Origin of the sequence: Pseudomonas sp. stari2 (assembly GCF_040760005.1) — a bacterium.
In the GTDB taxonomy this organism is placed as follows: domain Bacteria; phylum Pseudomonadota; class Gammaproteobacteria; order Pseudomonadales; family Pseudomonadaceae; genus Aquipseudomonas.
On record NZ_CP099760.1, the window covers coordinates 987,501 to 1,102,843 of the forward strand.

General features: G+C 59.3%; 97 protein-coding genes, 3 tRNA genes, 2 rRNA genes, 1 other RNA gene and 1 pseudogene (2 of these 104 cut by a window edge). 75 read left to right on the forward strand and 29 right to left on the reverse strand.

The genetic code is table 11. The features are described 5' to 3' along the window. From NH234_RS04370 to NH234_RS04405, 8 genes are all read left to right on the forward strand, one after another. Window positions 1-519: ribosomal RNA gene (locus tag NH234_RS04370) — 23S ribosomal RNA — on the forward strand; it begins 2,372 nt to the left of the window's first position. 157 nt (window positions 520-676) lie between these two features. Then, window positions 677-792, forward strand: a 5S ribosomal RNA gene (rrf, locus tag NH234_RS04375). 154 nt (window positions 793-946) lie between these two features. Beyond that, on the forward strand, window positions 947-4,399 hold the full coding sequence (recC, locus tag NH234_RS04380) for an exodeoxyribonuclease V subunit gamma (protein WP_367255703.1): 3,453 nt from the start codon (window positions 947-949) through the stop codon (window positions 4,397-4,399). After that, window positions 4,396-8,085, forward strand: a complete 3,690-nt coding sequence (gene recB / locus NH234_RS04385) for an exodeoxyribonuclease V subunit beta (RefSeq protein ID WP_367255704.1) — start codon at window positions 4,396-4,398, stop codon at window positions 8,083-8,085. Before recC ends, recB begins: the two co-directional genes overlap by 4 nt. Continuing rightward, the gene (gene recD / locus NH234_RS04390) at window positions 8,082-10,190 is read left to right on the forward strand and encodes an exodeoxyribonuclease V subunit alpha (RefSeq protein ID WP_367255705.1); all 2,109 of its coding nucleotides are present in this window, start codon (window positions 8,082-8,084) and stop codon (window positions 10,188-10,190) included. Before recB ends, recD begins: the two co-directional genes overlap by 4 nt. A 119-nt stretch (window positions 10,191-10,309) precedes the next feature. After that, window positions 10,310-10,885: a YfiR family protein gene (locus NH234_RS04395; protein ID WP_085734084.1), complete on the forward strand. Its 576-nt coding sequence runs from the start codon at window positions 10,310-10,312 to the stop codon at window positions 10,883-10,885. After that, window positions 10,882-12,150, forward strand: coding sequence for a diguanylate cyclase (locus NH234_RS04400; RefSeq protein ID WP_085734083.1), 1,269 nt, complete (start codon window positions 10,882-10,884; stop codon window positions 12,148-12,150). Before NH234_RS04395 ends, NH234_RS04400 begins: the two co-directional genes overlap by 4 nt. 5 nt (window positions 12,151-12,155) lie before the next feature. After that, window positions 12,156-12,650 carry an OmpA family protein gene (locus tag NH234_RS04405; protein ID WP_085734082.1) on the forward strand — a complete coding sequence of 165 codons (495 nt, stop codon included), beginning with the start codon at window positions 12,156-12,158 and terminating at the stop codon, window positions 12,648-12,650. Here the strand turns inward: NH234_RS04405 and NH234_RS04410 are convergent. Continuing rightward, window positions 12,647-13,594 carry a LysR family transcriptional regulator gene (locus NH234_RS04410; protein WP_085734081.1) on the reverse strand — a complete coding sequence of 316 codons (948 nt, stop codon included), beginning with the start codon at window positions 13,592-13,594 and terminating at the stop codon, window positions 12,647-12,649. The two genes, NH234_RS04405 and NH234_RS04410, sit on opposite strands and share 4 nt — an antisense overlap. A gap of 149 nt (window positions 13,595-13,743) precedes the next feature. Between NH234_RS04410 and NH234_RS04415 the strand changes: the two genes are divergently transcribed. Continuing rightward, window positions 13,744-15,270, forward strand: a complete 1,527-nt coding sequence (locus tag NH234_RS04415; RefSeq protein ID WP_085734080.1) for a CoA-acylating methylmalonate-semialdehyde dehydrogenase — start codon at window positions 13,744-13,746, stop codon at window positions 15,268-15,270. Between the two features lie 9 nt (window positions 15,271-15,279). Beyond that, window positions 15,280-16,167: a 3-hydroxyisobutyrate dehydrogenase gene (gene mmsB, locus NH234_RS04420; RefSeq protein ID WP_367255706.1), complete on the forward strand. Its 888-nt coding sequence runs from the start codon at window positions 15,280-15,282 to the stop codon at window positions 16,165-16,167. Window positions 16,168-16,243: 76 nt separating this feature from the next. Here mmsB and NH234_RS04425 read toward each other — a convergent pair whose 3' ends face one another. Next, complete coding sequence (locus NH234_RS04425; protein ID WP_007953863.1) at window positions 16,244-16,588, reverse strand: cupin domain-containing protein; 345 nt, start codon at window positions 16,586-16,588, stop codon at window positions 16,244-16,246. 739 nt (window positions 16,589-17,327) lie between these two features. Between NH234_RS04425 and NH234_RS04430 the strand changes: the two genes are divergently transcribed. From NH234_RS04430 to rfbA, 5 genes are all read left to right on the forward strand, one after another. Next, complete coding sequence (locus tag NH234_RS04430; protein WP_367255707.1) at window positions 17,328-18,128, forward strand: DapH/DapD/GlmU-related protein; 801 nt, start codon at window positions 17,328-17,330, stop codon at window positions 18,126-18,128. Further along, a complete protein-coding gene (locus tag NH234_RS04435) occupies window positions 18,125-19,375 on the forward strand; it encodes a hypothetical protein (protein WP_367255708.1) in 1,251 nt (416 codons plus the stop codon). The genes NH234_RS04430 and NH234_RS04435 overlap by 4 nt, the downstream gene beginning before the upstream one ends. Before the next feature lie 22 nt (window positions 19,376-19,397). Further along, the gene (locus NH234_RS04440; RefSeq protein WP_367255709.1) at window positions 19,398-21,575 is read left to right on the forward strand and encodes a prenyltransferase/squalene oxidase repeat-containing protein; all 2,178 of its coding nucleotides are present in this window, start codon (window positions 19,398-19,400) and stop codon (window positions 21,573-21,575) included. 62 nt (window positions 21,576-21,637) lie between these two features. Further along, the gene (gene rfbB, locus NH234_RS04445) at window positions 21,638-22,720 is read left to right on the forward strand and encodes a dTDP-glucose 4,6-dehydratase (RefSeq protein ID WP_367255710.1); all 1,083 of its coding nucleotides are present in this window, start codon (window positions 21,638-21,640) and stop codon (window positions 22,718-22,720) included. Window positions 22,721-22,762: 42 nt separating this feature from the next. Further along, a complete protein-coding gene (rfbA, locus tag NH234_RS04450) occupies window positions 22,763-23,686 on the forward strand; it encodes a glucose-1-phosphate thymidylyltransferase RfbA (RefSeq protein WP_085734075.1) in 924 nt (307 codons plus the stop codon). A 42-nt stretch (window positions 23,687-23,728) separates the two neighbouring features. On the opposite strand, the gene NH234_RS04455 is transcribed toward rfbA, so the two are convergent. After that, window positions 23,729-24,874: an LLM class flavin-dependent oxidoreductase gene (locus NH234_RS04455; RefSeq protein WP_367255711.1), complete on the reverse strand. Its 1,146-nt coding sequence runs from the start codon at window positions 24,872-24,874 to the stop codon at window positions 23,729-23,731. 68 nt (window positions 24,875-24,942) lie between these two features. Between NH234_RS04455 and NH234_RS04460 the strand changes: the two genes are divergently transcribed. The 7 genes from NH234_RS04460 (at window position 24,943) to NH234_RS04490 (ending at window position 34,191) form a co-directional block, all read left to right on the forward strand. Next, window positions 24,943-25,905 carry an NAD(P)-dependent oxidoreductase gene (locus tag NH234_RS04460; RefSeq protein ID WP_367255712.1) on the forward strand — a complete coding sequence of 321 codons (963 nt, stop codon included), beginning with the start codon at window positions 24,943-24,945 and terminating at the stop codon, window positions 25,903-25,905. Between the two features lie 228 nt (window positions 25,906-26,133). Beyond that, a complete protein-coding gene (locus NH234_RS04465; RefSeq protein ID WP_367255713.1) occupies window positions 26,134-27,291 on the forward strand; it encodes an oxidoreductase in 1,158 nt (385 codons plus the stop codon). Between the two features lie 136 nt (window positions 27,292-27,427). Further along, the gene (locus tag NH234_RS04470) at window positions 27,428-28,528 is read left to right on the forward strand and encodes an efflux RND transporter periplasmic adaptor subunit (protein WP_085734071.1); all 1,101 of its coding nucleotides are present in this window, start codon (window positions 27,428-27,430) and stop codon (window positions 28,526-28,528) included. Continuing rightward, window positions 28,525-31,602, forward strand: coding sequence for a MexW/MexI family multidrug efflux RND transporter permease subunit (locus NH234_RS04475; protein WP_367255714.1), 3,078 nt, complete (start codon window positions 28,525-28,527; stop codon window positions 31,600-31,602). Before NH234_RS04470 ends, NH234_RS04475 begins: the two co-directional genes overlap by 4 nt. A gap of 9 nt (window positions 31,603-31,611) precedes the next feature. Continuing rightward, complete coding sequence (locus NH234_RS04480) at window positions 31,612-33,063, forward strand: efflux transporter outer membrane subunit (RefSeq protein WP_367255715.1); 1,452 nt, start codon at window positions 31,612-31,614, stop codon at window positions 33,061-33,063. A 129-nt stretch (window positions 33,064-33,192) separates the two neighbouring features. Continuing rightward, complete coding sequence (locus NH234_RS04485; RefSeq protein WP_085734068.1) at window positions 33,193-33,558, forward strand: helix-turn-helix transcriptional regulator; 366 nt, start codon at window positions 33,193-33,195, stop codon at window positions 33,556-33,558. Window positions 33,559-33,633: 75 nt separating this feature from the next. Continuing rightward, window positions 33,634-34,191, forward strand: a complete 558-nt coding sequence (locus tag NH234_RS04490) for a chorismate lyase (protein WP_367255716.1) — start codon at window positions 33,634-33,636, stop codon at window positions 34,189-34,191. Between the two features lie 51 nt (window positions 34,192-34,242). On the opposite strand, the gene NH234_RS04495 is transcribed toward NH234_RS04490, so the two are convergent. From NH234_RS04495 to NH234_RS04515, 5 genes are all read right to left on the reverse strand, one after another. Then, entirely contained in the window at window positions 34,243-34,518 is a 276-nt protein-coding gene (locus tag NH234_RS04495; RefSeq protein WP_085713206.1) for a LysR family transcriptional regulator, read from the reverse strand. A 59-nt stretch (window positions 34,519-34,577) separates the two neighbouring features. After that, window positions 34,578-35,087 (reverse strand): flavin reductase, encoded by a 510-nt coding sequence (locus NH234_RS04500; RefSeq protein ID WP_007953834.1) that lies wholly within the window; start codon window positions 35,085-35,087, stop codon window positions 34,578-34,580. A 146-nt stretch (window positions 35,088-35,233) separates the two neighbouring features. Next, a complete protein-coding gene (locus tag NH234_RS04505) occupies window positions 35,234-35,611 on the reverse strand; it encodes a MerR family transcriptional regulator (protein WP_367255717.1) in 378 nt (125 codons plus the stop codon). A gap of 51 nt (window positions 35,612-35,662) precedes the next feature. Then, the gene (locus NH234_RS04510) at window positions 35,663-36,241 is read right to left on the reverse strand and encodes an NAD(P)H-dependent oxidoreductase (RefSeq protein ID WP_367255718.1); all 579 of its coding nucleotides are present in this window, start codon (window positions 36,239-36,241) and stop codon (window positions 35,663-35,665) included. Window positions 36,242-36,283: 42 nt separating this feature from the next. After that, the gene (locus NH234_RS04515; protein ID WP_367255719.1) at window positions 36,284-37,165 is read right to left on the reverse strand and encodes a LysR substrate-binding domain-containing protein; all 882 of its coding nucleotides are present in this window, start codon (window positions 37,163-37,165) and stop codon (window positions 36,284-36,286) included. Window positions 37,166-37,247: 82 nt separating this feature from the next. On the opposite strand from NH234_RS04515, the gene NH234_RS04520 reads away from it, so the two are divergent. After that, window positions 37,248-38,012, forward strand: coding sequence for a sulfite exporter TauE/SafE family protein (locus tag NH234_RS04520; protein WP_367255720.1), 765 nt, complete (start codon window positions 37,248-37,250; stop codon window positions 38,010-38,012). Here the strand turns inward: NH234_RS04520 and NH234_RS04525 are convergent. Further along, complete coding sequence (locus NH234_RS04525; RefSeq protein ID WP_065261059.1) at window positions 38,002-38,316, reverse strand: putative quinol monooxygenase; 315 nt, start codon at window positions 38,314-38,316, stop codon at window positions 38,002-38,004. The two genes, NH234_RS04520 and NH234_RS04525, sit on opposite strands and share 11 nt — an antisense overlap. A 202-nt stretch (window positions 38,317-38,518) precedes the next feature. On the opposite strand from NH234_RS04525, the gene NH234_RS04530 reads away from it, so the two are divergent. From NH234_RS04530 to NH234_RS04570, 9 genes are all read left to right on the forward strand, one after another. Next, window positions 38,519-39,109: an NAD(P)H-dependent oxidoreductase gene (locus NH234_RS04530; protein ID WP_367255722.1), complete on the forward strand. Its 591-nt coding sequence runs from the start codon at window positions 38,519-38,521 to the stop codon at window positions 39,107-39,109. A gap of 60 nt (window positions 39,110-39,169) precedes the next feature. Further along, window positions 39,170-40,081: a LysR family transcriptional regulator gene (locus NH234_RS04535; RefSeq protein WP_007953823.1), complete on the forward strand. Its 912-nt coding sequence runs from the start codon at window positions 39,170-39,172 to the stop codon at window positions 40,079-40,081. A gap of 103 nt (window positions 40,082-40,184) precedes the next feature. Then, entirely contained in the window at window positions 40,185-41,078 is an 894-nt protein-coding gene (locus NH234_RS04540) for an NAD-dependent epimerase/dehydratase family protein (RefSeq protein ID WP_367255724.1), read from the forward strand. A 416-nt stretch (window positions 41,079-41,494) separates the two neighbouring features. Further along, a complete protein-coding gene (locus NH234_RS04545) occupies window positions 41,495-43,216 on the forward strand; it encodes a carbamoyltransferase (protein ID WP_367255725.1) in 1,722 nt (573 codons plus the stop codon). A 64-nt stretch (window positions 43,217-43,280) separates the two neighbouring features. Then, window positions 43,281-44,456, forward strand: a complete 1,176-nt coding sequence (locus tag NH234_RS04550; protein ID WP_367255726.1) for an MFS transporter — start codon at window positions 43,281-43,283, stop codon at window positions 44,454-44,456. Beyond that, complete coding sequence (locus NH234_RS04555; protein ID WP_367255727.1) at window positions 44,422-45,129, forward strand: HAD family hydrolase; 708 nt, start codon at window positions 44,422-44,424, stop codon at window positions 45,127-45,129. Before NH234_RS04550 ends, NH234_RS04555 begins: the two co-directional genes overlap by 35 nt. Then, entirely contained in the window at window positions 45,126-45,764 is a 639-nt protein-coding gene (locus NH234_RS04560; protein ID WP_085734059.1) for a YdcF family protein, read from the forward strand. The genes NH234_RS04555 and NH234_RS04560 overlap by 4 nt, the downstream gene beginning before the upstream one ends. A 25-nt stretch (window positions 45,765-45,789) precedes the next feature. Next, complete coding sequence (locus tag NH234_RS04565) at window positions 45,790-47,247, forward strand: amidohydrolase family protein (protein ID WP_367255728.1); 1,458 nt, start codon at window positions 45,790-45,792, stop codon at window positions 47,245-47,247. Between the two features lie 117 nt (window positions 47,248-47,364). After that, window positions 47,365-47,733 (forward strand): glyoxalase superfamily protein, encoded by a 369-nt coding sequence (locus NH234_RS04570; RefSeq protein ID WP_085734057.1) that lies wholly within the window; start codon window positions 47,365-47,367, stop codon window positions 47,731-47,733. Here the strand turns inward: NH234_RS04570 and NH234_RS04575 are convergent. Next, window positions 47,730-48,758 carry an AraC family transcriptional regulator ligand-binding domain-containing protein gene (locus NH234_RS04575; protein WP_367255729.1) on the reverse strand — a complete coding sequence of 343 codons (1,029 nt, stop codon included), beginning with the start codon at window positions 48,756-48,758 and terminating at the stop codon, window positions 47,730-47,732. The two genes, NH234_RS04570 and NH234_RS04575, sit on opposite strands and share 4 nt — an antisense overlap. 211 nt (window positions 48,759-48,969) lie before the next feature. Between NH234_RS04575 and NH234_RS04580 the strand changes: the two genes are divergently transcribed. From NH234_RS04580 to NH234_RS04610, 7 genes are all read left to right on the forward strand, one after another. Further along, window positions 48,970-50,565 (forward strand): FAD-binding oxidoreductase, encoded by a 1,596-nt coding sequence (locus NH234_RS04580; RefSeq protein WP_085734055.1) that lies wholly within the window; start codon window positions 48,970-48,972, stop codon window positions 50,563-50,565. 5 nt (window positions 50,566-50,570) lie between these two features. Further along, a complete protein-coding gene (locus NH234_RS04585) occupies window positions 50,571-52,166 on the forward strand; it encodes a glycerol-3-phosphate dehydrogenase/oxidase (protein WP_367255730.1) in 1,596 nt (531 codons plus the stop codon). Window positions 52,167-52,186: 20 nt separating this feature from the next. Beyond that, window positions 52,187-53,755: an FGGY-family carbohydrate kinase gene (locus NH234_RS04590; protein ID WP_085734053.1), complete on the forward strand. Its 1,569-nt coding sequence runs from the start codon at window positions 52,187-52,189 to the stop codon at window positions 53,753-53,755. Between the two features lie 116 nt (window positions 53,756-53,871). Next, window positions 53,872-55,158, forward strand: a complete 1,287-nt coding sequence (locus tag NH234_RS04595) for a phospholipase (RefSeq protein WP_367255731.1) — start codon at window positions 53,872-53,874, stop codon at window positions 55,156-55,158. Window positions 55,159-55,203: 45 nt separating this feature from the next. Continuing rightward, window positions 55,204-57,162, forward strand: a complete 1,959-nt coding sequence (locus NH234_RS04600) for a DUF1302 domain-containing protein (RefSeq protein ID WP_367255732.1) — start codon at window positions 55,204-55,206, stop codon at window positions 57,160-57,162. Window positions 57,163-57,194: 32 nt separating this feature from the next. Further along, window positions 57,195-58,568, forward strand: a complete 1,374-nt coding sequence (locus tag NH234_RS04605; RefSeq protein ID WP_367255733.1) for a DUF1329 domain-containing protein — start codon at window positions 57,195-57,197, stop codon at window positions 58,566-58,568. 92 nt (window positions 58,569-58,660) lie between these two features. Then, window positions 58,661-58,888 carry an Arc family DNA-binding protein gene (locus tag NH234_RS04610; protein ID WP_367255735.1) on the forward strand — a complete coding sequence of 76 codons (228 nt, stop codon included), beginning with the start codon at window positions 58,661-58,663 and terminating at the stop codon, window positions 58,886-58,888. 108 nt (window positions 58,889-58,996) lie between these two features. Here NH234_RS04610 and NH234_RS04615 read toward each other — a convergent pair whose 3' ends face one another. Together NH234_RS04615 and NH234_RS04620 are read right to left on the reverse strand one after the other, a co-directional pair. Further along, entirely contained in the window at window positions 58,997-59,380 is a 384-nt protein-coding gene (locus tag NH234_RS04615) for a hypothetical protein (RefSeq protein ID WP_085685558.1), read from the reverse strand. Window positions 59,381-59,845: 465 nt separating this feature from the next. After that, window positions 59,846-61,765, reverse strand: coding sequence for a methyl-accepting chemotaxis protein (locus NH234_RS04620; protein WP_085734048.1), 1,920 nt, complete (start codon window positions 61,763-61,765; stop codon window positions 59,846-59,848). 254 nt (window positions 61,766-62,019) lie between these two features. Between NH234_RS04620 and NH234_RS04625 the strand changes: the two genes are divergently transcribed. Continuing rightward, on the forward strand, window positions 62,020-62,691 hold the full coding sequence (locus NH234_RS04625; protein ID WP_367255737.1) for a histidine phosphatase family protein: 672 nt from the start codon (window positions 62,020-62,022) through the stop codon (window positions 62,689-62,691). Continuing rightward, the gene (locus tag NH234_RS04630; protein WP_367255739.1) at window positions 62,688-63,509 is read left to right on the forward strand and encodes a phosphatase PAP2 family protein; all 822 of its coding nucleotides are present in this window, start codon (window positions 62,688-62,690) and stop codon (window positions 63,507-63,509) included. The genes NH234_RS04625 and NH234_RS04630 overlap by 4 nt, the downstream gene beginning before the upstream one ends. A 64-nt stretch (window positions 63,510-63,573) precedes the next feature. Here NH234_RS04630 and NH234_RS04635 read toward each other — a convergent pair whose 3' ends face one another. From NH234_RS04635 to NH234_RS04655, 5 genes are all read right to left on the reverse strand, one after another. Beyond that, a complete protein-coding gene (locus NH234_RS04635; protein WP_367255741.1) occupies window positions 63,574-65,010 on the reverse strand; it encodes an ArnT family glycosyltransferase in 1,437 nt (478 codons plus the stop codon). Window positions 65,011-65,079: 69 nt separating this feature from the next. Further along, the gene (locus NH234_RS04640; RefSeq protein WP_367255742.1) at window positions 65,080-65,667 is read right to left on the reverse strand and encodes a GNAT family N-acetyltransferase; all 588 of its coding nucleotides are present in this window, start codon (window positions 65,665-65,667) and stop codon (window positions 65,080-65,082) included. A gap of 245 nt (window positions 65,668-65,912) precedes the next feature. Next, window positions 65,913-66,278 carry a hypothetical protein gene (locus tag NH234_RS04645; protein ID WP_367255744.1) on the reverse strand — a complete coding sequence of 122 codons (366 nt, stop codon included), beginning with the start codon at window positions 66,276-66,278 and terminating at the stop codon, window positions 65,913-65,915. 361 nt (window positions 66,279-66,639) lie between these two features. Next, a complete protein-coding gene (locus NH234_RS04650) occupies window positions 66,640-67,482 on the reverse strand; it encodes a DUF4062 domain-containing protein (RefSeq protein ID WP_367255745.1) in 843 nt (280 codons plus the stop codon). 57 nt (window positions 67,483-67,539) lie between these two features. Beyond that, entirely contained in the window at window positions 67,540-67,740 is a 201-nt protein-coding gene (locus NH234_RS04655; protein ID WP_367255747.1) for a KTSC domain-containing protein, read from the reverse strand. Window positions 67,741-68,918: 1,178 nt separating this feature from the next. On the opposite strand from NH234_RS04655, the gene NH234_RS04660 reads away from it, so the two are divergent. Beyond that, entirely contained in the window at window positions 68,919-69,896 is a 978-nt protein-coding gene (locus tag NH234_RS04660) for a DUF4917 family protein (protein ID WP_367255748.1), read from the forward strand. Window positions 69,897-70,215: 319 nt separating this feature from the next. On the opposite strand, the pseudogene NH234_RS04665 reads toward NH234_RS04660, so the two are convergent. The 8 genes and pseudogenes from NH234_RS04665 to NH234_RS04700 all read right to left on the reverse strand — a co-directional run bounded on the left by NH234_RS04665 (window position 70,216) and on the right by NH234_RS04700 (window position 79,274). Further along, window positions 70,216-70,691 (reverse strand): annotated as a pseudogene (locus tag NH234_RS04665) (cysteine hydrolase family protein). A 67-nt stretch (window positions 70,692-70,758) separates the two neighbouring features. Further along, window positions 70,759-71,148: a transfer-messenger RNA gene (gene ssrA / locus NH234_RS04670) on the reverse strand. A gap of 95 nt (window positions 71,149-71,243) precedes the next feature. Then, a complete protein-coding gene (locus NH234_RS04675; RefSeq protein ID WP_085711868.1) occupies window positions 71,244-71,522 on the reverse strand; it encodes a hypothetical protein in 279 nt (92 codons plus the stop codon). Window positions 71,523-71,652: 130 nt separating this feature from the next. Then, the gene (locus tag NH234_RS04680; protein ID WP_367255750.1) at window positions 71,653-74,475 is read right to left on the reverse strand and encodes an FAD-binding and (Fe-S)-binding domain-containing protein; all 2,823 of its coding nucleotides are present in this window, start codon (window positions 74,473-74,475) and stop codon (window positions 71,653-71,655) included. Further along, window positions 74,472-75,143: a lactate utilization protein C gene (locus NH234_RS04685; RefSeq protein ID WP_367255752.1), complete on the reverse strand. Its 672-nt coding sequence runs from the start codon at window positions 75,141-75,143 to the stop codon at window positions 74,472-74,474. The genes NH234_RS04680 and NH234_RS04685 overlap by 4 nt, the downstream gene beginning before the upstream one ends. Next, window positions 75,143-76,597, reverse strand: a complete 1,455-nt coding sequence (locus NH234_RS04690; protein WP_134825452.1) for a LutB/LldF family L-lactate oxidation iron-sulfur protein — start codon at window positions 76,595-76,597, stop codon at window positions 75,143-75,145. Before NH234_RS04690 ends, NH234_RS04685 begins: the two co-directional genes overlap by 1 nt. Continuing rightward, a complete protein-coding gene (locus NH234_RS04695) occupies window positions 76,594-77,418 on the reverse strand; it encodes a (Fe-S)-binding protein (protein WP_367255753.1) in 825 nt (274 codons plus the stop codon). Before NH234_RS04695 ends, NH234_RS04690 begins: the two co-directional genes overlap by 4 nt. Before the next feature lie 161 nt (window positions 77,419-77,579). Continuing rightward, window positions 77,580-79,274, reverse strand: coding sequence for a lactate permease LctP family transporter (locus NH234_RS04700; protein ID WP_085729534.1), 1,695 nt, complete (start codon window positions 79,272-79,274; stop codon window positions 77,580-77,582). Between the two features lie 261 nt (window positions 79,275-79,535). Between NH234_RS04700 and NH234_RS04705 the strand changes: the two genes are divergently transcribed. After that, window positions 79,536-80,303 carry an FCD domain-containing protein gene (locus NH234_RS04705; protein ID WP_085729535.1) on the forward strand — a complete coding sequence of 256 codons (768 nt, stop codon included), beginning with the start codon at window positions 79,536-79,538 and terminating at the stop codon, window positions 80,301-80,303. Window positions 80,304-80,353: 50 nt separating this feature from the next. On the opposite strand, the gene smpB is transcribed toward NH234_RS04705, so the two are convergent. Next, window positions 80,354-80,836, reverse strand: a complete 483-nt coding sequence (gene smpB / locus NH234_RS04710) for an SsrA-binding protein SmpB (RefSeq protein WP_007953781.1) — start codon at window positions 80,834-80,836, stop codon at window positions 80,354-80,356. 119 nt (window positions 80,837-80,955) lie between these two features. Between smpB and NH234_RS04715 the strand changes: the two genes are divergently transcribed. The 3 genes from NH234_RS04715 to NH234_RS04725 are packed head-to-tail and all read left to right on the forward strand — an operon-like array spanning window position 80,956 to window position 83,108. Further along, complete coding sequence (locus NH234_RS04715; protein ID WP_085729536.1) at window positions 80,956-82,359, forward strand: sodium-dependent transporter; 1,404 nt, start codon at window positions 80,956-80,958, stop codon at window positions 82,357-82,359. A 7-nt stretch (window positions 82,360-82,366) separates the two neighbouring features. Continuing rightward, window positions 82,367-82,801, forward strand: coding sequence for a type II toxin-antitoxin system RatA family toxin (locus NH234_RS04720; RefSeq protein WP_003221509.1), 435 nt, complete (start codon window positions 82,367-82,369; stop codon window positions 82,799-82,801). Then, a complete protein-coding gene (locus NH234_RS04725) occupies window positions 82,794-83,108 on the forward strand; it encodes an RnfH family protein (RefSeq protein WP_367255755.1) in 315 nt (104 codons plus the stop codon). The genes NH234_RS04720 and NH234_RS04725 overlap by 8 nt, the downstream gene beginning before the upstream one ends. Before the next feature lie 61 nt (window positions 83,109-83,169). Here NH234_RS04725 and NH234_RS04730 read toward each other — a convergent pair whose 3' ends face one another. After that, window positions 83,170-83,697: an outer membrane protein assembly factor BamE gene (locus NH234_RS04730; RefSeq protein ID WP_085729538.1), complete on the reverse strand. Its 528-nt coding sequence runs from the start codon at window positions 83,695-83,697 to the stop codon at window positions 83,170-83,172. Between the two features lie 97 nt (window positions 83,698-83,794). Here NH234_RS04730 and fur point away from each other — a divergent pair, with 97 nt between their 5' ends. Beyond that, the gene (gene fur, locus NH234_RS04735) at window positions 83,795-84,199 is read left to right on the forward strand and encodes a ferric iron uptake transcriptional regulator (RefSeq protein WP_064119476.1); all 405 of its coding nucleotides are present in this window, start codon (window positions 83,795-83,797) and stop codon (window positions 84,197-84,199) included. 75 nt (window positions 84,200-84,274) lie between these two features. Here the strand turns inward: fur and recN are convergent, their stop codons facing one another. Next, complete coding sequence (recN, locus tag NH234_RS04740) at window positions 84,275-85,948, reverse strand: DNA repair protein RecN (RefSeq protein ID WP_085729539.1); 1,674 nt, start codon at window positions 85,946-85,948, stop codon at window positions 84,275-84,277. 240 nt (window positions 85,949-86,188) lie between these two features. Between recN and grpE the strand changes: the two genes are divergently transcribed. The 8 genes from grpE to NH234_RS04780 all read left to right on the forward strand — a co-directional run bounded on the left by grpE (window position 86,189) and on the right by NH234_RS04780 (window position 96,662). Further along, the gene (gene grpE, locus NH234_RS04745) at window positions 86,189-86,758 is read left to right on the forward strand and encodes a nucleotide exchange factor GrpE (protein WP_085729540.1); all 570 of its coding nucleotides are present in this window, start codon (window positions 86,189-86,191) and stop codon (window positions 86,756-86,758) included. A gap of 102 nt (window positions 86,759-86,860) precedes the next feature. After that, complete coding sequence (dnaK, locus tag NH234_RS04750) at window positions 86,861-88,777, forward strand: molecular chaperone DnaK (RefSeq protein WP_085729541.1); 1,917 nt, start codon at window positions 86,861-86,863, stop codon at window positions 88,775-88,777. Between the two features lie 297 nt (window positions 88,778-89,074). After that, window positions 89,075-90,199: a molecular chaperone DnaJ gene (dnaJ, locus tag NH234_RS04755; protein ID WP_085729542.1), complete on the forward strand. Its 1,125-nt coding sequence runs from the start codon at window positions 89,075-89,077 to the stop codon at window positions 90,197-90,199. Window positions 90,200-90,208: 9 nt separating this feature from the next. Next, on the forward strand, window positions 90,209-91,015 hold the full coding sequence (dapB, locus tag NH234_RS04760; protein WP_085729543.1) for a 4-hydroxy-tetrahydrodipicolinate reductase: 807 nt from the start codon (window positions 90,209-90,211) through the stop codon (window positions 91,013-91,015). A gap of 257 nt (window positions 91,016-91,272) precedes the next feature. Next, window positions 91,273-92,409, forward strand: a complete 1,137-nt coding sequence (gene carA / locus NH234_RS04765) for a glutamine-hydrolyzing carbamoyl-phosphate synthase small subunit (RefSeq protein WP_367255758.1) — start codon at window positions 91,273-91,275, stop codon at window positions 92,407-92,409. A gap of 125 nt (window positions 92,410-92,534) precedes the next feature. Beyond that, a complete protein-coding gene (gene carB / locus NH234_RS04770) occupies window positions 92,535-95,756 on the forward strand; it encodes a carbamoyl-phosphate synthase large subunit (RefSeq protein WP_085729544.1) in 3,222 nt (1,073 codons plus the stop codon). Next, a complete protein-coding gene (gene greA, locus NH234_RS04775) occupies window positions 95,753-96,229 on the forward strand; it encodes a transcription elongation factor GreA (RefSeq protein ID WP_085729545.1) in 477 nt (158 codons plus the stop codon). The genes carB and greA overlap by 4 nt, the downstream gene beginning before the upstream one ends. Before the next feature lie 28 nt (window positions 96,230-96,257). Continuing rightward, window positions 96,258-96,662 (forward strand): MFS transporter, encoded by a 405-nt coding sequence (locus tag NH234_RS04780; RefSeq protein WP_085729546.1) that lies wholly within the window; start codon window positions 96,258-96,260, stop codon window positions 96,660-96,662. 9 nt (window positions 96,663-96,671) lie between these two features. Here the strand turns inward: NH234_RS04780 and NH234_RS04785 are convergent, their stop codons facing one another. Beyond that, window positions 96,672-96,980, reverse strand: coding sequence for a YhbY family RNA-binding protein (locus NH234_RS04785; protein ID WP_011332401.1), 309 nt, complete (start codon window positions 96,978-96,980; stop codon window positions 96,672-96,674). A gap of 101 nt (window positions 96,981-97,081) precedes the next feature. On the opposite strand from NH234_RS04785, the gene rlmE reads away from it, so the two are divergent. From rlmE to trfA, 20 genes are all read left to right on the forward strand, one after another. Continuing rightward, the gene (gene rlmE, locus NH234_RS04790; RefSeq protein ID WP_085711850.1) at window positions 97,082-97,711 is read left to right on the forward strand and encodes a 23S rRNA (uridine(2552)-2'-O)-methyltransferase RlmE; all 630 of its coding nucleotides are present in this window, start codon (window positions 97,082-97,084) and stop codon (window positions 97,709-97,711) included. A gap of 202 nt (window positions 97,712-97,913) precedes the next feature. Beyond that, complete coding sequence (ftsH, locus tag NH234_RS04795) at window positions 97,914-99,824, forward strand: ATP-dependent zinc metalloprotease FtsH (protein ID WP_085711849.1); 1,911 nt, start codon at window positions 97,914-97,916, stop codon at window positions 99,822-99,824. 8 nt (window positions 99,825-99,832) lie between these two features. Then, window positions 99,833-100,684 (forward strand): dihydropteroate synthase, encoded by an 852-nt coding sequence (folP, locus tag NH234_RS04800; protein ID WP_367255761.1) that lies wholly within the window; start codon window positions 99,833-99,835, stop codon window positions 100,682-100,684. A 16-nt stretch (window positions 100,685-100,700) separates the two neighbouring features. Continuing rightward, a complete protein-coding gene (gene glmM, locus NH234_RS04805) occupies window positions 100,701-102,038 on the forward strand; it encodes a phosphoglucosamine mutase (protein WP_085729548.1) in 1,338 nt (445 codons plus the stop codon). Between the two features lie 65 nt (window positions 102,039-102,103). Further along, window positions 102,104-102,859: a triose-phosphate isomerase gene (gene tpiA, locus NH234_RS04810; protein WP_085729549.1), complete on the forward strand. Its 756-nt coding sequence runs from the start codon at window positions 102,104-102,106 to the stop codon at window positions 102,857-102,859. A gap of 4 nt (window positions 102,860-102,863) precedes the next feature. Beyond that, complete coding sequence (secG, locus tag NH234_RS04815) at window positions 102,864-103,247, forward strand: preprotein translocase subunit SecG (protein WP_011332406.1); 384 nt, start codon at window positions 102,864-102,866, stop codon at window positions 103,245-103,247. 22 nt (window positions 103,248-103,269) lie between these two features. Then, window positions 103,270-103,355 (forward strand) — tRNA-Leu (locus tag NH234_RS04820). Between the two features lie 97 nt (window positions 103,356-103,452). Then, window positions 103,453-103,529: transfer RNA gene (locus tag NH234_RS04825), tRNA-Met, on the forward strand. A 138-nt stretch (window positions 103,530-103,667) separates the two neighbouring features. Then, a complete protein-coding gene (gene rimP, locus NH234_RS04830; RefSeq protein ID WP_065260004.1) occupies window positions 103,668-104,126 on the forward strand; it encodes a ribosome maturation factor RimP in 459 nt (152 codons plus the stop codon). A 47-nt stretch (window positions 104,127-104,173) separates the two neighbouring features. Next, complete coding sequence (gene nusA, locus NH234_RS04835; protein ID WP_003221546.1) at window positions 104,174-105,655, forward strand: transcription termination factor NusA; 1,482 nt, start codon at window positions 104,174-104,176, stop codon at window positions 105,653-105,655. A gap of 27 nt (window positions 105,656-105,682) precedes the next feature. Continuing rightward, window positions 105,683-108,202, forward strand: a complete 2,520-nt coding sequence (gene infB, locus NH234_RS04840; protein WP_085711845.1) for a translation initiation factor IF-2 — start codon at window positions 105,683-105,685, stop codon at window positions 108,200-108,202. Window positions 108,203-108,362: 160 nt separating this feature from the next. Beyond that, window positions 108,363-108,761: a 30S ribosome-binding factor RbfA gene (gene rbfA, locus NH234_RS04845; protein WP_085729550.1), complete on the forward strand. Its 399-nt coding sequence runs from the start codon at window positions 108,363-108,365 to the stop codon at window positions 108,759-108,761. Window positions 108,762-108,765: 4 nt separating this feature from the next. After that, window positions 108,766-109,683 (forward strand): tRNA pseudouridine(55) synthase TruB, encoded by a 918-nt coding sequence (truB, locus tag NH234_RS04850; protein WP_007953739.1) that lies wholly within the window; start codon window positions 108,766-108,768, stop codon window positions 109,681-109,683. Between the two features lie 115 nt (window positions 109,684-109,798). Beyond that, window positions 109,799-110,068, forward strand: coding sequence for a 30S ribosomal protein S15 (gene rpsO / locus NH234_RS04855; RefSeq protein ID WP_085698397.1), 270 nt, complete (start codon window positions 109,799-109,801; stop codon window positions 110,066-110,068). Between the two features lie 193 nt (window positions 110,069-110,261). Continuing rightward, complete coding sequence (pnp, locus tag NH234_RS04860; protein ID WP_007953735.1) at window positions 110,262-112,367, forward strand: polyribonucleotide nucleotidyltransferase; 2,106 nt, start codon at window positions 110,262-110,264, stop codon at window positions 112,365-112,367. Window positions 112,368-112,497: 130 nt separating this feature from the next. Further along, a tRNA-Thr gene (locus NH234_RS04865) sits at window positions 112,498-112,573 on the forward strand. A 166-nt stretch (window positions 112,574-112,739) separates the two neighbouring features. Beyond that, window positions 112,740-113,957, forward strand: a complete 1,218-nt coding sequence (locus NH234_RS04870) for a tyrosine-type recombinase/integrase (protein ID WP_367255764.1) — start codon at window positions 112,740-112,742, stop codon at window positions 113,955-113,957. Then, a complete protein-coding gene (locus NH234_RS04875) occupies window positions 113,954-114,682 on the forward strand; it encodes a hypothetical protein (RefSeq protein WP_367255766.1) in 729 nt (242 codons plus the stop codon). The genes NH234_RS04870 and NH234_RS04875 overlap by 4 nt, the downstream gene beginning before the upstream one ends. Before the next feature lie 121 nt (window positions 114,683-114,803). Continuing rightward, window positions 114,804-115,010: a helix-turn-helix transcriptional regulator gene (locus NH234_RS04880; RefSeq protein ID WP_367255768.1), complete on the forward strand. Its 207-nt coding sequence runs from the start codon at window positions 114,804-114,806 to the stop codon at window positions 115,008-115,010. A 5-nt stretch (window positions 115,011-115,015) separates the two neighbouring features. Next, window positions 115,016-115,343: the beginning of a plasmid replication initiator TrfA gene (trfA, locus tag NH234_RS04885; RefSeq protein WP_367255770.1), read on the forward strand. 551 nt of this gene lie beyond the right edge of the window; 328 of the gene's 879 nt are visible here — the first part of the coding sequence; it begins with the start codon at window positions 115,016-115,018; its stop codon lies beyond the right edge, outside the window.

Genomic DNA, 115,343 nt, shown 5'->3' on the forward strand with positions numbered 1-115,343 from the left:
TTAGTGATCCGGTGGTTCTGTATGGAAGGGCCATCGCTCAACGGATAAAAGGTACTCCGGGGATAACAGGCTGATACCGCCCAAGAGTTCATATCGACGGCGGTGTTTGGCACCTCGATGTCGGCTCATCACATCCTGGGGCTGAAGCCGGTCCCAAGGGTATGGCTGTTCGCCATTTAAAGTGGTACGCGAGCTGGGTTTAGAACGTCGTGAGACAGTTCGGTCCCTATCTGCCGTGGACGTTTGAGATTTGAGAGGGGCTGCTCCTAGTACGAGAGGACCGGAGTGGACGAACCTCTGGTGTTCCGGTTGTCACGCCAGTGGCATTGCCGGGTAGCTATGTTCGGAAAAGATAACCGCTGAAAGCATCTAAGCGGGAAACTTGCCTCAAGATGAGATCTCACTGGAACCTTGAGTTCCCTGAAGGGCCGTCGAAGACTACGACGTTGATAGGTTGGGTGTGTAAGCGCTGTGAGGCGTTGAGCTAACCAATACTAATTGCCCGTGAGGCTTGACCATATAACACCCAAGCAATTTGACTACTCGAAAGAGCATCAGATTGCGGTGTGTGAAGACGCAATGAACCGAAAGTTCGATGCTCACAAAACACCGAAAACTATCCCATACCCAATTTGCTGAAGCGAGGCCAGCCGGCCACGAGTCAGTACCCGAATTTCTTGACGACCATAGAGCGTTGGAACCACCTGATCCCATCCCGAACTCAGAAGTGAAACGATGCATCGCCGATGGTAGTGTGGGGTTTCCCCATGTGAGAGTAGGTCATCGTCAAGATTAAATTCCGAAACCCCAATTGCGAAAGCAGTTGGGGTTTTGTTTTGCCCGCAGGAAAGTTCGTACAGCATTCTCGGACGCCTTGCGGCTGCCCTCACCAGCCGACAATGCTAAGGTTCAGCCCTAGCTTTTGTACTTTTCCAAGGAAGCCTTCATGCCGGACACTCAGTCCCTCAACGCTGCATTCATGGTGGTTCAGAGCAACAGCCTGGACGAACTGCGCAGCCTTGTGATCAGCATAATGCGGCGCTATCCGCTGGCTCCCCTGGAAAACGAAATTGCGCTTGTGCAAAGCAACGGCATTGCCCAATGGCTCAAGTTGGCGTTAGCCGAGGATCCTGAAGAGGATGATCTTGGCGGCTGCGGTATTGCCGCCGCAATTGATGTGCAGTTGCCGGGCAGTTTCATGTGGCAGCTTTACCGCACGGTCCTGGGACGAGATGAGATCCCGGCAAAGTCCTTGCTCGACAAGGCACCTCTGACCTGGCGACTGATGCGCTTGTTACCGCAGGTCATCGACCTGCCGCATTTCGAACCCCTGCAACGATTCCTTACCCATGACTCCGACTTGCGCAAGCGTTACCAGCTGTCCGAACGTCTGGCAGATCTGTTCGACCAGTATCAGGTGTACCGTGCCGACTGGCTTGAGGATTGGGCCGAGGGGCGACATCAACTACGAAATGTCAGAGGCGAAATTAAACCGCTGCCCACCACCAATTGCTGGCAGGCAGAACTGTGGCGGGCATTGCTTGAGGATGTCGGTGAACAAGGCATGGCTCAAAGCCGTGCGGGTGTGCACCAGCGATTCATCGAGTGCATCTACAGCCTTGAAAAAGCACCGGCAGGCTTGCCGTCACGAGTCATTGTTTTCGGGATTTCCTCATTGCCCGCACAAGTACTCGAAGCTTTAGCAGGGCTGGCCCGGTTCAGCCAGGTCCTGCTCTGTGTCCACAATCCTTGCCGTTATCATTGGGCCGATATCGTTGCTGACAAGGATCTGTTGCGTCATCAATACAAACGCCAAGCTCGAAAGAATGGCATGCCTGTGGTTCTGGACTCGGAGTCGCTGCACCAACATGCCCACCCGCTGCTCGCGGCCTGGGGCAAGCAAGGTCGTGACTACATCAATCTGCTCGATAGCTATGACGATCCCAACAGCTATCGCGCAGCATTTCGCAATGGTCGTATCGACATGTTCAGCGAAACAGCCCCGCAAAACATGCTCAATCAACTGCAGGATGACATTCTGGAGCTGCGTCCGCTCAGCGAAACACGTGAGCTCTGGTCTGAGGTCGATCTGAAACAGGATCAATCGATTCGATTCCACATCGCGCATAGTGCACAGCGCGAGGTCGAGATTCTCCACGATCAGCTTCTGGCTCGATTCAGCGCCAATCCCGCACTGCGCCCCCGCGACGTGATCGTCATGGTGCCCGACATCGACAGTTATGCGCCGCATGTCCGTGCGGTGTTCGGGCAGCTGGATCGTCATGATCCACGGTTCATTCCTTTCACACTGGCAGACCAAGGGCAACGCGGTCGCGATCCATTACTGATCGCTGTCGAACATCTGCTCAAACTGCCAGACAGTCGCTTCCCCGTCAGCGAAATCCTCGACTTGCTCGACGTTCCGGCATTACGCGCACGGTTCGGTATGGAGGAGCGGGACTTGCCGACTCTGCATCGCTGGATCGAAGGTGCCGGTGTGCGTTGGGGGATGGATGCAGACCAGCGCGCCGGACTGGGTTTGCCAAATGAACTGGAGCAGAACAGTTGGCGTTTCGGCCTGAGGCGGATGCTCCTCGGATATGCGGTTGGCGACTCAAGTGCCTGCGCGGGGATTGAACCCTACGATGAAATTGGCGGTCTCGATGCCGCGTTGATCGGCCCTCTGGTTGCCTTGCTGGACGCCTTGGAGTACTCGCACCAGCAATTTCTGAAGCCTGCGAAACCTCAAGAGTGGGGGAGCCGGTTGCAGGTACTGATGCAGGTGTTTTTCAAAGCGAGCAATGAGCATGACGACTACTTGCTGAGTCAGCTAGAGGAGCTGCGCGGAACATGGCTGGAGACCTGTGAGTCTGTCGGACTGGAAGACGAGTTACCGCTGACCGTTGTTCGCGAAGCCTGGTTGGCCGGGTTGGACCAGGGGCGTCTGTCCCAACGTTTCCTGGCCGGTGCAGTGAACTTCTGTACCCTGATGCCGATGCGGGCAATTCCATTCAAGTTGGTTTGCCTTCTGGGCATGAACGATGGCGATTATCCCCGGGCACAACCACCACTGGACTTCGACCTTATGGGCAGCGATTACCGGCCGGGAGATCGCTCCCGCCGTGAGGATGATCGCTATCTGTTGCTCGAAGCACTGTTGTCCGCGCGTCAGCAGCTCTACATCAGTTGGGTTGGACGCAGTATTCGTGACAACAGTGAGCGGCCACCCTCGGTGCTGATCGGGCAGTTGCGGGATCATCTCGCCAACGGTTGGCGAACCATAGATGAAGGCGCGGATATTCTGCATGCCATGACTCAGGAGCACCCGCTGCAGCCATTCAGTTCACGTTACTTCCATGAGGGAAATGAACTGTTCAGTTACGCCAGCGAATGGCAGGTGCTGCATCAACGTCATGAGCCTGTTGATGGGAAAGGAATGCTTGAACCCCATGTCCAGGAGGAGCCGTTGAGTCTCGCACTGCTGCAGGATTTCCTGCGCAATCCGGTGCGACACTTTTTCACTCAGCGATTGAAAGTTTACTTTGAAGCGGCACAAGTACCTCAAGCCGATGAAGAGCCGTTTGTGCTGGATGCGTTGCAGCGATATACCCTAAGTGACAGTTTGCTCGAAGCGGCCTTGAGACATCCGGAGGGTGCTGATCAGGCGCTTGAGGCTCAGGCTCGGCGCCTGCAAAACAGCGGGCTGCTGCCCATGGCGGGATTCGGTGAGTGCCTGCAGCGAGAGTTGATCGAACCGCTTCCTGATTTGCTGCAACGCTATCAGCAGCTACTGATGCTTTGGCCGACTCCGTTGACCAGCGCGGTCCCGATCAATCTTGAATGGCAGGGATTACGCCTGGAAGGATGGCTTGGAGGTCTTCATCAACGCGCCGACGGAGGTGTGCTGTCGGTGACGACGATCCCCAACAGCATCGGTTCGATCAAGAACCGCAAATGGCACCGTCTGACCAAACCATGGGTCAATCATCTGGTCGCTTGTGCGAGTGGGCTTTCTCTGACTACGGCGCTGGTCGCCAGTGACGACACCCTTTTGCTTGAACCGATGGAACAAGATCGAGCCTGGAGAATACTCGAAGACCTGCTGCTCGCCTGGCAGTCAGGAATGTGTCAACCGCTCCCGGTTGCGGTGAAAACCGCTTTTGCATGGCTGGGTCAGAATGACCCGCTGAAGGCTGAAGCCTCTGCACGCAAAGCCTATGAAGGTGATGGCCAGACCAGCGAAGGAGAGAGACGCGAAAGCCCCGCATTGGCGCGGCAGTTCCCGGATTACGATGCGTTGCTGGCGGAGGAGACATTCACCGATTGGTGCAACGCTCTGTACCGCCCGGTGCTCGAAGCTCCCTGGCAATCATTGGCCAACGAGGGGGGGCGTTCATGAGTAAAAAGCAGCCACTTGCCTTGGCGTTTCCATTGAAGGGCAGTCAACTGATCGAGGCCAGCGCGGGTACTGGCAAGACGTTCACCATCTCCGCGTTGTACCTGCGCCTGATCCTTGGCCACGGAGGCGAGGCGAATGGCTTCGGTCGCGAGCTGCTGCCACCGCAGATTCTGGTGGTGACCTTCACCGACGCAGCGACCAAGGAGTTGCGCGAACGTATTCGCACACGTCTGGCTGAGGCCGCACGCTTCTTCCGTGACGAGACGTGGCCTCCTGATACGTTGATCGATGAGTTGCGCGCGCAGTTCGACCCTCAGCAATGGCCCGGTTGCGCTAACCGTCTGGATATCGCCGCGCAATGGATGGACGAGGCTGCCGTCTCGACGATCCACAGCTGGTGCCAGCGAATGTTGCGCGAACATGCATTCGATAGCGGCAGCCTGTTTACCCAGACCCTCGAAACCGATCACAGCGATCTGCTCGGCGAAGTGCTCCGCGATTACTGGCGCCTGTTCTGCTATCCGATGCAGGGTGACGCCCTGAACTGGGTACGCACTAACTGGGGAGGTCCTGCCGCTCTCTTGCCTCGCGTACGTGCTCTCTTTGGTACTGAACGTGACGGAGCCGAAGGCAAATCTCCGACCGAGCTGATCGAAGAGTACCTGCTGGAACGCCGCGCGGCATTGGTTGAATTGAAGAAGCCCTGGCAGCAGTGGGCGGATGAGTTGCTCACCATTTGTCATCAGGGCGTTGCCAGCAAGACAGTCGACGGACGCAAGATGCAGGCCCGCTACTTCGAGCCCTGGTTCGAAAAACTCAAGGCCTGGGCTGAAGACGAATCACTGGAACAACTGGATATTGGTACCGGATTTACCCGGCTCACGCCTGACGGCATGGCCGATGCCTGGAAAGGCGAGCCACCGAGCCATCCGGGACTGGACGCAATGCAGGCACTCAAGTCGAGCCTCGACGGGCTGCCAACCCCCGATGCTGCGGTGCTGCAGCACGCCGCCAAATGGGTGGGCGAGCGTTTTGAAGAAGAGAAGCGTCGACGCGCCGAAATGGGTTTCGACGACATGCTGCTGCGACTCGACGCAGCCCTGAAATCCGAAGGTGGCGAGCGACTCTCCACACTTATCCGCGAGCAATTTCCGGTCGCCCTGATCGACGAATTCCAGGACACGGATCCGGTGCAGTACCGGATCTTCGAGAACATCTATCGCATCGAGGAAAACAATCCCGAGACCGGACTGTTTCTGATCGGTGATCCGAAACAGGCGATCTATGCCTTCCGTGGTGCGGACATCTACACCTACCTGCGCGCGCGAATAGCCACCTCAGGGCGACTGCATACACTGGGTACGAATTTCCGCTCCAGTCATGGGATGGTCCGTGCAGTAAACCAAGTGTTCGAGCGCGCCGAGTCCCGCGAACAGGGACGCGGCGCGTTTCTGTTTCGAGAGAAAAACGGTGACAACCCGGTGCCGTTTCAGCCCGTGGACTCTCAGGGGCGCAAGGAGCATTTGCAGATTTCCGGGCAAGACGTCCCTGCGCTGAATATCTGGCATTTATCCACCGAGCAACCAGTCTCTGGTGCGGTCTATCGCCAGCAGCTGGCGGCGGCCTGCGCCAGTGAAATCACTGCCCTGCTCAATGGCGGACAAGTCGGCAGCGCTGGTTTCGCGCAGGACGGCAAGGATTTTCGCGGGCTGCAACCGTCGGATATCGCAATTCTTGTGCGTGACGGCAAAGAGGCTCAAGCGATACGCGGTGAGCTTGCTGCCCGAGGGGTGCGCAGTGTTTACCTGTCGGACAAGGACTCTGTCTTCGCGGCCCAAGAGGCCCATGATCTTCTGGCCTGGCTCAAGGCCTGTGCCGAACCGGATGTCGAGCGCTCGTTGAAAGCAGCCCTGGCCTGCACCACGTTGAATCTGCCGTTGACTGAGCTGGAACGCCTGAATCAGGACGAACTGGTCTGGGAAGCACGCGTCATGCAGTTCCGAGCCTACCGTGAGATCTGGCGCAAACAAGGCGTGCTGCCGATGCTGCGGCGCTTTCTGCATGACTTCCATCTGCCGCAAACCTTGATCGCGCGCAGTGATGGTGAGCGGGTGCTGACTAACCTGTTGCACCTGTCGGAGCTGATGCAGCAGGCGGCCTCCGAACTCGATGGCGAGCAGGCGCTGATCCGGCATTTGGCCGAGCACCTTGCGCTGTCCGGTAACGCGGGTGAGGAGCAGATCCTGCGCCTTGAAAGCGACGAGCAACTGGTTAAGGTCGTGACCATTCACAAGTCCAAGGGGCTTGAGTATCCGTTGGTGTTTCTGCCTTTCATCTGCTCAGCCAAACCCGTGGACGGTAGCCGTCTGCCGTTGCATTACCACGATGCATCCGGCAAAGCTCAAGTCAGTCTCAAGCCTGATGCCGAGCTGATTGCCCTGGCCGACAATGAGCGTCTGGCGGAGGACCTGCGATTACTCTATGTTGCACTGACCCGCGCACAACATGCCTGCTGGCTTGGCGTGACGGACCTCAAACGCGGCAATAACAGCAGCTCGGTCCTGCATCTTTCAGCACTTGGCTATCTGGTGGGTGGTGGCGCGTCATTGAGTGAGTCCAGCGGTCTGACCCGTTGGCTCGACGATCTGCAGCAACATTGTTCTGCGCTGAGCATCGTTGAAATGCCACTGGCAACCAGTGAGCGCTACCAGCCACCACGCAACGAAGCGATCCCAAGTGCCACGTTGATCCCCAAACGCAAGGCCAGCGAAAACTGGTGGATCGCCTCCTACAGTGCCTTGCGCATCAGTGACGAGTTGAGCATGGGCAGTGAAGAGGCGCCGGACAGTCCGCAAGCGCAGAAACTGTTCGACGACGAGCGCCTTGAGCCCGATGCTCCTCGCGAGATCATTCCGGGAGGTGCCGAGATTCACCGCTTCCCCCGAGGACCGAATCCGGGGACGTTTCTCCACGGACTGCTCGAGTGGGCAGGCGATGAAGGGTTCGCGGTTTCGCGCGAGGTACTGGAAGACGCGATCGCCCGACGCTGCAATCGTCGCGGCTGGGAAGGCTGGATCACGACCCTCAGCGACTGGCTGCAGCACCTGCTCAAATCGCCGATGCCCGCAGGCACCGGTCGACCACCGGTGGTGTTGGAGCAATTGAAACAGTATCGGGTCGAGATGGAGTTCTGGTTCGCCAGCCACAAGGTCGATGTCGTCAGACTCGACGAACAGGTCCGCAAGTTCACCCACAACGGCGTTGCCCGGGTCGCCGCCGAAGCGGTGCAGCTCAACGGCATGTTCAAAGGCTTCATCGATCTGACCTTTGAACATGACGGTCGTTACTACGTGGCGGACTACAAATCCAACTGGCTGGGCGTCGATGACGCCGCCTACACCGAGCAGGCCATGGAGCAGTCGATTCTGGAAAACCGTTACGACCTGCAGTACGTACTGTATCTGCTGGCACTGCATCGTCAGCTCAAGGCCCGCCTCGCCGATTACGATTACGACAGGCATGTTGGCGGTGCGCTGTATCTGTTCCTGCGGGGCACTCGTGCTGACAGTGGTGGCGTGTATTTCGTGCGGCCGCCGCGGGAGCTGATCGAGCGTCTGGACCGGATGTTCCAGGGCAAACCGGAATCGAAGGCCGAGCCCGTGTGGGAGCAGGGAGAATTGCTATGAGCCGCACCTTCGCGGATTTTCCGCCGGTTTCGCTGGATGCCGACGGCTTGGCGCAGCTCACCCCTCTTACGCGAGCCCATGACCTGTTGCAGTTACTGAACCTCTGGGTCGAGCGTGGATGGCTGCGGGCGCTGGACAAGGCATTCGTGGCATTTCTTTACGAGTTGGCGCCTGACGTTGATCCGTTGGTATTGCTTGCCGCTGCGTTGACCAGTCATCAACTCGGCCACGGTCATGTGTGCCTGGATTTGTTTGAAACCCTCAAGGCCCCGGACTTCGCCCTGTCCCTGCCGCCGGAAGGTGACGTGCAATCGGGTGTGTTGTTGCTGCCATCGCAATTGCTGGAGTCCCTTGAAGGGACGCACTGGTGCAAGGTGCTGGCCGGCAGTTCGCTGGTGGCGCTGGCTGCCGACGACAGTGAGTCTGCACGGCAATGCCCGCTGGTGCTGTCCGGCAAACGCCTGTACTTGCGGCGGTACTGGGCCTACGAGCGACGCATCGACACTGCACTGCGTCAGCGCTTGGCAGAGCATGAACCGACGCCGGGCGACCTGTCGCAGCGACTGGACGAGTTATTCGGATCGGCCAAGAAAACCAATGCGATCGACTGGCAGAAACTCGCATGCGCACTGGCGACCCGAGGCGCCTTCAGCATCGTCACGGGCGGGCCTGGCACCGGCAAGACCACCACGGTGGTACGCTTGCTGGCGTTGCTTCAGGCTCCTGCGGTCGAAGCCGGTCAGCCACTGCGAATTCGCCTGGCTGCCCCTACGGGTAAGGCGGCTGCGCGGTTGACCGAGTCCATCAGCCAGCAAGTGCAATCGCTGAAAGTCGCCGACGCCGTTCGGGAAAAGATTCCTTCCGAGGTCACCACCGTTCACCGTTTGCTCGGCAGCCGTCCTGGCACCCGACACTTCCGTCACCATGCCGGTAACCGTCTGCCACTGGATGTATTGGTGGTCGACGAAGCATCCATGATTGACCTGGAGATGATGGCCAACCTGCTTGATGCGTTGCCGTCACACGCTCGTCTGGTATTGCTGGGCGACAAGGATCAACTGGCTTCCGTCGAGGCCGGTGCAGTACTGGGGGATCTGTGCCGCGATGCGGAGGCGGGTTGGTACAGTCCGCAGACCCGCCAGTGGCTGGAGTCCGTGAGCGGCGAGTCTTTGCAGAACAGCGGTTTGCACGAGGACAGCGGCGGTACGCACCCGTTGGCGCAGCAAGTGGTGATGTTGCGTCACTCGCGGCGTTTTGGCGAGGGCAGTGGGATCGGCCAGCTTGCTCGCAGGGTGAATCAGCAATTGCCGGATGAGGCTCGCCAGTTGTTGGCAGCGCGAAGCCACGAAGATGTGTATTCGTTGGCGCTCAAGGGTGAACACGACCACGCACTGGAGCGTCTTGTTCTGGAAGGGCATGGTGAAGGTCCGCACGGTTATCGGCATTATCTAAGCGTTCTGCGCAATAAGCGCCCGCTTGCCGGAGCAACTCTTGAACACCCCGGTTGGCTCGATTGGGCTCGGGAAGTCTTACAGGCCTTCGATACGTTCCAGCTGCTGTGCGCCGTGCGCAAAGGGCCGTGGGGTGTCGAGGGGCTGAACCAACGCATCACCGAAGCGCTGCTCAAGGCCCGGCTGATCGACAGCGACCAGCAATGGTATGAAGGTCGTCCGGTCCTGATGACCCGCAATGACTACGGTCTGGGGCTGATGAACGGTGATATCGGCATCGCTCTCAAATTGCCCGAACGGGATGGGCCGAACGCCGGTGAAGCAGTCCTTCGGGTGGCGTTCCCTCGTAACGACGGGCGCGGCGGGGTACGGTTCGTGTTGCCGAGCCGGCTCAATGATGTGGAAACCGTGTACGCGATGACGGTGCACAAGTCGCAAGGCTCGGAGTTTGCCCATACCGCGCTGATCCTTCCGGACGCCTTGAATCCGGTGCTGACCAAAGAGCTGATCTACACCGGCATTACCCGAGCCAAGCATTGGTTCACCTTGATCGAACCGCGAGCCGGAGTGTTTGAGGAAGCGGTGCAGCGCAAGGTCAAGCGCTTGAGCGGCTTGATGCTGGAACTGGAAGAGGGCGCGGGGGCTCGAGAATGAAAATGCTGACGCTTGTCGGCGTTATCTGACCAGCCGGTCAGAGGGTGCTGTATCGCTGGCGTTCCAACGCTGTGCTATCGTTGCGGCATCATCTCGTTACGATCCAAGAGAATCCCTGCATGAAGCTGGCTGTCTGGGCGACAGAACGCGTAGTTGGCTGCAAGCGAGCGTTGCTTGTCAGTCTGCTCTGTCTGCTCACGGGTGTGGCTGCTGCCCAGCCGCAAACACCGATGGGCATGGCCGAACAAAGGGCCAAGTCCGTTACTCAAGTGGTCCTCGGTATTCTCAGCTATGCCCGCTGGCCGGTTGAGCCTGCACAATTGCGCCTGTGCATCGTCGGCCCAACCGAATATACCGATGATCTGGTGAAAGGCACGACGCAGGCCACGGGGCGACCTGTCACTGTGCGTCGCCTGCTGGCCGACAACCCGTCTATCGTCAGCGAGTGCGATGCGGTATACATCGGCAAACTCACTTCCGATGAACGCAGTCGACTGTTCGCTTCACTGATCGGCCATCCGGTATTGAGCATCAGCGAGGGCGGTGATCAGTGCACGGTCGGCAGTCTGTTCTGTCTGCGAGTCGGTGATGAGCAGGTATCTTTCGAGGTCAATCTCGACTCCGTCGCCCGCAGCGGCGTACGCATTCATCCAAGCGTGCTGCAGTTGTCACGCCGCAAGCCGGCGGCCCCATGAGGCGCGACAAATCCACAGGGCGTCCGACCCTGGGTTCGGTCATAGGTCGCGGGCACTTGATCGTGGCGCTGGTTGCCGTGGCGATGGCCAGTGTGTCCCTGACCCTGCTTGGCGTTTTGGCGCTGCGGGTCTATGCCGATCACAACCTTCACCTGATCGCTCGTTCGATCAGTTACACCGTGGAAGCGGCGGTGGTGTTCAACGACAAGCCTGCCGCAACGGAGGCGCTGGCATTGATCGCCTCGACCGAAGAAGTGGCGGACGCGCAGGTGCTGGACAGTCAGGGTCAGTTGCTGGCGCGATGGCAGCGTCCGGAAAACGGTTTTTTTTCCGGGCTGGAAATGCAGATCACACGGATAGTGCTGGAAAAACCGATCAGCCTGCCGATCCTGCACCAGGATCGCGAGATCGGCCGGATCCTGTTGATCGGTCACGGTGGCAGCCTGATGCAGTTTCTGTTGAGCGGTCTGGCGGGCATCATTCTCTGCACCGCGATCAGCGCCTGGGTGGCGCTCTTTTTGGCGCGCCGTCAGTTGCGCGGGATCATCGGTCCGCTGCACAGCCTGGCGGGAGTGGCCCACGCCGCCCGCAGTGAACGGGCACTGGACCGGCGGGTGCCACCGGCGAAAATCGCCGAGCTCGACAACCTCGGCAACGACTTCAACGCTCTGCTCGATGAGCTGGAATCGTGGCAGACCCACCTGCAAAACGAGAACGAAACCCTTGCCCACCAGGCCACTCACGACAGCCTCACGGGACTGCCCAACCGGGCGTTTTTCGAGGGGCGTCTGATTCGTGCATTGCGCAGCGCCAACAAACTCAACGAGCGTGCAGCGGTGCTGTTTCTCGACAGTGATCGTTTCAAGGAGATCAATGACAACTTTGGCCATGCGGCCGGCGATGCGGTGCTGGTGGCGGTAGCGAACCGGGTGCGGGCGCAGTTGCGCGAAGAGGATCTGGTGGCGCGTCTGGGCGGCGATGAATTTGCCGTGCTGTTGACGCCGTTGCACAAGACCGAAGACGCCGAGCGCATTGCCGACAAGATACTCGCCAGCATGGACACCCCGATTGCATTGCCGGGCGACACCAGTGTGGTGACCTCGCTCAGTATCGGCATTGCGGTTTACCCCGACCATGGCGCCACGCCCGGCACCTTGCTCGATGCGGCGGATGCCGCGATGTATCAAGCAAAGCGCCTGTCCCGCGGCGCCCAATTCACCGCCGGGTCGGAGCACCCGGTCGATCCCGTTCAAACCAGGAGCTGATACCCGTGTTCTCAATTTCCTTTCGACTGTTTTCCACCCTGTTACTGACCGCCATGCTGGCCCTGACCGGTTGCCAGACCGCTCCGCAAAAAGGCCTGACGCCGGCGCAGATTGCCGTGCTCAAGCAGCAAGGCTTTGAACTGACCGATGACGGCTGGGAGTTCGGCCTGTCGGGCAAAGTGCTGTTTGGCAGCGACATCGAAAGCCTGAACAAGCAAAGTACCGAGATCGTCGAGCGTATCGGCAAGGCCTTGTTGGGTGTAGGCATCGAGCGGGTTCGCGTGGATGGCCACACCGATGCCTCGGGCAAGGAAAGTTACAACCAGCAACTGTCGCTGCGCCGAGCGAAGAGTGTGGGTAAAGTGCTGACCACGGTCGGCATGAAGGAAGAGAATATCCAGCTGCAAGGCCTCGGCAGCCGCGAACCGGTCGCTTCCAACGACACCGCAGCCGGCCGCACCGAAAACCGCCGGGTGTCGATCGTGGTCAGCGCCGATTAATCGGCAAACTGCATTTCCCGCGTCTGCCCCATCAAAAGGGCCTGATTGCGCTCGGTCACCTCGCGGATGTAATCCCACAACAGGGTGATCCGCTTCAACTTGCGCAGATCCTCCCGGCAGTACATCCAGAACTGCCGGGTGATGTCGATTTCTTCCGGCAACACTGGCAATAGACGCGGATCCTGGGCCGCGAGGAAGCACGGCAGAATCGCCAGCGAGCGCCCCTGCTGCGCCGCCACGAATTGTGCGATTACGCTGGTGCTGCGCAAATTGGCGCTGGCGCCGGGCACCACGTTCGCCAGATACAGCAGCTCCGAGCTGAACGCCAGATCATCCACATAACTGATGAACTGATGCCTGCCCAGGTCGGCGGGGCGGCGGATTGGTGGGTGCTTGTCGAGGTATTCCTGGGTCGCGTAGAGCTGCAGGCGGTAGTCGCAGAGTTTGCAGCACACGTACGGCCCGTGTTCCGGGCGTTCGAGGGCGATGACGATGTCGGCCTCGCGTTTGGACAAGCTGATGAAGTGCGGCAACGGCAGGATGTCCACCGAAATCGCCGGGTAGGCGTCGACGAAGTGGCTCAGTTGCGGGGTGATGAAGAAGCTGCCGAAACCTTCGGTGCAGCCCATGCGCACATGCCCGGACAGTGCGACGCCGGAGCCGGACACTTGTTCGCAGGCCATGTGCAGCGTGCTTTCGATCGACTCGGCGTAACTCAGCAGACGCTGGCCTTCGGCGGTCAGCACGAAACCGCTGGTGCGGGATTTCTCGAACAGCAATGTGCCCAATGCCCCTTCCAGCGAACTGATTCTGCGTGACACCGTGGTGTAGTCCACCGCCAGGCGTTTGGCCGCGGTGCTGGCCTTGCGGGTACGGGCGACTTCGAGGAAAAACTTGAGGTCGTCCCAGTTCAGCGAGCCTAAAGACGTGATGTTTTTTTGCATGATGGACGGGCTTATATGTGCGTTCTTATTAGAAGTTTGCACATCTATACTCCAAAAACAGTCCGACAACCAATTCGCGACACACGCCTCATCTCAAGGCGAACTTTTCGCCTTGGCTCCCAAGATAAAAACAATTTCTGGAGACCAGCATGAACGCATCGCTTACGCCCAACGAAACCACGATCCAGAAGGTCAAGCTGCTGATCGACGGCGAGTGGGTCGAGTCGCAGACCACCGAGTGGCACGACATCGTCAACCCGGCGACCCAGCAGGTGCTGGCCAAGGTCCCGTTTGCCACCGCCGCTGAAGTCGACGCTGCCGTCAGCGCCGCCCAGCGCGCCTTCCAGACCTGGAAGCTGACTCCGATCGGCGCGCGCATGCGCATCATGCTCAAGCTGCAAGCGTTGATCCGCGAGCACTCCAAACGCATTGCCGTGGTGCTGAGCGCCGAGCAGGGCAAGACCATCGCTGACGCTGAAGGCGATATTTTCCGTGGCCTGGAAGTGGTCGAGCACGCCTGTTCCATTGGCAGCCTGCAAATGGGCGAGTTCGCCGAAAACGTTGCCGGCGGCGTCGACACCTACACCCTGCGCCAGCCGATCGGCGTCTGCGCCGGCATTACGCCGTTCAACTTCCCGGCGATGATTCCGCTGTGGATGTTCCCGATGGCCATCGCCTGCGGCAACACCTTCGTGCTCAAGCCATCCGAACAGGATCCGCTGTCGACCATGCTGCTGGTGGAACTCGCGATCGAAGCCGGCATTCCGGCCGGTGTATTGAACGTCGTGCACGGTGGCAAGGACGTGGTCGATGGCCTGTGCACCCACAAAGACATCAAGGCCGTTTCGTTCGTCGGTTCGACCGCCGTCGGCACCCACGTTTATGACCTGGCTGGTAAACATGGCAAGCGCGTGCAATCGATGATGGGCGCGAAGAACCACGCGGTGGTGCTGCCGGACGCCAATCGCGAGCAAGCGCTCAATGCCCTGGTCGGCGCCGGTTTCGGTGCGGCCGGTCAGCGTTGCATGGCCACCTCGGTAGTGGTGCTGGTGGGTGCGGCCAGACAGTGGCTGCCGGATCTGAAAGCGCTGGCGCAGAAACTCAAGGTCAACGCCGGCAACGAGCCGGGCACTGATGTCGGCCCGGTCATTTCGAAAAAGGCCAAGGCGCGGATTCTCGATCTGATCGAAAGCGGCATCAAGGAAGGCGCGAAACTCGAGCTGGACGGTCGCGATATCAGCGTGCCGGGCTACGAGAAAGGCAACTTCGTCGGCCCGACCCTGTTCTCGGGCGTGACCACCGACATGCAGATCTACACCCAGGAAATCTTCGGCCCGGTACTGGTGGTGCTGGAAGTCGACACCCTGGATCAGGCCATCGCGCTGGTCAACGCCAACCCGTTCGGCAACGGCACCGGCCTGTTCACCCAGAGCGGCGCGGCGGCGCGTAAATTCCAGACTGAAATCGACGTCGGTCAGGTCGGCATCAACATCCCGATTCCGGTGCCGGTGCCGTTCTTCAGCTTCACCGGTTCGCGCGGTTCGAAACTCGGCGACCTTGGCCCATACGGCAAGCAAGTGGTGCAGTTCTACACCCAGACCAAAACGGTCACGGCGCGCTGGTTCGATGACGACAGTGTCAACGACGGCGTGAACACCACCATTAACCTGCGCTGAGGAATGGCCATGAAAATCGCATTTATCGGTCTGGGCAACATGGGCGCGCCGATGGCGCGCAACCTGATCAAGGCCGGGCATTCGCTGAATCTGGTGGACTTGAACAAAACCGTGCTGGCGGAACTGGAGCAACTGGGCGGCACCATCCGCGCCTCGGCTCGTGAAGCCGCTGAAGACGCAGATCTGGTGATCACCATGTTGCCGGCCGCCGTGCATGTCCGCAGTGTCTGGCTCGGTGAGGATGGCGTGCTGGCCGGGATCGGCAAAGGTGTGCCGGCAGTGGATTGCAGCACCATCGATCCGCAGACTGCTCGCGACGTGGCAGCGGCTGCTGCCAAACAAGGCGTGGCCATGGCTGATGCACCTGTTTCCGGCGGCACCGGCGGCGCCACCGCAGGTACGTTGACCTTCATGGTCGGCGCCACTCCCGAACTGTTCGCCACCCTGCAACCGGTGCTGGCGCAGATGGGCCGCAACATCGTGCATTGCGGTGAAGTCGGCACCGGGCAGATCGCCAAGATCTGCAACAACCTGTTGCTCGCCATTTCGATGGTCGGCGTCAGCGAGGCGATGGCTCTGGGCGATGCATTGGGGATCGATACCGGCGTGCTTGCCGGGATCATCAACAGCTCGACCGGTCGTTGCTGGAGTTCGGAAATGTACAACCCTTGGCCGGGCATCGTCGAAACGGCGCCGGCCTCGCGCGGTTACACCGGTGGCTTTGGCGCCGAGCTGATGCTCAAGGATCTGGGGCTGGCCACCGAAGCGGCGCGTCAGGCCCATCAGCCGGTGGTGTTGGGCGCGGTGGCGCAGCAGTTGTATCAGGCGATGAGTCAGCGCGGAGAGGGTGGCAAGGACTTCTCGGCGATCATCAACAGCTATCGCAAACCGCAGTAATCGTCGTCAGGCCTGTGCTCGGCACAGGTCTGTATTGCCGGGAAATCACGTCGGGTGGTTTCCCGGCTTTTTTGTATCAGGCGAACACGAAATATTTGCGCACGGTCTCGACCACTTCCCAGGTGCCCTTCATGCCTGGCTCAACGACGAAGATGTCGCCGGCACGCAGGTGGATCGGCTCCATGCCGTCCGGGGTAATCACGCAGTAGCCTTCCTGGAAATGGCAGTACTCCCACTTCACGTAATCGACCCGCCACTTGCCCGGCGTGCAGATCCAGGTGCCCATGATCTTGCTGCCGTCTTCGCTGGTGTAGGCGTTGAGGTTGACGGTGTGCGGGTCGCCCTCGAGCTTTTCCCATTTGCAGGCGTCGAGTACGGGCAGCGGGTGGGTGTCGCGCAGAACGGTGATGGGTGCGGGCATGACGGCTCCAGGTCAATGGCAGTTTGAGTCGCCACCGTAACGTGGGTGAGCACCGTCGGAATGTCTGGGTTCGACCTCCAGATGCCCGTTAGCGCTGAGCGGGAAAACCCGATAAAGCCGCCATTTGCACCAATGCTGTGCATATATGACGGTTTTAATACAAGCGCGCACCATAAAAGTTCAATAAATTTTTAGACCAAAACGAGATAACCATCTAAGCACCTATTGCAAAACAAAATCGTCTGTACTATAACATTCGTACTAAAGGACAATCCCACCCTAATGGAGCTACACCAGAGTCACGGACAGACTTGAATCGGCTTTTCTTCACATAAAACTGACTTGGCCATCGGCGCAAGCGTGAATTTCTACCTGTTGTTAATGAATAACGACAATTGAATGAACCGGTCAGTTAACAAGTTGCGCAGGCGCAATGTTGTGCGTGCTTTGAATAGAAGCCCTAAATAAACAGTTAATTATTACTTGTGCTGCGGCGGAATTATCTCTGCGGGATACGCACGCCTTTCGAATTTATATGTGCCCGGCATCAATGGAATGAGGCTTTATTGTGGACGACATAAACGTAATTGAAGTTTCGACGACCGTGAATGACGCGAGTGAGTTGGGCCGGCATGTCTGGATTCGTGCGGGCTGCCGCCTGCAAAACGTTCAGGTCGCCGATGATTGTTTCATCGGATTCAAGTGTGATTTGCAGTTCACTTCAGTTGGCGCGTCCAGCATGTTTGCCACTGGCGCACGATGCCTGGGGACTGCGCAAGCACCGGTACACATTGCCGAAAACGTCTGGCTGGGCGCCAAGGCCACCGTGACCGCCGGCGTTTCCATCGGTGCGGGAGCGGTCATTGCTGCCGGAGCGCTGGTGACGTCGGATGTACCGGCCGATGCCATCGTGGTCGGTCGCCCGGCGCGGGTCATTGCCCAGCGCACGGTGGTCGAAGACGGCCTGCCAAGCCCTGCGCCGGTACTGGCCAAAGTCCGGGATCGGGCGCGTCAAGGCTTACCGTCGATGCTTGATCGTTCTACGCAATCGGTGCCACGCCTCAAGGCGTTGAACCCCGACACCGCGACCTGGGACATCAGCGACGATGCCTTGATCGATGCCGAATTGCGCGGCGGGGCTTCGGTGGAAATCGCCCGGGACTGCATTCTGATCGGGCGCAGCAGCCGCCAGGGCGGCATGTCGCAACTGGGCGGCATCGAACTGGGCACTGGCGCTCGACTGGCGTCGGGCGTGGTCATCGAAGCAGCCGGCGGAGTGACCATCGGCGCCTTCAGCGAGCTGGCCGAAGGCGTCACGATTGTTGCGTCTACTCATGATCATTCGTTCCGCTCACTGCCTTGGGAGGAGGCTCCGGTGCGCATTGGTAGTCGTTGTGTAATTGGCGAGGGCGCCATCTTGGTAGGTCCACTGAATGTCGGTGACGGTGCAGTTATAAAACCGTATTCGGTGGTGATAAGGGATGTATTGGAAAACACTGTGGTTCATGGCGTTGTTCAACTAATGGAGATTCAAGAATGATTTTATTTGCCCCCAATCCGACCGGTTCTGGCCACAACATGCGCGCGCTTTCGATCGCTCAAGCGATTAAAAAGCAACGTCCGGACATGCCGTTGACCGTGGCACTGGCCTCTTTGCAGCCGACCTTCACACCGATGTTCGAAAAGTCCGGCGTTGAAGTAGTGGATATCGCCGGTCGTCTGGTCGACTACTCTAAAAAGAGCAACTTGTCGAAAGAACTCGACTGGAATAATTACATCGGCGGTTATATTGCCAATACCTTTCTGTCTGGCGAGCGGATTCTGTCTTACCTGGCCCTGATCGACGAGTACAAACCGACCGCCCTGGTGTCGGACTACAACATGGCCGCCTGCCTGGCCGCGATTTTCAGCGGTACGCCGCTGGTGTTCGTGACCGAGCGTTATGACTTCACGCTCTGCCAGCTCCAGGATCACGACCTGGCCGACGGCGGTTTCGAGGTCAACTCGCTGGAAATGGCCCGGGCCCGCACCGCGCTGCACAGCCAGTTCAACTGGATGATCAATCAGAGCCAGTTGGTGCTGACTGACAAACCTTATGTGGCTTCCCTCGATCAGGGCACGCCGGTGGCTGAAGCACTGAACAGTGGTAAGGCGCATTTTGTCGGGCCGATGATCCGCGACATCAATGTGCAGAGCGGCTTGAACGTGCGCGAGCAATTGAACCTCGGCGATGCGCCGTTCGTGGTTGCCTCGATCAGCGGCACCACCATGTTTGCGCAGAACAAGGATGCGCTGCTCGCCGCCTACCTCGACAGCTTCAAGGTCCTGCGCGAACGCAATCCGGAACTGAAACTGGTGTTGCTCGGCCGTCAGGATATCCAGGCTCAGGACGGCGTGGTTTGCGTGCCGTACTACCCGGACTGGATGGGCCTGCTGCGCGAAGCCAGTCTGCTGATTTCGGCGCCGGGCTGGATCACCGTGACGGAAATCGCCGCGCTGCAGATTCCGACCCTGTTCGTGCTGCCGTCCAAATCCGAGTACCACGAACTCGAAGCGCTACGCCGCCTGGAGCTGCTCGGTTTCCCGACGCATCTGGGGCACGATCGCGATGCAATCGTCGAACTGATTCAGGGCGAACTGGAGAAAGACACTCGCGCTTCGGCCTACTACGCGCCTCATCGTCAGGTGGCCGCACCGGACGGCGAAGGTGCCGCCCGCGCCGCGACGCGCATCATCGAGTTGTGCCAGGGCAGCGTTGTGTCTCTGACCGAAAGCAAAGCCGCTTAACCTCAAGGAAGAGGGATTTACCATGCCACTGCATCCGCAGTTTGTATTTGATCAAGGCCTCAAGGACATTGAGTACGGCGGTTTTTTTGCTGTCACCGATGCCAGTGGCGAGGTCGCGATTTCCACTGACAAGCAGTTGCAGGACCAGGTCGCAGCCACGCTCTACCAGGCCGACCACGGTGACGATGTTCAACTGCGTTTTGCCCACGACGGGCTGATGCATTTGTACGATGCGCCGAACGCCGGTTTTCACGAGCTCGCTGACCGCTACTGGACGCCCCACGGTTCGGGGCGTTGCCGGACGCTGGCGCTGCAACTGGACGCATTGGCTGCGCTGATTGCCTATCAGCGTCGAATGCCGCAGGACGCGGCTAACGATGCCGTGATCCACGGTATGCTGGAAAAGGTCGAAGCGCTTTACGCCCGTTCCACGGTTGCCGGGCTGTACAGCAGTGATTGGTCGACGCCGCTGGAGCTGGCGAGCTCGATCGATCTCGACATCAGCGCCACGGCGTTGCTGGCGCGCATCGGCAACGAGCCGTTGGGCCTGGGACTGGTCGGGCACCTGCAGATTCATGCAGAAAACCTGATCGGCCGGGTGGCCGGCAGCGACAGCCAATCCTGTGTCGATGTGGCGCTGACCCGTTGCGCCGTGCGTGCTCAGGTCAGCCTGGTGCTGGCGCAACTGGCCGATGTGCGGGACGACAATGCGTTGTCGAATCTGGCCCGTTCGTTCCTGCTGCAAACCCTGGCGTTGTTCCGCGATCCGGCCTACGGCGGGTATTGGGACCGGGTCGGGATCAACGGCAAAGTGCGTTGCGACTGGCACACCACGTACAAGAATCACGAGTCGCCGTTCCCGATCAAGACCGCCTACGACGTGGCGTTGCTGTTGCAGGCCATTCAGGCCTTGCCGTCCGGCTCGAGCGACGCTGACCGGGCTTCGCTGACGGCTGCTTTGCTGGAGTTTCATGACACCCGCAATGGCGGACTGTTCATGGGCAAGGGCTACTTCTGGTCGACGCCCGACGACCCGACCGTGCCGTTCATCCGGCAGTTCTGGGCGCCGCCGCGTCAGCCGGGGATCTTCAGCATCGGCAACCTGACGTACCTGCCGCTGCACCTGAAGAGCCTGAAAACCCAGCTCGCCGCCGCCCACGCCTTGCAGGCCATCGAGCCGGCCGTTGCCGTTGCTCATCATGACGATGCGGCGTTGGTAAATCGTGAGCTGCAAGTGATCGATGGCGGTGGCGACGTGCAACGCATTCACCCGAATGGCGTGCCGACCATCAATGTCGATCTGCAACGTTATCTGGCGTGGCTGGCCAAAGCCCGGGCGTCGAACGAAACGCCTTACGGGCTGACCGCCGAAACCGCGCCGCTGGGCTTTCGTGCCGACAAAACCTGGCAGGTGTTTTCCGGGCTGCATGTGATCTCGGACTTGCACGCGTTGGGCCTGCAAATCGAAAACAAGGCCAGCCTGATCGACTGCATCAGGGCTTCGCAGAACACCGACGGCGGATTTGCCGAGCAGCCGGGGCATCTGAGCGATGTGTTCGCGACCTACTGCGCGGTGTTGTCGCTGCGGGTGCTGGGTGCATTGCCGAACGATATCGGTGGTTGCGTGCGTTACCTGCAAGCGTGCCAGAACCCCGATGGCGGGTTCGGTGATGTGCCGGGGTTCGGCTCGGACATCTGGCACACCAACCTGGCGGTGCTGTCGCTGCATGCGCTGGAAGCCAAGGCGCCGGACGAACAGGGCGTGATGGCGTTTGCCCTGCGCTGTCGCTCGGTCGACGGCGGTTTCGCCAACAAGCCCGGATATCCGCCGGACGCGTTTTCGGTGTACCGCGTGGTGTCGACGCTGTTCATTCTCAACCGACGCATCGTCGATGCCGAACAGACCGTTGCCTGGCTGCAAAAGCTGCAACTGGCCAACGGCTCGTTCCATTACCGGCCGGGCAAAGCGGTCAGTCTGGTGGGCACTTACATGGCCATCGCGGCGATGTTTCTGCTCGACGCGCAGCCGACGTATTTGCAGGAATCGAAAGACTGGATCGCTTCTCATCAGAAGCAGGACGGTGGTTTCGGCCCGCTCAACGCGACCTCGGCAACCACCGACGAAAGCTTCGTCTGCATCCAGACGCTGCTGATTCTCGAACAAGGGCTGTCGCAATATTGGGTGGCACTGTTGAACTGACCCGCACATGACGGCGGGCAGCATCGAAGGACGTTAACATCATTTTGCCAGGGGAGGCGCTGATGAAAATTTTAGTGACAGGGGGCGCGGGCTTCATTGGCTCGGCCGTGGTGCGGTTTCTGATTGAAGAGACCGAATGTGAAGTGATCAACGTCGACAAACTGACCTACGCCGGCAATCTCGAGTCGCTGGCCGATGTGTCCGACTCGCCGCGTTATCGGTTCTGTCAGGTGGACATCTGCGACAAGCCGGCGCTGGACGAACTGTTCGCGCGCCTGCAACCGGATGCGGTGATGCACCTGGCTGCCGAGTCCCACGTGGACCGTTCGATCGATGGCCCGCAAGCTTTCATCGAAACCAACATCGTCGGCACTTACACGATGCTCGAAGCCGCGCGCGGTTACTGGAACCGACTGGATGCGGCGCGTCAGTCGGCGTTTCGTTTCCATCACATTTCCACCGACGAAGTGTATGGCGACCTGGAACCCGAAGATCCGGCGTTCACCGAACGCACGCCGTATGCGCCAAGCTCGCCGTATTCGGCGACCAAGGCCGGTTCCGACCATCTGGTCCGCGCCTGGCATCGCACCTATGGTTTGCCGGTGGTGATGAGCAACTGCTCGAACAATTACGGGCCGTATCACTTCCCGGAAAAGCTGATTCCTCACGTCATCCTCAACGCGCTGCAAGGCAAACCGTTGCCGGTGTACGGCGATGGCGCGCAGATCCGCGACTGGCTGTTCGTCGAGGATCACGCCCGCGCCCTGCATGCGGTGGTCACGCGCGGTGAGGTCGGGCAGACCTACAACATCGGCGGCCACAACGAGAAGACCAATCTGGAAGTCGTGCAAACCCTGTGCGATTTGCTGGAGGCGCGCGGTGCGGAAAAGCCGGCGGGCATTGCGCACTTCCGCGACCTGATCACCTTCGTCAAGGATCGTCCAGGGCACGACAAACGCTATGCCGTCGATGCCGGGAAAATCCACGCGACGCTGGGCTGGACGCCGCAGGAAACCTTCGAAAGCGGCATGAAGAAAACCGTCGACTGGTACCTCGACAACCGCGCCTGGTGGGTGCGGGTGATGTCCGGTGCCTACGCGCTGGAGCGTCTCGGCGAGCAACGTAACGAAGCCCTCGTGGCCTGAACACTCAGTCATTCAAATCTCACTGCTTGAAAGGAAAAAAGCATGGCCAAGTACAAAGGAATTCTGCTGGCAGGCGGCGCCGGTTCGCGTCTGCACCCGATCACCCTGGGCGTCTCGAAACAGTCGCTGCCGGTGTATGACAAACCGATGATCTATTACCCGCTGTCGGTGCTGATGCTGGCGGAAATCCGCGAGATCCTGATCATCTCCACCCCGGAAGATCTGCCGGGCTTCCAGCGCATGCTCGGTGACGGCAGCCAGTTGGGCCTGAGCCTGAGTTATGCGGTGCAGCCGAGCCCGGACGGCCTCGCCCAGGCGTTCATCATCGGTCGTGAATTTGTCGGTGAAGACAACGTCTGCCTGGTGCTCGGCGACAACATTTTCTACGGCGCCGGTTTCGGTGAAACCCTGCTGCAAGCCGCGTCTCGCGACGAGGGCGCCACGGTGTTCGGCTACTACGTGGCCGATCCCGAGCGCTTTGGCGTGGTGGAATTCGATGCCGCCGGCAAGGCCCTGAGCATCTGCGAAAAACCGAGCGATCCGAAATCCAACTACGCGGTCACCGGCCTGTATTTCTACGACAACGAAGTGTTGCAGATTGCCGCCGACATCAAGCCGTCGCCGCGCGGTGAACTGGAGATTACCGACGTCAACAATGTCTACCTGCAACGCGGCAAGTTGAACGTTTCGGTGATGGGCCGTGGCATGGCCTGGCTCGACACCGGCACCCACGATGCGTTGATGGAAGCCGGTAATTTCGTGCAGGCCATCGAGAAGCGTCAGGGCCTGAAAATCGCCTGCCTCGAAGAGATCGCTTACAACAAGGGCTGGATCGACGATGCGCAGTTGCTGGTCCACGCGGGCAGCATGAGCAAGACCGGTTACGGTCAGTATCTGGCGCGGCTGATCAACGATGATGTGGTGGTTTCGATGGACGCGCAGCGCCCGCTGAAAGGCGCTGCCTGACCGTTGCGAGATCAATGTGGGAGCACGGATGCTCCCACGGTTTCAGTGGCCGGTCACACTGTCATGTTGCGGTTTTTTGACGCCCGGGCGTGGTTCGGCTGGCAAAGGTTGCAGGGATTGCAAACTAGCCAGGCGATTGGCGTGAGTCGGTGCTTCGGCTGCCAGTGGCGAGCGGCGTTTGCGGGTTTCTTCACGCAGCACCGGCAAGACTTCCTTGCCGAACATGTCGAGTTGTTCCAGCACTGTCTTCAGTGGAATACCGCCGTGGTCGAACAGGAACAACTGGCGCTGATAGTCGCCGAAGTGCTCGCGGAAGGTCAGGGTCTTGTCGATGATTTCCTGAGGGCTGCCAACGGCCAGCGGAGTCATCTCCATGAACTCTTCCAGGGATGGACCGTGGCCATACACCGGCGCGTTATCGAAGTAAGGACGGAATTCCCGACGTGCATCCTGGGAGTTGCGACGCATGAAGATGTGCCCGCCGAGGCCGACGATCGCCTGCTCCGGTGTGCCATGGCCGTAATGGGCAAAGCGCGTGCGGTAGAACTCCACCAGCGCCATGAAATGTTCCCGGGGCCAGAGGATGTGGCTGGCGAAAAAACCGTCGCCGTAATAGGCCGCCTGTTCGGCGATTTCCGGGGTGCGGATCGAGCCGTGCCAGACGAAGGGCGGCAGGTCGTCCAGTGGTCGCGGGATCGACGTGAAGTGGTTCAGCGGCGTACGAAAGCGTCCGCTCCAGTTGATGTCTTCCTCGCGCCAGAGCCGGTGCAGCAGGCGATAATTTTCCATCGCCAATGGCAGGGCGTCGGCGATGCTCTTGCCGAACCAGGGATAGACCGGCGCGGTGTTGCCACGGCCGAGCATCAGGTCCATGCGTCCGCCGCAGAGGTTTTGCAGCAGCGAATATTCTTCCGCCAGACGCACCGGATCGTTGGTGCTGATCAGGGTGGTGGACGTCGAGAGAATGATGCGTTGGGTCTTCGCTGCGATGTACGCCAGCAGCGTGGTGGGAGAGGAGGTGATGAACGGAGGATTGTGGTGCTCGCCGGTCGCGAACACATCCAGTCCGATGTCTTCGGCCTTCTGCGCAATTTGCAGGGTGGCCTGGATGCGCTCGGATTCGCTGGGGGTACGGGCGTTGGTAGGGTCTTGTGTGACGTCGCCAACGGTGTAGATCCCGAATTGCATAAAGCCTCCTTGCCTTGGGTAAAGGTACGTTTGAAACCCTTGCCACGAAGAATGAATCAACGCGGCACTTGAAATGTACGCCTGTACACGTACAATCGCAATCGTGGGTCATTTTACAAACGGATTTGAAGACCTCATCGAGAGAGGAGCGCGACATGGAACTGGGATTTATCGGTCTGGGCACGATGGGGGCGCCGATGGTGCTGAACCTGCTGAAGGCCGGGCATCGGGTCCGCGTGTGGAATCGCTCGTCGGCACCGCTGGAGGAACTGGCCAGGGCTGGCGCCGAACCTGTCGATTCACCCGCGCTGGCAGCGCAGGCCGAGGTGCTGATTTCGATGCTCGGCGATGACTCGGCGATCCGCTCGGTGTTTCTCGACGCCAAGGCGCTGGACGGTCTGTCGGCCGGCAGCGTTCACGTCAACATGTCTACGGTGTCCGTGGCACTGGCCAAGGAACTGGCTGCGCTGCACGAGGCGCGCGGCGTCGGTTACGTTTCGGCACCGGTGCTGGGGCGAGTCGATGTGGCGGCCGCCGGCAATCTGAATATCCTCGCCTCCGGGCCTGCCGAAGCAATGGCCAGGGTGCAGCCGCTGTTCGATGTGCTGGGACGCAAGACCTGGCACTTCGGTGAGGCCGCAGACGTGGCGTGCGCCGCCAAACTGTCGGCCAACCTGATGGTCGCTTCGGCGATCGAGTCGCTGGCCGAAGCCTCGACCCTGGCCGGTGGTTACGGCATCAGCCGTGCGGCATTCATCGACATGATCACCTCGACGCTGTTTCCCGTTCCGGTCTATCAGGGGTACGGCAAGCAGATGGCCGATGACACATTCGAGCCGGCCGGCTTCAAATTATCGTTGGGATTGAAGGACGTCCGTCTGGTGCTGGAGGCCGGGGAGGCTGCCCAGGTACCGCTGCCGTTTGCCAGTGTGTTGAAGGACAACTTGCTGGACGGCATGGCCCATGGTCAGGCGGATCAGGACTGGGCATCGCTGTCGCGGGTCAGTGACCGGCGTGCCGGTGTGAAGTAATTAAAAGATTCGAACAACGTAACTTGTTTGCAAGTTACGTTGGTCTCTTGCGCCTTGCGTTATTGTCGGACAGCGATTGCACTTTCATAGGAAATTGAAAGAAGTCTGATAATAGTGCTTGTCAAATGTACGACTGTAGACGTACATTTTTATCGGGGTTTAACAACAATAAAAGTTCGTCTGTTTTTTCGTCTGCTGATCGTAAATAAATAATAGCTAGGAGCCGTTATGAAAAATCTAATGCAATGGAACAGCCTTCCCTCCGAATCCAATGAATGGCTCGAGAAGGTGCGTGCACTGAACCCGCTGATTGTTCAGCACCGCGATTACAGCGAGCAGACCAATGCGACGCACAAGGATGTGATGTCCAAGTTCTTCAAGGACGGTTTTGGCCGTACGTCGGTGTCCCGGGCATTCGGCGGCTCCCAGGTCGATATCCAGACCACTTCCGCGCTGGTGCTGGAATTTGCCCGGTACGACGCTTCGCTGTCTTGGCAACTGGCGGTTCAGGTGGCGATGGGGCGCCTGTCGGACTACCTGCCGGAAGCCACTTCCGAAGCGATCTACAACCACTGCGACGGTTTCGTGATCGGCGCCATCCACTCCGGCGGCGAAGCGCTGCCAATGGGTGACGATTACCTGCTGAGCGGCAAGTGGGCCTTCGCCAGCGGCTCGGCCCACGCCGACTGGCTGGTTTGCACCGCCACCGTCAAAGGCACCGAAAACAACACCACCCCGCAAGTGCGGATGTTCTTCGTCCCCGCCAGCCAGTGCACCATCCTGCCGACCTGGGACACCCTGGGCATGCGCGGCACCGGCAGCCATCACTTCCAGTGCTCCAACGTCATCGTCCACAAGTCGTATTCGCTGGACGTCGAAACCCTGAAGAAATCCCCCGAAGCGCGCAGCTCTCGGGCCTACGCCACCGGCTACTACGAGTTCGGCACCCTGGCGGCGATGTCCACCGTGCTGGGCGTGGCCCGGGCTGCGGTGGATCACTTCCGCAACGACCGCGCGGTCAACACCGACCCGGGCCTGGAAGGGGTGATCTTCGAGAAGACCGGTCGCGCCATTTCTTCGGTCCACACCGCGCAACTGCTGCTGGAAGATGCGATTCACCAAGTAATCAGCCGTGGTGAAACCATCGGCGAACCGGTCAGCGCCCGTGTCGGTCTGGCAGCCTCGGTACTGACTGAAAACTCGGTCAATGCGGTCAACCAGCTCTACTCCATGGCCGGCTCCAAAGCGGTCTACAAGTCGCACTTCCTGGAACGTTGCTTCCGCGATATTCATACCGGTTCGAAGCACTTCACCCTGTCGCCTTTGAACTTGCACGGTATCGGCAAGTATTACCTGGATAAAACCAACGTACTGGCGGCGGCGTAATAGCCGATAAATAAAAAACGGGTGCGTTATCAGTGAATATTCACAGGGATCAATAACGCGCCCGTTTCAAGTCGCACCTTTATTTTCTTAAATCTCAAACTTTTGTGCTCGCAGTAAAGAGTCAAGGGAGTGCCACATGCTTGCTCGAAATATTATCAAGTCGCTGATCTTTATTGTTCTGGTGGTGGTTCTTTCTGCCGCGCTGGGCTGGCGTTTCTGGTCGCCGCCACCGGCCGCTGCCGAACAACGAATTCCCAGCACCCGCGTCGGCCTGGCCGTGGTCAAGAAACAACCGTACACCTACTACCTCGAAGCCATCGGCAAACTCGAGGCGCAGCGTCAGGTGCTGGTCTCGGCCGAAGTCAGCGGCAAAGTGGTGGACATCGATTTCGAGTCCGGTGATGAAGTGAAGGCGGGGCAGGTGCTGCTCAAGCTCAACGACGCACCCGAGCAAGGTGAACTGGTGCGCCTGAAAGGCGAGTACGAATCGGCCAAGGCGCAGTTTGCCCGGGTCCAGGAACTGGCCAAGACCGGCGCCGAAAGCCGTCGCGCCTTCGACAGTGCCCGCGCTCAATACGACGCGGCCAAGGGCGACATGGAACGTATGCAGGCGCAGATCGCCCAGCGGCACATTCGTGCGCCGTTCGCCGGCACCCTCGGCATTCGCCAGGCGCACCTTGGCCAGTACCTGCAAGCCGGCAGCGCGGTGGCGACCCTGACGGATCCGGGCCTGCTGCGCGTCAACTTCACCCTCGCCGAGCGCGATGGCTCGCAAGTGCAACTGGGCCAGACCGTGCAGGCCAAGGTCGATGCCTGGGGGGACGCGACCTTTGCCGGCAAGATCGTCGCGGTCGATCCGCAGATCAACCAGTCGCACACCATCAACGTTCAAGCGGTCATCACCGACACGCAAAAACGCCTGCGTCCCGGCATGTATGCACGGGTCTCGGTGACCCTGCCACAGACCGCCGAACTGCTGATTCCTGAAACCGCGATCACCTACAACGCCTACGGCGAGAGCGTGTTCTCGGTCTACACCGACGAGACCGGCGTGCAGAAGGTCAAGCGTGAGTCGATCAAGGTCGGCGAGCGTCGCAACGGCTGGGCGGTGGTCGACAAGGGCTTGATCGAAGGTGTGCAGGTGGTGACTTCCGGTCAGTTGAAACTCCACGACGGTGTGGCGGTGGAAGGCGTGCCGGACACGATTGCTCTTAAACTCAGTGGGCTGGAAAAATGAATTTCACCGACCTCTTTCTTCGCCGCCCGGTGCTGGCCGTGGTGGTCAGCACGCTGATCCTGCTGTTCGGGGTGCGCGCGCTGATGAACCTGCCGATCCGCCAGTACCCGATGCTGGAAACGTCGACCATCACGGTCACCACCCAGTATCCCGGCGCCTCTTCGGAGCTGATGCAGGGCTTCGTCACCCAACCGATCAGCCAGGCCGTTGCCTCGGTCGAGGGCATCGACTATCTGTCGTCGGCCTCGACCCAGGGCCGCAGCCAGGTGACGATCCGCATGGCACTGAACAGTGATTCCATCGCGGCGCTGACCGAGGTCATGGCCAAGGTCAACCAGATCAAATACCGCTTGCCCAAGGATGCTTACGACCCGGTGGTCGAGCGTACTTCCGGCGGTTTCACCAGCGTGGCTTACGTCGCGTTTGCCAGCTCCAACCTGACCATTCCGGAGATGTCGGATTACATCTCCCGCGTCGTCGAACCGATGTTCGCCGGCATCGAAGGCGTGGCCAAGATCAACATCATGGGCGAGCAGAAACTGTCCATGCGCCTTTGGCTCGATCCGCAGCGTCTGGCCGGTTACGGCATGACCGGGCAGGACGTTTCGGCGGCTATCGAAGGCAACAACTTCCAGGCAGCGCCGGGTCAGGTCAAAGGCCTGTACGTGGTCAGCAACCTGCGGGTCAACACCGACCTGAACAGCGTCGAAGACTTCCGCGACATGGTGCTGCGCAACGACAACGGCCACATCATCCGTGTGCGTGACGTCGGTACTGTAGAACTGAACGCAGCCTCCACCGACACCAGCGGCGCGATGAGCGATGTGCCGGCGCTGTTCCTCGGTCTGGACGCGGCGCCGACCGGCAACCCGTTGGTGATCGTGAAGCGTGTGCGCGAATTGCTGCCGCAGATCCAGGAAACCCTGCCACCGGGCGTGACCGTGCAGATCCCGTTCGAAGTGGCGCACTTCATTCAGTCGTCGATCGACGAGGTGAGCTACACCCTGCTCGAAGCGCTGGTGATCGTGGTGCTGGTGATTTACCTGTGCCTGGGCACGTTCCGCACCGTGCTGATTCCGCTGGTGACCATTCCGCTGTCGATGCTCGGCGCGGCGATGCTGATGCAGATGTTCGGCTTCAGCCTCAACTTGCTGACCCTGCTCGCCATGGTGCTGGCCATCGGGCTGGTGGTGGACGACGCCATCGTCGTGGTGGAAAACGTCCACCGTCACATCGAAGAGGGCAAGACGCCGTTCGAAGCGGCGCTGATCGGCGCCCGTGAAGTGGCCGGGCCGGTAGTGGCGATGACCTTCACCCTGGCGGCGGTGTATGCGCCGATCGGTTTGATGGGCGGCCTCACCGGCACGCTGTTCAAGGAGTTCGCACTGACCCTGGCGGGCGCCGTGGTGATTTCCGGCATCGTCGCCCTGACCCTTTCGCCGATCATGAGTACCCGTCTGCTGGACGCGAAAACCAGCGAAGGTTTCATGGCGGTCAAGGCGGATCGTTTCTTCCAGTACCTGTCCCGTCGTTATGGCGCGCTGCTCGGCGGTTCGCTATCGCGTCGCTGGATCAGCCTCAGCGTGGCGCTGGTGATCTTCTTCAGCCTGCCGTTCCTCTATCGTTCGGCGCAGACCGAACTGGCGCCGCTGGAAGACCAGAACATCCTGCTGACCGCAATCAAGGCACCGCAGCACGCCAACCTGAATTACCTCGAGGCCTATGCCCACGAGCTGTACAAGACCTTCAACGAAATCCCCGAGGGCTACAGCAACTGGGTGGCGAACGGTTCCGATGGTCTGTCCAACAGCGTCGGCGGGATCAACCTGGTGGACTGGGAAAAGCGCGGCCGGGATGCCAACACCATCCAGCCTGACTTGCAGGCACGGGTGAACCAGATTGAAGGCACGAGCATTTTCGTGTTCCAGATGCCGCCGTTGCCGGGCTCTACCGGTGGTCTGCCAGTGCAGATGGTGATCCGCAGCGATCAGGATTATCTGGCGCTGTACAACGTGATGGATCAGCTCAAGCAGGCGGCGCAAGCCAGTGGTCTGTTCGCGGTGGTCGACAGCGATCTGGACTTCAACAACCCGGTGGTGGAAATCCAGGTTGACCGCGCCAAGGCCAACGCCCTGGGCATCCGCATGCAGGACATCGGCGAGACGCTCAACAGCCTGATCGGCGAGAAGTACGTCAACCGGTTCTCGTTCCACGGTCGTTCCTATGACGTGATCCCGCAGTCGGTGTCGGCGGATCGCCTGACCCCGGAAACCCTGAAGCTGTATTACGTGAAGGATCAGAAGGGCAACCCGGTGCCGTTGTCGACACTGGCCACCCTCAGCGTCAAGGTTGAGCCGAATCGCCTGACCCAGTTCAACCAGCAGAACTCCGCCACGTTACAGGCCATTCCGGCACCGGGCGTGACGTTGGGCGATGCGGTGGGCTTCCTGCAGAAACAATCGGAAAACTTCCCGGCCGGCTTCAGTTTCGACTGGCAGTCCGACGCCCGCCAATACGTGCAGGAAGGCAACAGCCTGGCGTTCACCTTCGGCCTGGCCCTGGTGATCATCTATCTGGTGCTGAGCGTGCAGTACGAGAGCTTCCGCGACCCGTTCATCATTCTGATCAGCGTGCCGCTGTCGATCTGCGGGGCCCTGGTGCCGCTGGCGCTGGGCATGACTTCGATGAACATCTACACCCAGATCGGCCTGATCACGCTGATCGGTCTGATCAGTAAACACGGGATCCTGATGGTCGCGTTCGCCAACGAGTTGCAGCGCCAGCAAGGCATGGACCGCGTGCAAGCGATCCAGCACGCCGCGCAGGTGCGTCTGCGGCCGATCCTGATGACCACCGCAGCCATGGTGGTCGGTCTCGCGCCGCTGTTGTTCGCCAGCGGTGCCGGCGCCAACAGCCGCTTCGGCCTGGGCCTGGTAATTGTGGTGGGGATGCTGATCGGTACCTTGTTCACCCTGTTCATTCTGCCGTCGGTGTACACGCTGCTCAGTTCGATCAAGCAACCGAGCCACGCACCCGAAGCCGAACCGGCCGGTGTGCCGCAACCCATCCTGTGAGGACGTGACATGTATTCAATTACACGCTTGATGCTGGCGCCCCTGGCGGCGTCCATCCTGTTGGCGGCGGGTTGTGTGAACTACGCCGGGATCGATCATCAGGGCAAATTGCTGGCGGTCGGCGATGCGCCGTCCGACAGCCTGAAAGACAAGTTGCCAGCGGCCCAGTGGCCGCGTGCGGACTGGTGGACATCGCTGGGCGATCCACGCTTGGGCGCGTTGATCGAAGAGGCGTATGCCAGCAACCCGGACTTGCAGGAAGTCGCTGCCCGGGTCGCCAAGGCCAACGCGTTCCTCGACCTGCGCGATGCTGAGCGTTACCCGGAAATGGATGCGTCGGCGGGTGTCACTCGCGGTCGGCTGTCGCGCTTCGAGGATTACAGCGGCGAGGGTGAGAAATACTTCACCGCACGCAATCTGGCGGTGAACTTCAGCTACACCTTCGACCTCTGGGGCGGCCAGCGTGCTGCCTGGGAATCGGCGCTCAACAGCGCGAAAGCGGCGGAAGTCGATCTGCAATCGTCGCGGCTGATTCTGGCGGTCAACGTGGCCAAGGCCTATAACCAGCTGGCGTACGCATGGCAGGTGTCGGAGCTCAACCGGCGCGATCTCGAACGTTTGAGCAAACTGGTGGATCTGACGGATTCGCGCTACGGCTCGGGGCTCGACAACCTCTCGCAACTCAAACAGGTGCAGAGCCTCAAGGCGCGTTCGGAGTCGACCCTGATCGGCGCCAACGAAGACATCGAAATCGCCCGGCTGCAATTGTCGGCTCTGATCGGCAAGGGTGTCGATCGTGCGCGCACACTCGAGCGGCCATCGAATCTGCAAGCCAGCGTCGTGGCATTGCCGGCGCAGTTGCCGGCGCAGTTGCTCGGTCGTCGTCCGGATATCGTCGCGGCGCGCTGGCGGGTAGAGGCCGAGACCAAGAACGTTGAAGCGGTGAAGACCACGTTCTACCCGAACATCAACCTGGTGGCGGCGGCAGGCTCGCATGCCTTGATCGGTGATGCGATGTTCGCCGGGGTCAGCAAGTTCTGGAATGTGGCGCCGACGGTGTCGCTGCCGATCTTCGATGCCGGGCGTCTGCGCTCGGATCTGAAGGCTGGCAATGCCGAGCTCGACAGCTCCATCGCCCAGTACAACCGGGTGTTGAATTCGGCCCTGCACGAAGTGGCAATTTCGGTGACGCAGTTGCGTTCGTTCGAGCAGCAAATCGTCGTGCAGCGCGATGCCTGTTCGATTGCCCAGTCGTCTTACGATCTGTCGCAGTCGCGTTACAAGGCAGGGGAGGACACGTTCCTCGATGCGCTGAACATCGAGCAACAATTGATTCAGGACGAAATGCGCCTGGCCTTCCTCAACAGCAAGCACATCGACAGCTCGGTTTCGTTGATGGCAGCGCTGGGCGGCGGGTTCCAGGCGCCTGCGCTGGAGACGGCACAGAGCAGTGCTCTGTAGTGTTTTCCGGGACGCCGCCTTCGGGGTGGCTGTCGCGGGAAAAAAGCATCTTGTGTATAGTCTTACTGTTCTCGTATAGACGAATACAAGACGGATTTTTCCCGCCTATATCATCAAGGGTACCTACCTATGAACGTCCCGAATCATCCCAATCAGGATCAGATCCTTCTGGAAAATGTGCTGAACGCATTGGGAAGCCCGCTTCGCCTGACCGTGTTGAAAGTGTTGTCCGATGGCCAGGAACATCCATGCGGCCGGATCCTCAAGGGCGCATCGAAGTCGACCATGACCCACCACTGGCGGGTACTGCGCGACAGCGGTCTGATTTGGCAACGCCCCTACGGTCGGGAAAACCTGCTGTCCTTGCGTCGTGAAGACATGGACATGCGTTTCCCGGGGCTTCTTGACTCGCTGCTGTCGGCGGTCAAGACCGATGAACAGACCATCAGCGTGATCAGCAAACACGAAGTGACCGAAGAAAACGGAACCGAGTGACAGACACCGCCGGTGAAGGGTTGGCCTTCCACGGCAACCAAACAATTCACCATCACCAGGAAGGTGTGTGCGGGTATGGATACAAGTCATTACTGGTCGTCGCGACCCCTGTCGGATTTGACCGGCTCCGAGCATCACTGGCTGTTTTTGCCCGGGGCCTTGACCCCGCGCCTGAAAGCCATGGGCGACTATTCAATCGAAGTGGTCGAGCAGTCCCATGGCCCGCTCAATCCAGAAGAAGCGCACGCACTGAACGTGCCGTCGATGACCATCGGCTGGGTGCGTGAAGTGGTGATGAAGCTCGATGGCGAGGCCTGCGTCACCGCGCGCAGCCTGACCAGCATGCCGGCGCTGAAGGGCGACTGGGCGGATCTGAACGGCTATGGTCGTCGACCGCTGGCCGAGATTCTCTACACCTCGGAGCAGACCCTGCGCGAGCCCTTCCAGTGCGCCGTGCTGCCCCCTGGCGCACCGTTGGCGGCGCTGTCCCAGCGCTACGCGCCGCAGGCCAAACGTCTGCTGGCCCGGCGTTCGCGCTTCACCCGCAATGACTCGGCGCTGCTGGTCAGCGAGTGCTTCCTGCCGGCGTTCTGGGCTCGGGTCGAGTACGCTCAGGCGCTCAAGTCGGCCTGACAAAATGAAACCTGCGGGAGCGAACGCCCGCAGGTTTTTTTTCGCCGGTTTTCAGAGCCGGATCACCGCTTCGATCTGCTTGATGGCCGGCGTCAGGGCCTGCGCCAGCTCCTCGGCTTTCGAGGTCGGGCGCATGGTTCTGGATGAGCGCAGAAACAGAGGATCATCGAACCGCTTGCGCAGCCGGGCCAGCGATCCGCTGATGGCGGGTTGTTTGACGTGCAGGCGTTCGGCCGTGCGTGACACGCTGCGTTCGCGGAACAGCACCAGGAAAATGATGATCAGGTTCAGGTCGATATCCGCGAAGTTGTCTTCATTGAATAGCATGGTTACATCCCTGTCATGACCCGCCGGCCGGCGTCAGCCGAGGCCGGCGGGTGTCTGGATCACTGCTCGGGTGCCAGGCGCAGTTCGTCGTTCAGACGGTAGTAACTGCGGTTGAAGTAGACCAGGCCTTCCGTGGCCTCGCTGTGTTGCTGCAGCTCGAGAATTTCACAGTAGAAGATGCTGTGAGTGCCCACTTCATCGACCTTGCTGACCCGGCAATCGAGGCTCACCAGCGCCTCTTCGATCACCGGCGAACCGGTCTTGAGGGTTTGGCAGTTCACGCTGGAAAAACGCTCCTGCATGCTCAACTGCCGATTGGCGAACGCCCCGGAGGTCGACTGGTGATCGCCGGTCAGGACGTTCACGCACAACACGCCATTGGTCTTGAAATGCTCGTGATTGGACGACGAGCGATTGACGCACACCAGCAGCGTGGGCGGTGAATCCGTCACGCTGCACACCGCCGACGCGGTAAAGCCGAAACGCCCCGCAGGGCCATCGGTCGTGACGATGGTGACGGCACTCCCCAACATCGCCATTGCATTACGAAACTCCGTTGAATCAACCATCGCGTCACCTCATTCCATGTAGGTTTAATGGAGCCGATCCGTTCTTCCTTGTCCGTTGTCGTTGTGCGAAAACGGGTATCGGGCAACACGTTCGCTCTGGCGATATAGTACGTATGTATACGTACCTTGCAAGCTATTCCTTGTGCTTATTTTGCAGTCGATACGCTCGACAGGCATTGCTGTTGCGCGTGTTCAAGACTGGCCTCCAGCGCGCTCAGTTCCTCTTGCTGGCGGGTGAGTTTCGAGAGCTGCGCCGCGATTTCCTGTTGTTTGCCGGCAATCGCGCGGCGGGCCTTTTCATAGGGCGTCAGTTCAGGCTGGCCGGCAAAGATCGCCTGCAATTCCCTGAGGCGAAAACCCAGTGCCTGTGCGCATTTGATAAAACTCAGCAGTTCGACCGTCTGCGGGTCGTAAACCCGGTATTTGCCCTGGCGCGGGGCCTCGGGCAGCAGGCCGATCGACTCGTAGTGGCGGATGGTCTTGATCGTGGTTCCCGAACGCTGTGCGGCCTGGCCGATGTACATGTGCAAATCCCTTTTCTCCGTCAGCGGGCCAGAGCACCAATAGCGGAAAACTCAATGCCGGGCAATCGATCCGGCCTGCTTCAGCCAGGTTTCACGCTGATGGTCGCTGGCGCCGAGCACTGGTCCGAAGGTCAGCGTCCGGCGAGGTTCGATACCGCAGAACGCCAGTGTGTTCTTGCGCACCTCGTGAAGGCCGGGCATGCGATAGATCCAGCGGTAATACCAGGGCGGCGTGTCCATGGTGACCAACAAATGGGCGCTGCGACCGTGCAGGAGTTTGTCGGGAAATGCTTTGCCCTCGCGGTATTTGAAAGCGAAGCCGGGGAGCAGGACCCGATCGAAAAAACCTTTGAGCAGCGCCGGAATCCCGCCCCACCAGATCGGGTACACCAGCGTCAGGTGTTCGGCCCAGAGCAGGTCGGCCTGAGCCTGGAGCAGATCCGGTTCAAGGGCCTGAACCTGGCGGTAGCCTTCGCGCAGGATCGGGTCGAAATCGATCTGGCCGAGGGACAGTTGCCGCACCTCGTGCCCGGCCTCGCGGGCTGATTCCAAGTAACGTCCGGCCAGTGCCGCACAAAAACTTTCGCTGGATGGATGGCCGAGAATCAACAAAATCCGCTTGCCCATCATGACTGCCCCTGAGGAAGAAACCCCAAGGGTAAAGTCTGCCCCTCAGGGCAGAGTCAAGGCGTCGAGCAACGCGCGGGCATAGGCGGGGAGGGCGGCGAAATCCCGCGCGCACAGCAACAGTTTACGCATGGCCCAGCCCTCATTCATCGGCACGGTCTTGAAGGCTTGCGGCGCGGCACGCTGGACCGCCGCCAGCGGCACGATTCCGATTCCGGCGCCCCGGGCCACCATGCGCATCACGCCGTCGAAACCATCGGCGCAGATACGGATCTGCATCCGTGAGCCGTTGTGCAGGGCCTGTTCTTCCAGGTAAATCGCCAGCGCGCTGTCGGCATGCAGACCGATGAAGTCGTGGCGCAGGGCGTCGCTGAAACTGATTTCGGTCGCGTCAGACAGCGGATGTTCCAGCGGCAGAATCAGCACCAGCGGATCATCGCGAAAGGCTCGGGTCTGCAAGTCGGTGGTGTCGATCGCATCGGACACAATGCCCAGATCCGCCGCGCCCTGGCGCAAGGCATGGGTGATGCGGGCGCTGGGCAACTCCTGCAAATCGATGTCGAGGTTGGGATGCTCACGCAGGAAATCCGCGAGCACCTCCGGCAGGTATTCGCTGAGGGCCGTGGTGTTGCACAACAGACGCACCTGGCCTTTGACGCCGCGCGCGTATTCCGCCAGATCCTGTTGCAAGCGGTCGGCCTGTTGCAGCAACACTCGCGCATGTTGCGCCAGGGCTTTGCCGGCCGGCGTCGGTGTGACGCCACGGCGCCCGCGCTCCAAGAACTCGGTGCCCAACGAAGCTTCCATCGTCCGGATCCGCGCACTGGCCGCCGCCAGCGACAGATGACTGCGGGCGGCGCCGGCGGTGATGTTGCCGCTGTCGAGGATGTGCAGGTACAGGCGCAGGTCGGTGAGGTCGAAGTGCATGACGTGTGGCTCTTGCTGAGAGAGAGGCTGCCTCAGTGTATGACAGATTTTCAGTTCATCCGCGCAGGCGCACAGTATCGCCATGAACGCACTCGCAGATTTCTATCAAAACCTCGGTCTGGCCCTGTCTTTGCTGGTGATTGCGACCTTCGTCCTCGCCGGTCTGGTGAAAGGCGTGATCGGCCTCGGCCTGCCCACCGTCGCCATGGGCTTGCTTGGTCTGGCTATGGTGCCGTCGCAGGCTGCGGCGTTGCTGATTATTCCGGCAACCCTCACCAATGTCTGGCAACTGGCGTTCGGCGGGCATCTGCGCGGGCTGGTGAACCGGCTGTGGCCGATGCTGCTGGCGATCTTTTTCGGTACGGCCATCGGCACGTTGTGGATCGGCATGGCGGGTGGGCATTGGGTGGTGCGCGGGCTGGGCACGGCGCTGTTGCTCTATGCGCTGAGCGGATTGTTTATGCCGACGCTGAGTGTCAGTCGCCGTCATGAACCGTGGCTGGGACCGCTGTGTGGCGTGATCACCGGCGTCATCACTTCGGCCACCGGCGTGTTCGTGATTCCGGCGGTGCCGTATCTACAGGCACTGGGTTTGAGCCGCGACGAACTGGTTCAGGCGCTGGGCCTGTCCTTCACGGTTTCGACCCTGGCACTGGCCGGCGGATTGCTCTGGCGCGGTACGCTCGGCGGCGCGGAATTGAGCGCTTCGCTGCTGGCGCTGATCCCCGCCATGCTCGGTATGCTGCTCGGCCAATGGCTGCGCCAGCGCATCAGTGCCGTGCTGTTCAAGCGGGTGTTCTTCATCGGTCTGGGCGCGCTCGGCGCCCATCTGCTGATCAGCGGCTAGCGGACGACGCGCTGAGCATTTCAATCGGGCGGATATCGAAATCCCGCTCCAGATACTCCATGCGATTGGCGAGAAACTGCTGCATGTGGGGCAGGTTCGAGTGCACGTCCAGATGTGCCTGGCTTTCCCAGATCTCGTAGAAGATGAACAGGCTCGGATCTTCCTTGTCGCGCAGCATGTGGTACTCGATGCAGCCAGGTTCGGCGCGGCTCGGCTCGACATAAGCGCGGAAAAACGCTTCGAAGGCCTCGGCTTTTTCCGGGCGGGTCTTGGCGTGCAGGATGAAACCCTGGCGTTCGCTCATCGCAAAAAACTCCTCAGATTCAGATGGCGGCCAATCCTACGGCAACAATCTGCAATCGATTCGTGCGTTTTACTCAAATGAATTTTGCGCAAGCGCGGCTTATTCCGCGCGAGGCGCATCGTTAATCTGCCGCCATCCAATTTTCTCCCCTTGTCCATCCAGCGCTCTGCGCTGCGCATCGGCATCCGATCGAGGCTGTCCCATGAAAAAATTGCTGTTGCTCAATGGCGGTAAAAAATTTGCCCACTCCGACGGTCGCTACAACACCACCCTGCACGAAGCGGCGCTGAGCGTGCTGGATCGTGGTGGTGTCGACGTCAAGACTACCTTCATCGACGAGGGTTACGACATCGCTGAAGAAGTCGCCAAATTCCTCTGGGCCGACGTGATCATTTATCAGATGCCCGGCTGGTGGATGGGCGCGCCGTGGACGGTGAAAAAGTACATCGACGAAGTGTTCACCGAAGGCCACGGCAGCCTCTACGCCAGCGATGGTCGCACCCGTTCCGACGCGTCGCAGAAGTACGGCAGCGGCGGTCTGATCCAGGGCAAGCAGTACATGCTGTCGCTGACCTGGAACGCACCGCAGCAGGCGTTCGATGACCCAAGCGACTTCTTCGAAGCCAAAGGCGTGGATGCCGTTTACTTCCCGTTCCACAAGGCCAACGAGTTTCTTGGCATGACCGGCTTGCCGACCTTCCTCTGCGTGGACGTGATGAAACGCCCGAACATTGAAGCGGATGTGGCGCGTTACGAGCAGCATCTGACCGAGGTGTTTGGCCTCAAGGCCTGACGCTCGGCTACTATCGAAGGCCTGAGCCTGTGCAGCAGGCCTTTCGATTCGAGGACACCCGTGAAAGCCAGATCCGATGAGTTGCAGATTTTCGTCTGCGTGATCGAATGCGGTTCGATCTCCGCCGCCGCCGAGCAGGTCGGACAGACGCCGTCGGCGGTCAGCCGCACGCTGTCGCGGCTGGAAGCCAAGCTCGATACCACGCTGATCAACCGCACCACCCGGCGCATGGACCTGACCGAGGAGGGCAAGTATTTCTTCGAACAGGCCAAGCTGATCCTCGACCAGATGGATCAACTCGAAGAGCGCCTGTCTTCACGTCAACAGACGCCATCGGGGCGACTGCGAATCAACGCCGCGTCGCCGTTCATGCTCCACGCCATCGTGCCGTACATCGACGAATTCCGTCGGCTGTACCCGGACATCCAGCTCGAACTCAACAGCAATGACCTGATCATTGACCTGCTGGAACAAAGCACCGACGTCGCCATCCGCATCGGCACCCTTGCCGATTCGACGTTGCATGCCCGGTCGCTCGGCTGCAGTCCGCTGTTGATCGTCGCCAGTCCCGCGTATCTGGAAAAGCACGGTGCGCCGCTCCAGGTCGCCGATCTGAGTGAACACACCTTGCTCGGCTTCACCCAGAACGAAGGCCTCAACCAATGGCCGTTGCGTTACGTGCACGGCGATCGCTGGCCGATCACCCCGGCGATCAGCGCCTCCAGCGGCGAGACGGTTCGGCATCTGGCGCTGGAGGGCCAGGGCATTGCCTGCCTCTCGCATTTCATGACTATCGACGACATTCGCGCCGGGCGCCTCAAGGTGTTGCTGGCGGAATTCAACAGCGGCTATCGCCAGCCGATCAACGCGGTGTACTACCGCAACTCACAACTGGCGCTGCGCATCCAGTGCTTCCTGGATTTCATCCAGAGCAAACTGGCGGCTTACGCCAGCGCTGATTTCAAAGGCTGATTCGTGACCCCTGCGCAACAGTGATTTGGTTGTGGACGGGTTTTTCCACCGGGTTCTGCGGTCGATACTCGTTGCATCACTTATTCACGCAGGGAGTTTCTCCATGAACGTATTCGTCACCGGCGCCGCCGGTTTTATCGGCGGCTCCATCGCCACCGGTCTGGTCCAGGCGGGCCACGCCGTCACCGGTCTTGTGCGCAGCGAGGAACAGGCCAATGAGCTGAAAGCACTGGGCATCACCCCGGTGATCGGCACCCTCGACGACAAGGCACTGCTGGCCGAACAGGCTCGCGCCGCTGACGCGGTGATCAACGCCGCCAGCAGCGACCATCGCGGCGCCGTCGAAGCCTTGCTCGATGCCCTGCGCGGCTCGAACAAAGTGTTCCTGCACACCAGCGGTTCGAGCATCGTCGGCGATGCCTCGGGTGGTAAATCCAGCGACGTCATCTACTTCGAAGACAACCTGCCGGAGCCCACCATCGACAAAGCCGCACGCGTGGCCATCGACAACCTGATCCTCGCCGCGGCGAAGGACGGCGTGAACTCGGCCGTCATCTGCAACACCTTGATCTACGGTCACAGCCTGGGCGTCAATCGCGACAGCGTGCAACTGCCGCGCCTGCTGAAACAGGCGCGCCAAAGCGGCGTGGTGCGTCACGTCGGCACCGGCCAGAACATCTGGTCCAACGTGCACATCGAAGACGTGGTGGCGCTGTACTTGCTGGCCCTGACCAAAAACGTCCCGGGCACCTTCTACTTCGTCGAAAGCGGCGAAGCGTCGTTCATCGACATGACCACTGCCATGGCCCAAGCCCTGAACCTCGGTGAGCCGCAAGACTGGCCGCTGAAAGACGCCGAAGCGGAGTGGGGCTACGAAATGGCCAACTACGGGCTCGGATCGAACAGCCGGGTACGCGGCAAACATGCCCGCGAATTGCTGGGTTGGGCGCCGAAGCGTACGTCGGTGGTCGAGTGGATCCGCAACGAAATGGTGTGAGCCCGCACCACACTTGAACCTGTGGGAGCCAACCGGCTCCCACAGGTTTTTTTATGCCCCGGAAAAGAAGGACAGGATGCCGAGGCTCATCGAAACGTTCAGACATTTCCTACTAGTCTGATCCCCGCACAGGCATGGCCAACGCAACTGGCCGGTTTGTAGGATAGCGGGCACCCACTGGTTGTCTGGCCATGAGGCCAGGTCGGTGGGTAACGCCCGTGGAAATTTTTTGCAAAAGGAATTTGCGATGGCAATACGCACCTCTGCTGCCTGCTTGTAAAGGCACATCCCGGGCGAACCAGACGATTTCGCCTCCTCACGGTTCATGACACGGCACCAAGCGCCCTGGCTGGAGCATTGCGCTCTTCGGTCGTGGGCAAACTCATCCGCGAAATTGGCAAGAACAAGGAGTAGTTATGGTCATTTTGGGCATTACCAATAACGATTTGTCGGGCGCTTGCCTGGTACGTGATGGTCAGATTCTCTCGGCAGTCAGCGAAGAGCGTTTCACCCGGATCAAGGACCACAAGATCTGGCCCGCCAAATCCATCGAGTTTGTCTTGAGTCAGGCCGGCGTGTCGCTGGAAGATCTCGACTACGTGGCTTACGGATGGAATGCCGGTTTCAACGCCGATAAACACCTTGAGCTGTATTTCGACCGGATCGTCGAGGAGGTCCGGAACAACCCCGAGGGCCTGGCGCAGTTCCGCCAGCGTGTCACCGATGAAGTCCGCAACGACAGAGAGAAGCGCGCCGAATTCGACCGGTACATCGCTGCCAATGGCTTGACCGGCAAGGCGTATTACATCGATCACCACGAGTGCCATGCGCTCGGCGCCTATGTCTGCTCGCCGTTCGATGAGGCCTTGACCCTGACCTGTGACGGGCGCGGCGACTTCCAGTCCCTGACCGTGACCTGGTACAGCCCGACCGAAACCACGGTGCTGCAACGAGAAACCAGCATCGACAGCCTGGGTTACTTCTACGGCCGGATCACTCACTTGCTGGGCTACAAACCGAACCGTCATGAAGGCAAGGTCACGGGCCTGGCCGCGTTCGGCGATCCGCAGAAGTTGCTGGGGCTGATGCAGCAGATGATCCGTTTCGAAGACGGGCGCATCAAGGCAAGTTGCGGCGACCTGTTCGTGCCGTCCTACAACAACTACAGCGAATCACTGGAAACCCTTTTCTCCCGGGAAACCCCCGAGGATATCGCCGCCGCCGTGCAGCGCCACTCCGAAGACTTGCTGGTGGCGGTCGTCAAACATCATCTGGAACAACGCGGCAGCACCAATCTGTGCCTGGCCGGCGGCGTGTTTGGCAACGTCAAACTCAACCAGCGCCTGCGCGAGATTCCCGGCGTTAAAAACGTCTATGTGCTGCCGTGCATGGGCGATGGTGGCCTGGCACTGGCGGCGGCCGTCGGGGCGGCGTACCTGGAGAACGGCACCCGCTTCAAGAACCCGGTAATGACCCTCGGCCCGGATTCGCGCAGCGTTTCGCAGAACATCAACCTGATCCATCGCGACTATCCCGAGCTCGGTTACCACACCCCGTCGAACATCATCGATGTGCTGACCGACGCACTGATGGAAAACCAGGTGCTGGGCATGTTCAAGGGCAAGATGGAGTTCGGCCCGCGCTCACTGTGCAACCGCAGCATCGTCTATCACGCGCAGGATGGCGAAGTGAACGACTGGCTGAACAAGCGCATGCACCGCACGGAGTTCATGCCGTTCGGCCCGGTCACCGCCATTGAACAGGCAGCGGCCTGCTACGTCGGCTGGGATGAGGATCAAGTCGCGGCAGACACCATGACCATGACCTACGATTGTCATCCGCAGTTCAGCGAAGCCAGTCCGGCAGTCGTGCACATCGACGGCACCGCGCGGCCGCAGATCATTCGCCCGGAGCGCGATGCGTTCATGCATCGCCTGTTGAATGCCTGGCATGAGCGGACGGGTCAGGCGGCGTTGATCAACACCTCGTTCAATCGCCATGAAGAGCCGATCGTGTGTTCGTCTCAGGATGCACTGGATGCGCTGAAAGAAGGGATGGTCGATCTGGTGGTGATGAGTGAGTCGCTGATTGTCTGGCGCAAAGGCAAAAACAGCTTCACCCAGCAACGCTTCGAATAACGCAAGGATGGTTACAGGGCTCCGCTGGAGCCCTGCTCAGGAGTATCGAGCGTATGGTTGATTCATGTATCTGATCTTTTTCGGGTTCTTTGCCGCGGAAGGGATCATCTATCCGTTCTGGCCGACCTGGCTGAATTCGCTGGGTTTCAGCGCCAGCCAGATTGGCCTGCTGATCGCGGCGGTCTATTGGCCCCAGGTGGTGACCGGAGTGTTGATCACCTACGTGGCCGACTGGCGCGTGGACCAACTGCGGCTCGCGGCTTTTCTCGGTTTCTCGGCAGCGTTGTGTACGTTGCTGTTCTATTTCATGCCGGTGCACCTGTGGGGATTCGTGTGCCTGAGCATTCTGTTCGGCGGGCTGTGGATGGTGGTGTTGCCGCTGTCCGAGTCCTATCTGCTCAAGCGTGACAAGCAAGCCCTGCAGAACTATGGCTGGGTCCGCGCGGTGGGCTCCTCGGCCTTTATCCTGACATCGACCCTCGGCGGCCTGTTGTTTGCGCAGTACAGCCAGTCCTGGGTGCCGGTGGTGATTGCCGCGTGCATGTTGCTCACCGCGCTGGCGTGCCTGTGGCTGAAGCGTCAGGTCACGCTGGCGCATCTGCACCCCCCCGAGCGTGCGACGAAGCGGCCCGACTGGAAGGCACTGTTCGCCCAAAAGGGCCTGCTGATCGCGATTGCCGCCGCCAGTTTCATTCAACTGAGTCACACCCTGTACTTTTCCACGGCGTCGATCGGCTGGGGCGTGAAGGGCTATTCTTCAACCGCCATCGGGGTGTTCTGGTCAGTGGCGGTGATCGCGGAAATCACCTATTTCGCGTTCTCCAACAAAGTCCTGTCGTGCTGTTCGCCGTTGTCTATCGTGATGTTTTCCAGCGTCTGTGCGGCGGCGCGCTGGGCGCTGTTTTCCGACAGCGATGCGGTGCCGGTGATCCTGTTGGGGCAATGCCTGCACGCCTTGAGTTTCGCGTCGTATCACTCGGCGATCATGCGCTGTATTCGCGACCATGCACCACCGGATATCCAGGTCTTTACCCAGGGGGTCTATTACTCGCTGGCAGTTGCCTTGCCCATGGGGTTGGCCACACCCTTTGCCGGGTATCTGTACGAGACGCAGCCACAATGGTCCTGGTATGTCATGGCGCTGTTTGCCCTGATGGGGACCGTGCTGGCATTCATTGCTCACCAGAAAATGCGAAGTGCAACCGATGACACAACGAACGTTTACAGCCGTCTGCTTTGATATGGATGGCGTGCTGATCCAGTCGCGCCAGGTCATCGAACTGGCCTGGACCACGGTAGCGCGCAAGTACGGTGTGACGGTCGATCAGGCCTTCATCGACGATCACATTCACGGCCGCCCGGGCGGTTACACCCTACGGGCCCTGTTTGGTCAGTTCGACGAAGAGCAGCGTGTGGTGATCAAGCAGGAAGTCGATGCCATCGAAGAGGTTTCGATCTGCGCGCTGGTGCCGGGGGGCGCTGCGTTCATCGCCGAATTGAATGGACGCGTGCCGCTGGCGCTGGTGACCAGCAGCTGGCGAGCGCGAGTCGACCACGTCCTGCAACAACACGACCTGACGTCGGTTTTCGACTGCATCATCTGCCGCGACGATGTGCGCAGTGGCAAACCGGCTCCCGATCCTTATCGTCTGGCCGCCGCCCACCTGGAGCGTCAGAGCGATGAATGCCTGGTCTTCGAAGACTCGGTCAGCGGTGTGCAGTCGGCGGTCAGCAGCGGCGCGCTGTGCATCGGTATCGGCGACGATCCTACGCTGACGGCCCACGGGGCACTGCGGACGTACGCGGATTTCACGGCGCTCCCGGTCTCGCAGGGCGGTGTGGATACACACCTTTATGTCGACGGCGGGCTGTTTATCAGTGGGAACGTTACCAAGAGGTTCGCACACTCATGACACCGACCTTGCGACACGCGACCGTCCTGTGGAATTTCCTGGGAGCAGGGCGCCAGCACCGTGAGTGTGAGCTGATCGTGGTGTGCGGTTCCTACGACTTGCGGGTCTGCGATTACGCCTGTCAGTTGCTGAAAAAAGGCGTCGCCCCGCATCTGTTGTTCACCGGCAACACCGGCAACTGGACGAAGCATTTGTGGGCACGCACCGAAGCCGATATTTTTGCGCAACGGGCCATGATTCAAGGTGTTTCGCCGGATCAGTTCACCCTCGAATCCCGCGCCACCAACTTCGCCGAGAACATCGCGTTTGCCAGGGCGTTGTTCCCGGACGTGCGCCGGGCGACCTTCCTGACCAAGCCGAATTCGATCCGGCGCGTGGCGCTGACCTTGCCCGTTCAATGGCCAGAGCTTGAGGCGTGGGTGGATGCGCCGTCGTTCAGTTTTCCGGGGGAGGTCAGCAACCTGATCGGGGTCCTGGGGCTGATCGACGAAATGGTCGGGGATATCCACCGGATCATGGTTTACCCTTCGATGGGCTTTCAAACCGAGCAAGTGATTCCCGAGGAAGTCGAGGTAGCCTGGCGCTACCTGATCGAACAAGGATTCGATCACCATTTGATCAAAGGCAGACACTGACGCCGCGCTGCCGCCGGAGACTGACATGCTGTACGACACACTGATTCGCAACGCCCTGGTCATCGACGGCAGCAACACCCCGGGCTACACCGCCGATGTGGCAATCCTCGACGGCCGCATCGCGCGCATCGGCGATCTGGGCGATGCCCGCGCCACCGAAGAGATCGCCGCCGCCGGTCGTGTGCTGGCGCCGGGTTTCATCGACGTGCACACCCATGACGACACCGTGGTGATCCGCCAGCCGCAGATGCTGCCCAAGCTCAGCCAGGGCGTGACCACGGTGATTGTCGGCAACTGCGGCATCAGCGCCGCCCCGGTCAGTCTCAAGGGCGATCCACCGGATCCGATGAACCTGCTCGGCACGGCCGCCGCATTCGTCTATCCGCGTTTCAGCGATTACCGCGCGGCGGTCGAAGCGGCCAACACCACGCTGAACGTCGCGGCACTGGTCGGGCACACGGCGCTGCGCAGCAATCACCTTGATGATCTGTTTCGCACCGCGACTGACGATGAAATCGCCGCGATGCGTGAGCAGTTGCGTGAAAGCCTGGAGGCGGGCGCCCTTGGTTTATCCACAGGTCTGGCCTACGCCAGTGCGTTTTCGGCGTCCACCGATGAAGTCATGCAACTGACTGAAGAATTGAACGCGTTCGGCGCCGTGTACACCACCCATCTGCGCAGTGAATTCGAGCCGGTGCTGGAGGCCATGGACGAAGCCTTTCGCATTGGCCGCCACGCCCGTTCGCCGGTGATCGTTTCCCACCTCAAATGTGCCGGTGTGGGTAACTGGGGGCGCAGCCCGCAGTTGCTCGCGTCGCTGGAAGAAGCGGCGAAAACCCACCCGGTCGGCTGTGATTGCTACCCCTACGCGGCGAGTTCTTCGACGCTGGATCTGAAGCAGGTCACCGACGCCCACCGCATCACCATCACCTGGTCGACGCCACACCCGGAAGTCAGCGGCCGCGACCTGGCCGCCATCGCGGCCGAATGGACGATGCCATTGCTCGATGCCGCCAGACGCCTGCAGCCGGCGGGCGCGGTGTATTACGGCATGGACGAGAACGACGTGCGCCGGATCCTCGCCCATCCGCTGACGATGGTCGGTTCCGACGGCTTGCCGGAAGACCCGTTCCCCCATCCGCGCCTGTGGGGCGCTTTCCCACGGGTGCTCGGCCATTTCAGTCGTGACGTCGGCCTGTTTCCGCTGCACACCGCCGTGCACAAGATGACCGGTCTGTCGGCGGCGCGTTTCGGCTTGAAAGAGCGGGGCGAGATTCGCGAAGGACACTGGGCGGATCTGGTGTTGTTCGACCCGGCAACCGTGCATGACGTGGCAGACTTCAGCGACCCGCAACGTGCCGCGCAAGGCATCGACGGCGTGTGGATCAACGGCGTGCTGAGTTATCGCGAGGGGCAGGCCAACGGGCAAAGGGCAGGGCGGTTTCTGGCGCGTGAAGGTGATCTGCGTGACAACTTTCACTGAGTTTCGCGGATTGCGTCACAGTGATGGCACATTGCGATTAAAGAAAGCCATCACCAAGCCGAATTGCTGACATCTACCCCGGCTACACTACGGGGCCAATCAGTCAGGGAGCACCCCATGAGCTTCGGCAAAACCACCCCGATCCTGCGGATTTTCGATGAAGCCAAGGCCTTGGAGTTCTATGTCGACTTCCTCGGCTTCAAGATCGATTGGCAGCATCGTTTCGAACCCGGTTTTCCGTTGTATCTGCAAGTCTCCCGGGGCGAATGCGTGCTGCACCTGTCTGAGCATCATGGCGATGCGACACCGGGTTCGGCCCTGCGGATCGAGACCGATGAACTTGAGGCATTCCAGCAGCAACTGCTGGCGAAGAACTACAAGTTCTCCCACCCGGGGATTCAGGCCATGCCGTGGGGCAGCCAGGACATGACCATCGCCGATCCGTTCGGCAATCGTCTGGTGTTCACCAACGCGATCAGCCTCTAGCTGTCGTTCGCTACCCGGTGAGTCTGCCGAAACTCACCGGGCGGCATCCCGCGCCGGCTCTTGAAGGTGCGGTGAAACGAGCGCGGTTCGGTGAAACCCAGATACTGCGCAATGTCCTGAATCGGCAAGGTGCTGTTGAGCAGGTAGTGCTCGGCCAGTTCCTGGCGCAGTTCATCGAGGATCTGCTGATACGACGTGCCGGCCTGATGCAACTGGCGTTGCAGCGTGCGCACCGAGACGGCGAGATGTTCGGCCACCTGTTCCTTGCGCGGCAGACCTTCCTTGAGCAACTGGCGCAAGATGCTTTTGACCCGCTGCTCCAGCGATGCATCCTCCAGTGTCGCCATCAAACTCTGCGCGTGTTCTTCCAGGGTGCGCAGCAAATGCGCATCGGCCTGGCGCAGCGGCAACTGCAAATACGGCAACGGCACGATCAGCGCGGAATAGGGCTGATCGAACAGCACCGGGCATTCGAAAAACTGTTCGTACTGTTCCAGGGTCGTGTCCGCCGGACGTGAGTGCTCCAGCCACACAGCGGCCGGCGACAACTGGGTGTCGGCGATCCAGCGTGCATATTGCAGCCAGGAGCCGAGCACGTTCTCCACCAGATGCCGGCGAATTCGCGGGCGCTCAAAACGACAGCTCCAGATCAGGTGCACGTGGCTGTCCTGCACCTCGGCACGGCTGACGCCCATGTCGCCCACCAGTTTTTCGAACGGCATGATGCGGCTCATGGCGTCGCCCAGTGTCGCGCAGTTCATGGTGATGTAACCCAGCACGCTCCAGGAATTGGGCAGCACGAAATTCGCCGCGTTGAGGCCGAACAGCGGATCGCCCGAATGCTCGCAAAAGTAATCGAGCAAGCGCTCATGGGTTTCACCCGGCAGGCGCAGGCTGTTGTCGCTCAACTGCTGCGCCTGCAACCCGGCCGCCACCAACGCAGGCTCGATGGCCAAGCCCAGATGCTCGGCGTGGCACAGGTACTTGAGCAGTGGCGGAACGGAGGTGAAGCCGAGCGATTGCATGACCTAATTCCCTTGATCGAGGCCGCCACGGGCGGATGAGCGCCCTGAAAGGTAATTTGAATCCACGACTAAAGTAAATGGCTGACGCTTGCGCGACGTTTGACTCAATTGGCTACTCGAACTGGCCGGATGCGACCGTGACACTTTCCGCCGGCTGACTAGTATGAGGGCCTGAAATCTCACTGATCAGACTGCACAGAAGGACACACGCATGCGACGCTGGAACGGCTGGGGAGATGCAACCACGGTGGTCGAACTGCCGGCCCAGGGCGCAAGTTTTCTCCATGAGCGGCTAGGGGAAGGTAGAGCGCTGCCCGACGCCACGCTTGAAGCAGCATTGGCCCGCGTGCCGGTCTCGCGGCTGGCGGAACACGCCTTGTACAGCATCGACGCCCATGATCGTTTGCTGCATGCCCGGGGCCAGAGCCTGCCGGACTGGCTGGCGTTGCGTGAAGGCGCGCTGGGCAACTATCCCGATGCCGTGGCGTTCCCGGAAACCGCCGAACACATTCGCCAGTTGCTGGCGCTCGCCCAGGCGCAGGACCTGTGCCTGATTCCCTATGGCGGCGGCACGTCGGTGGCCGGGCATATCAACCCGCCGGACTCTGCGCGGCCCGTGGTGACGGTGTCGCTGGCGCGGATGAATCGTCTGATCGACCTCGACGAACAAAGTCTGCTGGCGACTTTCGGCCCCGGCGCCAGTGGTCCGCAGGTGGAAAGTCAATTGCGCGCCCGTGGCTACACGCTTGGGCATTTCCCGCAGTCGTGGGAGCTGTCGACGCTGGGCGGTTGGGTGGCCAGTCGATCCAGTGGTCAGCAATCGCTGCGCTACGGAAGGATCGAGCAACTGTTCGCCGGCGGAACCCTGGAAACCTTTGCCGGACCGCTACAGATTCCAACCTTCCCGGCCTCGGCGGCCGGCCCGGATCTGCGTGAAGTGGTGCTGGGTTGCGAGGGGCGTTTCGGGATCATTTCCGAGGTCAAGGTGCGGGTCAGTGCGCTGCCGGCCGATGAGCGTTTCTACGGCGTGTTTCTGCCCAGCTGGAGCAAGGCGCTGCAAGCCATTCGGCGACTGGCGCAAGCGCGGGTGCCGCTGTCGATGCTGCGCCTGTCCAATGCGGTGGAGACCGAAACCCAATTGGCACTGGCCGGTCATCCGCAGCAGATCGCCTGGCTGGAAAAATACCTGAGCCTGCGCGGGGCCGGGCAAGGCAAATGCCTGCTGACCTTCGGCGTGACCGGCAATCGCAAGCAGAATGCGCTGTCCCTGACTCAGGCCCGTCAGCATCTGAAGGCGTTCGGCGGGGTGTTCACCGGCACGCTGCTCGGCAAGAAGTGGGCGCAGAACCGCTTTCGTTTTCCGTATCTGCGGGAGAACCTGTGGAACGCCGGTTATGTGGTCGACACCCTGGAAACCGCTACCGACTGGAGCAACGTCGACAACCTGCTCAACCTGATCGAAAACAGCCTGCGGGATGCATTGGCGGCCGAAGGTGAGCGAGTGCACGTGTTCACCCATCTGTCCCACGTCTACGGCGAAGGCTCGAGCATCTACACCACCTACGTGTTTCGCCCGGCGGCGGACTATCCCGCGACACTGGCCCGTTGGAAATCACTCAAGCACGCGGCCAGCCAGACCATCGTCGACAACCACGGCACCATCAGCCACCAGCACGGCGTGGGCAAGGATCACGCGCCGTACCTGCCGCGCGAAAAGGGCGCGCTGGCGATGGACACCTTGCAGGCGTTGAGCCGGCACTTTGACCCGGCCGGGCGCCTGAACCCCGGCACCCTGTTGCAGGAGTGACCGCCATGAGCGCGGACTGGAACGCCGAATGGCGCCAGCAAATCCTGCCGACGCTGGCGGGTGAGCACTGGGATTTGATCGTTATTGGCGGCGGCATCAGCGGCGCCGGCATCCTGCGTGAAGCCGCGCGCCGTGGCTGGCGTTGCCTGTTGCTGGAACAGCGTGATTTCGCCTGGGGCACCTCCAGCCGATCTTCGAAAATGGTCCATGGCGGTTTGCGCTACATCGCCAAGGGCCAGTGGCGCCTGACCCGGGATTCGGTGCGCGAACGCCAGCGTCTGCTCGACGAAGCGCCGGGGCTGGTGGAGCCGATGAGTTTCATGATGCCGCACTATCGCGGCGGCTTTCCCGGGCCGCGTGTGTTGGGTGGTTTGTTGTCGGTCTATGACGCATTGGCCGGGCGCCGGGATCATCGTTTTCATGATGCGCAGCAACTGCGTTTTCTGGCGCCGGGCGTGAAAGAAAATGGTCTGCTGGGCGGCACCTGTTTTGTCGATGCGCTGACCGATGACGCACGGCTGGTGATGCGCGTGTTGAGCGAAGCGCGGGGCGATGGCGCGGTAGTGCTCAACGGTATGCGCGTCGAACATGTGTTGCGTGAAAACGGGCGGGTGTGTGGGGTTCAGGTCGAGGATTGCGAGGCCGGCGCATCAATGCAATTGCGATGTGGTGTGCTGGCGGTGGCCACCGGGGCCTGGGCCGAACGCTTGCGTCCGCCCGAGGCACCGCGTCAGTTGCGCCCGTTGCGCGGCAGTCATTTGCTGCTGCCGGGCTGGCGCTTGCCGGTGGCGCAGGCCTTTACGTTTATGCACGAGCAGGATCGGCGACCGGTGTTTGTTTTCCCGTGGGAAGGCGCCACGGTGGTGGGCACCACCGACCTCGATCACCGCGAGAAACTGGACCAGAGCGCGAGCATCAGCGCAGAGGAACTCGATTATCTGCTGGCCGCCTGCCGACAGCAGTTTCCCGGCGCTGAAGTGACAGCGGCCGACGTGCTTTCAACCTGGTCCGGCGTGCGCCCGGTGGTGGGCAGTGCGGCGGGTGAGCATCAGGACAAACCGTCGAACGAAACCCGTGAACATGTGCTGTGGCAGGAGCCGGGTTGCGTAACGTTGGCCGGCGGCAAACTCACGACGTTCCGACCGCAGGCCATCGAAGTGCTCAAGGCGTGCGCCGACATGCTTGGCCGTTCTTTTGATGACGATGCCGCGCCGGTATTTGCCGCCGTGCCGCCACTGACAATCCCCGGCCTCAGCCCCGGTCAGTGGCGACGTCTGGCCGGGCGACATGGCCGGGACTTGCCGAGGCTGGCGCAACTGCTCGCCGAACTGGGTCGTGAAACGGTCGGCGCCACCGACACCTTGTGGGCCGAACTGGCCTTCGCCTGCGAAGCAGAAATGGTCCTGCATCTGGATGACCTGCTGCTGCGCCGAACCCGTCTCGGCCTGTTGCTGCCCCATGGCGGCGCCGATTGTTTCCCGGCCATTCGCCGACTCTGCCAACCACGATTGGGCTGGGACGACGAACGCTGGCAACAGGAACAGCAACGTTACCAGGCGTTATGGCAACGCCATCACGGCCTGCCGGAAATCGCGCAGTGATGCCCCTCGAAGAGAGCTCCATGGACAACCACCCGAACAAGCGTTACCTGCTGGCCATCGACAATGGCACCCAGAGCGTGCGCGCGCTGCTCTTCGATTTGCAGGGCAATCTGCTCGGCAAGGGCAAAGTTGAATTGCAGGTCTATTACTCGACGCAGCCGGGCTGGGCCGAACAGGATCCGGAATATTACTGGGCGAAACTGGGCGAGGCCTGTCAGCAGGTATGGGCGCAAACCGGCATCGATCGCTCGCAGATTGCCGGGGTTTCCCTGACCACTCAGCGCGGCACGGTGATCAACGTCGATGCCCAAGGCAAGCCGCTGCGCCCGGCAATTCTCTGGCTCGACCAGCGCCAGAGTGAAGTCGAAGGCGGGATAAAGGGGCCGTGGGGCTGGCTGTTCAAACTGGCCGGCGCGCAGGCCACCGTGGATTACTTTCGCGCCCAGGCCGAGGCCAACTGGATTGCCCGCCATCAACCCGAAGTGTGGGCGGCGACCGACAAGTTTTTGCTGCTCTCAGGCTTTCTCACGCATCGGCTGTGCGGGCGCTTCGTCGACTCGGTAGGTTGTTGCGTCGGTTACTTGCCGTTCGACTTCAAACGCCTGCGCTGGGCCGCAACCCGTGACTGGAAATGGCAGGCGCTGGCGGTGCGTCCCGAGCAACTGCCGACCTTGCACAAGCCCGGTGAAATCCTCGGCCACATCAGCGCCGAAGCCAGTCGCCACACCGGCATTCCCGAGGGGGTTCCGCTGATCGCAGCGGGGGCGGACAAGGCTTGTGAAGTCCTCGGTTCCGGCGTCGTTGACTCGGGCACGGTGTGCCTGTCTTACGGCACCACGGCGACGATCACCAGTACCCGCTCGCGCTATCTGGAAATCGTCCCGCTGATTCCGCCGTACCCGTCGGCGGTACCGGATCAGTACAACTGTGAGGTGATGATTTATCGCGGCTACTGGATGGTCAGCTGGTTCAAGAACGAGTTCGGCCTGCGGGAAATGCAGCAGGCCAGGGAGCAGGGCGTCGAGCCCGAGCAGTTGTTCGATGCGTTGGTCAATGCGGTGCCACCGGGCTCGATGGGCTTGATGCTGCAACCCTACTGGTCACCGGGCATTCGCGAACCGGGCGTGGAGGCCAAAGGCGCGATGATCGGCTTCGGCGATGTGCACACCCGTGCGCACATTTACCGGGCGATTCTTGAAGGCCTGGCCTATGCCTTGCGCCAAGGCATGGAGAAAATCGAGAAGCGCTCGAAGATCTCCGTCACCCGTCTGCGGGTCGCCGGCGGTGGCTCGCAAAGTGATGCGGCGATGCAACTCACGGCGAACATTTTCGGCCTGCCGGCGGAGCGCCCGCATGTCTATGAAGCGTCTGGCCTGGGGGCGGCGATCTGTTGTGCGGTGGGGCTTGGGTTGCACGCGGATTTCCCCACGGCGATAGCGGCGATGACCCGGGTTGGCGCGGTGTTCCAGCCGCAGCCTGAGGCGCAGCAGGTCTACGAGCGACTGTACAAGGACGTGTATCTGCGCATGTATCGACAGCTCAAACCGTTGTACCAGAGCATCCGCAAGATCACCGGTTACCCGGCCTGAAACAACAGCGCATGTGGCGCTATCGGAGAACTTTTCTGGTGAGATCGGACAGTGTCAGGGGCGGGGTCGGTTGTTAGGCTCGATCCCCACGGCACACATAACAAGAACCAGAAGCAATGAAGCTGATCTCCCTCCTGCTGCTTTGCGCAATGGCCCCGACGGCGTGGGGCTGGTCGAACCATACGGTGGGCAGCTACCTGGCGTTGCAGGATCTGCCGGTGTTGCGCGATGCATCGCTCGTCGAGGTCGAACCGCTGGAGCGGTTTCTCTCCGAGCAATACACGGCCATCGTCGCGTTGCTCGATGAACAGGAACGCTTCGCCCGCGAACACTTCAAGCAATACCCGCCGCGTCCCGACAACCTCAAAATGCCAGCGGCGCCGAGCGACAATCTGCGCCACGACTTCCTCACCGCGTTGCGGATCAATCCGCTGATTCATCTGGCGATGGTCATTCAGCCGTTGCCAGGCAAAGACCTGCCCGAACGCGAACATCTGCAGGCCGATCAGGTGATGGTCGAGCAGACGCTTTCGCCGTGGAATCGACAGCGTTTCATTCGCGTGGCTGATCACGAAAAAGTCGCGCCCCTCGCCGTACTGGCGAGCGCGGCTGATGAGCCGGATTACGGCCACGACATCAATCTGTTCAGCGACAACCCCGGCGAAGTCGCCGCGTTGTACGGCTTCGGCCCACAGCCGTTTGGCGATGCGCGCTTCCAGTACAGCTCCCAGGCGCCGTTCCACATGGGCTTCTTCCATGAGAGTCCGGTGGTGTACGCGGCTGCCGGATTTCTCGAGCGCAGTTGGCCGGACTGGCGCGCGTATCAGTACATGGGGCTGGCGCGACTGGCGTTTGCCACGGGGCATTCCTACTGGGGATATCGCTTTCTCGGCTGGGGCCTGCACCACGTTCAAGACCTGACCCAGCCGTATCACGCCAAGCCGCTGCCAGGCGTCGAATTGCCGAGCCTTCTGCTGCTGGAAGGCAAGGCCCTGGCCGGTTTTGCGCAGGACAAACAGGCGTCCATTGAACGGGTCGCGACCCGCCACACGGAAGTCGAGAAATACCAGTCGACCTGGCTGCGCCGCGTGCTGCGCGCCGGCCAGCCGCATCCGATGCTTGACGCCTACGCCGATGTCTCCGGGGACGCACATTACCCGCCGTACTCCGTGGACTACCTGCGTGAAGTGGTGAGTGCCGAGTCCGTCAATGACTCCGCCGCCTTCGATGAAGCCATCGGTCAGTGGCTGGAAACGGCACCGGTCACCAGCGATTTCAGTGCCGGCAATCAGCTGCAGCAAGAGAATTTCGACCATCCGCAACTCAACCGGCAACTGCTCAGACTGCTCGGCCATTTCGGCGCCCACAGCCGGATCTATGTCAGTGCGGGACTGGCGCCCTAAGCATCGCGGCAACACACAACAATAAGAACAGGGAAGGAGGAACAGATGATCAACACTCGATTGCGCCTGTCTGGCGCAGCGCTCCCCGGTGTCGGTTTGGCAGGGCTGCTGCAACTCTGCGCAGTCGATGCGGTGCAGGCCGCCGAGTTCAGCGTGCTGGACAATCAGGTCACCGGCTCGCTCGACACGACCTTGTCCTACGGCCGCCTGTGGCGGGTCCAGGGCCGGGACAAGAACAATGATGACGTCAACACCAACGACGGCAATCGCAACTTCGAAACCGGGCTGGTTTCCGAGGTGTACAAGATCACTTCGGAGCTGGAGGCCAACTACCAGAACTACGGGATGTTCTTGCGCGGCACCGCGTTCTACGACACTCAGTTGATGGACAAGCGCAACGACTACTACCACAACAACAGCCCGTCGCAGCCGAGCCAGAGTTATCCCCAGGACGACCGTTTCACCAGCCAGACCCGCGACATCGCCGGCAGCCGGATCGAAATGCTCGACGCCTACGTTCATGGCAGCTGGGATGTTGCCCAAATGCCGGTGACGGCGCGGGTAGGGCGTCAGGTGTTCAACTGGGGCGAGGGAATTTTCTATCGCGGCGGGATCAACACCACCAACCCGGTGGACGCCGCCAAGTACCGCTTGCCCGGCGCTGAAGTCAAGGAAGTGCTGATGCCGGTGGAGGCGGTCAGCTTCAACATCGGCCTGACCGACAACCTGACCATGGAGAGCTTCTACCAGACCAACTGGAAGGAAACCCGCATCGATCCGGTCGGCACCTTCTACTCGCAGACCGACCTGTTCGCCGACGGCGGCAACACCGCTTACAACAACTTCAGCGGCACTGCCCTCGATACGCCGGTGCCGGGGTTCGGCAATGTCATCGGCCTGTACAGCGCATTGGGCAACAACCCGTTGCTCGGCCCGGCGCTGAAATCCACCGGCCTCTACGCCAACGGCGTGACCCCGACCTATGGCAACACCCTCAAGGTGGCGTCCATCGGCAAGGATTACAACGCACGCAACGACGGTCAGTTCGGCTTCGCCTTTCGCTACATCGCCGAAGAGCTCAACAGCACCGAGTTCGGGTTGTACATGGTCAACTACCACGCCAAGGAGCCGACCATCGCCGCCGACCTTGGCGGCTACAAGGGTATCGACATGAATGCCTTGACCAACATGCTCTCCAGCGTGGCCGGCAGTCAGGCCGGGGCCCTCGCCAACGGGCTGGCGACTGCCGATGTGATGGGCAACATCCAGGCCCATCGGCGGTATGCCGAAGACATCCGCATGTACGGTTTCAGCTTCAACACCACGCTGGGCAGTGCCTCGGTGTTCGGTGAGCTGGCCTATCGACCGAATCTGCCCATCGGCATCGCCGCCACCAACGACTTGATCGGCGATCTGGCCAACGGCGCTGCGGCGGCGGTGTCCGGCAAGGCCATTAACGTCGGCGGGCAAATGGTCACCCTCGACAGCCAGATCAACAACGCCGAGCGGGTGGAGGCGTTCAACACCTCGCTGGGCAGCATCTACAACTTCGGCCCGACGCTGTCGTTCGACTCGATGTTCGGCATCTTCGAACTGGCCTCCGAGCACCTGCGCGGCAGCAGCCTGCAATACATCGCCTACGACGGCAGCACCCGTTACTACGCCGGCACCGGCAACACTTCGTACGTGTCCGGCGGTGATCGCGACGATCAGGTCAACCGAAACTCCTACAGCTACACGGTGATGTTCAACGGCACCTGGAACGACGTGTACGCCGGGATCAACGTCTCGCCCTACGTCGTCTACAAGGACGACTTCAAGGGCAACAGCTATCAGGCCGGCAACGCCATCGACGGGCGAAAGGCCTACACGCTGGGCGTCAAGGCCAACTTCCAGAACAAGCTCGAAGCCGAACTGCAGTACACCGAGTTCTGGGGCGGCGGGCAGAACAACGGCATTCGCGACCGCGACAACGTCGGGTTCAACCTCAAGTATTTCTTGTGAGTACCACAGGTTTTCTATTTCGGAGAACGAACATGTTTCACACTTCACGATTGACCAAAACCACGCTGGCGCTCGTCCTCGGCCTGGCCACCGGCAGTGCACTGGCGGCCATCTCGCCCCAGCAAGCCGAACAACTGAAAACCTCGCTCACCCCCATGGGTGCCGAGCGCGCCGGCAATGCTGCCGGCACCATCCCGGCCTGGACCGGCGGCATCACCCAGGCCCCGGCGGGCTACAAACCCGGCCAGCATCACCCCGATCCGTACGCGTCGGACAAACCGCTGTTCACCATCAGCAAGGCCAATCTCGACCAGTACAAGGCGCATCTCACACCGGGACAGATTGCCCTGTTCAACAGCTACCCCGACACCTTCCAGATGCCGGTCTATCCTTCGCGCCGATCCGGCTCGGCACCGCAGTGGCTGTATGACAACACCCTGAAGAATGCGACCTCGGCCAAACTGCTGGAGGGTGGCAGCGGGTTCGCCGATGCCTATGGCGGCGTGCCGTTTCCGGTGCCCAAGGACGGGGTCGAAGTGCTGTGGAATCACATCACTCGCTATCGCGGCATCTACGTCGTTCGCCGAGCTTCCGAAGCACCGGTGCAACGCAACGGCAGCTTCGCGCTGGTGACCTCGCAGCAGGAAGGTTTCTTCAACTACTACCGCCCGGGCGGCCAGTTCGCCGACCTGAAAAACATCCTGTTCTACTACCTCGCCTTCGTGAAAAGCCCGGCCCGCCTCGCCGGTGGTGCCGCGCTGGTGCACGAGACACTGGACCAGCTCAAGGACGCCCGCCAGGCCTGGATCTATGACGCCGGCCAACGCCGCGTCCGCCGCGCACCGAACCTCGCCTACGACACGCCGATCGCCTCCTCCGATGGCCTGCGCACCGCAGACGACACCGACCTGTTCAACGGCTCGCCGGACCGCTTCGACTGGAAGCTCAAGGGCAAGCAGGAAATCTACATCCCCTACAACAACTACAAAGTCGGCAGCCCCGACGTCAAATACGCCCAACTGCTCACCCCCGGCCACCTCAACCCGCATTACACCCGCTACGAACTGCACCGGGTCTGGGTGGTGGAAGGCACGCTCAAGCCGGGCGCGCGGCATGTCTATTCCAAGCGAGTGCTGTTTCTGGATGAAGACAGCTGGGGCGCCGCGCTGGTGGACCAGTACGACGGGCGAGGGGAGTTGTGGCGCGTATCGATGGCCTACCTGAAAAACTTCTACGACCTGCCCACCACCTGGAGCGCACTCGACGTCTTCCACGACTTGCAGGCCCGCCGGTACTACGTGCAGAACCTGGATAACGAAGAAGCCTCCACCGTCGACTTCTCGCAACCGGTGCCGGAAGATTCGTATTTCATGCCGTCGGCGTTGCGGCAGCGGGGGACTCGGTGAGCTGTAATCCGTTTCTTCTAAAGAGCAGGCAGAGGTTTTCGAGTTGGTTTGTTAGTCTGGGATCACTCATTTCACGGATTGCAGGAAGCCCGATGAATAGCATCACTATTCGACTCGACGAGCAGATGACAGAGCAACTGCGTATCGCTGCCGCCCAAAACGGCCATTCCATGGAGGACGAAGCGCGGCAGACTCTGGAGAACGCGTTGGCTACGGTTGATCGAGCTGGCGGGTTAGGTACTCGGATACACAATCGATTCGGCGCCATGGGTGGCGTCGAGCTCGATCTGCCATCACGTTCAGAAAACCTCAGCGGCTGATAAACACCGCTCACAAAAAGCCCGCCGCCACACTAAAACCAGTGTGGCGGCGGGCTTTTTACAGGGTGCAAAAAAATGGCGAGTGCACCGCACTCGCCACCTCCCGCATCAATCCGTCGGTACGACCTTGTCCAGCGCACGGTTAACAGCCATTTCGGCGATCATCACGATTTGGGCGATGCCTTGCAGAGTCTTGCGGTGGCTGCCCTCGACCAGTGCCACATGATTGTTGAGCATGACGGTGGCGGAGCCGAGGGATTCGCTGGCGTCCACCAGCAGGGATTCGGTGTCGGCTTCGGGGTGGGCCTGATAGAGGGTGTTGGGTTTGTAGGGCGCGGCCATGATGTGGGCGCTGAGTGGGCCCAGGTGATAATCGAGGGCGCGTTCGGCGGCTTCGTTGAAACGTTTCGAGCCGGGGCATTCGTAGGGGGATGCTGGATCCGGGAGGGTTGTGGGTTCGGTGAGCGGTGGGTTTGGCGTTACTTTGAACATGGATGTTTACCTTTTATGAGGCTGCATCCATTTCGCCGCTAAGCAAAAGGGAGGCAGCTGTGCGCAAGTTAGCGGACCGGTAAGCATCCAAACCCGGTGCATCCGAAGATGCCATGCGCACAGCCACCATCAAGTGCAGGCGAGTGCCTGACTGGATCGTACCTGTACAACCGAGGATACAACCGAACCGCTAAGCTCGATCACTGGAAATCAGTGACGCAATCAAATTACGCAGCCAGTCCAAGGCGCACAAGCCGGCGGATTCTGGCGTAGCCGTAGGCAACGGCGCAAGGTTTTGTGGGCTTCGGGACGTATCACGGCGTGTCCTTAAACACCGCTGACCAAGCGTGTGTAATTGCGATTCAGAACCCGTCATCCAATTCCTGAACATGGCAATTTCAGGACAAAAAAGAAGGGCAGCTTTTCAGCTGCCCTTCTTTGTACATCGGCTTTCGTGTGCAGGTTTTACACGCGGAAATGGCTCACCATCTGCTGCAACTGCCCACCCAGCCGCGCCAGTTCCACGCTGGACTTGGCCGTCTCATCACTCGCCGCCGCCGTCTGTTCCGACACGTCGCGGACGTTGATGATGCTGCGGCTGATTTCTTCGGCCACGGCGCTTTGTTGTTCGGCGGCTGCGGCGATCTGCTGGTTCATCGACTGGATGTTCGACACCGTGCGGGTGATGTTTTCCAGGGAGTCGCCGGCCTTGCGGGTCAGGGCGACGCTGCTGTCGGTCAGGGCGCGGCTGTTGTTCATCACGGCGGAAACCTGTTGCGTGCCGTTCTGCAGGCCGGCCACCAGGCCTTCGATTTCTTCGGTGGATTTCTGGGTGCGCTGGGCCAGGCCACGGACTTCGTCGGCGACCACGGCAAAACCGCGACCGGCCTCACCGGCACGGGCGGCTTCGATGGCGGCGTTGAGGGCCAGCAGGTTGGTCTGTTCGGCCACGGCCTTGATCACGTCCATGACGCTGCCGATCTTGTCGCTTTCCTGTTGCAGCACGCTCATGGCTTCGGTGGAACGCACCACTTCGCTGGCCAGACGCTCGATCTGGGCGATGGCTTCGTTCACCACTTTGTCGCCTTCGCGGGCTTCGCCGTCAGCGGCGGCTGCGGCTTGCGAGGCTTCTTCGGCGTTGCGCGCGACTTCCTGCACGGTGGCGGTCATCTCGTGCATGGCGGTGGCGACCTGATCGGTCTCGACCTTCTGGCTGTTCACGCCGGCGCTGGTCTGCTCGGTCACGGCCGACAGTTCTTCGGCGGCGCTGGCGATCTGGGTCACGCCGTCGCGGATGCCGCTGATCAGGTCGCGCAGGGTCACGCCCATGCGCGCGATGCCTTGTTGCAGCACACCGAGTTCGTCGCGGCGGGTGACGATCACGTTGTGGCTCAGGTCGCCGCTGGCGATGCGGTCGACCACGGCCATGGTTTCCTGCAGCGGACGGGTGATCTGACGGGTGATGATGAACGCCGCAATGACGCCCACCAGCAACGCCAGCAGAGTGCTGATCAGTTGCAGGGTGCGGGCCTGTGCGCTTTCGATGTCACGACGGTCGAGCTGGATCTGATACAGCTGCTCGCTCAGGGTCACGATGGTAGCGCCCTGATCGGTCATTTCCTTGCGCGCCTGCACCGCTTCGCTGTTGGCGTTCTTGAACGCCTGCAAGGCACTGCGGTAATTGGTCAGCGCGGTTTCCAGCTGACGCAGGGTGTCTTGCTGCGAACTGGCGAAATGCACGTTCAGTTGCTTGAGGCTGGCGATGGCCACGTCCAGCTGGCCGACGGCTTTTTGCTCGGTCTCGGCGTTGGTGGTGGCGGTGTAGCCGCGCACTTCGTAGCGCGCCAGGATGAAAGCTTCCTTGGCAGCGGTGATGGCCTGGAATTGCTCGAAACGCTGCTCGCTCATGTCCATCTGCTGGACGCGGGTGCTGATCGATTCGATCAGGTTGTACGCGGTCTCGGCATTGGTGGCCATGGTGTCACGTGCCGTGTTGCCGGTGCGGTAGGCATTGCGCATCTTGTTCAGGGACGTCTGGTATTCGGCGATGGTCGCCGCCTGCTCCTTGAGCAGTTTGACGTTCTCGGGGCTCTTGAAGCTGCCGATCAGTTTTTGCTGTTGTGCAGCGAATCCGTCGAGGGTGGTCTGCACGTTCTGCGCGGCGGTTTCATCGCCGTTGGTCAGCATGTATTGCAGGCGCACCACACGCAGCTTGGTCAGGCCGGCGTTCAGCTGGGTGATGTCGCTCATCCAGTTGCTGCGGTCAATCAGGCCGCCGAGGCTGGTCCAGCCGGTCAGGGCAAGGATGCAGGTCAGGGCCAGGACGAGACCGAAACCCAGCCCCAGTTTGAGGTTCACGCTGATGTTGCCGAACCAGCTATTCATCACAATTCCTCCAGAAAACGTTGTGCGTCTTGATCGTCGGTCAGGCTGGAAGATTGTTGTTCTTTTGAGCCAGCAAGGGTGTAAGCAGGACTGTATCGGCCGCGAATCCGAGAGCTGAAAGGATTTTGTCCGACGGAATTTGTAACAAGGGATCCCAAGACTTTTTTCACATGACTTTCACTGGCTGCCCACGGGGGCCTCTGTACCTTCGCCGGATCAAATGACAGTGCTGCGACCTGGCGAGGCGGATTTTTGTGGAATTGAGACTGAGTCTGTTCGGCGTCAAACGCTCGATCGACCTGAGCGGTTTGGCCCGTTATCGGAACGCCGGGGTTGTCCTGGCGACCTTGGCGCTGGTGGTGCCATTGACCCTGTGGCTGCTTGCCCCGGCGGCGGTGCCTGATCTGGCCCACGGCAATGTGGCCGGCGCGCAGGCGTTGGCGGCCGGTTGGGCCAAGGGCGACATGATCGTGCTGGTACGTCATGTCGAGCGCTGCGATCACTCTCCGGCGCCATGCCTGAGCGGCAATGACGGCATCACCGACCGTTCGCGCAGTGTCGCGGTCGCCGTCGGCGCACAGTTCGAGCACCTGGGCCTGAACCATGCCGACATCTACAACAGCCCGATGACCCGCACCGTGCAGACTGCCGGTTATATGTTCAACCACGCGACGACCGGCGAAGACTGGCTGATCAGCTGCAAGGGCCGCATGTTGCAGGATGCGCTCGCGCACAAGGTCCCGGGGCGCAACCTGATCCTGGTCACCCACAGCGAATGCATGGCGCAGCTGGAAAAAGACCTCAAGGTGCCGACCTCGACCCTCGGTTATGGATCCTCACTGTTCGTTTCCGCTGCCAACCCGGCGGCTCCCAAAATGCTCGGCTTCATTGAAGCCTCCGATTGGCGCACGGTGACCACCCGATGAGTTCTCGCTTTTACGCTTACAACGTTGGCATTCCGCTGTTTTGTGCTGCTGTGGTGTTTCTGATGTTCGATATGACAAACATCGACATTGCCTTCAGCAACCTGCTGTTCGATCCGCTGACCCACACCTTCCCGCTCGACAAGATTCATTTCTTCGAAAAACTGACCCACAAGTGGGCGCGGATCATTCCGAACTGGACCGCTGAAATTGCCTTGATCGGCGCGATGCTGTCGGTGGTCTGGCCGCTGGTCAATCCGCAGAAGCGCCCGCGTCTCGGCGAGTTTCTGGAGCGCTGTAAAGTGGCTCCGGTGCTGCGTTTTGCCGCTGACCATCGGCGGGATTTTCTGTTTGTGGTGGTGGCCTTCGCGGTGTGTACCGGCGTGATTCACTTCCTCAAGGCCCACACCAGCGTTTACTGCCCGATCGAGACGACGCTGTACGGCGGCAAGATGGCCCACATCGAGTGGTACAACAATTTCCAGCTGTTCCATGAAGCCGGCGACGGTCGTTGCTGGCCGGGCGGACATGCCTCCGGCGGCTTCACCATGCTGGCGCTGTATTTTGTCGCGCGGCGTTATCAGTGGCGCTTCTCCAGCGCCTTGTTGTGGGGCTCGCTGCTGCTCGGTTTCGTCTACGGCACCACACGCGTCCTGCAGGGCTGGCACTACATGTCCCACACGTTCTGGGCCGGTATCTTCGTGTGGCTGGCGTGTTTGCTGACGGCGCTGGCGTTCTATGGTCGGGCTCGACTGGAGTTGCCGGTGTTGAGCAAGCGTGAGCGACAGGTGTTCAGTGCACAGCCTGAGGCTGCTCTCTGAAGCGTCGCGATTGAAATGAAAAACCCGCCCTCACCGGCGGGTTTTTCGTTTGTGCATCGCTGTATCAATAGCCTACGAAGTAGTACGCCTGGCGCCCGACCATCATGGTCTTGAGCACTTTCAACGGGGCGACGGGCTCGCTGTCCCCCGACATTACCGCGATGTTCGAAGGCGAGGCACTGAGGTAATCCTTCAGTTGCGCATCGGTGTCCAGGCCCTTGAGGACGCTCTGGGTGTAGAACACGCTGGCGCCGCCAACCCGTTCGTTGGCCTGGAACAGCGCGACCTGATGGCCGCTGGCTTGCAGGGACTGGATGTGTTCGGTCAGTGGCAGGAACGACAATTCCTTGTCCGCCTTCGGCAGTGCCCATTGTGCGGCGCCGAGATAGCTGGCGATCACCACGGTCAGGATACCGGCCGCCAATGCCTGACGATGACGGGCGATCCATCCTACAAAACCGCTGTTACGGTCCTTCAACCTGTCGAACAGTACGCTCGCATATTCCGCCGCAATCACTGCCGCTGCCGGCGTCATCGACATCAGGTACACCGTGCGCTTGCTCGACGCCAGGGTCAGCATGATGAACTGCGCAACGATCCACAGGCTGAAAAACAGCAGATAACGATTGGTCTTCAATTGTTTACGGAAGTGCCACAGCCCCAAGTACACCAGAATATTCCACGGCAGGAACGCTTCGGGCAGTTTGGCGATGTAGTAGTAAAACGGCTCATAGTGCCCGGCTTCGACGAAGGAGCCGCTGAAACGTCCGACGCTGTTGGTCAGCAAGACCTCTCTGACGGCCTGGGCGCCGCCGTGCTGATAGAGCACTGCGAGCCAGATCAGCAACGGAATCAGCCCGAGCGCGGTCAACAACCCGGGCCGCAGCCACTCGGTCAGTTTGAAGCGCTTGTCTATCAGGTTGTCGGCCAGCAGGTAAGCGAAAATCACCACCCCCGGCATCGCCAGACCGAGCACGCCTTTGCTGAGCGTGGCGATGGCAATCCCGATCACAAACAGCAACGAATTACCCGGCGTCGAAGCGCGTTGCGCCTGGAAAAACGCCAGTAACGCCGTGGTCACGCCGAGTGCGAGCAACGCATCCTCGCCGACCCCGCGCACGTTGCTCCAGTAACTGGCCATGGTCGCCAGCAGAATCCCCGCCGTCCACGCGACCGCTTTCGGCCGTCCGAAGCGCCGCAGCATGCCGTACAGAATCATCACGCTGAGCAGACCGGCCACCGCCGACGCCAGCCGCACCGCCCACGGCGAAACACCGAACACGCGCATGGCGCCGGCATCCAGCCACAGACTCAGGGGCGGTTTTTCCAGAAACGGTTCACCGAATAGACGGGGCGTCACCCAGTCATCGTCCAGGTGCATCTCCATGGCGATCCCGGCGACCCGGGCCTCGGTGGAGCCTTGCAATTGATGGTTACCCAACGCGAAGAAAAACAGCAGGGCGGCAAGCAGGAACAGGGAAGTGACGGCACGCGACGACATAGGTTTCAGTTAACCGGAAGGGGCGAGAGGCGTGAGCATACTTCGTCAATGCTTAACAAATTGTGAAACTCACGCGAGTCGTCGCGACCAGCGCTGATCCGGCGCCTCAAACCCCGGGTTGATTCGCGCCGTCAGCACATGATCCTGCCAGCGCCCGGCGATGTTCAGGTAGGCCTTGGCGTAGCCTTCTTTCTCGAACCCCAGGCGCTCAAGCAGCCGCGCACTGCGTTCATTACCGGGAATGTAGTTGGCCATGATCCGGTGCAGATTCTGGGCCTCGAACATATAGGCGATGGCGGACTCCAGCGCTTCCTGCATCAGGCCCTGACCCTGATGGGCCGCATCAATGTGATAACCCAGATAACACGCCTGGAACGCACCACGAATGATCCCGCTGAAATTGCAGGCGCCGATCATTTGCTCGCCGTTCGGAGTCAGCAACGCCATATGCACCGCCAGTCCGGCTTCGAAAGCGCTGGCCTGGACTTCAAGGCGTCGGCGGATCTGTTCGGTGGAGAAGTAGTCGGTGGTGCGGATTGGTGACCACGGCGCGAGGTGGCGTTGATTGCGCTGGTAGAACGCGCTTTCCAGCGGCGCCTGATCCGGGTCGAGCACCGCGAGCGTCAGGCGTTGGCAGGGGAGGGTCAACAGCGGCATTGGGGGCTCCGGGGGGGGGGGGGGGCGGGGTTGATCGCCAGAATTGCGCGGTGGGAGGGAAAACACAAACGCGTGGCCAAATCCCGGACAAAAAAAAGCCCGCAGGAGAGCGGGCGAACCGTAGTTTCTTGAATGAGCGAGCGGACTTTACAGCTTTGGCGGAAGCGGAGCAGTGAAGAAAAATTCATCTCGCAGCACCTTCGCTCAAGACGCCAGGCCCCCTGATTTCGGCCCTTTCAAGAGAATCAGTGGCAGATGACTGGCTTCGAATCGGCCGCCTGCTGCAGTGGATCAAGCTTGCTCAGGGCGCTGCTGACCAGCATCTCCGCCAACCCCGCCAACTGATGCATCGCAACGATCCGCGCACGTTGCACCTCATCCGGTCGGTGAACGAGATCATGCGCCATCATATTGAGCGCCGCGAGATTCTGGCTGGCGTGAGTCAACAGCGTGACCAGGTCGACGTCGGGACGCACACTGAAGATCTGATCGACCGGAAGAAGCCGGGAATTGCGCCTGCGGGCAACGGTAATGGGACGTTCGGAAGTCGAGATCGTCCTGGACTCGGCAACCGGGGGATTTTCGGATGGATCGGGGGTGTCTTTTTTCATGACCGGACTCCATGTGAGGGGTGATCCTTGCGCTTCGGCGGGGTAGTGCCGTTCACCTGTTTGTTGCAAGGGGTGGAGGGTAACCGGGTGGGGGCGGGGGGACTAGTTCATGGAAGTCGACGCGGGTTGAGGGAAATTTCCTAGGATGCTGGCGGAAAGAATTGAAGCTCGCTCTCCGAATCTTAATCCCCAGATGCGACAAGGCCCGCACTTGGCGGGCCTTGTCGTTGACAGTTGGTGGACCGGGTTCGTTTGAACTGGGCTGTAAAACCCCAGTAATTATTGGTTGTCGCGCGGATCATGTTTTTAAGGGGTACAGATTGGGATACACGCTGAACGATGTTGAGTCGGTTTCTGCCACCTACAGGGCGATCATGTCTGCGATCTGATACCCAAGATTTGTGACTTGGTAGATTTCGCCTTTGTAGCCCTGGCCGACGATGAGGCCTTCGTTGGTCAGTTCGGCAATCGCTTGTTCCCATTTTGCAACTTCTCTTCGATCGCTTTTTTCAGCGACGAGATTTTTACCGTTTGTTTGGACGTCCGTTCCTTCCATGTAGTCGACGTGAATAATCGTACCGTGGGAATCCAAGCTTGCCTCCTTCAACAAGATCCGAGCCTCACCAGATAGTTTTGGGATCGATGTTTTGGACTCGATGATTTCACGCAGGCCGTGTTGTTCCGCATCGTTGAATAGAGCGTGCTCGTTGACCTTCAGTTGAAGGTGTCGATAGAGCTTTGTACGGAAGTCACTGAGGCTATCATAGCTCTCATAAAGTCCACGACTTTGACAGTCGGTCTTGAATTTCTTAACCGCCGCAGCCTGATCAAGATCGACAGAGTCCATGGCCACGGGTTGAGATGAGAAATAAAGCATTGCTGGTTTGCCCGACTCAATATGCTTTTCAAGCTCTTCAACGGTGCCGCTTGCATACTCATCGGTGGGGGTGCCAAGCCTTGTCCAAAATACCCCTATAAGAAGATCGCATTTCTCTAGGATTTGCTGATTGATGATGGCTTGGGGTGAAGCCCCCATCTCTGGAGATGAATGGGACTCCCACCCAATGGGCAGCAGCACAATCTTCCGAGCGTTTGAGTTGACCGCGTTCCACTCATAGATGACGTCACGCACGATGGTGCGCTCGGAGGCAACATCACCTGGAGAGGCGATCATCACGTTGAAAGTCTCAGCTGTGTAGCTCATTGCACATCCTCTGTGTTGGAAGAGCGTAGGTCTATGGGTATGACAGTAAGGCTCCCTTCAGCACCGATATCGATCACGAATGTATCGGTTGTAATAGGAGCCTTTTGATGCGGCTGACATCAGACCTTGGTGTATTGCTGGAGGGACATTGCAGAAGTCATAGGAGTGACCCTGTTGAAAGCGGATACTCGTTCTTTTTGTGCCTGGATCGTAGCCAACGGCGGTCATTGCATCAGAGCGTACGGCGATCATTTCCATAGCATTTCCCCAAATAATGCGACCCTTCAGTAGGTCAACCCGTCTGATACTAGTTGAGCCGCTTGTGTTTGGTGTCCTCCGCCTAAAAGGCGCCGGGTACCCTGGGGTTATCCTAGGGGCACGGGGTCAGAAACCCGCGGGACTGCGTTAGTGGTAGGTTTTCAAAGTTACTGAAATTTCAGTCATTGAAATTGAAAGAAATTCGGTTGAAAAAGGCCATCGTTACCGCATCGGTAACGATGGCCTTCGTGTTGATGATTATGGACACCTTCAGCTGTCAACCGAGTCAACCTGTCAACCAACGTGAAAAAATCAGCCACTACCAAGATCCCTCGCGTTTTATGTCCCGTGCCATTCAGAAATGCTCAGGGGCCCCGGCGACCTCTCAACACCTTGTGCAATTGCACGGGTGAACTGTGTGTTCACCCGGTTCACCTGTTCACTAAGCTACGCATCTGTCCGCTAACAAAGTCCGGCGGGTTTCCGACCCCGTGTCCATCGAAAGGACCCAGGGCCCCCAGCGTTTTTTAAGGTCGGGGCTGAAGATTCAGCCAGACCTACTAGTATCTGTTGATGATCTGCCGGATGGAGTGGCGTCATGGAAATGAATGGCTCTCGTTCTTACGCCTGACTGCTGTCAGCTGCGATGCGGATACGATCGAATAAGGTCTGCTTTAAGTAGGCCTTCAGTCTCCACTAGATTTTTCCGGCAGGCTACTTTTGGCGCTGAAGGGATTGTTATTAACGGGGGAGCGGGGGAGATGCCGCCTCAATCCCGTGTTACTAGTGTTTCGAGCGATCTAACTACTTGTATCAAAAGGAAATTTATTCAGTAACCCCGTGTGGGTCTCTACATTGGGGCGGTGTTACGGGGCAGGTGGGTGTAACGCATCTCCGGCAAAGGATGGCAGCGTCCAGAGTGGAGGGTGTTTGACTACCAAAGAGAGGCTAATACTAGGGAGGTATATTTGAATCCACCCCCAAAGGAACCGCTCAAGCAAGACCTTCGTTGCCTGACATCACTTTGCCGAGCCGGTCTAGATAAACAGGAGCGTTTCTAGCGCGGCAGAGCAAAGTTCGGTGCGTAAACGAATTCTTGCTAGTGGGCTTAAGGGCGATAGACAGGGTTCGAGAGGACTGATAGCGTTCTGATTCTACAAAACTACCAAGGAAAGGTGATGCCCAACATCGTTGATTGGCGAGAAATTCGCGAAAATTTTAACCACACGATTTTATTAGGAAATGGAGCCAGCATGGCCGTCCATCCTGATTTCGGGTATGGATCATTGTATGAGGCAGCGAACCAGATGGGTTTTCTCGATGGACCTGTTCGGACGGTCTTTCAGCGATTCAATACTTCCGACTTTGAACTTGTTCTTAGGCGTCTCTGGTATACCTCTCTAGTCAATGAAGCGTTTGGCAACCAGCCTGGCGCAGTTGAACAAGCATATCAGCAGGTCCGAACCGCATTGATTCAAACAGTGCGCGAGACACATGTAACCTATGCGGATGCCGAAGAGCATTTGCCCAATATATATAGATTTTTAAAAGGATTCGATACCGTCGTTTCCCTGAATTATGATCTTATTGTGTATTGGGCAATGATGTTTGGTAATAGGACTTTAGGTCGTTGGTTTAAAGATGGATTTATGCCTCGGAGTTTTCGTGATGATTGGGAGTCGTTGAGGGAGCCATTCGGCGCGGAAAGATCCACATTGGTTTTTTATCCGCACGGAAATTTGGTTCTTGCCCGTTCTGAAACTGGCGCAGAAGTAAAGTTAGCAGGTGGCGACGAAAGATTACTCGATGTGATTCTAGATAGCTGGGAAGGGAGAGGCGCAATTCCATTGTTTGTATGTGAAGGGACCGCCGAGCATAAGAAGTCTGCTATTGAAAGCGCATCGTATCTGCAGCGCGTCTATAGAGAGGTAGTTCCTTCCCTGAGTGACTCTCTGGTGATATATGGCTGGAATATATCGGTGCAAGATCAGCATGTAATCGATCAGTTGCGGCGATCAAATGTTACTCGCGTAGCGGTATCAGTTTGGAATGAAGATGCAGGATATATGCAGAGAGCAGAAGAGGCTCTGCGTGGTATAGGCATTCGGAACATAAATTTTTTTGATTCGGCTAGTGAAGGCTGCTGGATAAACTGAGGCTTTACCCACAGAGGTAGAGTGCGTTTCTAGAAAAGTCAGTCTGTTAAGTTCTTCATGTAATAGGTGCTGATAAGAATTGTGGTTGGTGTGAGTGAAAAGAGTGAAAAGGGGGGCAGATTTATTTTGAAGGAAATCAATCAGTCCCCCTTTTTCATTTGTCTTTGAGTGTCTTTCTCATGACAAGGCTCCATGGTTTCAGGCTTCCGGCGAATTCCTTTGGTAAACCATCTGCCGGCTCGCAGCGGAGCGCGAAGACTAGCGCTCGGAAGCATCTTGAACCAGTACATTAGAATCGACGCGTGCTGCAGGAAACTTCCTAGGACGCCTGTAGGCAGGAGCGAAGTTCACTCGACGTCAACGTGTGCTTGAAATGATGTTCCCATAACCGCACACCCAGACCGCCCGAACGATCCAAAGAAGAACCCACGGTGAGATCGGTCAGTAACGTCGGCTGCAACCCAGCATCAAACAGCGCAAATCCGGCAGCGAGGCAGCAAGTCTCGGTCTGCAGACCAGCACGCGATCCAGGTTCAGGCTTTTCAGATAATCGATCGTGTCCAGCGACGGCGCATACCCGTACTTGATGAAAATGAGATCCGCAGCGATCAGGCTGTCATCGTCCGCCGCCGGGTGCCAGCCAAGCTGGCGCTGGAAAGGTGTGCGGCTTTCGTCGTGACGTTCGACTGTGGCGATACTGGGCAGCGTGCCGATGAGCGACCGGATGCCGTCGACCAGCCATTGCGGCGGGGAAAAGCAGGGCCGTACGTCGATGATCAGCAGTGCCTGGCGCATGAGCTCTCCGGATATAAATCCCCAGATGCAACAAGGCCCGCACTTGGCGGGCCTTGTCGTTGAGAGTTGGTGGAGCCGGGGGGATTTGAACCCCCGTCCGCCAGTACTCCGCTGTCGGTACTACATGCGTAGCCGTGTCTATTAAGTTAACCCTCAGCGACCCGACGGGCAGGGTGCTTTGGGCGAGTTGTGTAAGTTTTAGCCGCTTCGTCCACAACGTACTGCACGGCGATTCTGTTCTATATGACAATCATTTCGGGTTTACAGACATCCCCTGATGATTGCTGGGCCCGAAGGCACCAGGAGTGCATGTCAGCTGCAATTAAGCAGCGAGAGCAGCACCGTATTGGTCGTCATTGGCAACTATAAGAAGTTGCAACAGTGGATTTACGACTTCTGTTACCAAGTCGGCATGCACCTAGAGTTTCGCAACCGGCGTCGAATCCTAAACGGCCCCGAACTCATTGCCCGGTACATCTGTTCGAGCAACAAGCACGTGCAGTGTACGCCAAACGGCCCGCAAGGCCAACCCGAAGGTTGGCCGGGCCTGGATCAATTGTTGGTGCCGGTGGATTTGCGCAGTTCCAGAATGGTTTGCGAGGTTTCCGCAACACAGTCATCGATCTTGCCCTGGGCCTTGAGCGCCTGGGCCTTTTGTACGCTGGTTTCAGCACGCTGGCTCAGTTCGGGCGACGAAGACAGCTGCCCCTTGGCATTGTTGATGGTCTGGATATTGGCATCGCACAGGTCGGCAGGCTTGTCTGCAGCAAAGGACGTGGAAGCCATCATCGAGGCAGTAACGAACAGACCTAACAGTACAGAACGTTTCATATGAATCTCCTTGAACTGAGGGATCCCGACTTCGCTGGCCGTCAGGACGGGCAACCGAATGGAGGAAAAGCCCCGATTGTTCGGGGCCTGTTCTGTGGACTGCGCTCGTTCGCAGGGGTTCTATTTTTCTTCAGATGGCGGTTTCACGGGGTTTGGCCCGGGTCACTCGATCCACCAGATAGACCAGTCCGTGGTAGTCAATGCCGCCATGTTGCGTCAGGCCGATCTCACAGGTGCGGCTGGTGGAAATCCCTTCACTGCAATGCTGCACCGCATCCTTTAGGGTTCGCAGCGAATGGCTGTTCAGCTCCGGCGTGGTGAAGCCCTTGTCGCCGGCAAAGCCGCAGCAATGAATGCCTTCCGGGATCACCACGTTCTTGCTGCATTTGCGCGCCAGGTCGATCAACGCCTGGCTTTCCCCCAGGTGTTGAGTGCTGCACGTCACATGAACGGCAATAGGTGCTTCCTGCGGAGTGAAATCCAGACGATCCATCAGATGCGTACGGATAAAACGCACAGGGTCATACAGATCCAGGCGAACATTTCCCACATCCTGCACCAGTCGCAAGGTGCAGGGGCTGGTGTCGCAATAGATCGGATCGAGCCCGCCACGGCTGGCGTGGAGCAAGGCGCCGATCAACTCCTGACGCTTGTGCTCGGCCTGTTCGGCGTAGCCTTTGGACGCGAACGGCTGGCCGCAGCAGAGGTTGTCCAGATTGTCCGGGAACACCACCTGATAGCCGGCCTTTTCCAGCAGGGCACGGGTTTTGTCGTACAGCGACATTTGTTCCTTGTCGCCCGCCGCCGGTCCCATTACCCGCGAGACGCAGGCCGCCAGATACACCACGCGCGGGCGCTCGTCCGAGACGGTCGGACTGAGGCGAATGGCTTTTTCCGGCTGCGGCATGGCGTTGGTCCACTGCGGTACCTGGCCCTTGGACAGGCGCGTCAGTGTTGCCGACAGCTTCGCCAGACGCGGTGCTCCCAACAGCATCCGCGCACCGTTGGCCACGTGCAGGGTGAAGCGCGCCCCTTGCAGGGTCGTGGCGAAATTTCCTTCGATCCAGTTGGCGGCTTTCTGATGCGTGGCGTGACGGCTGCGAAGCTTTTTCACCAGCTCCCCGGTGTTGATGCCTACAGGACAACGCTGGGCACACAAACCAGTCGCGGCGCAGGTATCGATGCCTTGGTACTCGTAGGCTTTTTCCAGTTCGGTGGTGTCGATCCCGGCGCGTTTTCGCGCCTGAATATCGCGCCAGATCACGATGCGCTGGCGCGGGCTCAGGGTCAGGCCTTTCGACGGGCAAACCGGCTCGCAGAAACCGCACTCGATGCACTTGTCCACAATCTCGTCGGCGGCTGGCAGCGGTTTCAGGTGCTTGAGGTGGATCTGCGGATCTTCGCTGAGCACCACGTCAGGGTTGAGAATGCCCTGAGGATCGAGCAGTCGCTTGAGCTGCCACATCAATTGATAGGCATCGCTGCCCCATTCCAGCTCGACGAATGGCGCCATGTTGCGCCCGGTACCGTGTTCGGCCTTCAGCGAACCGCCGAATTCCACGGCCACCAGTTGCGCCACGTCGTCCATGAACGCCTGATAGCGTGCGACTTCTTCCGGGCTGTTGAAGCCTTGGGTGAAGACAAAGTGCAGATTGCCTTCCAGCGCGTGTCCGAAAAGGATCGCTTCGTCGTAGTGATGTTTGTCGAACAGCTCGATCAGACGGTTCACACCGATCGCCAGTTGTTCCACCGGAAAGGTCACGTCTTCGATGATCACCGTGGTGCCGGTCTTGCGCACCGCGCCGACGGCGGGGAAGGTGTCCTTGCGGATCGCCCAGAGGCGGGCGTTCTCGACCGGGTCTTCGGTGAAGTCGACCTGCTTTTCCACCGGGAAACCGTTGAGCGACGCCATGATCTGCGCCAGTTGCTCCTGCAGCAAAGTGGAAGAGGCGGCGCGTGATTCGATCAACAGCGCGCAGGCATTGTTCGACAGCTGCTGTACGAAATCCGGCATGCCGGGTTTGTTCTGCACCGAACGCAGACTGCGGCGGTCGAGCAGTTCCACGGCGGATACCGGTTGGCTTTTCAGCACGGTGACGGCGTTGCAGCAGGTTTCCACGTCGGGGAACACGATCAGCGCCGAGGCCTTGTTCGGGTGGTCGATCACCGTGTCGTAGGTCACCGCGCTGATGAAACCGAGGGTGCCTTCGGAGCCCACCAGCAAATGACTCAAGATATCCACAGGCTCATCGAAATCCACCAGGGCATTGAGCGAAAGGCCGGTGGTATTTTTCAGACGGTATTTGTGGCGAATTCGTGCGGCCAGTTCGGCATTGGCGCGGGTCTCGCGGCCCAGTGTTGCCAAGCGTTCCAGCAACTCACCGTGACTTGCGCGAAACGCCGCGACGCTGGCGGCGTCTTCTGTGTCGAGTCGGGTTCCGTCGGCGAGCACCAGACGAATCCCGGCCAGCGTGTGATAGGTATTTTGCGCGGTGCCGCAGCACATGCCGCTGGCGTTGTTGGCGACGATGCCGCCGATCTTGCAGGCGTTGATCGACGCCGGATCCGGACCGATCTTGCGCCCGAATGGGGCGAGCCACGCGTTGGCCTGGGCGCCGATCACGCCCGGTTGCAGGCGGATTTGCGTGCCTTTGCTGCGAATCTCACGAGCATTCCAGTTATCCCCAAGCACGATCAGCACCGAATCGCTGATTGCCTGGCCAGACAGGCTGGTGCCGGCGGCGCGGAAGGTCACCGGGACCTGATCGCGCTGGGCCAGTTTCAGCAGCGCCACCACTTCGTCTTCGGACTCGACGCGGATCACCAGCTGCGGAATCAGCCGGTAGAAACTGGCATCGGTGCCGAAGGCCAGTGTCGACAAAGGATCATCGAAACGCCGTTCGGCCGGAATCAGTTGCTGCGCGTCGCGCAGGAAAGTCGCCGGTAAGGTCATTGGTCCTCCAGGATCAACACCACCAGGTCTTTCGGGCCGTGGGCGCCGTAGGCCAGCACTTGTTCGATGTCGGCGGTTTTCGACGGGCCGGACACCAGTAACGCGTTGGTCGGCATGCCTTGGGCCCACTCGAATTCCTGCTGCACCTGATAGAAGTTGTCGCGGATCTGGCTGGCCTTGAGCAGGGCGAAATGCACCGACGGCACCAGGCTCATCAGCCGTGGCTCTTCGCGGGTCGGCCAGAGAATCAGGCTGCCGGTGGCAGCGATGGCGCCGAGGGTGCCGGTGAGGCTGGCCGGGGTGTCGTTGAACAGCTCCGCTTTCCACTCTTCCATCGGCCGGTCGTAGGATTTCAGCGCCGGCAGATCAGGATTATTCGCCCAGTGTTGTGTGATGCGCTGCCCGTGAGGCGTAGTCGGTGCGATCAACAGGCTCGGCAACTGACGGTCGCGCAGCAATTGCGCCAGCAGCGCCGGCCATGCATCAGCGGACGTCAGATGGATTTCGGTGTGCACCGCTTCCATCAGTTTGCACAGTTGCGGGATGCGCTGTTCGGCACTGTAGGTGTAGGGCTGGGTCACCAGATCGGCGTCGAAGTTGTCGGTAATCGGTGTGGTGCCGGTCAGACTTTTCCGTAACTTGTCGAGGATGTTTTGTTTGGCGCTCATCAACGATCTCCTTGTTTGGCCAGATGCTCGCGAGCCATGTCATGCAATGAGCGGGCGGCGGGTTTCGGAGCGCTGTGGTTCTGCGTCCACGGGCCGACATTGTTCGGCGCCAGGGCGCGCAGGCGCGTGGCGAAAAACGCAAACAGCCGATACAAGGTCGGCGAGCTGTTGAGCTTCGCCCAGGCGTTCCAGATAAAGCGTTCCTTGCGCGAATACTTGCTGCCCTGGCCGCGCATCACTTGATGAGGACTGTCGGGGGCTTTGACGTTCTCTTCGCGTAGGCGGCGCAGCAGTGCGGGGATAGGAATTTTTACCGGGCACACTTCACCGCAGGCGCCGCACAACGAAGAGGCGCTCGGGTGATCCGGGACTTTCGCCAGGCCGACCATGTGCGGGGTGATGATTTTGCCGATCGGGCCGGGGTAGACCTCGCCGTAGGTGTGGCCGCCAACGCGGGTGTAGACCGGGCAATGATTCATGCAGGCGCCGCAGCGGATGCAGTTCAACGTCTGACGCAGTTCACTGTCGGCGAAGGCCTGGCTGCGACCGTTGTCGAGCAGTACCAGATGCACTTCCTGCGGGCCGTCGAGTTCATGCTCCTTGCGCGGGCCGGAGATCATATTGACGTAGGTGGTGATCGGAATGCCCAGCGCCGAGCGGGTCAGCAGCGACAGCAGCGGCACCACGTCGCGCAGGTTTTCCACAACCTTTTCGATGCCGGTGACGGCGATGTGCACTGGCGGCACGGTGGTGGTCATGCGGCCATTGCCTTCGTTTTCCACCAGCAGCAGGGTGCCGGTCTCGGCCACGGCGAAGTTGACACCGGAGACGCCGATATCCGCTTCGAAAAATTTCTGCCGCAGGACCCTGCGACCGATCTGAATGAGTTGGTCAACGTCCTTGGTGTATTCCACGCCAAGTTTGTCGTGGAACAAGGACGCGACCTGACCGGCATTCTTGTGGATTGCCGGCATGATTATGTGAGAAGGCTTCTCGTGGTCGAGCTGGACGATGTACTCCCCCATGTCGGACTCCAGACATTCAATGTCCCGAGCCTCGAGGAAATGGTTCATCTCCATCTCTTCGCTGACCATCGATTTGCCCTTGATCACTTGCCGCGCCTCGTGAGCGCGGATGATCGAAAGGACGATGCCATTGGCCTCGTCCACCGTTTCCGCCCAGTGCACTGTCACACCGTTGCGGGTCAGGTTCTGTTCCAGTTGCTCGAGCAGGTCGGGCAACTTGGAGAGCGCGCGGGCACGGATCGCATTGCCCAGCTCACGCAGGTGTTCTCTTTCGTGGGCATCGCTGAAAGCCGCTGCCCGCTTGGTCATCAGTGAATCCATCGCGGTGCGGAAGTTGTTCCGCAACTGCTGGTCGCCCAGGGCGTTGTGCGCCCGGGTGCGGAAATCTTCTTCTACGGCAACCGTAGGAATAATCGTGGAAGTGCTCATCGGGCACCTCCGGTTCGTTGCCAGAGGAAACTTGCCAGGTGTTGCCCGCGCAGCGCTTCCTTCTGTTTTTCCAGCGAGCCGTTGATGTTCATCAAACAGCCGCAATCGGCACTGAGCACCTGATGCGCGCCGGACTCCTTCAACGCCCGGGTCTTGTCAGCCACCATCGCGCCGGAAATGTCTGGCATACGGACGCTGAATGTCCCACCGAAGCCACAGCATTCGCTTTCGTGATCGTGATTGACCCGTTCTACGTTGCTCAACTGCGCCAACAACTCGCGGCCGTGCAGGTGGGTGTTCATTTCCCGTCGCGCCGAACACGAAGTGTGCAGCGCCACTTTGACCGGCTCGCCGCTGTCCTTGAGCTGCACCTTGCAGACGAACAGCAGGAACTCGGCCAGCTCATAGGTGCGGGCCGCGAGGGCCTGAACCTGTTTCAACGTTTCCGGCTCGTCCTTGAACAAGTCGGCGTAATGCTCACGGATCATTCCCGCGCAGGAACCTGACGGCACCACCACCGGATAATCGCCGGCAAACAGCGCCAGTTGCGAGCGCGCCACTGTCCGCGCCTGCTCGGTGTAACCCGAGGTGTAGGCCGGTTGTCCGCAGCAACTCTGCCCTTGCGGGTAGTCGACCCGAATGCCTTCGCGTTCCAGCAAGTGGATCGCGTCCATCCCGGCTTCGGGATAAAACAGGTCGACCACGCAGGTGCCGAACAGGTAGACCCGCGACGGTTTCTCGTTGGGGTATTGCCGGGGTTCGGGCAGTGGCGGTGCGACGCGAGTGGCGTTGGGCACCGCGTTGTAAAAAAGCTCGCTCATCAGGCGTGTCTCCGGGTGGGCCCGGTTATCCGTCTGTGAGGCTGCCGAATATAGAGCGTGTTGCTTTCAGCAGCCTTACAGACCGGGTCGTGAATTGCTGACGCCGGAATCACGAACCGGCGTCGGTTATTTCCATGCTTCTTGTAGTCTTTTTGTCGTTATCAGTGCACCAGCATGCCGGTGAACCAGTAGGCCTGAGCCAGGGTGATCAGGCCGACAATCGTTGCAAAGAATAGGCTGTGCTTGAGGGTGAAGCGGAACAGGTCGGATTCCTTGCCGACCAGCCCGGTCGCGGCGCAGGCCACGGCAATCGACTGTGGCGAAATCATCTTGCCGGTCACGCCGCCGCTGGTATTGGCCGCCACCAGCAAGGTGTCGTTGACGCCGATCTGGTGCGCGGTGGTCGCTTGCAGCGAACTGAACAGCGCGTTGGACGAGGTATCGGAACCGGTGAGGAACACGCCCAGCCAACCGAGGAACGGCGAGAAGAACGGGAACGCTGCGCCGGTCGCTGCCAGTACCAGAGCCATGGTCGAAGACATGCCGGAGTAGTTGGTGACGAAGGCAAACGCCAGCACCATGCCGATCGACAGAATTGGCCAGCGCAGTTCGTAGAAGGTCTCTTTCAAAGTGGTCAGACCAGTTTTGAAATTGATCTTCAGAATGACCATCGAGATCAGCGCGGAGAAGAAAATCGCCGTGCCGGTGGCGGAAATCGGGTCGAGTTTGAACACCGCCGGAATGGCTGTCGGCGTCGCGACGATCGGTGCGGTCTTGATCACCAGTTGATCCAGGTGTGGGATCGCGAAGTTGAACACCCAGGCGTACATCGAGCCGCCAGCGGCGAACATCGCCTTGAACGGTTTGAGGGTCCAGATGGTGACCAGTACGGTGAGGATCAGGAACGGCGACCACGCCTTGAAGATTTCCCCAAGGCTGTAGGGGGATTCGATGGTGGTGCGTTTCTGGCCGAAACCGCCGACGCTGGCGGTGACTGCGACGTTCGACGTCGCACCGGCGATTTGTGCGCCCGCAGTGCGTTTTGGCTGCCAGACTTTCAGGAACAGGGTCAGCGCGATCAGGCTGGCCAGGGCCGAGGTGATGTCCGGCAGTTCCGGGCCGATGAAGTTCGACGTGAAGTATTGGGTCACGGCGAAGCTCAGGCCGGCAACCAGTGCGGCTGGCCAGGTTTCACGCACGCCGCGCAGACCGTCCATCATGAACACCAGCCAGAACGGCACGAACAGCGACAGCAGCGGCAGTTGGCGGCCGGTCATGGCGCCAATCTTGAACGCGTCGATACCGGTGACCTGCCCGGCGACGATGATCGGAATCCCCAAGGCACCGAACGCAACCGGCGCGGTGTTGGCAATCAGGCACAGGCCGGCGGCATACAGCGGGTTGAAGCCCAGTCCTACCAGCAGTGCGGCGGTAATCGCCACTGGTGCGCCGAAACCGGCTGCACCTTCGAGGAACGCACCGAAACAGAAACCGATCAGCAACACCTGCAAGCGCTGGTCATCGGTGATCGAAAGAACCGAACTGCGGATGACTTCGAACTGACCGCTCTTGACCGTCAGTTTGTAGAGGAACACCGCCGCGACAATGATCCAGGCAATCGGCCACAGACCATAGGCGAAACCATAACCCGCAGCGGCGAACGCCATGTCGACGGGCATCTGGAACGCAAAGATCGCCACAAGAATCGCCAGGGCCAGCGTGATGCTGCCGGCGACATGACCTTTGAGGCGGAACACCGCCAGGGCAAGAAAGAAGAAAACGATGGGGATGACGGCCGCGAGTGCGGACACGCCGAGACTGCCGAGCGGGCTGTAGAGCTGTTGCCAGGTTTGCATATGGGGTGGCCCCTAATTGTTGTTGGTCAGGCACTGTCAGCGTTCTTGGTTAATTGGTAAGACCAATTTACAATCGCTGTTGGCTAGGGTAAAAGCCTTGATGTCGGTGTGTCAATTTGCCGCCCTGAAACTTTCGTCGAATCACCGGTGCAGACTCGATCTGATCTGGTCCGGGGCGTTTCATCTGGCAGGTGTCGGCAAGGCGCCGATAGGCCAGAATAGAGAGCCCGGCGAGTGGTCGGGCTCGTGGAGAATTGAGTGATGGGGTTTGATCAGATACGTCAGCGCCGTTTGTCTGACGATATTGTCGAGCGGCTTGAGGGGATGATTCTCGAGGGCACGCTGAAGTCTGGCGAGCGCCTGCCGGCCGAGCGCACATTGGCGGAGCAGTTCGGTGTTTCCCGACCTTCGCTGCGTGAGGCGATCCAGAAGCTGGCGGCCAAGGGGCTTTTGGTCAGCAAGCAGGGCGGCGGCAATTACGTGGTGGAAAGCCTGGGCTCGACCTTCAGCGATCCATTGCTGCAATTGCTGGAAAGTAATCCCGAGGCCCAGCGCGATCTGCTGGAGTTTCGCCACACGCTGGAGGCATCGTGCGCCTATTACGCGGCATTACGCGCCACAGACGTGGATCGCGAACGGCTGACCGCAGCGTTTGAAGAATTACAGGACTGCTATTCGCGCCATGACGAAGTGAGTCGGGCCGAGGAGGGCGCGGCGGACGCGAAATTCCACTTGGCCATCGCCGAGGCCAGCCACAACGCTGTGTTGCTGCACACTATTCGCGGGCTGTTCGACCTGCTCAAGCGCAACGTGGTTACCAACATCGGCGGTATGTACAAGCAGCGCACGGAAACCCGCGACATGCTGATCACGCAGCATCGGGAGCTGTATCAGGCGATTATCGAGGGGCGTGCAGAGCAGGCGCGAGAGGTTTCCAGCCGACACATTCTGTATGTGCAGGAAGTGCTGGAAGAAGTGCGTCAGGAAGTACAGCGCATGGCTCGGGCCGAGCGGCGCAAAGGGATGTAAGCATGACCGTTCCCGAGCCGAGCGCGGGAACGGTCATTCAGGCAGAAGAATCAGTCTTCCTTGCCCTTGTTGCGCACCGCACGCTGCAGCTCGCGACCAGCATCGCGCTCGCGTTCGGTGTCACGCTTGTCGTATTCCTTCTTGCCCTTGCCCAGAGCGATTTCGCACTTGACCATGTGCTTGCTCCAGTACCAGGACAGGCATACGCAGGCGTAACCCTTCTGCTGCACGGCGGCGGCCAGCTTGTCCAGCTCGCGCCGGTTGAGCAGCAGCTTGCGGGTGCGGACCGGGTCGGCGATGACGTGGGTGCTGGCAGTCATCAACGGCGTGATGTGACTGCCGAGCAGCCAGGCTTCGCCGTCCTTGAGCAGGACGTAACTGTCGACCAGTTGCAGCTTGCTTGCCCGCAGACTTTTTACTTCCCAGCCGGCCAGGACCAGACCAGCCTCGAACTTGTGCTCGATGAAGTAATCGTGTCGCGCCTTTTTGTTCTGCGCGATGGTCCCTGTTGGGTGTTTCTTCTGTTTAGCCATAGGGGCGGCATTATATGGAGATAAACGGCTGTCGGCTACGGTGATGCTGCGTGCTTGAGCAGGTTGAGTGAATCCCGGACAATGCGGCCTCTTTTTCTAACGCTTGGGCGTGATAAACGATGTCGACAGACAAGGTTTCTGTCCACGGCAGTTGGGCTAGCCGCTGGGTTTTCATATTCGCCGCGACCGGTTCGGCCGTGGGACTGGGCAGCATCTGGAAGTTCCCCTACATGGTCGGGGTCTACGGTGGCGGCGCCTTTGTGCTGATGTTTCTGGCCTGCATCGCACTGATCGGCATTCCGGTGATGCTCGCGGAAACCCTGATCGGCCGGCGTGCTCGTCAGAGTCCGGCCAACGCCCTAAAGGTGCTGGCGCGGGAGGCCGGGCATTCGGGCAAATGGTCGTGGGGCGCGTTCGCCGGGATGATCACGGCGTTGTTGATCCTGTCTTTCTACAGTGTGGTCGGCGGCTGGTCGCTGGATTACATCATTGATATGGGGCGTGGGGATTTCCAGGGGGCGACGGCTGATCAGGTCGGTGCCTATTTCGGCAATGTCATCGCCGACCCGTGGCGCATCACGCTGTGGCACACGGTTTTCATGCTGTTGTCGGCGGTGGTGATCGCCAAAGGCGTGGTCGCCGGGCTTGAGCGCAGCCTGCGGATCATGATGCCGCTGTTGTTTGTGATGGTCCTCGTTCTGCTGGGCTACAGCATGACCACCGGGCATTTCATGGAAGGCGTGCATTTCATGTTCGACTTCCATCCGGAAAAAGTCCTGGATGGCTTGTTGCCGGCGATGGGGCACGCATTCTTCTCCCTGAGCGTGGGCGTGGGCTCGATCATGATCTATGGCGCCTACATGACCAAGGAAGCCTCGCTTTCCGGCACCGTCGTGGGTGTGGCGCTGCTCGACACCTTCGTTTCGCTGGTGGCCGGTCTGGCATTGTTTCCGATTGTGTTCGCCGGCGGTTTGAACCCGAGTGAAGGTCCTGGGCTGATGTTCGTCAGCCTGCCATTTGCGTTCGGTAACGTGCTGTTCGGCCAGTTGATGGGCGTGGTGTTCTTCGTTCTGGTGGCGATCGCTGCCTGGAGTTCGGCGATTTCCCTGCTGGAGCCAATGGTCGCCTATCTGGTCGAGCGGACTAAAATCAGTCGTGCATGGGTGACATTCTGGTTGGCGTTCACCTGCTGGTTTGTCGGCCTGGGCACGGTGTTTTCCTTCAATATCTGGAAGGAAGCGAAATTTTTCGTGAACGAAGGCGGGATGTTCCATCTCTACCAATGGGGTGCCGCAGGCGGTCTGGACTTCTTTGGTGTGATCGACTTCTTCACCTCGCGGATCATGCTGCCGCTCGGCGGGTTGTGCTTCGTGCTGTTTGCCGGTTGGGTGATGGGGCGTGAAGCGGTGCGTGACGAGTTGTCGATTCGCAGCCCGGCGCTATTCACCCTGTCCCTGTTCTTGATGCGCTATGTGGCGCCCATCGGCATTCTTGTAGTGTTTGCCACCCAGCTCTGGAAGTGACGCTTACATGACGACACATATTCAACGATCAGCGCTGCTGCCTTATCCGGCGCAATTTCTCTATGACCTGGTCAATGACGTGGCGCGTTATCCGGAGTTTCTGCCGTGGTGTTCGTCTGCGGAAGTCCTGGAAAGCTCGCCTGAACACATGCGCGCCAGTGTCGGTGTGGCCAAGGGTGGCCTCAGTCAGCACTTCGTAACGCGCAATACCCTGGTGCCGGGGCAATCGATCGAGATGAACCTTGAAGAAGGTCCGTTCAATCAGTTGCATGGGGTCTGGGTGTTCAAGGCGCTGAACGAGAAGGCCTGCAAGATCAGCCTCGATCTGTCCTTCGATTATGCCGGCCCGCTGGTTCGCGCCACGCTCGGGCCGCTGTTCAATCAGGCTGCGAACACTCTGGTAGATGCATTCTGCCAGCGCGCCAAGCAGATGCATGGTTGAGCCGGTGATCGAAATAGAAGTGGTGTACGCGGCGGTTGATCGTCAGGTGTTACGTACGATCAGCGTGGTAGAAGGGACGACTGTCCGTGCTGCGCTGTTGGCCAGCGGCATCGTTGCCGACTTTCCCGAGCTGGATCTGGCGGGTTGTCCGGTCGGGATTTTCGGCAAAGTGATTGCTGATCCGGATGTGCGGGTTGTTCAGGCGGGGGATCGCCTTGAAGTCTACCGACCTCTTCTGGCTGATCCGAAAGAGGTGCGCCGATTGCGGGCCGCCAAGGCTGCCGAGGCTAAAGCCAGAAATCAGTGATTGTGCCGATCTGCAGGCAATAAAAAACCCGGAATTTCCGGGTTTTTTATTGCATCGCAAATTATTGCGGCGAGGTATCCAGCGGCTCTGGTGTCGGAACCGGAACGGTTTCCACACCATCGACGTCCTTCTGGATTTGATCCAGCAAGGAACCTGGCTTGACCGGTTTCTCCGGTTTTGGCTTCTCGGCGTTTTCAGCAGGGGCGGTCACGCTGGTGCCACTGTCCTTGCCGAGAATGGCTTCGTCACGGCTCACGCCCGGCATGAAGTCACCGGACAGGCTTACAAGACGGTCGTTAGAGTCGAAAATGACACTCATGCGTTCCTGCTGGCGTTCACCGCCACCAGGCTGCAGGCTGTAGAGATAATCCCAGCGATTGGCATGGAACGTGTCGACAAGCAGAGGGTTGCCCATGATAAACCGTACTTGCGGCCGGGTCATTCCCGGGCGTAACTGGTCTATCATGTCCTGCGTGACGACATTGCCCTGCTGGATGTCGATTTTGTAAACCCCGGGGAATGAACAACCGGCGAGTGCGAGCAGTCCCACAAAGGTGAAACTGGTTAGCAAGAGCTTGGTGTTTTGCATCGGTGGGCGACTTCCACTATCTTGGCTGGGACAACGTAAACGCCGATCATACCCGCATTAAGAGAAGCTGCGAAGCAGCATCGCGAGAAAGCTGACCATGGTTGAAAATAGCGAACTACGCAAAGCCGGCCTCAAAGTGACCCTGCCACGGGTCAAGATCCTGCAAATGCTCGACTCTACCGAGCAGCGTCACATGAGTGCCGAGGACGTCTACAAGGCGTTGATGGAAGCTGGCGAAGACGTCGGTCTGGCCACGGTTTACCGTGTTCTGACTCAGTTCGAAGCCGCTGGCCTCGTGGTCCGTCACAACTTCGACGGCGGCCACGCGGTATTCGAATTGGCTGACGGTGGCCACCACGATCATATGGTCAACGTGGAAACCGGTGAGGTCGTCGAATTCGTCAGCATCGAAATCGAAAAGCTCCAGAAGGCAATTGCCGAAGAGCACGGCGTCGAGTTGGTGGATCACAACCTGGTGCTGTACGTACGCAAGAAAAAGTAAGCATGTCGCGCGAATTTCAGGTTCGCGAAACGAACGAAGGCGACCCAAGGGTCGCCTTCGTGCTTTCTGTCGTGCTTAAACCTTAGCGGTTACGACCATTTTCTTGGCGTGTGCCAGAGACTCTTTGGTCAGATCAATGCCGCCAAGCATCCTCGCGACTTCTTCTATACGGTCATTTTTGCTCAGCTTCGAGACGGCGGTGTGAGTCGCCTGATCGCCCCGCACCTTGTGCACAAATAAATGCTGATGGCCCTGCGCGGCGACTTGCGGCAAGTGCGTAACGGTCAGGACCTGACCGCGTTCGCCCAGGCGTCGCAGCAACTGGCCGACAATCTCGGCGGTCGGGCCGCCGATGCCCACGTCCACTTCGTCGAATACCAGTGTCGGCACGCGTGAGGTCTGGGCGGTGATGACCTGAATCGCCAGGCTGATCCGCGAGAGTTCGCCGCCGGATGCCACTTTGGCCAAGGCCTTTAATGGCTGGCCAGGGTTGGCGCTGACCAGCAGTTCGACCTGCTCGAGGCCGTTGGGCAGGAGTTCGCCGCTGGCGTTGGGGCGCAACTCGATGGTGAAGCGTCCGCCGGGCATGCCGAGCCGTTGAATCTCCTGTTCCACGGCGCTGGCCAGGCTGCCTGCAGCCTGATGGCGCAGATCGCTCAGCTCACGAGCCTTTTCCTGATAATGACGGGCATACGAAGCAAGCTCTTCGCCCAGTCGCTCGATGGATTCGTCGTTGGCATTCAGGGTTTCGATTTCATCCAGCAGTTTTTGCTGCATCTCGGCGACTTCGGTCGGCTGGATCCGGTGTTTGCGCGCCAGGGTGTAAATGGCATCAAGGCGTTCTTCAAGATATTGCAGGCGCGCCGGATCGGCGTCGAAGTTGTCGAGAAAGCGGTTGAGTTCGCCGACAGCCTCTTCGACCTGGATCTGCGCACTGGTCAGCAGGCTGCTGGCTTCGCCCAGGGCACCGATCGAGTTGTTCACGCTTGACAGGCGATTGAGGCTAGCGGTCAGCGCATTCAGGACATTGCCGGAATCGCTTTCACTGCATTGTTCGACCACTTGCCGGCAGATGCCCAGCAGGGTTTCGGCGTTGGTCAGGTTCTTGTGTTCCTGCTCCAGGTCTTCCAGCTCGTTCTCGCCGAGGCCGAGGTTTTCCAGTTCTTCGAGCTGGTAGCTGAGCAGTTGATGACGTGCGCGTTGCTCGTCGCCGGAGTTGGACAGGCGCTCCAGCTCCTGGCGAGTCTGGCGCCAGCGCTGGGCGGCCAGTTGTACCTGTCGGGCCAGATCGGTGGCGCCGGCGTACTCATCGAGCAGGCGACGGTGAGTATCCGTCTTGAGCAGGGACTGGTGTTCGTGCTGGCTATGGATGTCGATCAGCAGCTCGCCGAGGGCCTTGAGGTCGCCGAGCGGGCAGGGCGTGCCGTTGATATAGCCACGAGAGCGGCCTTCCGAGGTGATGACCCTGCGCAGGATGCACGGGCCGTCGATTTCCAGGTCGCGCTCGGCCAGCCAGGCGCTGGCTTCGGGGATGTCAGCGAGGTCGAAGGTCGCCAGGATGTCGGCCTTGTCGGCGCCCGGGCGAACCACGCCGCTGTCGGCGCGATCGCCGAGGGTCAGGCCCAGTGCGTCGAGCATGATTGATTTGCCGGCGCCGGTTTCCCCGGTAATCACGCTCATCCCGCGATCGAGTTCGAGATCGAGATGTTCAACGATGGCGTAGTTGTGTACGGACAGGTGCACCAGCATAAAGGCCGCTCCCAGGCTTTAGGTCTGGTTATTTATACAGTGTTTTGTTTCGGCCTGACAATGCCCTCGCTTAGCTCGATTGGCTTGATCCGATCAAATGCTTATCGCGCCCGGGAATGACAATGCAGCACTTTTTTGTAGGGTTAATCATTGTCAGCCCTTGAAGCCTGATTTTGCGGCCCCATATACCGGGGCAGAAGCGCGAATCGAACTCGCGGACGATATTGAAAGGAGAATTCTATGGCTGACGAACAGACAGTAGATACGCAAAATCCAGAAGCCAATCAGGCGCCCGAGGCTTCGGGTGATGACCTGGCGACCCGTGTGCAAGTGCTCGAAGAGCAATTGGCCGCCGCGCAGGATCAATCTCTGCGCGTAGCTGCCGATCTGCAGAACGTCCGCCGCCGTGCCGAGCAGGATGTTGAGAAGGCTCACAAGTTTGCGCTGGAAAAATTCGCCGGCGACCTGCTGCCGATCGTCGACAGTCTGGAACGCGGCCTCGAGCTGTCGAACCCGGACGACGAAAGCATCCGTCCGATGCGCGAAGGCATCGAGCTGACCCTGAAAATGTTCCAGGACACCCTCAAGCGCTATCAGCTTGTAGCCGTCAGTCCGCAGGAAGGCGAGCCGTTCAACGCCGTGGAACATCAGGCAATGGCCATGCAGGAAAGTGCTGACCTGGAACCGAACAGTGTTCTGAAAGTTTTCCAGAAGGGCTACCAGCTCAACGGGCGCCTGCTGCGTCCGGCGATGGTCGTTGTCAGCAAGGCGCCGGCGCCAGTTTCGCCTTCGATTGACGAGAAGGCTTGAAATTAGTCGCAAGGCCCCCATTTAGAAGTCAAGCGTTTAAGTATTACCGCAGTTAGCCACCACTGCTGCGGCAACCAAATCCAAAGTTTCGGGAGAGTGAACATGGGCAAAATTATCGGTATCGACCTGGGGACTACCAACTCCTGCGTCTCCGTGCTGGAAAACGGCGTAGCCAAAGTTATTGAAAACGCCGAAGGCGCGCGTACCACGCCGTCGATCATCGCTTACGCCAACGATGGCGAAATCCTGGTCGGCCAGTCCGCCAAGCGTCAGGCTGTGACCAACCCGCACAACACATTGTTCGCGGTGAAGCGCCTGATCGGCCGCCGCTTCGACGAAGAAGTCGTGCAGAAAGACATCAAGCTGGTGCCTTACAAGATCGTCAAGGCCAACAATGGTGACGCTTGGGTCGAGGCCTCCGGCAAGCAGATGGCTCCGCCGCAAATCAGCGCCGAAGTCCTGAAGAAGATGAAGAAGACCGCCGAAGACTACCTCGGCGAAGCAGTGACCGAAGCGGTGATCACTGTTCCGGCCTACTTCAACGACAGCCAGCGTCAGGCGACCAAAGACGCCGGTCGCATCGCCGGTCTGGATGTAAAACGTATCATCAACGAACCAACCGCAGCTGCTCTGGCTTACGGTATGGACAAGGCCAAGGGCGATCACACCGTGATCGTTTACGACCTGGGTGGTGGTACCTTCGACGTTTCCGTGATCGAAATCGCTGAAGTTGATGGCGAGCACCAATTCGAAGTACTGGCCACCAACGGTGATACCTTCCTGGGTGGTGAAGACTTCGACATGCGTCTGATCGACTACCTCGTCGACGAGTTCAAGAAAGAGTCCGGCATGGACCTGAAGAACGATCCTCTGGCCCTGCAGCGTCTGAAAGAAGCCGCTGAGAAGGCCAAGATCGAGCTGTCTTCTTCTCAGTCGACCGACGTCAACCTGCCGTACATCACAGCAGATGCGACTGGTCCTAAGCATCTGAACGTGAAGATTTCTCGCGCCAAGCTCGAGTCGCTGGTCGAAGACCTGGTGAACCGTACCATCGAGCCATGCCGCATCGCTCTGAAAGACGCCGGCATCGACGCCAGCAAAATTGACGACGTGATCCTGGTCGGTGGCCAGACTCGTATGCCTCTGGTGCAGAAGGCAGTTACCGATTTCTTCGGTAAAGAAGCTCGTAAGGATGTGAACCCTGACGAAGCTGTTGCCATGGGTGCTGCCATCCAGGGCGCCGTTCTGGCCGGTGACGTGAAAGACGTTCTGCTGCTCGACGTCAGCCCGCTGACCCTGGGTATCGAAACCATGGGCGGTGTGATGACCGCGCTGATCGAGAAAAACACCACGATTCCTACCAAGAAATCGCAAGTGTTCTCGACTGCCGATGACAACCAGGGCGCCGTGACCATTCACGTCCTGCAAGGTGAGCGCAAGCAAGCTGCACAGAACAAGTCCCTGGGCAAGTTCGACCTGTCCGAGATTCCACCAGCGCCACGCGGTGTGCCACAGATCGAAGTGACCTTCGACATCGACGCCAACGGCATCCTGCACGTCGGCGCGAAAGACAAGGCGACCGGCAAAGAGCAGAAGATCACCATCAAGGCCAACTCGGGTCTGTCGGATGAAGAAATCCAGAAGATGGTGCGCGACGCCGAGCTGAACGCTGAGGAAGATCGCAAGTTTGAAGAGCTGGCCGGTGCCCGTAACCAGGGTGACGCGCTGGTTCACTCGACTCGCAAGATGATCGCTGACGCTGGCGACAAAGTGACTGCGGAAGAGAAGGCTGCAATCGAAGCGGCCGTGGTTGCCCTGGAGGCCGCCGTCAAAGGCGACGACAAGGCTGCCATCGACGCCAAGGTTGAAGAGCTGTCGAAAGTCTCCGCGCCGGTTGCCCAGAAGATGTACGCCGAACAGGCCCAGCCTGCCGAAGGCGCGGCACCGCACGCAGAGAAAGCTGAAAAGGCTGACGATGTCGTCGATGCCGAGTTCGAAGAAGTAAAAGACCACAAGTAAGTTGTTGGTCGCCCGGTTGACTGCCTTGCGGCGGTGACTGGTAGGATGTCGCCGCGCGGGAGCTTGCTCCCGCGTTGGCGTATCTGGAATACGCGAATTTTTACAGCATGCGACAAGCTTCGTGTGTTGGCGGTATGGCCGGGAATGCTCCTGCTTTTCGCGCCGCAAATACCGCATGAACCAAAGACCAGGATCGTTGAATTGACGTGAGTTGGGTCCGGGCCTGTATTGGGGCTCAACGAGTTTGGCGAAGCTCAGGAGGGGTTTGCCGAACGTCCTCAAGAGTATGAAGAACTTATGGCAAAGCGTGACTATTACGAAGTGTTGGGTGTTGAGCGCGGCTCAAGCGAAGCAGACCTGAAGAAGGCCTATCGCCGTCTGGCGATGAAGCATCACCCGGACCGTAATCCCGATGACAAAGCGTCGGAAGAACTGTTCAAAGAGGCCAACGAGGCCTACGAAGTATTGTCCGATTCCAGCAAGCGCGCGGCGTACGATCAGTATGGCCATGCCGGTGTCGACCCAAGCATGGGTGGCGGCGGTGGCGGTTTCGGCGGCCAGAACTTCTCCGATATTTTCGGTGATGTCTTCAGTGACTTCTTTGGTGGCGGTCGCGGTGGTTCCCGTGGCGGCGCCCAGCGTGGCAGCGACTTGCGCTACACCCTGGAGCTGAACCTGGAAGAAGCGGTGCGCGGTACGACCGTGAATATCCGCGTTCCGACACTGGTCAATTGCAAACCGTGCGATGGTTCGGGCGCTAAGAAAGGTTCGTCGCCATCGACTTGCCCGACTTGCGGCGGTATCGGTCAGGTACGCATGCAGCAGGGCTTCTTCTCCGTGCAGCAGACCTGCCCGCGCTGCCATGGCCAAGGCAAGATCATTTCCGATCCGTGCGACTCCTGCCACGGTGACGGTCGCGTCGAAGAATACAAAACCCTCTCCGTCAAAGTGCCAGCCGGCGTCGATACCGGTGACCGCATTCGTCTGTCCGGAGAAGGCGAGGCGGGCACTCAGGGTGGCCCGACCGGCGACCTGTACGTTGTGATCAATGTGCGCGAACACGCGATCTTCCAGCGTGACGGCAAGCACCTGTTCTGCGAAGTGCCGATCAGCTTTGTCGATGCGGCGCTGGGCGGCGAGCTGGAAATCCCGACCCTCGACGGTCGCGTGAAACTGAAGATTCCGGAAGGGACTCAGACCGGCAAGCAGTTCCGCGTACGCGGCAAAGGCGTTGCGCCGGTGCGTGGTGGCGGTGCGGGCGACCTGATGTGCCGTGTTGCGGTCGAGACTCCGGTCAATCTGAACCGTCGTCAGCGTGAATTGCTCGAAGAGTTCCGCAGCTCTCTGGCGGATGACAACAGCCATTCGCCGAAAACCACCGGTTGGTTCGATGGTGTGAAACGCTTCTTCGGCGATCTGTAAGGAGTCGGCATGCGACGTATAGCTGTGATGGGCGCTGCCGGGCGCATGGGCAAGATTCTGGTCGAGGCCGTGCAGCAGCGCGCACCGTTGACCGGTTTGACGGCCGCCATTGTCCGCCCTGGCAGTACGCTGATCGGGGTGGATGCCGGTGAGCTGGCTTCGCTCGGTCGAATCGGCGTGCCGTTGTCCGGGAATCTGGAATCGGTCGCGGAAGAGTTCGATGTTTTGATCGACTTCACCCTGCCGGAAGTGATGCTGAAAAACCTGGCCTTCTGCCGTAAGGCCGGCAAGGCGATGGTGATCGGCACGACCGGGCTGGACGCTGCGCAGAAGCAGTTGCTGGCCGAAGCGGGCAAGGACATTCCGATCGTGTTCGCGGCCAACTTCAGCGTTGGTGTCAATCTGTCACTGAAGCTGCTCGACATGGCTGCGCGGGTGCTGGGTGATGACGCAGACATCGAAATCATCGAGGCCCATCACCGCCACAAGATCGATGCGCCATCGGGTACGGCCCTGCGCATGGGTGAAGTGATCGCCAGTGCGCTGGATCGTGATCTGCAGAAGGTCGCGGTCTATGGTCGTGAAGGTCACACCGGTGTGCGTGAGCGTGAAACCATCGGTTTTGCCACTGTTCGTGGCGGTGATGTGGTGGGTGATCATACGGTGCTGTTCGCCTGCGAGGGCGAGCGTCTGGAAATCACCCACAAGGCTTCGAGCCGCATGACATTCGCCAAGGGGGCCGTGCGTGCGGCGCTGTGGCTGGATGCTCGCGAACCGGGTCTTTACGACATGCAGGACGTGCTCGATCTGCGTTGAGCTTTGTTTGAGCCCGGCGCAAACGCCCTGTTTGTGCCGGTTTTACTCTGCCTGGCGACGCCCTGTCGCATTCTCCGGACTTTCAGGCTCATTGGCGGTAGACCAAAAATCCCTTTTTCTGTAAGCTACAGCTTTAGTGTGTCCACTAAAAGCGCGCAGAATAATTCAGTGAAGAAGCGGGGTGACGTGTCCATACGTCACTCCGCTTTTTTACAACCTGCGATTGCCCTTTCATGCGTTATTTACGGGAGGTCTTCTTGACTAAGCCAGCCATACTCGCCCTTGCTGATGGCAGCATTTTTCGCGGCGAAGCCATTGGAGCCGACGGTCAGACCGTTGGTGAGGTGGTGTTCAACACCGCAATGACCGGCTATCAGGAAATCCTTACCGATCCTTCCTACGCCCAACAGATCGTTACCCTGACTTACCCGCACATCGGCAACACCGGCACCACGCCGGAAGACGCCGAGTCCAATCGCGTCTGGTCCGCTGGCCTGGTCATCCGTGACCTGCCGCTGGTAGCGAGCAACTGGCGTAACACGATGTCCCTGTCCGACTACCTGAAAGCCAACAATGTTGTGGCAATCGCCGGTATCGACACCCGCCGCCTGACCCGCATCCTGCGTGAAAAAGGCGCACAGAACGGCTGCATCATGGCCGGCGACAACATCTCCGAAGAAGCGGCCATCGCCGCTGCGCGAGGCTTCCCGGGCCTGAAGGGCATGGACCTGGCGAAAGTCGTCAGCACCAAGACCCAATACGAATGGCGCTCCACTGTCTGGGATCTGAAAACCGACAGCCACGCGACCATCGAAGCCTCCGAGCTGCCATACCACGTGGTTGCCTACGACTACGGTGTCAAGGTCAACATCCTGCGCATGCTGGTCGAGCGCGGCTGCCGCGTGACCGTGGTGCCGGCGCAAACCCCGGCTGCCGACGTGCTGGCCCTGAATCCGGATGGCGTGTTCCTGTCCAACGGCCCTGGCGATCCGGAGCCTTGCGACTACGCGATCAAGGCGATCAAGGAAGTGCTGGAGACCGAGATTCCGGTGTTCGGCATCTGCCTCGGCCACCAGCTGCTGGCTCTGGCCTCCGGCGCCAAGACCCTGAAAATGGGTCACGGCCACCACGGTGCCAACCACCCGGTACAGGATCTGGACACTGGCGTCGTGATGATCACCAGTCAGAACCACGGTTTTGCGGTTGACGAAGCGACCCTGCCAGCCAACGTTCGCGCGATCCACAAATCGCTGTTCGACGGCACCCTCCAAGGTATCGAGCGTACCGACAAGAGCGCGTTCAGCTTCCAGGGCCACCCTGAAGCGAGCCCGGGCCCGAACGACGTAGCCCCTCTGTTTGACCGCTTCATCAACGAGATGGCCAAGCGACGCTAAGCGTTCGCCTTGAGACTGTAGCGAGAAGCTCTCGAGGGCGGCCCCGGAACCGGCGGCCCCCTCAGGACTTCAGAAATCGATCAAGACGGCTTGCCGACTGACCTGCGGATTTGAGTGACAAACCCATGCCAAAACGTACAGACATTAAAAGCATCCTGATTCTCGGCGCTGGCCCGATCGTTATCGGCCAGGCCTGCGAATTCGACTACTCCGGCGCCCAGGCTTGCAAAGCCCTGCGCGAAGAGGGTTACCGCGTCATCCTGGTGAACTCCAACCCGGCCACCATCATGACCGACCCGGACATGGCCGACGCCACCTACATCGAGCCGATCAAATGGCAGACCGTTGCCAAGATCATCGAAAAAGAGCGTCCGGATGCGGTGCTGCCAACCATGGGCGGCCAGACTGCTCTGAACTGCGCCCTGGACCTCGAGCGCGAAGGCGTTCTGGAGAAGTTCGGCGTAGAGATGATCGGCGCCAACGCTGACACCATCGACAAGGCTGAAGATCGTTCGCGTTTCGACAAAGCGATGAAAGCCATCGGCCTGGAATGCCCGCGTTCCGGTATCGCCCACAGCATGGAAGAAGCCAACGCGGTGCTCGAGCGCCTGGGCTTCCCGTGCATCATCCGTCCGTCCTTCACCATGGGCGGCACCGGTGGCGGTATTGCTTACAACCGTGAAGAGTTCGAAGAAATCTGCGCCCGTGGTCTGGACCTGTCGCCGACCAAGGAACTGCTGATCGACGAATCGCTGATCGGCTGGAAAGAATATGAAATGGAAGTTGTCCGCGACAAAAAGGACAACTGCATCATCGTCTGCTCGATCGAAAACTTCGACCCGATGGGTGTGCACACCGGTGACTCGATCACTGTTGCCCCGGCTCAGACCCTGACCGACAAGGAATACCAGATCCTGCGTAACGCCTCGCTGGCGGTACTGCGCGAGATCGGCGTCGAGACCGGCGGTTCCAACGTTCAGTTCGGTATCTGCCCGAACACCGGCCGCATGGTCGTGATCGAAATGAACCCGCGTGTATCGCGTTCGTCGGCCCTGGCTTCGAAAGCCACCGGTTTCCCGATTGCCAAGGTCGCGGCCAAACTGGCGGTCGGCTACACCCTCGACGAGCTGTCGAACGACATCACCGGCGGCAAGACCCCGGCGTCCTTCGAGCCGTCCATCGACTACGTCGTGACCAAGCTGCCGCGCTTCGCCTTCGAGAAGTTCGCCAACGCTGACGCACGCCTGACCACTCAAATGAAGTCCGTAGGCGAAGTCATGGCCATCGGCCGTACCTTCCAGGAATCCCTGCAGAAAGCCCTGCGCGGTCTGGAAGTAGGCGTTTGCGGTCTGGACGAGAAAGTCGACCTGAGCAATCCGGAAAGCATGAGCGTGCTCAAGCGCGAGCTGACCGTGCCGGGCGCCGAGCGTATCTGGTACGTGGCGGACGCTTTCCGCGCCGGCATGACCGTCGAAGAAATCTTCGGCATGAACATGATCGACCCGTGGTTCCTGGTGCAGATCGAAGATCTGATCAAGGACGAAGAGAAGGTCAAGACCCTGGGTCTGTCCGCTATCGACCGCGACCTGATGTTCAAGCTCAAGCGTAAAGGCTTCTCCGACCAGCGTTTGGCCAAGCTGCTGGGCGTCACCGAAAAGAACCTGCGCACTCACCGTCAAAAGCTGGAAGTGTTCCCGGTCTACAAGCGCGTGGACACCTGTGCCGCGGAGTTCGCCACCGACACCGCTTACCTGTACTCGACTTACGAGGAAGAGTGCGAAGCCGCGCCGTCGGGTCGCGACAAGATCATGATTCTGGGTGGCGGTCCGAACCGTATCGGTCAGGGCATCGAGTTTGACTACTGCTGCGTACACGCCGCTCTCGCCCTGCGCGAAGATGGCTACGAAACCATCATGGTCAACTGCAACCCGGAAACCGTTTCCACTGACTACGACACTTCCGACCGTCTGTACTTCGAGCCGGTGACCTTGGAAGACGTGCTCGAAATCTGCCGCGTCGAGAAGCCGAAAGGCGTGATCGTCCAGTACGGCGGCCAGACTCCACTGAAACTGGCTCGCGCCCTCGAGGCGGCCGGCGTGCCGATTATCGGCACCAGCCCTGACGCCATCGACCGTGCCGAAGACCGTGAGCGCTTCCAGCAGATGGTTGAGCGCCTGAACCTGCGTCAGCCACCAAACGCCACCGTACGCAGCGAAGACGAAGCCGTTCGCGCTGCCGCGAAGATCGGTTATCCGCTGGTGGTGCGTCCGTCCTACGTACTGGGCGGCCGGGCGATGGAAATCGTCTACAAGGAAGAGGAGCTCAAGCGTTACCTGCGTGACGCGGTGCAAGTGTCGAACGACAGCCCGGTGCTGCTCGACCACTTCCTCAACTGCGCCATCGAGATGGACGTGGATGCGGTCTGCGACGGCAAGGACGTAGTGATCGGCGCGATCATGCAGCACATCGAACAGGCGGGCGTTCACTCCGGTGACTCCGCGTGCTCGCTGCCGCCGTACTCGCTGCCGGCGCACATCCAGGACGAGATGCGCGAGCAGGTCAAGAAAATGGCCCTGGAACTGGGCGTGGTCGGCCTGATGAACGTTCAGCTGGCGCTGCAAGGCGAAGACATCTACGTCATCGAAGTCAACCCGCGTGCTTCCCGTACCGTACCGTTCGTGTCGAAGTGCATCGGTGTTTCCCTGGCCATGATTGCTGCCCGTGTAATGGCTGGTAAAACCCTGAAGGAAATCGGCTTCACCAAGGAAATCATTCCGAACTTCTACAGCGTGAAAGAGGCGGTGTTCCCGTTCGCCAAATTCCCTGGCGTTGACCCGATCCTCGGCCCGGAGATGAAGTCCACCGGTGAAGTGATGGGCGTCGGTGACACCTTCGGCGAAGCCTTTGCCAAAGCCCAGATGGGCGCGAGCGAAGTGCTGCCTACCGGCGGTACCGCATTCATCAGCGTACGTGATGATGACAAGCCGCTGGTTGCAGGCGTGGCCCGTGATCTGATCAACTTGGGCTTCGAAGTGGTCGCCACTGCCGGCACTGCCAAGCTGATCGAGGCTGCAGGCCTGAAAGTGCGTCGTGTGAACAAGGTGACCGAGGGTCGCCCGCACGTGGTCGACATGATCAAGAATGACGAAGTCACTCTGATTATCAACACCACTGAAGGTCGTCAATCGATCGCCGACTCTTACTCCATTCGTCGTAATGCCTTGCAGCACAAGATCTACTGCACCACCACTATTGCTGCTGGCGAAGCCATCTGCGAAGCGCTGAAGTTCGGTCCCGAGAAGACCGTGCGCCGCTTGCAGGATCTACACGCAGGATTGAAGGCATGAATAAATACCCAATGACCGTCCAGGGCGCGAAAGCCCTGGAAGAGGAACACGCTCATCTGACCAAGGTCGTTCGTCCGAAGCTCAGCCAGGACATCGGTACGGCCCGCGAGTTGGGTGACTTGAAGGAAAACGCTGAATACCATGCTGCCCGCGAACAGCAGGGCATGGTCGAGGCGCGGATCCGTGACATCGAAGGTCGCATGCAGAATGCCGTGATCATCGATGTGACGACCATTGCGCACACCGGCAAAGTGATTTTCGGCACTACCGTCGAGATCGCCAACGTCGAGACTGATGAAAGCGTGACTTACCAGATCGTTGGTGAAGACGAGGCGGACATCAAACTCGGCAAGATTTCGGTCGGTTCGCCGATCGCCCGCGCCTTGATTGCCAAGGAAGAGGGCGACACGGTCGTCGTAAAAACGCCGGGCGGCGATATCGAGTATGAGATTGTCGAAGTCCGTCACATCTGAAACAGGGCGCCCGCTGCATGCGGGCGCCATGCTCTGGCAACTGACCCAGATGTTGTGGGTCGGCGGTTTATGGCTGGTGCACCTCGGTCTGCGGCCGGTGCTGGGCCAGATTGGCCTGGCACCGCTGCTGATCGACGAAGTCGCCAGTGCGTTTGAAGTGCCGGTGGTGGGTTTCGCTGCCGTGTGTTTGGTTTTTCAGGCTTTGGTGCTGGTACGGGCCGAAGGCCTTGCCAGTCTATGGCGGGATTTTCGCGGGCAAGTGCTGCTGATGGCGTTGTATGCGAGTGCGATGTATGTCGCAGTGCGTGTCGGCTGGCCGGATGCACAGCGCTGGCAGGTGTTCAGTTATCTTGTTCTGGGTTTTTCCGGGCTGGTGCTGGTGTTGCAACCGGTGCCGGGATGGAGTGGCAGGGTGCGCGAAGCACACCCTTGACCCTTGTCGTCACTTGAAGCGATGGACGTTCGACAGCTGCTTGTTGACGCTGAAGTTCTTGCGGTAAATCAGTGCCATCTTGCCGATGACCTGAACCAGATCGGCCTTGCCGACCTTGCACAGCTCTGCAACGGACGCCAGGCGCGCCTCGCGATCGAGGATGTTGAGCTTGATCTTGATCAGCTCGTGATCCGCCAATGCGCGTTCGAGTTCGGCTAAAACACCCTCAGTCAAACCGTTGTCGGCCACCGTCAAAACTGGTTTGAGGTGGTGGCCAATGGATTTGTACTGTTTCTTCTGCTCTGGAGTGAGCGGCATAATCTGACCCTTTCGTCTGGATTCTGTAAAATGGCGGCCATTTTACCCGAGGGCTCGTGGATCCGCCCAATTAATCACGACCCTAATCAACGAGGTGCCCAATGGCGCGTTCCAAGACAAGCCTTGGTTGGCTGAAACGACATGTCAACGATCCTTATGTGAAGCAGGCGCAGAAGGATGGCTACCGCTCGCGTGCGAGTTACAAGCTTCTGGAAGTCCAGGAGAAATACAAACTGATCCGCCCAGGCATGAGCGTGGTCGATCTTGGCGCGGCGCCCGGCGGCTGGTCTCAGGTCACCAGTCGACTGATCGGTGGCCAGGGGCGTCTGATCGCCTCGGACATCCTGGAAATGGACAGTATTCCTGACGTGACCTTCATTCAGGGGGATTTCACTCAGGATGAAGTGCTCGCTCAAATCCTCGAGGCGGTGGGTAATTCACAGGTGGACCTTGTGATTTCCGATATGGCCCCCAATATGAGTGGTACGCCTGCCGTAGATATGCCGAAAGCCATGTTTCTTTGCGAGCTGGCGCTTGACCTGGCTGAGCGGATTCTCAAGCCGGGCGGTAATTTCCTGATCAAGATTTTTCAGGGCGAAGGGTTCGATGTTTACCTGAAGGACGCTCGTCGGAAATTCGACAAGGTCCAGATGATCAAGCCGGACTCTTCCCGCGACAGTTCCCGCGAGCAATACATGCTGGCTTGGGGTTATCGCGGTCGCAGCGAGTAAAACGAGTTTTTTTGGCGGGGTGATAGGTTTTTCGTATTTCGCCCCGCGTGCATAAGCGAATATTGTGTAGAAAGTGTTTCACAAAGGGTTACAGACGGCGCCTGCCAGAGCTGTAGGTAATGTAGTAAGTTAGGCCGGTGAATATCATGCGAAGCGCGCGCCAGTAGCGGAGCTTGCTTCAGAGGGTAGTTAATTGAACGATATGGCAAAGAATCTGATCCTGTGGTTGATCATCGCGGCTGTCCTGGTGACGGTGATGAACAACTTCTCCAGCCCTAACGAGCCGCAGACCCTCAACTATTCCGACTTCATCCAGCAGGTCAAGGATGGCAAAGTCGAGCGCGTAGCGGTTGATGGCTACGTGATTACCGGCAAGCGCAACGACGGCGATAGCTTCAAGACCATTCGTCCGGCAATTCAAGACAATGGCCTGATCGGCGATCTGGTCGACAACCACGTCGTTGTCGAAGGCAAGCAGCCTGAGCAGCAAAGCATCTGGACCCAGCTTCTGGTGGCCAGCTTCCCGATCCTGGTGATCATCGCGGTGTTCATGTTCTTCATGCGCCAGATGCAGGGCGGTGCGGGCGGCAAGGGCGGGCCGATGAGCTTTGGCAAGAGCAAGGCGCGCCTGCTGTCCGAAGACCAGGTGAAAACCACCCTGGCTGACGTAGCTGGTTGCGACGAAGCCAAGGAAGAGGTCGGCGAACTCGTCGAGTTCCTTCGTGATCCGGGCAAGTTCCAGCGTCTGGGTGGTCGTATTCCTCGCGGCGTACTGATGGTCGGTCCTCCCGGTACTGGTAAAACCTTGCTGGCCAAGGCGATTGCCGGCGAAGCCAAAGTGCCGTTCTTCACCATTTCGGGTTCCGACTTTGTCGAAATGTTTGTCGGTGTCGGTGCCAGCCGTGTTCGCGATATGTTCGAACAGGCCAAGAAGCACGCACCTTGCATTATCTTCATCGACGAGATCGACGCCGTTGGTCGCCATCGTGGCGCTGGCATGGGCGGTGGTCACGACGAGCGTGAGCAGACTCTCAACCAGTTGCTGGTCGAGATGGATGGCTTCGAAATGAATGACGGCATCATCGTTATCGCGGCAACCAACCGTCCTGATGTACTGGACCCTGCTTTGCTGCGTCCGGGTCGTTTCGACCGTCAGGTGGTGGTCGGTCTGCCGGATATCCGTGGTCGCGAACAAATCCTCAAAGTGCACATGCGTAAAGTGCCGATGGGTGACGACGTTGCTCCAGCTGTTATCGCTCGTGGTACTCCGGGCTTCTCCGGTGCCGACCTTGCGAACCTGGTCAACGAGGCTTCGCTGTTCGCTGCCCGTGCTGGCAAGCGCATTGTCGAGATGAAGGAATTCGAACTGGCCAAAGACAAGATCATGATGGGTGCCGAGCGCAAATCCATGGTCATGTCCGAGAAAGAGAAGCAGAACACGGCTTATCACGAAGCCGGCCACGCCATTGTCGGTCGCGTCGTGCCTGAGCATGATCCGGTCTACAAGGTATCGATCATCCCGCGCGGTCGTGCGCTGGGTGTGACCATGTTCCTGCCGGAAGAGGATCGCTACAGCCTGTCCAAGCGTGCGTTGATCAGTCAGATCTGCTCGCTGTACGGCGGTCGTATCGCTGAAGAAATGACCCTGGGCTTCGACGGTGTGACTACAGGCGCCTCCAATGACATCATGCGTGCCAGTCAGATTGCGCGGAACATGGTGACCAAGTGGGGGCTGTCTGAAAAACTCGGACCGTTGATGTATGCGGAAGAAGAGGGCGAGGTGTTCCTGGGTCGTGGTGGCGGTGGTCAGAACGCCAGCTTCTCGGGTGAAACAGCGAAGTTGATCGATTCGGAAGTGCGCAGCATCATCGATCAGTGCTACGGCACCGCCAAACAGATCCTTACGGACAATCGTGACAAGCTCGATGCCATGGCTGATGCCCTGATGAAGTACGAGACGATCGATGCCGAACAGATCGACGACATCATGGCCGGTCGCACGCCGCGTGAACCTCGCGACTGGTCGGGTGGCACCGGTACTGGCACGCCTCCTCCGGTGGTTCAGGATGAGCGTCCGGAAACACCGATTGGCGGTCCGGCTGCTGACGTTTAAGGTTTGAAATGATTTCTGCACAGTCCCTGACCCGGTTGCCTTGCGGCAACCGGGTTCTTGATTTGGCCCAGACGCATGTCATGGGCATTCTCAATGTCACTCCCGATTCCTTCTCCGATGGCGGCCGATACAGTCAGCTTGATGCGGCCCTGCGTCATGCCGAGGCGATGGTGTTGGCTGGTGCGACGCTGATTGATGTTGGCGGGGAGTCCACGCGACCTGGTGCGCGAGCGGTTTCACCGCTTGAGGAGCTGGAGCGTGTTGCGCCAATCGTGGAGCTGATCAATCGCGAGCTGGATGTGATCATCTCTGTCGATACATCGACTCCAGCCGTCATGCGGGAAACTGCACGCCTGGGCGCCGGGTTGATCAACGACGTGCGATCGCTGCGGCGTGACGGTGCGCTGGATGCCGCCGCGGCCACGGGGTTGCCGGTCTGTCTGATGCATATGCTGGGTGAGCCCGGTGACATGCAGGACAACCCGCAATATCAGGATGTCACCCGGGAAGTGGGTGAGTTTCTCGCCGAACGCATGGAGCGGTGCGCATCGGCTGGCATACCTGCGGAGCGGATCATTCTTGATCCTGGCTTCGGTTTCGCAAAAAACCTGCAGCACAATCTAAGCTTGTTCAGGCATATGGATGCCCTTCATGCATTGGGGCGACCTCTGCTGGTCGGCGTCTCGCGAAAAAGCATGATCGGGCAGGCGCTGAATCGCCCGGTGGGCGAGCGCCTGTATGGTGGTTTGGCCCTGGCTGCACTGGCGTCCGTCAAAGGCGCGCGTATATTGCGCGTCCATGATGTGGCCGAAACGGTGGATGTCGTGCGGATGATCGCGGCCGTGGAATCAGCCGAATAAGAATGATGGAGCACTTATGAGCAAGAAATACTTTGGTACCGACGGTATTCGTGGTCGCGTCGGTGAGTATCCGATTACTCCGGATTTCATGCTCAAGCTTGGCTGGGCAGCAGGGATGGCATTCCGAAAAATGGGCGCCTGCAAGGTGCTCGTTGGCAAGGACACACGAATTTCCGGTTATATGTTCGAGTCGGCTCTGGAGGCCGGCCTCACATCCGCAGGTGCCGACGTGATGCTGCTCGGGCCGATGCCGACGCCTGCTATCGCTTACCTGTCACGCACATTCCAGGCTGAGGCCGGTATCGTGATTAGTGCTTCGCACAATCCTCACGATGATAATGGCATCAAGTTTTTCTCCGGTCGCGGCACCAAGTTGCCTGATGAGCTGGAGCTGATGATCGAGGAGTTGCTCGACACGCCGATGACAGTCGTTGAGTCGAGCAAGATCGGCAAGGTATCGCGAATCAACGATGCGTCCGGTCGATACATCGAGTTCTGCAAGAGCAGCGTGCCGACCAACACCAGTTTTGCCGGTCTCAAGATCGTAATCGACTGCGCACACGGAGCAACCTACAAGGTCGCGCCGAGCGTCTTCCGTGAGTTGGGCGCCGAGGTTGTGGTGTTGTCCGCCCAGCCCAACGGTCTGAACATCAACGACAACTGTGGCTCGACGCACATGGGGCCGCTGCAGGCGGCGGTGCTTGCCGAGCACGCCGATCTGGGAATCGCTTTCGATGGTGATGGTGACCGGGTGTTGATGGTTGATCACACCGGTGCGGTTGTTGATGGTGATGAGCTGATTTTCATCATTGCTCGCGATCTGCATGAGCGTGGCAAATTGCAGGGCGGCGTGGTCGGTACGCTGATGAGCAACCTGGGTCTGGAGTTGGCCCTGGCGGATCTGGGGATTCCTTTTGTGCGCGCAAATGTAGGCGACCGTTATGTGATTGCCGAGTTGCTGGAGCGCGATTGGCTGGTCGGTGGTGAGAACTCCGGGCATGTCGTCTGCTTCAATCACACCACAACGGGTGATGCGATCATCGCGGCGTTGCAGGTGTTGATGGCACTGAAAACCCGCAACGAAGGTCTGGCGCAAACCCGCCAGGCGCTGCGCAAGTGCCCTCAAGTATTGATCAATGTGCGTTTTGGTGGCGGCGACAGTCCGCTCGACCACCCGGCTGTCAAGGAGGCCAGCAAGCGTGTAACCGAGGCAATGGGGGGGCGTGGACGTGTGCTTCTGCGCAAGTCCGGGACAGAGCCTCTGGTGCGTGTCATGGTCGAGGGCGAGGATGAAACACAGGTTCGCAGCTATGCCGAAGAGCTGGCAAAACTGGTAACTGAAGTTTCTGCCTGATACGGCTTGCCAGCCATGATTGTGTTGGGTAACATCTGCGCCCACTTTGACCGACGAGGTACAGCATGCGTCGCCCTATGGTAGCTGGTAACTGGAAGATGCACGGTACCCGCGCCAGCGTCGCTGAGCTGATCAACGGCCTTCGTCATCTGGCCTTGCCAAGCGGTGTTGATGTCGTGGTATTCCCGCCTTGCCTGCATATCAATCAAGTGATTGATGGCTTGAAAGGAAAGTCGATTTCGGTCGGCGCGCAGAATTCCGCGGTGGAATCGATGCAAGGTGCATTGACCGGTGAAATTGCACCAAGTCAGTTGGTGGATGCTGGTTGTTCCCTGGTGCTTGTCGGGCACTCCGAACGCCGCCAGATCATGGGCGAGCGAGACGGAATGCTGAATCGCAAGTTCGCAGCGGCACAGGCATGTGGCTTGATTCCGGTGTTGTGTGTGGGGGAAACCCTGGAGCAGCGCGAAGCCGGAAAAACTCTTGAGGTTGTCGGGCGTCAGCTGGGCAGCATCATCGAGGAGCTGGGTGTAGGTGCTTTTGCCAATGCAGTGATCGCTTACGAGCCGGTCTGGGCCATTGGTACCGGGCTGACTGCAACGCCGCAGCAGGCTCAGGATGTGCATAAAGCCATTCGTGAGCAGTTGGCGGCAGAGAATTCTGAAGTCGCGCGAAATGTGCGGCTTCTATACGGCGGCAGCGTGAAGGCGGCCAATGCGGTCGAACTGTTCGGCATGCCGGATATCGATGGGGGGCTCATTGGTGGAGCTTCCCTGAATGCAGATGAGTTCGGTGCGATCTGTCGCGCCGCGGGAAACTGAAAAAATGCTGGAAACAGTCGTAGTCGTTTTTCATCTGCTGGGTGCATTGGGCGTAGTTGCTCTGGTTTTGCTGCAGCAGGGTAAGGGTGCGGACGCTGGCGCGTCTTTCGGAGCAGGTGCTTCAAATACTGTGTTCGGAAGCCAAGGTTCCTCTACCTTTCTTAGTAAGTTTACTGCTATACTTGCCGCCGGTTTCTTCATAACCAGCTTGGGGTTAGGATACTTTGCTAAAGAGAAAGCTCATCAGCTGACTCAAGCAGGTTTGCCAAATCCGGCAGTGTTGGAAGTTCCAAAGCAACAACCGGCTTCTGATGATGTCCCGGTGCTTCAAGAGCAAAAGTCGGCTACTCCAGCGACTGACGTGCCTCCAGCTCAAGAGCAGAAGTAAGAAGGGTTTCAAACGTAGTATTGCCGAGGTGGTGGAATTGGTAGACACGCAACCTTGAGGTGGTTGTGCCCATAGGGTGTAGGGGTTCGAGTCCCCTTCTCGGTACCAATTAGTCAGGAGAGCCCGCTGTTGCGGGCTTTCTTGCAGGTGGAAGGTTACATTGACCCTACTGGGGATCGGTCGTATACTTCCGCCCCAGCTTTGTCGCGGGGTGGAGCAGTCTGGTAGCTCGTCGGGCTCATAACCCGAAGGTCGTCGGTTCAAATCCGGCCCCCGCAACCAGTTTAAGGAGCCCCTTTTAAGGGGCTTTTTGTTAGCTGGACACTTTCAACGCCGCTGTTCGACGGCGTTTCAAGGATGGGCGTTCCGCCCATTTTTTTATTTTGCAAAGCATGCACATACATGCACGAGGGGGTTCAGGTGTCGAGCAAGCTAGAAGAGTTGCAGGCCTTGTTGGCCCCGGTGGTCGTGGCCCTGGGCTATGAATGCTGGGGTATTGAGTTCTCGGCTCAGGGTCGTCACTCAATGTTGCGCGTTTATATCGATAAGGAAGGCGGCGTACTGGTGGATGATTGCGCCATCGTCAGCCGTCAGATCAGCGGTGTGCTGGATGTTGAAGATCCGATCTCCGTTGAATACACCCTTGAAGTTTCCTCGCCTGGCATGGAACGCCCACTGTTCACTCTTGAGCAGTTTGCCAAATTTGCCGGTGAACAAGTAAAGATCAGGCTGCGCTCGCCTTTTGAAGGACGACGCAACTTTCAGGGCCTTCTGCGCGGTGTAGAAGAACAGGATGTCGTGGTGCAGGTAGATGACCATGAGTTCCTGTTGCCGATCGATATGATCGACAAGGCCAACATTATTCCCAGTTTTGACTGAGACGCGGATCCCGCGGATCCAATGGCTTGCGAAAGGCGAGGCGTACGATGAGCAAAGAAGTACTGCTGGTTGTTGAGTCGGTATCCAATGAAAAGGGCGTACCGGCAAGCGTAATTTTTGAAGCGCTGGAGCTGGCCCTGGCCACTGCTACCAAAAAGCGTTTTGAAGACGAAGTTGATCTGCGTGTGGAAATCAATCGCCACACCGGTTCTTACGAAACTTTCCGTCGCTGGACGGTCGTCGAAGAGAATGACCTCGATGATCCGGCCATCGAAACCTGGCCAAGCAAGGTTGCTGAAACGCATCCAGGCGCCAAGGTCGGTGATGTCGTCGAAGAAAAGATCGAATCCATCGAATTCGGCCGTATTGCTGCGCAGACCGCCAAGCAGGTCATCGTGCAGAAAGTGCGCGAAGCCGAGCGTGCTCAAGTGGTTGATGCTTATCGCGAGCGCCTGGGAGAAATCATCTCCGGTACCGTGAAAAAAGTGACGCGCGACAACGTGATCGTAGATCTGGGCAATAACGCCGAGGCGTTGCTGGCCCGTGAAGACATCATTTCTCGCGAGACCTTCCGTGTTGGCGTGCGTCTGCGTGCGCTGCTCAAGGAAATCCGCACCGAGAACCGCGGCCCTCAGCTGATCCTGTCGCGTACCGCGCCGGAAATGCTGATCGAGCTGTTCCGTATCGAAGTGCCGGAAATCGCTGAAGGCCTCATCGAAGTCATGGCCGCTTCCCGTGATCCGGGTTCGCGCGCCAAGATCGCCGTCCGCTCCAAGGACAAACGCATCGACCCGCAGGGCGCGTGCATCGGTATGCGCGGTTCGCGCGTCCAGGCCGTGTCGGGCGAGTTGGGTGGCGAGCGTGTCGACATCGTCCTGTGGGACGACAACCCGGCGCAGTTCGTGATCAATGCCATGTCGCCGGCAGAAGTGGCGGCCATCATCGTTGACGAAGATGCCCACGCCATGGACATCGCCGTTGGCGCAGACAATCTGGCTCAGGCCATCGGTCGTGGTGGTCAGAACGTGCGTCTGGCGAGCCAGCTGACTGGCTGGACCCTGAACGTGATGACCGAATCGGACATCCAGGCTAAGCAACAAGCGGAAACCGGCGACATCCTGCGCAACTTCATCGACGAGCTGGAAGTCGACGAAGAGCTGGCTCAGGTGCTGGTCGACGAAGGCTTCACCAGCCTGGAAGAGATTGCCTACGTACCGTTGGAAGAAATGCTCAACATCGACGGCTTTGACGAAGACATCGTCAACGAGCTTCGCGCTCGTGCCAAGGATCGCTTGTTGACCAAAGCCATCGCTACTGAGGAAAAGCTGGCAGACGCCCATCCGGCCGAAGACCTGCTCTCGCTTGAGGGTATGGACAAGGATTTGGCGATGGAACTGGCGGTGCGCGGCGTAATTACCCGCGAAGACCTGGCCGAGCAGTCTATTGACGACCTGCTCGACATCGACGGCATTGACGATGATCGTGCCGGCAAGTTGATCATGGCCGCCCGAGCCCACTGGTTCGAGTAATTAGGCGCGGCCTGAGGAGAGAAATGCATGACGCAAGTCACGGTGAAACAACTGGCCGATGAGGTCAAAACACCGGTAGAGCGCCTGTTGCAGCAGATGCGTGAGGCAGGTCTGCCGCACACCGCCGCCGAAGAACATGTGACTGACAGTGAGAAGCAATCCCTGCTGACTCACTTGAAGAGCAGCCACAAGGCGAAAGTGGAAGAACCACGCAAGATCACGCTGCAGCGTAAAACCACCAGCACCCTGCGTGTGGCTGGCAGCAAAAGCATCAGCGTTGAAGTCCGCAAGAAGAAAGTTTTCGTACAGCGTAGCCCGGAAGAAATCGAAGCCGAGCGCAAGCGTGAACTGGATGAGCGTCGCGCAGTAGAAAATGCTGCCCGTCAAAAGGCTGAAGAAGAAGCCCGCGTTCGCGCCGAAGAAGAAGCGCGTCGCCAGCCCGCTGCTGCACCGACCGCTTCCGCCGAGCCTGTTGCTGCGCCTGCGCCAGCCGCTGAACCCGTGCGCGAAGCTGCACCGGTTGTGGCTGCTGCGCCAGCTGCCGACACTCGCAAGCGTGACGAACAGCGCCGTCCGGACAAGCCACGCGCCGACGACAACAACCGTCGCGGCAGCGGCGATGGCGAGCGCAAGAACGCTCCGCATCGCGCTTCGGTCAAGGAAAAGGCACCGGCTCCACGTGTGGCGCCACGCACTACCGACGAAGAAAGCGATGGCTTCCGTCGCGGCGGTCGCGGCAAGGCCAAGCTGAAGAAACGCAACGCCCACGGTTTCCAGAGCCCGACCGGCCCTGTCGTGCGTGAAGTGAAGATCGGCGAAACCATCACTGTTGGCGATCTCGCTCAGCAGATGTCGGTGAAGGCTGCTGAAATCATCAAGTTCATGTTCAAACTGGGTACTCCGGCGACCATCAACCAGGTGCTTGATCAGGAAACTGCTCAGCTGGTAGCTGAAGAGCTGGGCCACAAAGTGACCCTGGTCAGCGACACCGCCCTGGAAGATTCCCTGGCCGAGTCCCTGAAGTTTGAAGGTGAGGCTGTTCCTCGTGCGCCGGTTGTGACCGTAATGGGTCACGTTGACCACGGTAAGACCTCGCTGCTCGACTACATCCGTCGTGCCAAGGTAGCTGCTGGCGAAGCCGGTGGTATCACCCAGCACATCGGTGCCTACCACGTTGAAACCGAACGCGGCATGGTCACCTTCCTCGACACCCCGGGTCACGCCGCGTTTACCGCAATGCGTGCCCGTGGTGCCAAGGCGACCGACATCGTGATCCTGGTGGTTGCGGCGGACGACGGCGTGATGCCACAAACCATCGAAGCTGTTCAGCATGCTCAGGCGGCTGGCGTTCCGCTGGTAGTCGCAGTGAACAAGATCGACAAGCCGGGCGCTGATCTCGATCGCATCCGTAGCGAACTGTCGGCCCACGGCGTGACCTCCGAAGACTGGGGTGGTGACACTCCATTCGTTCCGGTCTCGGCGAAAATGGGTACCGGCGTCGACGAACTGCTTGAAGCAGTATTGCTGCAAGCCGAAGTTCTCGAACTGACTGCCACTCCATCGGCTCCTGGCCGTGGTGTCGTGGTTGAATCGCGTCTGGACAAGGGCCGTGGCCCGGTAGCGACTGTTCTGGTTCAGGACGGTACGCTGCGTCAAGGTGACATGGTGCTGGTTGGCTCGAACTACGGCCGCGTGCGCGCCATGCTCGACGAGAACGGCAAGCCGATCAAGGAAGCAGGTCCGGCCATTCCGGTCGAGATCCTCGGACTGGACGGTACGCCTGACGCTGGCGACGAGATGAGCGTGGTTGCCGACGAGAAGAAAGCCCGTGAAGTGGCTCTGTTCCGTCAAGGCAAGTTCCGCGAAGTCAAACTGGCTCGCGCTCACGCCGGCAAGCTGGAAAACATCTTCGAAAGCATGGGTCAGGAAGAGAAGAAGACGCTCAACATCGTCCTCAAATCCGACGTCCGTGGTTCGCTGGAAGCACTGCAGGGCGCTCTGAACGGCCTGGGCAACGACGAAGTGCAAGTGCGCGTGGTCGGTGGCGGTGTCGGTGGTATCACCGAGTCCGACGCCAACCTGGCACTGGCTTCCAACGCTGTACTGTTCGGCTTCAACGTGCGTGCCGATGCCGGCGCACGGAAGATCGTCGAGCAGGAAGGTCTGGACATGCGTTACTACAACGTGATCTACGACATCATCGAAGACGTCAAGAAAGCCCTGACCGGTATGCTTGGCAGCGATGTTCGCGAGAACATCCTCGGTGTGGCCGAAGTCCGTGACGTGTTCCGTTCGCCTAAGTTCGGCGCTATCGCCGGCTGCATGGTGATCGAGGGTACTGTTCACCGTAACCGTCCGATCCGCGTACTGCGTGAAGACATCGTGATCTTCGAAGGCGAGCTGGAATCCCTGCGCCGCTTCAAGGATGACGCTTCCGAAGTGCGTGCCGGCATGGAATGCGGTATCGGCGTGAAGAGCTACAACGACGTCAAGGTCGGTGACAAGATCGAAGTCTTCGAGAAGGTTCAGGTTGCTCGCAGCCTCTGACTCGCGCACTTCAAGGGCCACGTCGGACCGTCGCATGAAAATGCGCGGTACGGCGTCAGGACTCTAAACGCAACGCCCGGTCTGGCTTTTTGTCAGGCCGGGCGTTTGCCGCTTTCAGACCTTGCGGGTTTCACCGCGGGGCAGTAACAGGTAACAAATCATGGCAAAAGAATACAGCCGTACCCAACGTATCGGCGATCAGATGCAGCGCGAGCTGGCCCAACTGATCCGTCGTGAAGTCAAAGATCCGCGTGTCGGCCTGGTCACCATTACCGCTGTCGATGTCAGTCGTGACGTGGGTCACGCGAAGATCTTCATCACCGTGATGGGGCAGGACAACGCTGAAGACATCGCGCAAAGCATCAAGGTGCTCAATGCTGCCGCCGGTTTCCTGCGCATGCAGCTGGCCCGTGAAATGAAGCTGCGCAGCGTGCCTCAATTGCATTTCCACTACGACGAAAGTGTCGCCCGTGGTGCGCACCTGTCGGCTCTGATCGAGCGCGCGGTGGCCGAAGACAGTCAGCACGAAGCTGCTGCACCCGAAGACACCAAGGAGTAACTCGGTGGCTCAGGTCAAACGTATCCGTCGTAACGTCAGCGGCATCATCCTGCTCGACAAGCCGCTGGGGTTCACTTCCAACGCCGCGTTGCAGAAGGTTCGCTGGCTACTCAATGCCGAGAAGGCCGGCCACACCGGCAGTCTCGACCCGCTGGCCACCGGCGTTCTGCCGTTGTGCTTTGGCGAGGCGACCAAGTTCTCGCAGTATCTGCTCGATTCCGACAAGGGTTACGAAACCCTGGCGCAACTGGGCAAGACCACCACCACGGCAGACGCCGAAGGCGAGGTTTTGCAGGAGCGTCCGGTGACCGTTGGTCAGGCCGACATTGAAGCGGTCCTGCCGAAATTTCGCGGGCAAATCAGTCAGATACCGCCGATGTACTCGGCTCTCAAGCGTGATGGGCAGCCGCTGTACAAGCTGGCCCGTGCAGGCGAAGTAGTGGAGCGCGAACCGCGTTCTGTTACTATTGCGCGCTTGGAATTGCTGGCCTTCGAAGGCGATACTGCGCGTCTTGCGGTGGATTGCAGCAAGGGCACCTATATTCGTACCCTGGTGGAGGATATCGGTGAGCAACTCGGTTGTGGTGCGTACGTCGCTGAACTGCGTCGTACCCAGGCCGGGCCTTTCACCCTGGCGCAGACCGTGACCCTCGAAGAGCTGGAAGCGGTACATGCCGAAGGCGGCAACGAAGCGGTCGACCGCTTCCTGATGCCATCGGACAGCGGCCTGCAGGATTGGCCACTGCTGCAGTTCTCGGAAGCGAGCGCGTTCTACTGGCTCAACGGCCAGCCGGTACGTGCCCCGGATGCTCCGAAGTTCGGCATGGTGCGGGTACAGGATCATAACGGTCGCTTCATCGGTATCGGTGAAGTGAGCGAAGACGGGCGCATCGCGCCGCGTCGACTGATTCGGTCAGAATGACCGAACGAGTGTGGCTGTTAACAGGCACGGTCACTACTCATTTATAGATACAGGGATTTGTCCCTGGCCTGTTGAAACCGTTTTTGTAACGGTTTCCTGATAAAAGGATTGCCTCATGGCTCTCGACGTTCAAGAAAAAGCCCAAATCGTAGCTGACTATCAGCAAGCTGTTGGTGACACTGGTTCGCCAGAAGTGCAAGTCGCACTGCTGACCGCCAACATCAACAAACTGCAAGGTCACTTCAAGGCCAACGGTAAAGACCACCACTCCCGTCGTGGTCTGATCCGCATGGTTAACCAGCGTCGCAAGCTGCTGGACTACCTGAAAGGCAAGGACCTGAGCCGTTACAGCGCTCTGATCGCTCGCCTGGGTCTGCGTCGCTAATCAGCGATTGCGCTAGAGGTTGGTTGTCTGTCGTGCGTCAACGGGTTTCCCGCTGGCGCATGGCAGGCTCCCAGCCTCAAGTTTTATCTGAACTACCGTTTTACCCGGACAATCAGCGGGCCGATTCCCGACGTTGCCCAAGAATTTCGCAAGAAACCAGTTCCCCCAAGAGCCACAAAGAAGGTAGGACACCGTGAACCCGGTAATCAAAAAATTCCAGTTCGGTCAGTCGACCGTTACCCTCGAGACTGGCCGTATCGCCCGTCAGGCCTCCGGCGCAGTATTGGTCACCGTTGACGACGACGTCAGCGTATTGGTGACCGTAGTCGGAGCCAAGCAAGCCGATCCGGGCAAGGGCTTCTTCCCTCTGTCCGTTCACTATCAGGAAAAGACTTACGCTGCCGGCAAGATCCCTGGCGGTTTCTTCAAGCGTGAGGGCCGTCCTTCCGAGAAAGAAACCCTGACTTCCCGACTGATCGACCGTCCGATCCGTCCGCTGTTCCCAGAAGGCTTCATGAACGAAGTGCAGGTTGTCTGCACCGTCGTTTCCACCAGCAAGAAGACCGATCCGGACATCGCTGCGATGATCGGTACCTCGGCTGCCTTGGCGATTTCCGGCATTCCGTTCGACGGCCCGATCGGCGCCGCGCGCGTTGCTTTCCACGAAAGCACCGGCTACCTGCTGAACCCGACTTACGAGCAGCAGGCTGCCTCGAGCCTGGACATGGTCGTTGCCGGTACTTCTGACGCCGTGCTGATGGTTGAATCGGAAGCCAAAGAGCTGACCGAAGACCAGATGCTGGGCGCGGTACTGTTTGCTCACGACGAGTTCCAGGTCGTGATCAACGCAGTCAAAGAACTGGCTGCCGAAGCGGCGAAGCCAACCTGGACCTGGGCACCGGCTCCAGAAGCCACCGAGCTGCTGGCTGCCATCCGCTCCGAGTTCGGCGAAGCGATCTCCCAGGCTTACACCATCACCATCAAGGCCGACCGCTATGCGCGTCTGGGCGAGCTGCGTGACCAGGTGGTTGCCAAGTTGTCCGGCGAAGAAGGCCAGCCTTCGGCTTCCGACGTCAAAGCTGCATTCGGCGAAATCGAATACCGCACCGTTCGCGAAAACATCGTTAACGGCAAGCCACGTATCGACGGTCGCGACACCCGCACCGTACGTCCGCTGAACATCGAAGTCGGCGTTCTGCCGAAGACCCACGGTTCGGCACTGTTCACCCGTGGCGAAACCCAGGCTCTGGTAGTCGCGACTCTGGGCACCGCCCGTGACGCACAGCTGCTGGACACCCTGGAAGGCGAGAAAAAAGACCCGTTCATGCTGCACTACAACTTCCCTCCGTTCTCGGTGGGCGAGTGTGGTCGCATGGGTGGCGCCGGTCGTCGCGAAATCGGTCACGGCCGTCTGGCCCGTCGTTCGGTTTCGGCGATGCTGCCTGCTGCCGACGTGTTCCCGTACACCATCCGTGTAGTTTCGGAAATCACCGAATCCAACGGTTCGAGCTCGATGGCTTCCGTGTGCGGCGCTTCCCTGGCTCTGATGGACGCTGGTGTTCCGATGAAGGCACCGGTTGCCGGTATCGCCATGGGTCTGGTTAAAGAAGGCGAGAAATTTGCCGTCCTGACCGACATCCTGGGTGACGAAGACCACCTGGGCGACATGGACTTCAAAGTGGCCGGTACCGCCAAAGGTGTTACCGCGCTGCAGATGGACATCAAGATCAAGGGCATCACCGAAGAGATCATGGAAATCGCTCTGGGCCAGGCCCTGGAAGCGCGCCTGAACATCCTCGGCCAGATGAACCAGATCATCGGCCAGTCGCGTACCGAGCTGTCGGCCAACGCTCCGACCATGATCGCGATGAAGATCGACACCGACAAGATCCGTGACGTTATCGGTAAAGGCGGCGCGACCATCCGTGCGATCTGCGAAGAAACCAAGGCTTCGATCGACATTGAAGACGACGGTTCGATCAAGATCTTCGGCGAAACCAAGGAAGCGGCTGAAGCAGCACGTCAGCGCGTTCTGGGTATCACCGCAGAAGCCGAGATCGGCAAGATCTACGTCGGCAAGGTTGAGCGCATCGTCGACTTCGGCGCATTCGTCAACATCCTGCCGGGCAAGGACGGCCTGGTTCATATCTCGATGCTGAGCGACGCTCGCGTAGAGAAAGTGACCGACATCCTGAAAGAAGGTCAGGAAGTGGAAGTGCTGGTACTGGACGTGGACAACCGTGGCCGTATCAAACTGTCCATCAAAGACGTGGCAGCGGCCAAGGCTTCGGGCGTTTAATCACCCCGCCGCTTTAGCACAATAAAAATGCCCCGCCGTGAAAACGGCGGGGCATTTTTTTTGTCTGCGAAATATCGAGTCATTCTACGAAGTTGCCGACCTTCAATACCGGTGCTAGGTTTAGCCCACCGCCCGTGTAGCTCAGCCGGTAGAGCAGCGCACTCGTAACGCGAAGGTCGCAGGTTCGATTCCTGTCTCGGGCACCACTCAATAGATTCATGCAGTGCCAAGCAGTAGCATGAGTCCACTTATAAGCCCGCTTAGTGCGGGCTTTTCGTTTCATGCGGTGCCATCCAGTGTCATGCGAGCGCTTGTCTTTTGAGTACCTCTGCGAGTACCTTAGGTCTGTTCAATAATCTATGGGTACTCGGCATGCCTTTGACGGCTTTGCAGGTTAAGAATGCTGTGCCTCGTGAGAGAGACTATGGCCTCGCCGATGGCGGTGGCCTATTTCTCTGGGTTCGCGTGGCGGGCGGCAAGTCCTGGCGCTTTCGCTTCCGTCTGGATGGCAAGCAATCTCACGTGTCCCTTGGCACAGTCAGCAACGTAACCCTTGCACAGGCGCGGCAGCTTGCCTTCGAGTCTCGCCAGCTTGTGGCACAGGGGCGACATCCTGGGCTTGAACGGAAGGTTGCGCGAGCCCAGGCGGCAATTTCACGAGCAAATACGTTCAAGAGCCTCGCTCTTGAGTGGCATCTCCACAAGTCGCCTCGTTGGTCGGCAGGCTATACCGCTGACGTTCTGGAAGCTTTCGAGCTGGATGTCTTTCCCCAAGTGGGCAATTTTCCATTGGCTGAAATCAAGCCGATGCAATGGTTGCAGGTTTTTCGTCGCATAGAATCACGAGGTGCATTGGAGAAGCTGCGCAAGGTTCGGCAGCGCTGCCAAGAGGTCTACCGTTTCGCAATTGCCACCGGCCGTGTTGAGTACAACCCCATCGCAGATATTGGAGGGGCGCTTCAAACCCCAACGTCTCGACACTACCCCTTCTTGCCCATCGCAGAGCTACCCGACTTGATACATAGCTTTCAGGCATGTCCTGGGCACGATGTGGTGAAAATCGCTACCCGCCTGCTCATTCTGACAGGGGTACGAACTGCTGAGTTGAGGGGCGCTCCTTGGTCTGAATTCGATCTTGATAGAGAGCTATGGGTAATCCCCGCTGTGCGAATGAAGATGCGCCGCGCTCATTCCGTGCCTTTGCCTAAACAGGCAGTGGCTGCATTGCGTGAGTTAGAAGACATTACTGGCGGCTATACCCTCGCATTCCCTGGCCGAAACGATCCAGCGAAGCCCATGAGCGAGGCTGCCATAAACCAGCTACTCAAGCGCTCTGGCTACGACGGTCGTGCTACAGGGCACGGGTTCCGCCATACGATGTCGACTACTTTGCATGAACAAGGATATCGCAGCGAATGGGTCGAAACTCAGTTGGCACATGTGGATAAAAACAGTATTCGCGGCACATACAATCACGCCCAGTATTTGGAAGGGCGTCGTGAGATGCTCCAATGGTATGCCGATCATCTGGATTCATTATTATTGAATAGGTTCGTCGTTTCCACTGCATCGGTGGAGAGAAACATATGACTGATGAGCTGATCCGTTTATGTGATCTTCTACCTATGTACTCTAATTATCATGGGGTCAGCTTGCCTGAGGCTGCATTTGGTCTCTACGAGCTTATGGATGAAGCTTTTCTTGCGTATATAGGTCGCTCTGAAGAGCTGCTTCCCGAACGGCTATTTTGGGTTGGTAGGGTCGGTTCACCAGAACCATCTGCCAGAGGTTATGTTTTAGGTCATGAAGGATTGCTTAAATACTTTAAAGGATTGTGTGACTCATCTGATGGTATTCAATCTATTAACTGTTTTTGTCACGCGGAATATGAGTACACTAACGTTCCCGCTAGCATTGTATACTCCTCGAAGGAGGCTCTCAGTGAATGGTTAAAAAATGCAGGAGTTTCAGATCATCCGTTTGTTTTGGATGCTGGGGCGAATTCGAGAGAATATGGTGGGAGCGGTGCTGTTAGCTCTAAGGAGCTTAATTCAATTAGCTTAATTGTTAATGGATTAGTTGAGCTGATTAAAGAGGTTGACAAGGCCCATACGGTCCAGGGGCTTGATGCTGCTGCTCAGATGCGAGCTGATGCTATCAAGCGTCGTGCTTTAGGCGTTCGTTCGGTACGCAAGAATTTTAACCCATGCATGGCAATTCTATCGTTGGCCGATGCTGCCCAAGTCGAGATGCCGAAAAGTCACAAGACCCTTGGGAAGTTCATGAAAGGCCATAGTCAAAGTGATATGGATTAGCGTCCGTGATTTTTGAGAGTTTCCGGCATTTCCGTGAAAAACCGGCAATTGCCACGACTCGCTGTCACAGGTGCCATTAAATCCCTAGCCATCCAATCCGGTTCCAAGGAGACCCGTCCAGATGGCTAGTCAACCTGTCTCACCTCTATTGCTTCGCCTACCTGGGGTCTGTGCTCTGGTAGGGCTTAGCAAATCTCAGATCTACCGGTTGATCCGAGCCGGCGATTTTCCTCCAGGCGTTTCCCTTGGTGCGAACTCTGTGGCTTGGCCTGCCGAGCAAGTACATGCCTGGGTGGCACAGAAGATCAGTGCATCCATTCCTCAGTGATGACTGTGAATAGAACACTTACGAGCCTCCTGGCTCGAATTGAGGAAAATCAAAAGCGTTCTCTTGCTACGCCACAAGAGGTCAAAGTCGAGGATGAGGTTCATTTATTACCGAACTGGTCCGACTCGGTACGTCGTGTTCCTAACGTCGCTCTACGTTCAGCGCTATTTGGTGCAATTGGAAAAGGACATCGGCCATATGTTGAACAAATGGAAATTAATGCCCTTGGGGGTATCGGTATTGTTTATACAGGTGCACTACTTGATCAGGGTGATCTAGATGTGTGGGAGACGGTGTTGCACCTAGCGCGAATGCAGGAATTGGGTACGGAGT

Bases quoted from the DNA above. Each gene is read 5' to 3' on its own strand.
- NH234_RS04690 (WP_134825452.1), bottom strand. From the start codon at position 76,597: ATGAGCACTTCCACGATTATTCCTACGGTTGCCGTAGAAGAAGATTTC.
- NH234_RS04655 (WP_367255747.1), bottom strand. From the start codon at position 67,740: ATGGAAATGATCGCCGTACGCTCTGATGCAATGACCGCCGTTGGCTAC.
- NH234_RS04645 (WP_367255744.1), bottom strand. From the start codon at position 66,278: ATGAAAAAAGACACCCCCGATCCATCCGAAAATCCCCCGGTTGCCGAG.
- recB (WP_367255704.1), top strand. From the start codon at position 4,396: ATGAGTAAAAAGCAGCCACTTGCCTTGGCGTTTCCATTGAAGGGCAGT.
- NH234_RS04630 (WP_367255739.1), top strand. From the start codon at position 62,688: ATGAGTTCTCGCTTTTACGCTTACAACGTTGGCATTCCGCTGTTTTGT.
- NH234_RS04570 (WP_085734057.1), top strand. From the start codon at position 47,365: ATGAGCTTCGGCAAAACCACCCCGATCCTGCGGATTTTCGATGAAGCC.
- tpiA (WP_085729549.1), top strand. From the start codon at position 102,104: ATGCGTCGCCCTATGGTAGCTGGTAACTGGAAGATGCACGGTACCCGC.
- rfbA (WP_085734075.1), top strand. From the start codon at position 22,763: ATGGCCAAGTACAAAGGAATTCTGCTGGCAGGCGGCGCCGGTTCGCGT.
- NH234_RS04575 (WP_367255729.1), bottom strand. From the start codon at position 48,758: ATGCAATCGCTCGGCTTCACCTCCGTTCCGCCACTGCTCAAGTACCTG.
- mmsB (WP_367255706.1), top strand. From the start codon at position 15,280: ATGAAAATCGCATTTATCGGTCTGGGCAACATGGGCGCGCCGATGGCG.
- NH234_RS04620 (WP_085734048.1), bottom strand. From the start codon at position 61,765: ATGAATAGCTGGTTCGGCAACATCAGCGTGAACCTCAAACTGGGGCTG.
- NH234_RS04715 (WP_085729536.1), top strand. From the start codon at position 80,956: ATGTCGACAGACAAGGTTTCTGTCCACGGCAGTTGGGCTAGCCGCTGG.
- NH234_RS04550 (WP_367255726.1), top strand. From the start codon at position 43,281: ATGTATCTGATCTTTTTCGGGTTCTTTGCCGCGGAAGGGATCATCTAT.
- NH234_RS04580 (WP_085734055.1), top strand. From the start codon at position 48,970: ATGCGACGCTGGAACGGCTGGGGAGATGCAACCACGGTGGTCGAACTG.
- NH234_RS04465 (WP_367255713.1), top strand. From the start codon at position 26,134: ATGAAAAATCTAATGCAATGGAACAGCCTTCCCTCCGAATCCAATGAA.
- NH234_RS04415 (WP_085734080.1), top strand. From the start codon at position 13,744: ATGAACGCATCGCTTACGCCCAACGAAACCACGATCCAGAAGGTCAAG.
- NH234_RS04875 (WP_367255766.1), top strand. From the start codon at position 113,954: ATGACTGATGAGCTGATCCGTTTATGTGATCTTCTACCTATGTACTCT.
- glmM (WP_085729548.1), top strand. From the start codon at position 100,701: ATGAGCAAGAAATACTTTGGTACCGACGGTATTCGTGGTCGCGTCGGT.
- NH234_RS04510 (WP_367255718.1), bottom strand. From the start codon at position 36,241: ATGATGGGCAAGCGGATTTTGTTGATTCTCGGCCATCCATCCAGCGAA.
- secG (WP_011332406.1), top strand. From the start codon at position 102,864: ATGCTGGAAACAGTCGTAGTCGTTTTTCATCTGCTGGGTGCATTGGGC.
- rpsO (WP_085698397.1), top strand. From the start codon at position 109,799: ATGGCTCTCGACGTTCAAGAAAAAGCCCAAATCGTAGCTGACTATCAG.
- NH234_RS04470 (WP_085734071.1), top strand. From the start codon at position 27,428: ATGCTTGCTCGAAATATTATCAAGTCGCTGATCTTTATTGTTCTGGTG.
- NH234_RS04400 (WP_085734083.1), top strand. From the start codon at position 10,882: ATGAGGCGCGACAAATCCACAGGGCGTCCGACCCTGGGTTCGGTCATA.
- dapB (WP_085729543.1), top strand. From the start codon at position 90,209: ATGCGACGTATAGCTGTGATGGGCGCTGCCGGGCGCATGGGCAAGATT.
- NH234_RS04730 (WP_085729538.1), bottom strand. From the start codon at position 83,697: ATGCAAAACACCAAGCTCTTGCTAACCAGTTTCACCTTTGTGGGACTG.
- NH234_RS04525 (WP_065261059.1), bottom strand. From the start codon at position 38,316: ATGAGCGAACGCCAGGGTTTCATCCTGCACGCCAAGACCCGCCCGGAA.
- NH234_RS04495 (WP_085713206.1), bottom strand. From the start codon at position 34,518: ATGCTATTCAATGAAGACAACTTCGCGGATATCGACCTGAACCTGATC.
- NH234_RS04705 (WP_085729535.1), top strand. From the start codon at position 79,536: ATGGGGTTTGATCAGATACGTCAGCGCCGTTTGTCTGACGATATTGTC.
- NH234_RS04635 (WP_367255741.1), bottom strand. From the start codon at position 65,010: ATGTCGTCGCGTGCCGTCACTTCCCTGTTCCTGCTTGCCGCCCTGCTG.
- NH234_RS04615 (WP_085685558.1), bottom strand. From the start codon at position 59,380: ATGTTCAAAGTAACGCCAAACCCACCGCTCACCGAACCCACAACCCTC.
- NH234_RS04780 (WP_085729546.1), top strand. From the start codon at position 96,258: ATGCTCTGGCAACTGACCCAGATGTTGTGGGTCGGCGGTTTATGGCTG.
- NH234_RS04870 (WP_367255764.1), top strand. From the start codon at position 112,740: ATGCCTTTGACGGCTTTGCAGGTTAAGAATGCTGTGCCTCGTGAGAGA.
- NH234_RS04530 (WP_367255722.1), top strand. From the start codon at position 38,519: ATGAAAAAATTGCTGTTGCTCAATGGCGGTAAAAAATTTGCCCACTCC.
- NH234_RS04515 (WP_367255719.1), bottom strand. From the start codon at position 37,165: ATGCACTTCGACCTCACCGACCTGCGCCTGTACCTGCACATCCTCGAC.
- NH234_RS04425 (WP_007953863.1), bottom strand. From the start codon at position 16,588: ATGCCCGCACCCATCACCGTTCTGCGCGACACCCACCCGCTGCCCGTA.
- nusA (WP_003221546.1), top strand. From the start codon at position 104,174: ATGAGCAAAGAAGTACTGCTGGTTGTTGAGTCGGTATCCAATGAAAAG.
- NH234_RS04565 (WP_367255728.1), top strand. From the start codon at position 45,790: ATGCTGTACGACACACTGATTCGCAACGCCCTGGTCATCGACGGCAGC.
- NH234_RS04560 (WP_085734059.1), top strand. From the start codon at position 45,126: ATGACACCGACCTTGCGACACGCGACCGTCCTGTGGAATTTCCTGGGA.
- NH234_RS04505 (WP_367255717.1), bottom strand. From the start codon at position 35,611: ATGTACATCGGCCAGGCCGCACAGCGTTCGGGAACCACGATCAAGACC.
- infB (WP_085711845.1), top strand. From the start codon at position 105,683: ATGACGCAAGTCACGGTGAAACAACTGGCCGATGAGGTCAAAACACCG.
- NH234_RS04685 (WP_367255752.1), bottom strand. From the start codon at position 75,143: ATGAGCGCCAAACAAAACATCCTCGACAAGTTACGGAAAAGTCTGACC.
- NH234_RS04435 (WP_367255708.1), top strand. From the start codon at position 18,125: ATGATTTTATTTGCCCCCAATCCGACCGGTTCTGGCCACAACATGCGC.
- NH234_RS04785 (WP_011332401.1), bottom strand. From the start codon at position 96,980: ATGCCGCTCACTCCAGAGCAGAAGAAACAGTACAAATCCATTGGCCAC.
- NH234_RS04455 (WP_367255711.1), bottom strand. From the start codon at position 24,874: ATGCAATTCGGGATCTACACCGTTGGCGACGTCACACAAGACCCTACC.
- NH234_RS04395 (WP_085734084.1), top strand. From the start codon at position 10,310: ATGAAGCTGGCTGTCTGGGCGACAGAACGCGTAGTTGGCTGCAAGCGA.
- NH234_RS04500 (WP_007953834.1), bottom strand. From the start codon at position 35,087: ATGGTTGATTCAACGGAGTTTCGTAATGCAATGGCGATGTTGGGGAGT.
- NH234_RS04430 (WP_367255707.1), top strand. From the start codon at position 17,328: ATGTTTGCCACTGGCGCACGATGCCTGGGGACTGCGCAAGCACCGGTA.
- NH234_RS04585 (WP_367255730.1), top strand. From the start codon at position 50,571: ATGAGCGCGGACTGGAACGCCGAATGGCGCCAGCAAATCCTGCCGACG.
- carB (WP_085729544.1), top strand. From the start codon at position 92,535: ATGCCAAAACGTACAGACATTAAAAGCATCCTGATTCTCGGCGCTGGC.
- NH234_RS04595 (WP_367255731.1), top strand. From the start codon at position 53,872: ATGAAGCTGATCTCCCTCCTGCTGCTTTGCGCAATGGCCCCGACGGCG.
- NH234_RS04695 (WP_367255753.1), bottom strand. From the start codon at position 77,418: ATGAGCGAGCTTTTTTACAACGCGGTGCCCAACGCCACTCGCGTCGCA.
- dnaK (WP_085729541.1), top strand. From the start codon at position 86,861: ATGGGCAAAATTATCGGTATCGACCTGGGGACTACCAACTCCTGCGTC.
- NH234_RS04485 (WP_085734068.1), top strand. From the start codon at position 33,193: ATGAACGTCCCGAATCATCCCAATCAGGATCAGATCCTTCTGGAAAAT.
- recD (WP_367255705.1), top strand. From the start codon at position 8,082: ATGAGCCGCACCTTCGCGGATTTTCCGCCGGTTTCGCTGGATGCCGAC.
- NH234_RS04640 (WP_367255742.1), bottom strand. From the start codon at position 65,667: ATGCCGCTGTTGACCCTCCCCTGCCAACGCCTGACGCTCGCGGTGCTC.
- ftsH (WP_085711849.1), top strand. From the start codon at position 97,914: ATGGCAAAGAATCTGATCCTGTGGTTGATCATCGCGGCTGTCCTGGTG.
- NH234_RS04545 (WP_367255725.1), top strand. From the start codon at position 41,495: ATGGTCATTTTGGGCATTACCAATAACGATTTGTCGGGCGCTTGCCTG.
- NH234_RS04440 (WP_367255709.1), top strand. From the start codon at position 19,398: ATGCCACTGCATCCGCAGTTTGTATTTGATCAAGGCCTCAAGGACATT.
- recN (WP_085729539.1), bottom strand. From the start codon at position 85,948: ATGCTGGTGCACCTGTCCGTACACAACTACGCCATCGTTGAACATCTC.
- NH234_RS04880 (WP_367255768.1), top strand. From the start codon at position 114,804: ATGGCTAGTCAACCTGTCTCACCTCTATTGCTTCGCCTACCTGGGGTC.
- NH234_RS04475 (WP_367255714.1), top strand. From the start codon at position 28,525: ATGAATTTCACCGACCTCTTTCTTCGCCGCCCGGTGCTGGCCGTGGTG.
- NH234_RS04680 (WP_367255750.1), bottom strand. From the start codon at position 74,475: ATGACCTTACCGGCGACTTTCCTGCGCGACGCGCAGCAACTGATTCCG.
- NH234_RS04555 (WP_367255727.1), top strand. From the start codon at position 44,422: ATGACACAACGAACGTTTACAGCCGTCTGCTTTGATATGGATGGCGTG.
- recC (WP_367255703.1), top strand. From the start codon at position 947: ATGCCGGACACTCAGTCCCTCAACGCTGCATTCATGGTGGTTCAGAGC.
- NH234_RS04590 (WP_085734053.1), top strand. From the start codon at position 52,187: ATGGACAACCACCCGAACAAGCGTTACCTGCTGGCCATCGACAATGGC.
- NH234_RS04600 (WP_367255732.1), top strand. From the start codon at position 55,204: ATGATCAACACTCGATTGCGCCTGTCTGGCGCAGCGCTCCCCGGTGTC.
- NH234_RS04480 (WP_367255715.1), top strand. From the start codon at position 31,612: ATGTATTCAATTACACGCTTGATGCTGGCGCCCCTGGCGGCGTCCATC.
- NH234_RS04650 (WP_367255745.1), bottom strand. From the start codon at position 67,482: ATGAGCTACACAGCTGAGACTTTCAACGTGATGATCGCCTCTCCAGGT.
- NH234_RS04520 (WP_367255720.1), top strand. From the start codon at position 37,248: ATGAACGCACTCGCAGATTTCTATCAAAACCTCGGTCTGGCCCTGTCT.
- NH234_RS04540 (WP_367255724.1), top strand. From the start codon at position 40,185: ATGAACGTATTCGTCACCGGCGCCGCCGGTTTTATCGGCGGCTCCATC.
- dnaJ (WP_085729542.1), top strand. From the start codon at position 89,075: ATGGCAAAGCGTGACTATTACGAAGTGTTGGGTGTTGAGCGCGGCTCA.
- NH234_RS04725 (WP_367255755.1), top strand. From the start codon at position 82,794: ATGGTTGAGCCGGTGATCGAAATAGAAGTGGTGTACGCGGCGGTTGAT.
- NH234_RS04660 (WP_367255748.1), top strand. From the start codon at position 68,919: ATGCCCAACATCGTTGATTGGCGAGAAATTCGCGAAAATTTTAACCAC.
- rlmE (WP_085711850.1), top strand. From the start codon at position 97,082: ATGGCGCGTTCCAAGACAAGCCTTGGTTGGCTGAAACGACATGTCAAC.
- grpE (WP_085729540.1), top strand. From the start codon at position 86,189: ATGGCTGACGAACAGACAGTAGATACGCAAAATCCAGAAGCCAATCAG.
- folP (WP_367255761.1), top strand. From the start codon at position 99,833: ATGATTTCTGCACAGTCCCTGACCCGGTTGCCTTGCGGCAACCGGGTT.
- NH234_RS04490 (WP_367255716.1), top strand. From the start codon at position 33,634: ATGGATACAAGTCATTACTGGTCGTCGCGACCCCTGTCGGATTTGACC.
- NH234_RS04700 (WP_085729534.1), bottom strand. From the start codon at position 79,274: ATGCAAACCTGGCAACAGCTCTACAGCCCGCTCGGCAGTCTCGGCGTG.
- NH234_RS04675 (WP_085711868.1), bottom strand. From the start codon at position 71,522: ATGAAACGTTCTGTACTGTTAGGTCTGTTCGTTACTGCCTCGATGATG.
- NH234_RS04720 (WP_003221509.1), top strand. From the start codon at position 82,367: ATGACGACACATATTCAACGATCAGCGCTGCTGCCTTATCCGGCGCAA.
- rbfA (WP_085729550.1), top strand. From the start codon at position 108,363: ATGGCAAAAGAATACAGCCGTACCCAACGTATCGGCGATCAGATGCAG.
- fur (WP_064119476.1), top strand. From the start codon at position 83,795: ATGGTTGAAAATAGCGAACTACGCAAAGCCGGCCTCAAAGTGACCCTG.
- NH234_RS04605 (WP_367255733.1), top strand. From the start codon at position 57,195: ATGTTTCACACTTCACGATTGACCAAAACCACGCTGGCGCTCGTCCTC.
- NH234_RS04410 (WP_085734081.1), bottom strand. From the start codon at position 13,594: ATGCAAAAAAACATCACGTCTTTAGGCTCGCTGAACTGGGACGACCTC.
- rfbB (WP_367255710.1), top strand. From the start codon at position 21,638: ATGAAAATTTTAGTGACAGGGGGCGCGGGCTTCATTGGCTCGGCCGTG.
- greA (WP_085729545.1), top strand. From the start codon at position 95,753: ATGAATAAATACCCAATGACCGTCCAGGGCGCGAAAGCCCTGGAAGAG.
- smpB (WP_007953781.1), bottom strand. From the start codon at position 80,836: ATGGCTAAACAGAAGAAACACCCAACAGGGACCATCGCGCAGAACAAA.
- NH234_RS04610 (WP_367255735.1), top strand. From the start codon at position 58,661: ATGAATAGCATCACTATTCGACTCGACGAGCAGATGACAGAGCAACTG.